Source organism: Serratia sp. OLAL2 (genome assembly GCF_002752475.1).
GTDB classification, from domain to species: domain Bacteria; phylum Pseudomonadota; class Gammaproteobacteria; order Enterobacterales; family Enterobacteriaceae; genus Serratia; species Serratia bockelmannii.
Genome location: NZ_MSTL01000018.1, coordinates 681,547 through 794,236 on the forward strand (window position 1 = coordinate 681,547; position 112,690 = coordinate 794,236).

The following is a 112,690-nucleotide window of genomic DNA, read 5'->3' on the forward strand; positions in this document are numbered from 1 at the left end:
GGACGCAGAATCGCTGCTGCTGTACCGCAAAATCACCTGGAAACTGATCCCGTTTCTTTGCCTGTGTTACCTGGCGGCCTACCTCGATCGCATCAACGTCGGGCTGGCCAAGCTGCAGATGGCCGACGCGCTGCAGCTGAGCGAAGCGGCCTTTGGTCTGGGCGCCGGGCTGTTCTTCGTCGGCTATATTCTGTTCGAGGTGCCGAGCAACCTGATCCTGCAGCGCGTCGGCGCCAAGATGTGGATTGCCCGTATCATGATCACCTGGGGGCTGCTGTCCACCGCCACCATGTTCGTCACCACGCCGACCCAGTTCTACGTCATTCGCTTTCTGCTCGGCGTGGCGGAGGCCGGTTTCCTGCCCGGCGTGCTCTTTTACCTGACGCTGTGGTTCCCGACCTATCGCCGCGGCCGCATCATCGCGCTGTTCATGATCGGCCTGCCGCTCTCCAGCGTGATCGGCGGGCCGCTCTCCGGCTGGATCATGGGCCATTTCGACATGCGCCACGGGCTGCACGGCTGGCAGTGGCTGTTTTTGCTGGAGGGCATTCCCAGCGTGCTGTTGGGCGTGTTGACCTTCTGGCTGTTGCCTAACACTTATCAGCAGGCCAAGTGGCTGACGCCCGAGGAAAAACAGCGCATCGCCGACGATCTGGCGCGCGACGACGCCGAGGCCGATCACGGCAAGCACAGCTTCCGCGACGGCTTCTTCAACCTGAAGGTGTGGATGCTCGGCGGCATCGACTTCGCTATTCTGCTCAGCGCCTACGCCATGGGCTTTTGGATGCCGACCTTCATCAAAACCGCCGGCGTTACCGACATCACCACCATCGGTTACCTGACGGCGATCCCCAGCGTCGCCGCCCTGCTCGGCATGCTGCTGATCGGCAGCAGTTCCGACCGGCTGCGCGAACGGCGCTGGCATATCATCGTGCCGTTTATCATCGGCGCGCTGGCGATGGCCGGCAGCACCTTCTTCACCCACAATGCGCTGGCCACGGTGCTGCTGTTCTCCATCGCCCAGGCGGCAATCATCGGCGCAGTGCCGGTGTTCTTCAGCCTGCCGGCCACCTTCCTGCGCGGCACGGCGGCGGCGACCGGCTTCGCGCTGGCCTGTTCGCTGGCCAACATCGCCGGGCTGGTAAGCAATTCGCTGATGGGGCTGGCGCTGGATCTGACCGGCAAGAGCGGCGGCGCGCTCTGGGCCTTCGCCGGCTGCCTGCTGCTCAGCTCGCTGCTGGTGGTGGCCCTGCCGGCCAAGGTGGTGAACCGCTGAGCGTTAATAGAAAGGGGAAAGGCGCAAGACAATGACAATGATGATAAGGAACCGTTGTCTGCTTTGATTCTTGCGCCGTTTTCTCCCCATAACAGGACATGTCAATAACGACGATGGGCTCTGGGTTACCCCACCAACAACGTTTTTGCTTCCAGATAAGCCTGCATCCCCCATTTGCCCATCTCGCGCCCCAGCCCGGACTGTTTGAAACCGCCAAACGGCGCTTTAGGTTCATGATCCAACGTGTTCAGCAGAACACGCCCGGAGTCAATCTGCTGCGCCACCCGCACCCCGCGTTCGCGATCGCCGCTTAACACCAGCGCACTCAGCCCGTAGGCGGTGTCGTTGGCGATCGCAAGCGCTTCGGCCTCATTGTCGTAAGGGATGATCACCAGCACCGGACCAAAAATTTCTTCCCGGGCAATGCGCATCCGGTTATTGCCCGCAAATACCGTAGGCTTCACGCACCAGCCTTTATCCATACCCGATGGACGGCCAACGCCGCCAACCAACAATGTCGCCCCTTCTTCCTCGCCCAAGCGGATATAATCCTGCACCCGTTGCCACTGTTTTTGGCTCACCATCGGGCCGATTTCCGTATTTTCATCGCGCGGATCGCCCGACCGGACTTTGCCTACCGCGTCGGCAATCGCCTGTTCAAACTCCGCCTGACGGCTGCGCGGCACCAGAATTCGCGTGCCTGCAATGCAGGCCTGGCCGCTATTCATAAAACCGGCGGCAAGCGCCAAAGGCACGGCCTGCATGACATCCGCATCGTCCAGGATCAGCGTCGGCGATTTGCCCCCCAGTTCCAATGTCACCCGTTTCAGCGATTCTGCACCGCTTTCTACGATATGTTTGCCCACCGCCGTGGAACCGGTAAACGAGATCTTGGCAATATCGGGATGTCGATTAATGACCTCACCCACCACCTCGCCTCGCCCGGTGATAATGTTAAATACCCCGGCAGGAATGCCCGCGTCGTGCAACGCTTCGGTGATAACCCGCGTTTGCATCGCGCTCATTTCGCTGGGCTTGATCACCGCGGTGCACCCTGCCGCCATCGCCGTCGCCAGTTTGTTGCAGATAAACCCGGCATCGCTGTTCCATGGCGTAATCAGCCCGGCGACGCCGACAGGCGTCATGATGACCTGCGCCTTACCCGCCTGTTCCGTAAACTCGAAATTTTCCAGCGCGTCGATCGCCTGAGCTATCGCGTCCGCCGGGTAGCTGGCCATCCAGCGCCCACGAATTTTGGGCGCGCCATATTCCATCACGACTGCGTCCATCAGCTCATCTTCACGGGCCATAACCGCTTTGTGCATACGGCGCAATACGGCAAGGCGTTCCGCCTTACTGGTCTTGGACCAGTAAGGAAATGCGGCCTTGGCTGCGGCAATCGCCCGCTCGGCATCCACCTCGTCCGCCAGACGCACAGTGCCAATCACGTCTTCTGTCGCCGGGTTAAACAGCGTGAAGCGTTCTTCACCGTGGGGTGTCACGAATTCACCGTTGATATAAATGCTGTCAATTTTTTGCATGGTGCGCTCCACATGTTCCGATTAGTCAAACGAGTATAGAAACAGATGATCAATACGATAAGTGGGTCTATCCTGTACGAACTGTACCGATAATCGGGATAATCTATGCATCGCAGTGGACTGACAGAGTTGGAAGTCGTGTTGGCGGTGGCGCAGCGACAAAGCTTTCGCGCCGCCGCACGGCAATTAGGCATGTCGGCCACCGCCGTCAGCAATGCGGTGGCCGGGTTGGAAAGCCGCCTGAAAATACGTCTGTTTAACCGTTCGACCCGCAGCGTGGCCCTGACGCCGGCGGGCGCGCGTTATGTAGAACGAATCGCCCCCGCTCTGGCCGAGATTCGGCGTGCATCAGAAGAGATCGCCACCCAACCCGACGCGCCAACCGGCACGCTGCGCATCAGCGCACCGCAGGAGTGCGTCTCCCTGCTCTACGAACCGTTGATCGAAACGTATTTGCGGCGTTACCCGCAAATGCGGCTCGATATCACCAGCGAATCAAGAATGGTGGACATTGTGGCGGAAGGTTACGACGCGGGGATCCGTTTGGCGGAGTCCGTCCCGCAGGACATGATCGCCGTGGAGCTAACGGGAGATATCCGCATGTTGGTGGTCGCTACACCAGACTATTTCGCTGAACATGGCATACCGCAATCGCCGGAGGATCTGTTACGGCACAAAAGCGTCGGGATGCGTATGTCACACGGAGGGATTTACCATTGGGAATTGGAACGCCACCAACAGAAACTTCGAGTCAACGTACCGCCGCGCATTGTATTGAATGAAATGCGCGCCATTCATCGTGCCGCATTGAGCGGTGTGGGGATTGCCTTCGTTTCAGATTGGTTTGCCCGTGAAGATATCGCATCAGGTCGTCTTATTAGCGTACTGGACGAATGGTGCCCAGCTTTCGGCGGATTGCGTCTCTATTATCCCGGCAGACGACATGTGCCTCCGGGGCTCAAGGCATTTATCGATTTGGTGCATGAAATTCAGGCCAGGTAGCTTGTCTTCTCTCTGTCGACCAGAAAACGGCACCGCCAAACGTCGGAATGCGACCGGCATTTGGCGTGCCGTTGGTTTACTCACTCTCCTTGTTCATACCCTCGGGACTATTCGTCCTTCAGCCCGCGGTTGATCAGCATCGGTTCGATGCTCGGCTCTTTGCCGCGCCAGTCGATGTACAGCTTCTCCAGATCCTGGCTGTTGCCGCGCGACAGGATCATGTCGCGGAAGCGCTGGCCGTTTTCGGCGGTCAGGCCACCGTGCTCGGTGAACCACTGGAAGGCGTCGTCCGCCAGCATTTCCGTCCACAGATAGGCGTAATAGCCCGCGGCGTAGCCGTTACCCCAGATGTGCTGGAAATAGCTGGAACGGTAGCGCGGCGGCACGTAGCTGAGATCGACCTTGTCTTTTTGCAACGATTCGGCCTCGAACTTGTCCACGTCTTGCTGCGGCTGGTCGGCGGTCAGCATGTGCCAGTGCATGTCCAGCAGCGCGGCGGACAGCAGCTCGGTCATGCTGTAGCCCTTGTTGAACTTGTCGGCCTTCTTGATCTTGTCGACCAGTTCCTGCGGCATCGTCTCGCCGGTCTGATAATGCTTGGCGAAGTGGCTGAACACTTTCGGATCGCTGACCCAGTGCTCGTTGAACTGCGACGGGAACTCGACGAAATCGCGCGCGGTGTTGGTACCCGACAGGCTCGGGTATTCCTGATCGGCGAACATGCCGTGCAGCGCGTGGCCGAACTCGTGGAACATGGTGATCACGTCGTCATACGACAGCAGCGCCGGCTGCCCCGGCGCCGGTTTGGTGAAGTTGGCGACGTTGTAGATCACCGGCTTGGTGCCGTTGAGCTTCGACTGATCGACGAAGTTGCTCATCCAGGCGCCGCCACCCTTGTTGTCGCGCTTGAAGTAGTCGGTGTAGAACAGCGCCAGCGATTTGCCGTCCTTGTCGAACACTTCATACACCTTAACGTCCGGCTGGTAGACCGGAATGTCCTTGCGTTCTTTGAAACTGATGCCGTACAGCAGGTTGGCGGCGTAAAACACGCCGTTGTTCAGCACGTTGTTCAGCTCGAAGTAAGGTTTGATCTGCGATTCGTCCAGATCGTACTTGGCCTTGCGCACCTGTTCGGCGTAGAACTGCCAGTCCCAGGCCTGCACCTTGAAGTCGCCTTTCTGCTGATCGATCACCGCCTGAATGTCTTTGGCTTCACGCTCGGCGCGCGCGGTGGCCGCCGGCACGATGTTGCGCATAAAGCTCAAGGCGGCATCCGGCGTCTTGGCCATCTGGTTTTGCAGCTTCCAGGCGGCGTAGTTCGGGTAGCCCAGCAGTTTGGCCTGCTCGGCGCGTACCTTGGCCAGACGGGAAAGGGTCTGGCGGGTATCGTTGCCGTCGCCCTTCTCCGCGCGCGTCCAGGAGGCGTCGAACAGCGCTTGGCGGGTGTCGCGATCTTTCAGGCTCTGCAGCAGCGGCTGCTGGGTGGTGTTCTGCAGCACCAACAGCCACTGTTTCTCCAGCTTGCGCTCGGCGGCCGCCTGCGCTGCCGCGGCCAGCTCACCTTCGGACAGACCGTCCAGTTTCGCCTGGTCGGTTATCGCCAGCGCGCCGTTTTTGCTCGCCGCCAGCAGTTTGTTGGTGAACTGGGTGCTCAGCGTCGCTGCTTCCTGGTTCAGCGCCTTCAGCTTGGCCTTGTCGGCGTCCGACAGGTTGGCGCCCGCCAGCTCGAAGTTCTTGTAGGTCACTTCCACCAGCCGGCGCGATTCCGGATCCAGCTTCAGCGCATCGCGATCCTGATAGATGGCCTTGATGCGCGCGAACAGCTTGCCGTTGAGCATGATGTCGTCGTTCAGCGCCGCCAGCATCGGCGAGGTTTCTTCATCCAGCTTCTGCAGCGCATCGCTGGTGTTGGCCGAGGTCATGGCGCCGAACACGTTCATCACCCGCGTCAGCAGCGAACCGGCCTGCTCCAGCGCCACGAAGGTATTCTTGAAGTTGGGCTTGGCCGGGTTGTTGGCGATCTTCTCCACCTCTTCCCGCTTTTGCTTGATGCCCGCCTCGATCGCCGGCGCGTAGTCGCTTTCCTTGATCAGGTTGAACGGCGGCGCCTGGAACGGCAGACGGCTTTGATAGAAGAACGGGTTTTGGGTCTTTTGCTTGTCGTGCTGATTGGCTTCACCGGTCACGGTAGCCTCCTTCGCCTGGCCGCTGGGCAGGGCACTATGGTCGGCGTGAGGTTGGGTTTCTGCTGCCTGTGCCTGCGAGCCCAGCGCCATGCCGATCGCCAGCACCAATGTGGATAAACGCATCAAATCGAAACTCCTCCATGTTCACGGAATAAGGTCTCGGGGAATGGCTCCCTCAGAGTCATCACCTAGCTTAGGCGCAGTTGGCAGTTTGAGCAAAAACAAGTGATTAGAAGTTAACCGCCTCGCCGACCGCGGCCAAACGCTTCTTTGACATCTTTATTTTTCATCATCGACACATAGTCACAAAAGGTAATCATTTTATGATTAATTAATTCAATACCATGATAAATAAAGAGGAATCATAAAATACCCTGTTGACTTATCAGGTTACCCAATGTAACTTGATGTAAATTTTGATTAATGGAGCTAATCAAATTGCACCTTATAACGGAAATAGTTCTTATTGTCATTTTCATCCTCATTATCAGTGCGATCTATAAAAACGCGAAGAAAAAAGGCGTGCGCACGTACCACATCGTTATGCTGTTCTTGATATTTCCCCTTGCCGTATTTTTAGACTACTGCCTGCAGCGCCAGGCGATCCTTTTGGATACGGCCGCCCTTAAAACCACGGCCAGTTATGGTTTGCCGATGGCGATTATTTTTTCGCTTGTTTTATCTATCACCTCTCGCAAGAAGGAGTTTAAATGAGAGCCTTAACGGAAGTTGAATTGTCATGTATTAACGGATCTGACGGCAACGATTCTTATAATCCGACTTCGCTCATTGTCGGTAGCCTGAGCACAATAGCGAAATTACCCACCCCCGTATCCTTAGCCGTGGGCGTCGGGACGGAAATAGCTATTCAAGCCGCACCACACATGCCGGTTAACGTTGCTATTCCACAGGTTCCTATGGGCCCAACCTGGAATGGCAGTGGCGGTGGCCGCCCTTCACCTTCGTCTTCACTTTCAACACCGGATTCATCAAATTAAAAAAACAGTCTTATTATTCCTTGTGCAATAAGGCCGGGATTTAACTTACTCTGCACCAATAAAAATAACGATTAAAAAATGACAAAGCTCGCCATGCTTCACGAAAGCTTGATCCCTTTCGTCGCAAAAAAGACAGGTTCTCAATTACTCTGGCACAATGCATTAAGCCCTGCTGAACAAGACGAACTGAAAAAAGAGACCAGCTATCTCATCGAAGAAAATAATCGCCATGCTATTTTTGATGATGGTACGCCGCGCTTAAACGATGAAAAAGTCTTTTTCGCCGAACGTTATGGCGGCGGCGCTATTTCGCGCAACGGCGGCGGAGCACGCTGTGGCTTTGATGGGCGTTGGCAGGTTAAAGGTATTGGGGCTAATGCGTTAGTCGGTCAAGGGGCAAAGCATGTCGATGGCGAGTTGACGATGACCGGCGCAGTATTGGAGGCATTATGGGGGAACGTCATGGCCAAACTGCTGCCTTACGGTGCCGTGCCCAATCAGGCGATCTTGGTGACCGATAGCCCCTTAGCCGCCATCTCTCCTGAATCGGCGAGAAGTCCCCATAACCGCAAGGCGTTGCTGGTGCGTGAGCCCGTCGTGCGCCCTGCACATTTTTGCCGCGCACCCTACTATCATCCTCATGATGCGATGCAAAGGCAGCCTTCGGATATTCAGCGGGTCGAAAAGCTGATTGTCGCCGCGCCGGCTTTTCTGCCTCGTCCCCCGGAGTTTGACGCCGCAAGCTGGTTGGCATTGCCCCAGGAAGAACAAGCATTCTACGGGCTCTGCGAGCTTGCCCGGCGTCTCGCGACGCAGATCGCGTACTGCCGCACCCGGCATTTGGTGATGATGACCTCACCCTCCAATTGCGATATGGCCGGTAGGCTGCTGGACTTTCATGGTGTCCGCAGTGTTTTTCCCGCAGAACGTCGCGATCCCGGGCGCAGCTACATTCAACACAACAAGCTCAATGAAGACGCCCCTTTGTTGCTGAGAGGCTTGCAAGATCTCGCTTTTTATTTAGCCAAGCATCAATTCGGCCCGGCATTTCTCGCGGCAGCGCACCAAGGCATCGGTGCGGCCTTCAACATGGCCTATAAACGAGCCTGCCTGCTGGATAATCTCGGTATGGCGGGTTTTGACCCTGCATTTTTACAACGCCTGCCTCTCACCGCCGAGTGGTTCTCCTTAGGCGAACGCTTGCAAAAAATGTTCGATTTGGCTCCCGGCGTCTTTACCCGTCGACAAGGTCTTGGCCTGGGGAATGCTCATCCGGCGATTGCCCTATTGCACCGGCTCATCGACGCACCCGTAAGGGTTCCCGCCGAACAACAGGGTACGACCGCGGAGGAGAGATTTTCTCTGGCGTTCCGTCGGTTATACGCGCAATACCTTCAGGAAACATCAGCAGCTCAAACCTCCGCCGGATTACAACTGGCGATGAAGCAGACCGTCACCAGAAGGTTGGGTTCCCGCACGTTCATGCGCCGTGAAGTGATTTTTCAAGAAATTTCCGGCTGGCGCGGCGAAGTCAGCGAGATCACCGAACAATTGCAAACCTATCTCGACCGTTTCGAGCGCCAGGCGATCAACGTATTACAATAACAACGCTGAGGATATTTCGTGAGTTTTATCAAAGAAAACCAGCAGGGTAAAAGTAGGTTCAGTCAATACGAGAGCCTGGGCTTCGCCGTTAACTGTATGTTGATGAATAAAAATTACAGTTTGTACCATATAAAAACGTTGCAGCTATGGACTCAGGAAGCGATTAATCAAAACCAATTTAAAATATTATTCGACCATTTGGATAACCCGATAGGGTATATAACCTGGGCCTACCTGAGAGATGAGACGCTGAGTCGATTTATTAACGATCCGCAGTTTCTTCTCCATAACTCAGAATGGGATGAGGGCGGTACGCTGTGTATTTTAGATTTTTGCTGCAAGCCAGGCAGCGCGCATTTATGTTTGGAACACCTTAAAAGAGTTCACCCCATCGTAGAACGCCGCACGGTTGTGTGGCGCTCCCGCCGAACGGGCAGACTGATGACTGTAAAAAATAAAGAAAAATAATTGTCAGGGATGAGGCAATGAGCAAACATCAATTACTGGATTCACAGGCAGGATTTTACTATGGCACCAAGATCGGCGATGATAAATCGAGCTATAATATCGCGGAATATGTCGAAATAAATCACACTCTCGATATCGCAAGAATGAAACGTGCTATTCATCGTGTCATCAGCCAAACCCCTACGCTGCACGTTCTGTTTGATGAGAATAACGGCACGCCTTATCAATATTCCGTCACCGCCAATATCTCAGTGGAATGGGTAGATCTTTCGCAGAGCGCCAACGATATGGCCACCGCTATCGAATTAATGGAAGCGGATGCTAAGCGCCCCTTCTCGCTGAACGCAGCGCCATTATTCAGACAAAAAATCATCAGGCTGGGTGAGAAACGCTTTCTGTGGTATTTCTGCAGCCACCATCTGCTGCTTGATGGTTACGGCACTTATTTGCTGATCCATCAAGTGGCGCAGGCCTACCGAGACCAGACACAACAACCGCAAGACGTACCGGCGATCGATGCCTTGCTCAGGGCTGAATCTGAGTATAAACAGTCAGCCGCCTATCAAGCAGACCGACATTTTTGGCAAGCGGCCAGCGCCTCACTGCCAGACCCGATGACATTAGCCTGCGCCAATATTCCCTCGGGACAGACCATCCGCCATGTGACGTCGTTGCCCTATCCTGCCGAGCGCCTTGCGCTGCAAACCGAACATCCTTCCTGGCTGGCGCGCACTTTTGTAGCGGTGATGGCGTATTTGTACCTATGTACCGGCGAGAAGCAGCAAACGATCGGCGTCCCTATGATGGCGCGAACAGACGCCCTGTCGAGGCAGGCGCTAACCTGCAAGACCAACGTTGTTCCTTTGACTCTCGATATTGAGGACACCGCTTCATGCCGACAGTTGGCGCAAACCATTGAACACGCGCTCAAGCAACTCAAGAAACATCAAGCGTTTCGTTACGAAGAGATAAAAAGTCTGAGGAGCGTCGCCAGCCGCTCGCCGTTGTTCAACATCGTGGTCAATATCATTCCCTTTGAAGCGGCAGCCTCATTCTCTCCCGCTCAGCGTAGTGAAATCCGTAACTTACGCTCAGGAGGCGCGCAGGATCTGGTCTTCAACATGCGTCCCGATCTCGATAACCAAACGCTGCGGCTGGAGATCGATGCCGACTCAGGGCTTTACGATGCGGCCAGTCTGGTGCGGCACAGCCAGGGGATACAGACCTTGTGCACCTTGCTGTACGACGATCCGGAAAATCTTTCCGTCGCGGCATTGCGACAACGTTTCCCGCTCTCGCTGCTGGGTAAAACAGCCAACGACAACGTGGTCGATATCATGCAGCGTATCGATCGTGCCGTCGTTCAAGCGCCGCAACGCACGGCGATCCTCACGCCTGAACACGCTTCGTCATCGCTCAGAACGCTGTCTTATGCCGTTTTGCAGCAGCAGTGGCGTGCGCTGGCCGATGTCCTGGCTCCCGTTCGCGCCGCACATACCGTACTGTTGCTCGACTTGCCGCAAGGGCCGGAGGCCATCATCTGCATGCTTGCTGCGTTGCAATTGAAAATGCCCTTCGTCAACCTGAATGCCAAAGGGGATGGAGCGGCTTACCGTCAACTGCTTGAACAGTTTAGCGACGCTATCCTGATTACCGATCGCACGCGTCCCTCCGTTCATTCCGAGCCTGGCGCATTGGCGCATTGGCGCGCATCGACACTCAATATGCCGACGGATTTCGCACACTTCACCGTGTTTCGCCGGCAAACATCGACTGAGGCGCCGGCGTTCCCGGTCGGTACCAGCTATATCATGTTTACCTCCGGTTCGACGGGAATGCCTAAAGGCGTGATAGGCGCCCGACATGCTCTCAACGTTTTTGTCGATGCGGCGATAAAATGCTATGGCATTCAACCGCACGAACGCGTGTTGCAATTTGCGCCCTTGCATTTCGATGCCTGCATCGAAGAAATTTTCATGACGCTGGGGGCCGGCGCCCACCTGTGTATCGCCCCCGAGACCGTCAAGCACAGCTTTGCCGCTTTCTTCACATTCTGCGACGATCATCAAATCAGCCTGTTGGATCTGCCGACCGCCTACTTTAATGAAATGCTGTTCGCCTCCGGCGGTGAACAGACGCTACCGCCGGCCGTCACTACCGTTATCATCGGCGGCGAAAGCCTTTCACCGCGAGCCAAAGAACGCTGGTTCGCGCACTACCCCAAAGGCAGGAAGTTATTCAACTCCTACGGCCCAACCGAAACAACCGTGGTGGCGACGGCCGCAGAAATCAAAAACGATGGCGCCGCCGTGACGATAGGCACACCGCTGGATGGTATATACACGGCGATCGTCGGCGAGGATCTCAGGCCGTTGCCGCTCGGCTGCAGCGGCGAATTACTGATAGCCGGAGCGACCGTCGGCCTGGGATATTGGCATCAGCCAACGCTGAGCGCGGAAAAGTTCGTCACCCTTGAGGCCAACGGCCATCTCATGCCCGCCTTTCGTACCGGCGATATCGCCTGCCAGCGCCAAGATGGGCAGTTGGTGTTCCTTGGCCGCAAAATTCGTGAAGCGAAAATCGCCGGGCAGCGCGTCAATATGGGTGAGATAGAAAGCTGTCTGGCCCGCTTGCCCTCCATTGTCGAGATTGCCGTACTGGCCAAAAGCGGCGACGCGGGAACGGAACTGTACGCGCATTATCACAGCCGGCAGCCGCTCAGTGAGGCAATGCGCCGCACACTGTACGGCGAACTGCCCAATGCCCATATTCCTCAGCGCTTCGTGCATCATCCAACGCCGCTGGTCAAACTGGCTAACGGCAAGATTGATTATCGCACCCTGGAGAGACAATCCCGGATGCCTGAACCCACACGGGAGTTGCGTTCGACGACATTCAACACCCTGGTGCATGAAGTTTGGCTGGCGACGCTGGGCAGTGACGATGGCGACTTCTTCACGCTCGGCGGCGAGTCCCTGCAGGCCATAAAAATCATTAACGTGCTTAACGCCCACTGTCGGTTGGATCTGAACCTGAGCGACATTCTTGAACATCCAAGACTCGCCGATTTCTGCCGACACCTGACGCAGTTGGCCCATGCACGCTATGGTCTGGATCCGCAGCATCTGGACATCCGTTGCGCTATCGGCCGCTGTCTATCAACCGAGGCGCCGACCAGCAGCAGGCTGTTTATTCAATCTCCCGAAGGCACAGATGAACGGCTTTTATTGGCCGCCCTCGCCGACAAACGCGGTGTGGACATTCTGTCACCGCAGGCGCTGCCGTTGCCTGCTGAATGGTCGCTGAACGCGGCCATATTCAACGTACCGAACGAAGCCACTCAATATGCCAGTTGGCTCGATGCACTTTCGGCCCTGCTGCACACCCTGCCCGGCCGAGTTAACCACATGATCTTTATGCATGATACGGCCGGCGGAGCCAAACTCACGCAAGGCCTGCTACGCGATTTCCGGCATGAGCGACTACTGTTGCTGCATAAAGTCGATGCGCGCCGCCAAGCCGTCGACGCCGGTGTTACAGAGTTGATAGCCCTCTCTGCGCGGCTGGGTTATTTCCCGCACATTCGGTTCGATACGGCCAATGAGCGATTGAACGGCTGCGTACTGAGGATCTTCGGTTTCGATGATGGCGAGAATATCGACCATCGCGCCGCCTTCACAATGGCGCAGCGGAGAAACCCGGGAGTGCAGTTGTGTAGCTTAGCGCATTGGCTGAATTTGATTTCCGCCCACAGCGACAAACGCCCGAATAAAAGCGGTCGAACAGCGAAAACTATCGACGTCAACATGGAAGGAGCGCACTGATGAGCGTCATCGGCTTGATCAATCTGATGGAAATGGCGAAACAGGGAGCAAAATTCGGCGAGCTGTCGCCTCGACGCCAAACCATCGAGCATGTTGACGCCGCCGCACTCAGTGCGGTGCAGGAAGACATTACCGCATTTTTATCTGTCTGTACGCCAGACAATTCAGAGCGGCACACCGGCGAGAAGCCTTGTTACACCGTCAATCACTACGCGGGCCAATACCTGTGGCTGTATGAAAACTTCACCAAGAACAGCCCGCTGTATAACATTCCGATCGCTAAAGAGATCCTGGGGCCCTTTGAACCCGAGCGTTTGCTCGCCGCGTTGAAAAAACTGCTCAAGCGGCACGGTGCGCTTTGCGGCCGCTACCGGCTAGACGGTGAAGCCATCACCGTTGACATCGTGCATCCTGATGAAACCATTTTCGAACACAGCCTCGAGGACATCAGCAGGCTGAACAGTGAAGAGCAGCAAGAAAATATGCTGGCGGCGCTTAACGCCCAGTGTACGATTCCGTTTGACCTCGCGGCTGAGTATCCCCTGCGCTGCCGGATCTTGAGAAAGAGCGCGCAGCACCACTATCTGTTCTTGACCTTCCACCATTGCGTGGTCGACGGCTGGACGGCCAATTTGCTGGTGGATGAACTGAGCCGTGACTATCAAGCGTACGAAGAGCATTGGCATTATGACAACGGTCAGGCGTTTTTCCGCTATCTTGAAGACCCTTTCCTCGCCGTCGCCAATGTCGATGACAGCATGGCGTTTTGGCGCGATGAACTGGATGGTGCGCCGGAAAAACACGCGCTTGAATACGATATCGCCATCACCGCGGCAGGCAAAACACAGAATATCGTCAGAACATCGCTGACGAACGAACTGCAGCCGGCCCTGGCCCAGTTAGCCAAACATAACGGTACGACGCTGTTTACGCTGTTGCACTCCGCCTTCGCGTTACTGATTGCCAGAGAATCGGCGACGGATCGCGTAGTCATCGGTAGCCCGATCGCCAACAGGAACGAGCCGACGTTAAACGACGCCGTTGGCAGCTTCGTCAACACGATCGCTCACCAATTTATCATCACTGGCGACAACAGTTTCACCGCGCTGCTGCAAAAGAACGCCAATAAATTTGCGCGCGCTTTCAAACATCAGGGATTGCCCTTCTCTTACCTGGTTGAACAACTCAAGCCCACGCGCGGCAAGTTCCACCCCATTTTTCAAATCATGTTCGTCTGCCAACATCGCAAAAGCAACGAGCTAAATCTTGGCGGTGCGCAGGTTAACACCCTGCCAAGACGCTATGCGCCGCCCAAGTTTGATCTGGTTCTGGAAGTGATTTCCGGCGCAGAGGGCATTCAATTGGAGTGGCAATACAACGCCAAGCTGTTTACGCCGGAGCGTATTAACGGATTGGCGCAAGCTTACGCATTGCTGTTGCAGCAAATTGCCTGCGATCCTTCGCGGGCCGTCGACCACTATTCGCTGGCGCCAATGGCCGATAACCGGCAATTGCGGCAGCTCTCCGTCGGGCAGGCGATGCCGGTATGCTTGCGGCAACCTCTTTCCGATCGGCTGTTACGCGCTGCCCACCAGCATGGGGATCGCCCGGCGTTGTTCGAGGGAGATCAGGTGTGGCATTACGATCGGCTATTGCAGCACGCCGGCCTCGTGGCGCATTGGCTGAACGCCCATACCGCTCCAGGCGCGCTCATCGCCATCGATCTTCCACGCGGCGCTCATCAAGCTATTGCGGCGCTCGGCGTGATCCTCGCCGGACGCGCCTACTTGCCGTTGGCCGAAGGATTACCGGATGCCCGCGTAGCGGCCATTATGCGAATATCGGGTTGCGCCTGGGTTTTGAGCAATCGGGCTCACCATCGCGCCCGCTATCCGCAGACAACCCGCCTTCAGGATCTGGAGGCGCTGTTTTCTCCCTCTGCCACAGGCACAGCAACCTTCCCATCAGGCGAAGCGGAAGCACTCGCCTATGTCATTTATACATCGGGGACGACAGGTACGCCAAAAGGCGTGGCGATGGAACACGGCGCCGTCACCAATACCTTGCTGACCATGAATCAACTGTTTAACGTTTCACATCGTGACAACGTATTGGCGCTCGCCGACCTGGCCTTCGATTTATCGGTCTATGACCTGTTCGGCAGTTGGCTAGCCGGCGCATCGGTAACCGTGTTATCGCCGCACGACGCTAAAGAGCCGTCAGCATGGCTACATGCGATACGCCAGCGGAAAATCAGCATCTGGAACTCGGTTCCCGCCATCTTACAAATGCTGGTGCAATACTGCGCACAAGAAAACATCCTGTCGCTGCCTCAACTGCGGCATATCTGGCTGAGCGGCGATCGTATCTCTCCGCGGCTGATCGCCGAAGCACATCGGCTTTGCCCCAACGCCACCATCACCAGCCTTGGCGGTGCCACCGAAGGGGCAATATGGTCAATTTATCATCCACTTACACGAGATACGCACTACAGAAACGCCATCCCCTATGGAACCGCATTGCCGAATCAAAGCATGTGGGTGTTGAATGAAAAACTCGAGCCGTGCGGTTTCGGCGTTACCGGCGACATTTATATCGGTGGCGTTGGCGTTGCCCGCGAGTATTGGCGCGATAGGCAAACCACCGCCGGCAGCTTTGTTCTTCTCCCAACCACCGGAGAACGCGTGTACCGCACCGGCGATCGTGGCCGTTGGCATCGCAGCGGTTACATCGAATTCCTCGGCCGCGAAGACCAACAGGTGAAACTGCAGGGTTTTCGCGTCGAATTGGGTGACGTCGAATTCGCGCTCAAAAGCAGCGAACTGGTCGCTGAAGCGTGCGTCGTCTGTCGCGATGAAACCAGGAACGGCACACCGTATCTGGAAGCCTATTTCACATTGACCGAGGCGGGGAAAGCCAGCGTCCAGGCGGAGCAAAGAATACGCGAGCAGGTTACGGCCGCATTGCCCGCGTATATGGCGCCATCCCACTATCATCTTATTGAACGTTTCCCGCTTTCACGCAACGGCAAATTGGATCGCACCTTGCTATCGCCAGGCACCGAACGGAGCCAGGCCAGCGATGCTGTTCCCGCCGCGTCCGCGGAACTCATGCTGCTACGTGAGTTGTTGGCGGATACGTTAGGCTGTGCTCCAGACAAGATCGACCCCTATGCCAGCTTCTTCAGCAATGGCGGCAGCTCGCTTTCCGGCATTACGTTTTTGGGTAACATCAAGCGCGCCCTTAATGTGGAATTAACCCTGGCGGAAATCCTTGGCTACTCACAGCTCGATAAACTTGCCGAGCGTCTGCGCGATAACGCGCCCCTGCCGTTATCGATGTTGTCCGGCGCAGCCGATCGCCCCTCTCTGCCCACCTTGTATTTGGTGCATGGTGCCGGTGGCCAGGTACATCAATATGCAAAGTGGATAAAACAACTTTACGCCTGCGCCAACATCATCACCATCGCCAGCCCGGGGTTGGCCGCGCCAGGCGCAGACGACACACTCACCCTGCAGCGATTGGCCGCCTCCCATTTGGCGGCCATACCGCGTGCCAAACGCGACACTGCCGTTATCGCCGGCTGGTCATTGGGCGGCCAATTAGCTGTCCATATGGCGGCGCAGGCTACGGAACAAGGCGCGCCCTTTGCGCATGCGGTGCTTGTCGACAGCGGTTTGCCCGCCCAGCACCCCTCAGTGAATCGAGGTTTCAGCGTGGCGCAAAGTTATCTCAGCCTGTTCGACTCTCTCGGTATTGCGCGCCATTTGTGTCGGCATCAAGAAACGAACGCGATAGACAGCTTCGCCAACGAGATAAAAATGCACTATGCGCTGAATCAGAGCGTGCTTGCGGAGAAGATCACGCTGGAACATGCCGAAGCCTTTTGTTGGGCGCTGAAAAAATCCTTTGATCTGACGAATAACGCCGGCCCTCTGCCACAGATAGCGATACCGCTGACGCTTTGGCTCAGCCAGCAACGTCAGCGTAAACACCCCAATCTTGCACAACGCTGGGAGAGGCAATCCTCTCATGACGTTCAACTCAATTATTGTGCAGAAACGCATTACAGCATTTTAAACAACGCTCAACTTCTTCGAGCGCTGACGCGGATGCTGCGCGCGTTGTCCACATCATTGGAATAACGCGAGAAGATACCCCTGGCCAATCAAACCTATCGAGGCACTGATGAAATTACCCAGCAGTTGGATTTTTTTGTTCTGCTTTTACTACACATTCATGGATATTTTTTATTCGTTATTTTTTTCCGAAGACAGGAGGTTTACCAGCACAATCATTCAATCCTTTATCTTTTCAACCTTGCTAGTGGCATTTTTCTGGTATCGGAAAACTGCAAAAACCAAAAACCAATAATATAAGGAAGTCGTTATGAGAGAACTTACGATTAATGAAGTGAACTTTATCGCAGCCGCTGGGGATTTCAGCTATGCGGAGCTGGGCGGGGCCGTCGCGGCCGGCGCGGTTGGTGGGGCGATGACCGGCGCCATGGCTGGCGGTGTCGGTGCCGGCCCAGGCGCTGTTGCCGGTGCCGTTATCGGTGGTGCCGCCTATACCGCAGGCAAAATGGTGGAATCCATGTTGGGTGGCAATAAACAAACATCGACGAACAATCCTGCCGACAGTAACTAATACAGGAAGATTCGTGTTCATCATATGAAAAAGTCACTTATTGTATTGTTCGCCATTTTAATTGGGCTTGTTGCTGGCACGATTGCGGATTATTTCACCCTCAATCGCTTCTTGAAATACGCCCTTATCGCCGTTGCCGTTATCGGCACGCATAAATTGCTCAATAGCGATCGCGGGCAACGCTCGGCATGATAAACGTGGCTTATTTGAAAATTTAATGATTAAGGAGCAAATATGCGCAATCTTACCTCTGAAGAATGTTCAATCATTTCCGGTGCAGGAGATCGCAGCGGTACATTGACGGTTTCCGCGGAAACGGTCGGCGCAGCGATCGGCGGTGGCATCGGCTCTATCGGTGGCGTGGCGGGCGGCGTTGTCGGCACCATTGTCGGCGGTGCTGTCGGTAACTATGTCACTGGCGATCGTGCCCCCGGCTCTGTTGGCCCATCAGGCATTCCCTGGGGCGGGAGCAACGGCGGCGGTACCATGTGGGGGAACAACAACAATACCGATTCGAACTGATCGGGGCCCTGCCAGCCACACGGCTGACCTCCCCGGTTAACGTTGGCTTCAGCGCCTAAAGCGTCATTTCATGCCAGGGTTATCGTTATGATAACCCTTTTTGTCATGGGCCCACCACAGGGTGAGCAGCGCGGTTGGCGTAGCGAAAATGTCGAGATGAAGAAGCCAGGTGAAGCGAAGCTGACGTTACCCGAGTTGAATGACTCTATCCGCAGAGGCAATCGTCGATGGACGGTGCGCAATAATCACGCGGGTAATGTTCAGTTGTGAAATAGCGCGGTTAATATGTGTTTCATTATCGAGATCCAAGTGGCTGGTCGCTTCGTCCATAAACAGAATGCTGGGGCGACGATAGAGCGCACGGGCTATCAATAAACGCTGTTTCTGTCCGCCAGAAAGGCTTCCCCCCAATTCGCCGATCAATGTTTCGTAGCCCATCGGCATGTTTTGAATATCATCATGCATATTGCAACGCCGTGCGCACGCCTCAATACGTTTCAGATCCATTTCGGCGTCAAATCCTGAAATATTTTCAGCGATAGATCCCGCCAGCAGCTTGTCATCTTGCAGCACGCAAGCGATACATTGGCGATAATTATTAACGCCAATGTTGCTGATATCCATACCATCGACCAGCACGGCTCCTTCATCCGGCGACAGCAACCCACACATTAACTTCATCAATGTGGTTTTACCCACGCCGGAGGGGCCGACAATCGCCACGCTTTCTCCCGCGGCAATGCTGAGATTCAAATCCGTGATAATGGGTTTCGCCAAACGATCATACTGGTAGCGCAGATTCCGCACCTGAAGCTCTGCGGCGTTGCCTTTTGTGAAGAGCTGACGCGCGGGCATTTGCGGTTCCGGTGACGAAAGCACAATGTCCGCCACCCTTTCATTGTGCAAGCTTAACATTCGCAGCTGAAGCATCATGTCGATCAAGCTGCTGGCACGCTCCGAGAACTGCCCACGGTAGGCGTTAAACGCGATAAACATGCCGATCGTCATTTGATTGTCTATGACCAATGCCGCGCCGAGCCAAAGGATGATCACCTGATCGCAGGTGGCAATAAACGCCCCCAAACCGCCAAACATCATGTTTAACTTGGTCAGCTTGATACCCGCATTGATCGTTTCTACGTTTAGATTCAGCCAATACTGTGAACGGGTTTCAGATAACCCCAACGCCTTTAACGTACTGATGCTATATAACGTCTCCATGAAATGAGACCCGGCCCGCGCGCCCTTCACCAACTGCTCTTCCGACAGCTGCCGATAATGTTGATAAGTCGACAGCCTGAGAATGACGTATATCGCCGTAAAGCCGAGCACCACCCAAACTAACCAGCCGCCATAGAGCAGCATCATGACAAATACCCCGACAGACATGATGCCATCAATAATGCTGCTGACGATGCTGGTAGTGAAAGTCGCTCTTATCGTATCCAATGAGCCGAAACGGGATTGAATATCACCCAACTTGCGCTTCTCAAAGAAGGAAAGCGGCAATTTCATCAGATGATCAAACACTCCCGCCTTCCATTGCACGTCTATCAACGCGCCCATGACGATAGAGATCCATGAGCGCAACATGGATACGCCGGTGCGGAATAAAATAAAGAACAGCAATCCTATACATATCAGCGCTAAAAGATCATGATCGCCGGCCAAAATCACATGGTCCATGACCAACTGCGTACCAACGGGCAACAGCAGATTAACCGCTTCAATCACGATCGACAGACAGAAGATCTTTAGCAAGGCTCCCTTAAGGCCGCGCACATTGCTCATCAGCTTACGAAAGCGCAATCTGCTTTGCTGTTTGATCGGCTGAAATTCACTGTCTGGCCATAGCTCAAGCGCTACGCCGGTAAAATGCCGCGACAGTTCATGCAACTCCAGCACTTTACGGCCAAAGGCAGGATCATGGATCACCGCCCGTCCTCGGCTGACACTGACAAGCACCACGAAATGCTTCATGTCCCAATGCAGAATACAGGGCATTTTCAACGCTTTAAGCTCATCGATATTCAGCGATAACGCTCTGGATTGCAGCTTGAGGGCGCTCGCGATGTCAATCAACGCGGAGAGCGTCGCCCCGCGTGAAGAAAAGCCGTAGCGGCTGCGCAGATTAAACAGATCGATTTGCAAACCATGGTAATGGCATACCATCGCTAAACTGGCCAGCCCGCATTCCGAGGCTTCAGTTTGCAGGATCTGCGGCACTTTGCGGCGCAGCGACAAATTGAGTTTGCCCTTTAGCGCGTCTAAATAAGATTCAGTCATTGATTGGCCCCATCAGGCTGTTTTTCATATCGTAGAAAGGTGAGAACATCCATTGATATAGAGGCCTTTCTTCCAGAAACAGCGTGGATTGAGCCCGCATGCCGTTAGTGAGCTGCAACGCTTTGCCCTGGTAACTGACATGCGTTTTATCCAGGGAAACGGTCACCTTGTAAAAAGATGCCGTTTGCGCGCTGGGTTGATGCACGGGAGAACTGCTGTAAGTTGACATTTCTTGAATGGAGGCCGGTACATAAGCGATGCTTTCTATTCTGCCGGGAAACTGACCGAACTTCTCATAAGGGAAAGCGTCATAGCGAATGTTAATGCCGTCCCCCGCTGAAACATAAGGCACACTGGTGTTCGGCAACCATAAAACTAGCTGATAAATCGCGCCGTTACGTGGAATAATCTGTACCAAGCTGTCACCGCTATTGACCATCTGACCCGGCGTAACGCTGAGAGACTCAATGCGGCCATCGCTTGGGGCGTTCACGATCAATGCGCCGCTGGCATCGGCTTCCGCTAACTGCCGTTGCAAATCATTGCGCTGAAACTGGTACTGCGAAATTTGGTTATCAAAATCTGCCGCGCGCGTAACGATGTCACTTTCCAAATTCGTAATTTGCAACGACTCCTGAATGTGTTGACTATGCAAGTTTTGGAACAGACTTTGTTGTTGATAAAATGAATAGGTTTGCCCGCTAAGCTGATCTTTGGTAATCAGACCGCGTTGCTGATATTCCTTATAGGAACGCATGTTGTCCTGAGCAAATGCCACCCCCTCTCGTGCATTATCCAACAGCTGTTTGGACTGCATATGCGCCAATTCATACTGTTTTTTTTGCGCGCGTAGATTTTCCAGCGTCATACGCTTGTTGTCTTGCAACTTAAGAATGATGCTGTCGACATGTTTTAACTGGTTTTCAAGCGCCAGGCGCGTATTGGCGCTCACTTTCCCGTTATCCGTCACTCGGCTGACATCAATCTGATAAAGACGCTGGCCTTTTTTAACCACATCCCCCACTTCGACGAAGCGTTCTGAGATAAAACCCTGTTGGGGCGCAAACACGTTGACTGAGCGGGGGAAGGTGGTGATTTCACCATAAACATTAATGCGGCGTGTATAATGACTGAATATAAGAAAAGAGAGGAAAACAAGAATAAATAAAAACGATAAAAGACCAAAGCACCAGGCAGGCAAGCCGTTTATCAATAAAGCCTTACCCGCCCATTTCGCCCGCTGATGATCCGTGGCTTCCTGTCGAAACAAATCACGCATGACATCCCTTTCCAGAAATAAAATTCAAGCCAGCCTTGGCTCGTAAAATGCGGAAGCATATCGAAAAACAGCAGCAGAGATTAAAACAGATCTGTTGTTTTTAATTAGCGATATCGTAAAGATAATTATTCTCATTATGATATCGGGCGTTCCGAATAAATGCAATGTTTTTTACGCACTTACCCAGCCACATAGCCGTATATCACTATGCATATCAATAAAAAACCAATAAAGAGCCTCCTAATCAAATAACTCTATTCATTCTATCTCTCGCCATATGTAATAGGCAGCGGCGTGACCGCCGGATCGAGCAGCAATGTGGATAAACGCATCAAATCGAAACGCCTCCATGTCCACGGAATAAGGTCTCGGGGAATGGCTCCCTCTGAGTCACCTCCTAGCTTAGGGCAGTTGGCAGTTTGAGCAAAAACAAGTGATTAGACGTGAGCCGCCTCGCCGACCTGCTGTATCAGAAAGGTCAGCAGCGCGCGCGTTTTGGCCGGCAGATAGCGGCGACCGGGGTAAACGGCATACAGCTGCAGCGGCGCCGGCGGCAGTGCCAGCGGCACCTCAACCAAACGGCCATCGGCCAGAAACGGCCGGCAGCCGAGCTCGGAGAGCATGGCGAACCCCACGCCGGCCAAGGCCGCCTTCAGCGCCATCTCCCCGCTATTGACGCGATAGCGCGCATTGACCGGGACGGTAACGAAGGTTCCGTCCGGGCGGACGAACTGCCACGGCATGCCCTTCAGCGCATCCACCGTGCTGATGCAGGGCAATTGCGTGAATTGTTCAATCTCCGACAACGGCGACCACTGCGCCAGCAACGCCGGAGCGGCCACCACGATGCAGGGGAAAGACGCCAGCGGCTGCGCGACATAGTCGCTGTCGTCCAGCATGCCCCGGCTGATCATCACCGCCAGATCGACATCGTCGAGCAGCGACGTCATACCCGCCAGGTTAGTCACGCAGCTGATTTCGATCTGCGGATGCTGCAGGGCGAACGCCGCCAGCGGCTCGCCCAACAGGTATGGCCCCACTTCATTGGGCACGCACAGGCGCAGCGGCCCACGCAGCTGTTGCTGCCGTTCGCTGAGGGTTTGCGCGGTGTGTTCCAGCGACGCCAGCAGCGGCTGGGTGCGTTCATGCAACAGTTGGCCGTTCGGCGTCAGCCGCATCGAGCGAGTGCTGCGTTCGAGCAATCGCTGCTCGAGCTGGCGCTCCAGCTGAGAGATATAGCGGCTGACGTTGGAGGTCGGCATCGCCAGCGCCCGCGCCGCCCCGACGAAGCTGCCTTGCTCCACCACCGCCACGAAGATGCGTAACAGGTTTAAATCCAATTTATCGCGCATGATTATCCCTGATTTGATAACAAACCATGCCATTTCTACCATCTAATCCCGATCAACGCCAAGCGCTACACTGCCGGCCTGACTCTGCAACCGATAGATGCTTATGACACCCACGAGAAAGCTGACGGCGATAGCGCTGGTCATCGCCTTTATTCAGTTCACCAACGCACTGGAATACATGGTATTCAACCCGATATTCCTCTACATGGCCGCCGACTTTTCCGTGCCCGTCAGCTACGCCGGCTATGTCAGCGCGGCCTATACGCTGGCGGCGGTGATTTCCGGCATCGGCGCATTTTTCTGGATCGGCGGCGTTGAGAAGCAGCGCTTTCTGATGCTCAATGTCACGCTACTGGGCGTGACCACCTTATTGATCGCCACAACCCAGCAGTTTTACTGGCTGTTAGCGCTGCGGCTGCTGGCCGGGCTGTTGGGCGGCACCACGATGGGCGTCGGGATCGGCTTGCTGCTCAACGCCGCGCCGGCCGCGCTGCACGGCAGAATGCTGGCGACGGTGATCGCGTCTTTTTCGCTGGTGAGCATTGTCGGCATGCCGGGCATGCTGTACCTGTGCGAAGTGGCAAGCTGGCACGTTGCGCTGGCGGCTATCGGCGGGCTGTGTCTGCTGGCGGCGGTGTTGGTGGCGCTGTTCGTTCCCAGGGATGCGCCGCAGCCACAGGCTGCCGCGCCCGTCACGCTCGATCGCCGGTTGTTGCTGTTCGCCGCCGCCGCCGGCCTGACGCAGTTCAGCCCAATGCTGCTGATCCCGGTGCTGGCGCCGCTGCTCACCCAGCGGTTACAGGTGGCAGACGCGCATTTGTCCTGGCTATTTTTCATCGGCGGCGTGGCCGGTTATCTGGCGACCGTGCTGGCAGGCCGCTGGCTGCAACGCTTTGGTGCCGTGACGCTGACGGTGGGCGCCACGCTGTTGCTGCTGGGCAGCCTGTGGCTGGTGGCGCGCGGTGGCGATCGCGGTGAACTGTTCATGGTCGCGTTTCTCGCGGCGGCCTATGCGCGGCTGGTGGCGATCTCTTCCCTGAGCATGCGCTGGCCGGACAATCGGCAACGCGCCGCCTTCGGCGTACTGCAAACCGCCCTGATACACCTGAGCGCCACGGTGGCCTTCTTGCTCTCCTCCACGCTGCTGAGCGGCGGCCTCACCCCGCTCAGTTTGCAACGTCTGTTATGGCTGTGCGCGCTGAGTGCCGTCGCCGTCGCACCGCTCAGCGTTTGGCTGCAGGCGCGGCTGTGTCAGCGCGACGCCTCATAAACCACCTTACCATTCACATAGGTGCGATAAATGTTGCGATCGTCTCCCAGGGTCATCAGCACGAACCCTTGCTCCGCAGACGTGGCGCTGTTGGCGTAGCGCAACTGCTGCAGCGGCGTGACCGCCGGATCGAGCACCACGAAATCCGCCTCTTTGCCGACGTTGAAGTTGCCGATTTTGTCGTCCAGCGACAGCGCGCGGGCGCCGCCCAGGGTGGCGTGATAGAACGCTTCTACGGCAGAGAGCCGGTAATGCTGCAGTTGGCCGACCTTGTACGCCTCACCCAGCGTGCGTAGCATATTGAAGGTGGTGCCGGCCCCTACGTCGGTGCCGATACCGAGCTTCACCCGCTTGCGCCAGGCCTGCTGCAGGTCAAACAGCCCGCTGCCGAGAAACAGGTTGGAGGTGGGGCAAAAGGCGATTGCCGAGCGGGTCTCGCACAGGCAGTCCCACTCCTGCTCCTCCAGGTGCAGGCAGTGGGCGAACACGCTTTTGCTGCCGGTCATGCCGTAGCGGTGGTAAACGTCCAGATAGCTTTGGCTCTGCGGGAACAGCGCTTTTACCCAGGCCACTTCCTGCGGATTCTCGCTCAGGTGCGTCTGCAGCCAAACGTCGGGGAATTCTTCGCGCAGCCGCTGCACCTGCGCCAGCAACGCCGGCGTACTGGTGGGCGCAAAGCGCGGCGTAATGGCGTAACCGAGGCGGCCTTTGCCGTGCCAGCGTTCGATCAGTTCACGCGTTTGGCGGTAACTCTGCTCCGGCGTTTCCAGCAGCGCCTCCGGCGCATGGCGATCCATCATCACCTTACCGGCGATCAGGCGCATGTTCAGCGCTGCCGCCTGGCTGAACAGCGTATCGACCGACTGCGGATGCACGGTGCCGAACACCAGCGCGGTGGTGGTGCCGTTGCTCAACAACTCCCGCAGAAAGAAGGCCGACATCGCATCGGCGTGCTGCTCGCAGCCGTAACGGCTTTCGGTCGGGAAGGTGTAATTGTTTAACCAGTCCAGCAGTTGATCGCCATAGGCGCCAATCATTTCGGTTTGCGGATAGTGGATATGGGTATCGATAAACCCCGGTACGATCGGTTTGTCGCGATACTCCGTGACCGCGAAGCCCGGTGGCAGCAGCGCCTCGCCCTGCTGCCAGCTGCCGAACCAGACGATGACGCCGTCGTTCAGCAGCAGCAAACCGTCGGGAACATGCCGCAGGCGTTCCTCGAGCTGTTGCGGCGCCTCCACACAGGCGGCGATATCAAAAAAATTGCCACGAATAGCCGTGGTGAATTGCAGTGCCATTATTTTCTTCCTTGTGACGGCCGGCCAAGCCCACCCGCGTAATAACTTGCGATGATGAAACAAGGCCTTTTTTACCCAAACATAAAGACCGGATTAAGCATAGCAAGCCGTGTGCCAACAGGCGGTCATAAAATATATTTTTATTTAAAAACAGATTGATACTAATTCAACCAAAGAAAACCAACCGATGAAAAAGAATAAAACGCGTGGCGGTCTTCAACGGCAGACGAATAGCAACCGTTTGCTTGCCGAAATAACACCGCGCCGCTGCACCTTTATTGGGCAAGCGGATAATTTCGCGGCCGTGACGTTTATTCCAACACGATGCAAAGCGGTCTGGCCCATTCCGCAGGCCACCCGACAAACTTGAAACGATAACCATTCTCAATTATCATCCGCGCATCTTTTTGACCAGCAATGCGAAAACCATGTCCGCCACCGCTTCCGCCCCGCACACCGCGCTGTCGCGCCTTTACGCCACCCATCATGCCTGGTTGCAGGGATGGTTGCGCAGGCGGCTGGGCTGCGCGTTCGACGCGGACGATGTGGCGCAGGACACCTTCATGCGTCTGCTGAAAAGCGACGCCGCGGCGACCCTGCGCGAGCCGAAAGATTTTCTGGTCACCGTCGCCAAGCGGGTGATGGTCGATCTGTTCCGCCGCAGAACGCTGGAACGCGCCTATCTGGAGATGCTGGTGCTGATCCCGGAAGGCTACGCCCCGTCGCCGGAGCAGCGCCAGAGCCTGCTGGAAAGCCTGCAGCAGATCGACGCCATGCTCGATGGCCTGGGGCCGAAGGTAAAACAGGCCTTTCTGTTGTCGCAGCTCGAAGGTCTGGGCTATGCGGACATCGCCGCGCGCCTCGGCGTGTCGGTCAGTTCGGTTAAAAAATACATGGCCAAAGCCACCGAGCATTGCCTGCTGTTCAGCCTCGAAAACGACATTTATTCATGAGCAACGCCATCACCCCCGAGCAGCGCCAGGCGCTGAAAATGGCCGCACACTGGTATGCCCTGCTGTGCGATGAGCACGTCACCGAACGCCAGCGCCAACAATGGCAAGCCTGGCACCAGCAGCATGACGATCACCGCTGGGCCTGGCAGCGCGTCGAAGCGCTGCAGAGTCAGTTGCAGGGCGTGCCGGGCAAGTTCAGCTACCGTGCGCTCGATCGCGCCGACCGCCAGTCGGCGATCGATCGCCGCACCCTGCTGAAGAGTCTGCTGTTGCTGCTCGGCGTGGGCGGCGGCGGATTCTTCTACCAGTCGCCGCTCGGCCGGGAGCTGCGCGCCGACTACCGCACCGCCACCGGCGAAATCAAACCCATTGTGTTAAGCGACGGCACCCAACTGGTGTTGAACACCGCCAGCGCGGTAGACGTGCATTACGACGATCGCCAACGGTTGATCCGCTTGCACGCCGGAGAAATCAGCCTGGTGACCGGACGCGATCCCCGGCCGCTGTGGGTACAAAGCCCGCAGGGGGCGATGCGCGCGCTCGGCACCCGTTTTTTGGTGCGCGAGAGCGACGGCGAAACGCGCCTGGCGGTGCTGGAACACGCGGTCGAGGCGCAGCTGGCGCAAGACGCGCAACAAAAGCGCCGGGTGAACGCCGGAGAACAGATCAGCTTCAGCACCACGGCCTTCAGCGACAAACAACCGGCCACGACGGAGGACGGCTGGCTGCGCGGCGTGTTGAGCGTCAGCCAGTGGCGGCTGGACCGGGTGATCGCCGAACTGGCGCGCTACCGGCGCGGCCACCTGAGCTGCGATCCGGCCGTCGCCGGCCTGCGCGTCAGCGGCAGTTTCCCGCTCAACGATACCGATCGCGCCCTCGCCCTGCTCAGCCAGACCCTGCCGGTGCGCCTGCAGAGCTTTACCCGCTATTGGCTGCAAATCGTCCCCGCCTGAATCTTTTTAAATAAAAATGATAAAAAATCGCATTCTTGATTGTCCCTTTTGCTTCGCTCATCCGACTCCCAGGAAAACACTGCAGCAATAAATAAAAAATGATTCAGGAGAAGGTATGAACAACGCTTGGGGAAAGGTCGCTCCGGCTTCGCTTTGGGGAAAACGGGCCACGCCGCTGGCCGTGGCCATTGGCCTGGTCTTCGCTGCACCGCTGGCGGCGCTCGCCGCCAGCGGTGCAGCGACCTATCACATTCCGGCCGGTGAGCTGGATGGCGCGCTGAACGCGTTCGCCGCGCGCGCCGGCATCGCGCTCTCGGTGGACGGCACGCTGACCGCCGGTAAACGTTCGCCGGGCCTGAGCGGCAGCTACGGCGTCGATGACGGCCTGAACGCCCTGCTGGCGGGCAGCGGCCTGCAGGCTAAAGCGCTCGGCAACAACGGTTACACGCTGGCCAAACTGCCGCAGCCACAGAAGGAAGAGGACATCACCGTGGTCGGCGACTGGTTGGCGGAAGGCCGCCAGATCGACGTGTTCGAACATCCCGGTGCACGCGACGTAGTGCGCCGCGAAGACTTCGTCAAAACCGGCACCACCACCGTGCGCGAAGCGTTGAACCGAGTGCCGGGCGTAGTGGCGCCGGAGAACAACGGCACCGGCAGCCATGACATGGCGCTGAACTTCGGCATTCGCGGCCTCAATCCGCGCCTCGCCAGCCGCTCCACCGTGCTGATGGACGGCATCCCAGTGCCCTTCGCCCCTTACGGCCAGCCGCAGCTGTCGCTGGCGCCGGTCTCGCTCGGCAATATGGATGCGATTGACGTGGTGCGCGGCGGCGGCGCGGTGCGCTACGGGCCGCAGAGCGTCGGCGGCGTGGTTAACTTCGTCACCCGCGCCATCCCGAAAACCTTCGGCATGGAGGCCGGCATGCAGGGGCAGCTCAGCCCGACCTCGCGCCAGGATCACCCGAAAGGCACCGGCAACCTGATGATCGGCGGCACCGCCGACAACGGCTTCGGCGCGGCGCTGCTCTACTCCGGCACCCGCGGCAGCGACTGGCGCGAGCACAGCGCGACCAAGATTGACGACGTGATGCTGAAAAGCCGCTACGCCCCGAACGAGGTGCACACCTTCAACAGCCTGCTGCAATACTACGAAGGCGAAGCGGACATGCCGGGCGGCCTGAGCCGGGCGGACTACAACGCCAACCCATTCCAGTCGACGCGCCCGTACGACAAGTTCTGGGGCCGCCGCCAGTTGGCCAACTTCGGCTATCAGTATCAGCCGGATCAACAGCATAAGTTCGACGTGCAGAGCTTCTACACCTACACCCTGCGCAGCGGCTATCTGGATCAGGGTAAAAACCTGACGCTGTCGCCGCGCGAATACTGGGTGCGCGGCGTGGAACCGCGCTACAGCCAGAGCTTCCGCTGGGGCGATTCGGCGCATGAGGTCGGCGTCGGCTACCGCTACGTCAGCGAATCCACCCACGAGCTACGCTACACCAGCAAGGCCAGCACCGGCAGGCTGCCGTCCACCGCCAGCCCGTACGATCGCGACACCCAGTCCGGCACCGAGGCGCACGCCTTCTATATCGACGATCGCATCGACATCGGCGACTGGACTATCACGCCGGGCATGCGCTACGAGTACATCAAGTCGTATCAGAACAACTACATCAAGAACAACCGCCTCGACGTTAGCTATAACGCACCGCTGCCGGCGTTGAACGTGATGTATCACCTGAACGAATACTGGAACCTGTACGCCAACACCGAAGGCTCCTTCGGCACCGTGCAATACAGCCAGATGGGCAAAGCGGTCGACAGCGGCAAGATTGAACCGGAGAAGGCGCGCACCTGGGAGCTGGGCACCCGCTACGCCGGCGATGCGCTGACCGGCGAGATCGGGCTGTTCCTGATCAACTTCAACAACCAGTACGACTCCAACCAGGTGACCGACAGCGTGACCGCGCGCGGCAAAACCCGCCACGCCGGGCTGGAAGGCAACCTGCGTTACGATCTGTCGCAGCTGACGCCGAAACTGGACGACCTGACCGCCTACGCCAGCTACGCCTACGTCAACGCCACCATCCGCGAAGACGGCGGCTACAAGGGCAACCAGGTGCCGTTCTCGCCGAAGCATAAAGGCACGCTGGGGCTGGACTACACGCCGGGCAACTGGGCGTTTAATCTTAACGGCGAGTTCCAGTCCAGCCAGTTCGCCGACAACGCCAACACCGTGGCGGAAAGCACCGACGGCAGCACCGGCCGCATTCCCGGCTATATGCTGTGGGGCGTGCGCGCCGCCTATGATTTCGGCCCGGAAATGGCCGGTCTGAATCTGGGCGTCGGGGTGAAAAACCTGTTCAACCGCGAGTATTTCACCCGCGCCTATGACGACAACAACAAAGGTCTGTACATCGGCCAGCCGCGCACGATCTATCTGCAAGGTTCGGTGAAGTTCTGATCTTCAGCGGCGGGCGCGGTTAACCGTGCCCGCCGCCTTTCCCATCAACGTGACGATGTCACATAAAACCACTCCTCCGCGCCGCCGCAACGGCGAAAAATAAGTCGCTTCTGACGCCAATACGCGTAGTATCGACGATCCGCCCCGATTTATGGGCGCGGATTTTTTGCCGTTCTGGCCTGAAAAGCGAGGGAATAAGATGAATCATAATGACCTTTCTCAGTGCCGCGTGGACACCGACCGTTTGTTGATTGCCCCCTTTACCGCAGCAGACGCCGACGATGTTTACCAGGCGATCACCCCCACTCTGACGCGCTTTATGACCTTTGAGCCGGAAGCGTCACCGGAAGATTTCGCCAACGTCTGGCAAGGCTGGCTGCCGCTGATGCGCGAAGGCGAAGAAGTGATCTTCGTCGCCCGCCGGCGCGAAGACCGAGAGTTCGTCGGCGTCGGCGGCGCACACAACCTGCGCAGCCACACCCCGGAGCTGGGCATCTGGGTCAAAGAGAGCCTGCATGGCCAGGGTTACGGCCGCGAAATCGTTGAGAGCATCGCGCGCTGGGTCAGCGAACGCTTTCAGCCGCAGCACCTTATCTACCCGGTGGCCGAACAGAATACCGCCAGCCGCCGCCTCGTCGAGTCGCTGGGCGGCGTGCTGGCCGGCCGTTGCGAACGCGTCAAGTATGACGCCGTGGTGTACCACCTGCCGCCTCAGCGCTAATCAGCATCGGGCCGCCGGCCCGGTGTGACCTTTTTTGCTTTCCGCCGTGATAACCGCTGCCACTGCCTGCGGCTTTGTGCTAATGATAGAGGTATGTAGGGTAAAAACAGTTGAGGAACAGCAACATGATTATTTTTGTTACCGGCGCCACCTCCGGTTTCGGCGAAGCCATTGCGCGCCGTTTTATCCGTGAAGGCCACCAGGTGATCGCCGCCGGGCGCCGCCTTGAGCGTCTCGAAGAGCTGCAGGACGAATTAGGGCAAGCGCTGCACATCGTGCGGCTCGACGTGCGCAACCGCGCCGCCATTCAACAGGCGATCGAAGCACTGCCGGCCGAGCTGCGTCAGATCGACGTGCTGGTGAACAACGCCGGGCTGGCGCTGGGGCTGGAGCCGGCGCACAAGGCCAACGCCGATGACTGGGAAACCATGATTGACACCAACGCCAAAGGGCTGGTGAACATGACGCGCGCGCTGCTGCCGGCCATGGTCGAACGCAACGTCGGCCACGTGATCAACATCGGCTCCACCGCCGCCAACTGGCCTTACGCCGGCGGCAACGTGTACGGCGCCACCAAGGCGTTCGTCAAACAGTTCAGCCTGGGCCTGCGTGCCGATCTGCACGGCACGCGCATCCGCGTGACCGATATCGAGCCGGGCCTGGTGGGCGGCACCGAGTTTTCCAACGTGCGCTTCAAGGGCGATGACGGCAAGGTCAATAAAACCTACGAAGGCGCCGATGCGCTGACGCCGGAAGACATCGCCGAGTCGGTGTTCTGGGTCGCCACGTTGCCGGCGCGCGTCAACATCAACACGCTGGAAATGATGCCGGTCAGCCAGTCCTTCGCCGGGCTGAACATCAACCGCGGCGCCTGATCCCTGGCGGCGGGAGGCGACTCCCGCCCTGTTTCCTCAGGCCGCGCGCCAGCCGGAAACGATGATCAGCATGCCCACCAGCGCCACCCCGGCGCCCACCCAGTCCAGCGCAGACAGCTTCACCCCATCCACCACCCGCAGCCACAGCAGCGCCGTCGCCACATACACGCCGCCATAGGCCGCGTAGACTCGCCCGCTGGCCGCCGGATGCAGTGTCAACAGCCAGACAAACAGCATCAGGCTTAATGCCGCCGGCAGCAGCAGCCAGGCGCTGCCCTGCTTCTTGAGCCACAGGTAAGGCAGGAAACAGCCGATAATTTCGGCGAGCGCAGTGGCGAAAAACAACAGCGTGGTTTTTAACATCGGTCGCAGTTTTCTCTCGATAAAGTAAACGAATCGGCGCTTGGCTGGTGAATTCCAGGAACGCAGTGGTATATTTGTCACCACGCCTGCGGGCGAGGTAACGCCAGTGCCGCCATCATCAGGCGCACTCACTCATAAGGATGAAACGATGAAAACATTTTCGACCCAACGACTGCTGCGCGGGATGCTGCCGGTCGCCATGCTGGCCGTTATGGGCGCCTGGCAGGCGCCGGCGCTGGCCGCCACCTGCACTCAGGGCAGCACCTGCGTCACCGTCGATGGCAAAGGCAGCGGCGCGATGAGCACCGAAGAAGCGCGCCAGAGCAAAGAGCTGTGGAATGATACCAAAACCCTGCGCCACAAGGTTAACACTCGCGTCGAGAAAGAGTTCGACAAGGCCGATCGCGCCGCGGATGACGAAGACCGTTGCAACGACAGCAACAACGTCAACGCCTACTGGGAACCGGACACCCGTAAATGCCTGGATCGCCAGACCGGCCGTCGGATTAATCCTTAATCCGCCTGCGGCGGGCGGGCAAGCGTGAAACCCGGTCGCCGTTGCTGCTATCCTGTTACAGGAAGTCCATTGTCTAAAAGGATGACGTAATGAAAAAAACGCTGATATTAACCGCTGTGTTGCTGGCCGGCGCCCCGCTGGCGGCACTGGCCTCCTGCGAAAGCGTGAAAGCGGACATTTCGCAAAAAATCGTCAATAACGGCGTACCGGAGTCCGGCTTCAAACTGGAGATCGTGCCCAACGATCAGGCCGATCAAGCGGGTGGCCAGGTGGTCGGCCACTGCGAAAACGACACCCAGAAGATCGTCTATACCCGCCTGAACAACGGCGACGATCGCGGTGACGCGGCGCAGACCGGCACCAGCCAGGATACCTCCAACACGCAGTAAGCCACACCGGCTATCCCGGGCGCTCTGCAGCAGCGCCCTTTCCTTCTCCCTTACGCCTGCTCCGCCTCTTCTTCTTCGCCCTGCGGCCGACAACGCGCCGGGATCAGCATCGCCGCCGCCAGCGCCAGCAACGACACCAGCGCCGACACCAGAAATACCCAATGCAGCGAAGCCGCCACCTGCTGGGTCAGCTGCGCCAACGCCTCGCTCCCCATGCTCTGGCGCACCGCCGGTTCCATCAGACGCTGCACCGGATCGTCAATCTCCGGCAAACGCCACTGCAAGTTGAGATTCAGCGTCGCGCCCAGAATAGCGGTGCCGATGGCCGAGCCCACCATACGGGTAAACACGGTACAGGCGGTGGCGATGCCGCGAATGCTGTAATGCGCCGCGTTCTGCACCGAAACCAGAAACGTGGTGTTGCACAACCCCATACCGGCGCCGACCATAAACGCCGCCACCCGGCCCCACAGCAGGCCGCCCGCCGGCTGCAACAGCAGCAATATCAGGCCGCCCGCCACCAACAGCAGCGCCCCCAGCAGCGCCGTGGCGCGATACGAGGTCATCAGCATCAAACGGCCGCTCAGCGTGCTGGCCAGCGGCCAACCGATCGACATCAGGGCCAGCGTGGTGCCCGCCTCCAGCGGCGAGCCGCCCATCACGCCCTGAATGAAGGTGGGCAGGAAAGCGCTGATGCCCATCATCGCCGCACCGATCACCAGCCCGCCGATGTTGCCGGCGACGATCACCCGGCTTTGCCACAGCGCCAGCGGGAACAACGGTTCGACCGCACGCCGCTCCTGGCGGACAAGCAGCGCCAGCGACGCCGCCGCCAGCGCAAACAGCGGCGCCACCCACCATCCCAGACTTTCCATCTGCAACAGCGCCAGCAGCAGCGCCGAAACGAACAGCGTCAGCCAGGCGGTGCCCGCCAGATCCAGCGCGTGCCGCCGCAGCTGCTGATGCGCCGGCAGATAGCGCCAGAGGAAGAACATCGCCAGCAGGCCGATCGGCAGGTTAACCCAGAACACCAGCGCCCACGGCAGATGCTGGACGATAAACGCCCCCAACAGCGGGCCGATGATCGCCGACACGCCCCATACGCTCGACAGGTAGCCCATCACCTTCGGCCGCTCGGTGGCGCTGTAGATGTCGCCGATGATGGTGGACGCGATCGGCATGATGGCGCCGGCGCCCAACCCCTGCAGCAGACGAAAGCCGATCAGCCAATACATGTCGGGGGCGAAGCCGCACAGCACCGATCCCAGCAGAAACAGCGTGGCGCCGAAGAAGAACACCCGCTTGCGGCCGTAGAGATCCGCCAGCCGCCCGTAGATGGGGATGGTGATCGCCTGCGCCAGCAAATAGACCGCGAACACCCAGCCCAGCAGCGAGAAGCCGCCGAGATCGCCGATGATGGTCGGCATGGCGGTGGCGACGATGGTGGCTTCGATCGCCGACATGAACATCGCCAGCATGCAGGCGATCAGAATCAGCGGGCGGTGAGCGATGGGTGCGGGTGAAACGTTATTTGTCATGGCGTTATGCAGCTTTCCTGGCGTTTTTATTTTCTCTGAGTATATCAGCAAGCGCCTGCGCCGAGTCTATCCGCCCTCACATCCTGTCTTTGCCGGCGGCGAATCGCACCATTTGGACTCATTGTTACGGCGTAACGTTATGCGGCGGATTTTTTTCACTTTCCATGCATCCCAGCGCTGACGCGGGCTGAGGCGCAGATCGGCGTAAACTCAATCACCTGATTTTGTTCATAAAACTTGGCACGACCAACGACAGGGTGCTATACCTTCCCTAGCCGACGCCTTTGGGCTTCGTGCTTTCTCGGGTTTAAATATCAGTATCTTATGCTGATTAACTCACGTATTGAGCCTACGTTCAGCACGCTGTGCCGAACGCACCCTTCGCTCAATGTCGCTAACCTCATGCGAAACGCCCGTTTTGTACCGCCACGCCCGCCGGGCCGTGGGTAACAATCAGAGCGGAATGCGCCGTCTCGTCGGCCGCTCCGCGCAACGGAGGACGCAACATCATGCACAAGTCAGCGCCATACCGGCGCCTGCTCCTCGGGAGCCTGCTGTTTATCGCCGTCATCGCGCTGCTGGTTTACGGCATCGGTTGGGACACCCTCAAGTCGCGCCGGGAAGATTTGATCTATCTCGGCCAGCAACACATGTTCCTGGTGGCCTGCTCCATGCTGCTGTCGCTGCTGGTCGGCATTCCCAGCGGCATCCTGCTGAGCCGCCCCTTTGCCCGCCGCTGGGCGGAACACGTGATGCAGATCTTCAACGTCGGCAACACCCTGCCGCCGCTGGCGGTGCTGGCGCTGGCGATGGTAATCATCGGCATCGGCGATCGGCCGGCGGTGGTGGCACTGTTCCTCGCCTCGCTGCTGCCCATCGTGCGCAATACCTATGCCGGCCTGCGTTCGGTGCCACCGGCGCTGGTCGAGGCCGCCAACGGTATTGGCATGACCGCCGGGCAGCGACTGCGGCAGGTTGAACTCCCTAACGCGCTACCGGTGATCTTCGCCGGGGTGCGCATCGCAATGGCGATTAACGTCGGCACCGCGCCGCTGGCGTTTTTAATCGGTGCCAGCAGCTACGGCGAGCTGATCTTCCCCGGCATCTACCTGAACGACTTCCCGACGCTGATCCTCGGCGCCGCCGCCACCGCGCTGATCGCCCTGCTGCTCGATCTGGCGCTGGCCGGTCTCGGCCGCCGGCTCAGCCCGCACACCGCATCCTGATGGGAGAAACGCGATGACTCGATGGTTACAACCACTCCGCCACGCGCTGCTGTTCTCCTTGCTGATGACCGGCGCGGCCGCCTGGGCCGCCCCGCTGACGCTGGCGAGCAAGAACTTTACCGAACAGCGCATTCTGTCGGCGATCACCGTGCAATACCTGCGGGCCAAAGGTTTTCAGGTCGAACCCAAGACCAATCTGGCCACGGTGATCACCCGCAACGCGATGATCAACAAACAGATCGACATGACCTGGGAATACACCGGCACCTCGCTGATCATCTTTAACCACATCAATAAGCGCATGACGCCGCAGGAAACTTACGACACGGTGAAAAAACTCGACGCCAAGCTAGGCCTGGTGTGGCTGCAGCCGGCGGACATGAACAACACTTACGCCTTCGCCATGCAGCGCCAGCGCGCGGAAAAAGAGCAGATTCGCACGATGTCGCAGCTGGTGGCCAAAGTGGAACAGGTGCGTAAAACCGACCCGAAACACAACTGGCTGCTGGGGCTGGACCTGGAGTTTGCCGGCCGCTCGGACGGCCTGAAGCCGATGCAGGCGCTGTACGACATGCCGCTCGATCGCCCGCAAATCCGCCAGATGGACCCCGGCCTGGTCTACAACGCCATTCGCGACGGCTTCGTCGACGCCGGGCTGGTGTACACCACCGACGGTCGGGTGAAAGGGTTCGATCTGCAGGTGCTGGAAGACGACAAAGGCTATTTCCCGAGTTATGCGGTCACGCCGGTGGTGCGCGCCGACGTGTTGCAAAACACGCCGGGGCTGGAAGCGGCGCTGAACACGCTGTCGAAACAGTTCAATAACCAGGTCATCACCGAGCTTAACGCCAAGGTAGATATCGACTACCAGACGCCGCAACAGGTCGCCGACGCGTTCCTCAAGCAGCGCGGCCTGATTTAGGAGACATGATGAATACCTTACTTTACGCCTGGCAAAACTGGGCCTATATCGCCGGATTGACGCTGGAACACCTGCTGCTGGTCGGCGTCGCCGTCGGCCTGGCGATCCTGATCGGCGTACCGCTCGGCGTGCTGATTGTCCGCCACAAATGGTTGGCGACGCCGGTGCTGAGCCTGGCCACGCTGGTGCTGACCGTGCCCTCCATCGCCCTGTTCGGGCTGATGATCCCGCTGTTTTCCTTAATCGGCCACGGCATTGGCTACGTACCGGCGATCACCGCGGTGTTCCTCTACTCGCTGCTGCCGATCGTGCGCAATACCCACACCGCGCTCGACAACCTGCCCGGCGGGCTGCGCGAAGCCGGCCGCGGCATCGGCATGACGTTCTGGCAACGCCTGCGCTGGGTTGAGATCCCGGTGGCACTGCCGGTGATTTTCGGCGGCATTCGCACCGCCGTGGTGATGAATATCGGCGTGATGGCGATAGCCGCAGTGATCGGCGCCGGCGGCCTTGGCCTGCTGCTGCTCAACGGCATCAGCAGCAGCGACATCCGCCAGTTGATTACCGGCGCCGTGATGATCAGCCTGCTGGCGATCGTCCTCGATTGGTTATTGCACCGCTTGCAAATTGCGCTAACGCCCAAGGGGATCCGCTCATGATTAAATTGGAAAATCTGACCAAACAGTTCATGCAGAAGAACGGCACACCGTTCAACGCCGTCGACAACATCAATCTGGACGTGCCGGAAGGCGAAATCTGCGTGCTGCTCGGCCCTTCCGGCTGCGGCAAAACCACCACGCTGAAGATGATCAACCGCCTGATCGAACCCACCGGCGGCACCATTCTGATCAACGGCGAGGACACCAGCGCGCTGGATACCGTCAGCCTGCGCCGCAAAATCGGCTACGTCATCCAGCAGATCGGTCTGTTCCCCAACATGACCATCGAGGAGAACATCACCGTAGTGCCGCGCATGCTGGGTTGGGACAAAAAACGCTGCCACGATCGCGCCGAGGAGCTGATGAGCATGGTGGCGCTGGATCCCAAGCGCTTTTTGCACCGCTACCCGAAAGAGATGTCCGGCGGGCAGCAACAGCGCATCGGCGTGATCCGCGCGCTGGCCGCCGATCCGCCGGTGCTGCTGATGGATGAGCCCTTCGGCGCGGTAGACCCGATCAACCGCGAAACCATCCAGAACGAGTTTCTCGACATGCAGCGCCAGCTGAAAAAGACCGTGATGCTGGTCAGCCACGACATCGACGAAGCGCTGAAGCTCGGCGATCGCATCGCGGTGTTCCGCCAGGGCAAAATCGTGCAGAACGCCAGCGCCGATGAGCTGCTGGCGCGCCCGGCGAACGACTTCGTCGCGTCCTTTGTCGGCCAGGATCGCACGCTGAAGCGCCTGCTGTTGGTGCAGGCCGGCGACGTGGCCGATCAACAGGAAACGGTGACGGTGCGCCGGGAGACGCCGCTAGTGGAGGCGTTCGGTCTGATGGACGATATCGACGCCCGCTCGGTGACGGTGGTGGATGCCGACGGCAAACCGTTGGGATACGTCAAACGCCGTGAGGCGCGCGGCGCGCCCGGGGTCTGCGCCGACAGCCTGCACCGTTTCCGCGTCACCGCCCGTGCGGAGGAGAACCTGCGCGTGGTGCTGTCGAAACTGTACGAGCACAACACCTCCTGGATGCCGATCGTCGATGAAGACGGCCGCTACAGCGGCGAAATCTCGCAGGATTATATCGCCGACTACCTCAGCTCCGGCCGCACGCGCCGGGTGTTGACGCCGCAATAACCCCCGCCGGGGCGCTCGCCGCCCCGCCTATGCCGCAGTTTGCTAAAGATTCACTGGTCATCGGCCGGAGCGCCAAGCACAATGCGCTGATGACCCTTTGATTTTTCTCACGACGCCGCCCACGCATGAAAAGATTGGTCCACCTGCACCACTATCGCGCCCTGCTGCGCAGCCTGCTTATCGCCGTGTTTATCGGCGTCGCCGCCGCCCTGGCGGTGTGGCTGTTCCACCGTTCGATGATTGGCCTCGAGTGGCTGCTGCTCGGCAATGCCGACGGCAGCCTGGTGGCCGCCGCCGCCGCGCTGCCCGGCTGGCGACGCGCGCTGACGCCCGCGCTGGGCGGTCTGGCGGCGGGCCTGCTGCTGTATATTCACCAGCGCTACCGCCACCAGCGTCCGGCGGCGCCCACCGACTATATGGAAGCGATTGAGACCGGCAACGGCAAGCTGGATACCGGCGCCAGTCTGGTGAAGTGTCTGGCGTCGCTGCTGGTGGTGTCGAGCGGCAGCGCCATCGGCCGCGAAGGCGCGATGATCCTGCTGGCGGCGCTGGTGGGCTCGTTGTTTGCCCAGCGCTTTACGCACGAGAAAGAATGGAAACTGTGGGTGGCCTGCGCTGCCGCCGCCGGGATGGCCAGCGCCTATCATGCGCCGCTGGCGGGCAGCCTGTTTATCGCCGAGATCCTGTTCGGCACCCTGATGCTGGCCTCGCTCGGCCCGGTGGTGATCGCCGCAGTGAGCGCCCTGCTGATGACCAACCTGCTCAACGGCGGCCAGGCGCCGCTCTACCTGGTGACGCCGCTATCCGCCCCTCTGCCGACACAATACCTGCTGATGGCGCTGGTCGGCGTGGTGGCCGGCGCCGGCGGGCCGCTGTTTTTATGGCTGATGACCGCCACCGGCCGCGCGTTCCGATCGCTGCGGTTGAAGCCGCCGTTGCAGCTGGCGTTGGGCGGCCTGATCGTCGGGCTGCTTTCGCTGCTGTTCCCACAGGTGTGGGGCAACGGTTACAGCGTGGTACAGGCGCTGCTGATTGCGCCACCGGGGGTGTTGCTGCTGGGGGCGATCCTGGTATGTAAACTGTTGGCAATCCTTGCCAGCAGCGGGTCGGGCGCACCCGGCGGGGTCTTCACCCCGACGCTGTTCGTCGGCGCCGCGCTCGGCTCGATCATCGGTCAGCTGTTTGGCCTGTGGCCGGGCATGGATGCGGCGGTGCCGCTGCTGCTGGCGCTGACCGGCATGGCTACCCTGCTGGCCGCCACCACCCATGCGCCGATCATGGCGGCGCTGATGGTGTTTGAAATGACCGGCGAATACGCGCTGCTGCCCGGCATTCTGCTGGCCTGCGTGATCGCCACCACCGTGTCGCGCGGCCTGCGGCCGGTGTCGGTGTACCACACGGCGGCGCCGCCCAAACGCGAGGCTTAGAACTCACCCTGCTGCAATATTTTCCTGAACTGCGGGCACTGCAGGTGCTCGGGTTCAGGACAATCGACCATGTGCCGCAGCCCGTCGCGCACCTGCATCAGGCGCTGGATATGGCGATCAAGCTCATCCGCCCGCGCCGCCAGCAGCCCGCGATCGATCGCGATTTGGCCCCGTTCGTCAAACAAGGCACTCATCTCATCCAACGTAAAGCCGGCCAGGCGCGCGAGCGCAATCAGCCGCAGTTGATCGAGCACCCCGGCGGCGTATTGACGGCGCAAACCGTGGCGGCCTATCGACGCAATCAGCCCCTTTTTCTCGTAATGCCGCAGCGCAGAAGGCGCGACTCCGCTCAGGCGCGCCACCGCGCCGATATCCAGTTCTTTTGCCATTGACTTGAAGCCGACTTTAAGTTGCACACTGTGCGCACATTATCACGTCACTGAGTTAAGGACACCCGTATGACCCCCGATATGTTAGTGCGCATCCTGTTAACCGGCGCCGGCGCCACCCTCTGCATGGATTTGTGGGCGTTGCTGCTGAAGCGGCGCTTCGGCATCCCTTCCCTCGATTACGCGCTGGTGGGCCGCTGGTTTCTCGGCATGTTCGACGGCCGCTGGTTTCACGCCACCATCGTCACGGCGCCGCCGCGCCAGGGTGAGAGAAAAATCGGCTGGATACTGCACTACGCCATCGGCTTGGCGTTCGCCTTTATCCCGCTCGGTTTGGCGGGCATCGAGTGGTATGCGGCGCCGGAACCGCGCATCGCGCTGTTGAGCGGCTGGCTAAGCCTGGCGGCGCCGTTTCTGGTGATGCAGCCCGCGCTGGGCTTTGGCGTGGCGGCGGCGAAAACCGCCAATCCGCGCAGGGCGCGGCTCCTCAGCCTGCTCACCCACACGGTGTATGGGCTGGGCCTGTTGATCGCCGCCCGATTGTTGGCGACGTTCTGTGCCTGAATGGGCTACAGCAACGTGGAAATATCGAGGTAGTGCGCCAGTTCGCGCTGCTCCGCGCGCGGCAGATACGGAATTTCACCCAGCAGCGGCGCGGAAATGCGCTGCTGCAGCGCCGTGATGGTTTCGGCGTAGTGCGCCAACCCCGGATTGATGCGGTTGGCCACCCAGCCCAGCAGCGGCAGGCCGTCGTTGATGATCGACTGCGCGGTCAGCAGCGCGTGGCTGACGCAGCCCAGCTTGATGCCCACCACCAGCACCACCGGCAGTTGCTCCTGCACCACCCATTCGGCGTACGGCCGCAGATCGTTCATCAGCACGCGCCAGCCGCCGCTGCCCTCCACCACCACCGTATCGGCTTTGGCGGACAGATCCCGCAGGCCGCTGCTCATCAGGCCATAGTTGATATCCTCGGTCGCATGCGCGTGAAACACCTCATCCAGACAAGTGATGGGGTTGATCTCCTCGTAGGACAGCGGCAAGGTTGAAGATGCCTGCAACACCAAAGCGTCTTTATTGCGGATGCCCTCGCTGGTTTCCTGGCAGCGCGCGGCGATCGGCTTGTAGCCGGCCACTGAACGGCCTTCGGCGGCCAGAGCCTGCATCAACCCGCGGGAAACCACGGTTTTACCGACGTCGGTATCCGTGCCTGTCACAAATAAACGCTTCAACATGAATAAAATGCCCCAGAATGCCCCGTTAACAATGTGTCGCCGCATCGGCGGCGAAGAAGTCTTTCGGAAAAATTCTAGGGGATGCTGCCACGTAGGGGCTTGAGGTAGCTCAATCTTTTGCGGGATTAATAAGAAGTTCTGATGTTAGCCTTGCAGCAATTGCACCAGCAGCGAACCGTTGTACAGCGCCTCTTTCACCAGCGCGGCGCCGGGCATGGTGCCCTTATTGAAGAACTGCGTGGATTCGACCTTGACCTGCTCGCTGTAGGCCGGCAGCGCCTGCTGGCGAATGCAGGACGCGATGGCCGGGTGCAGGATCTCCGCCGCGCGGTTGAGCGGCGAGCCCACCAGGATCTTCTCCGGATTGAACAGGTTGACCATGATCGCCAGAATGCGCCCCACGCTGTGGCCGACGCCGAGAATGATGTCCCGCGCCAGCTGATCGCCCGCCAGCGCGGCGTCGCACAGCGATTCAACGGTCAGCGGCGCGCCGTGCAGGCTGGAGCTCATCGAACCGCTCAGCCGCTGCTGGGCGATCTCCAGGATGTTCTCGATGCTGGCTACGGTTTCAAGGCAGCCGTGGTTGCCGCAATAGCAGCGTTTGCCGTACGGATCGACCTGGGTGTGGCCGATCTCCACCACGCTGTGGCTGCCGGCGTGCAGCACGTGGCCGCCGGTGATCACCCCGGCGCCGACGTTGTGGTCGATCACCACCTGAATCACGTTCTGGCTGCCGCGCGAGGCGCCATACAGCGCCTCGGCCATGGTCCAGGCGCTGATGTCATGCTGCAAGTAAACCGGCAGGCCGGTGCGGGTTTCCAGCGCCGGGCCGAGCGGCATCTCCAGCACGTCGTAAAACGGCATGCGGTGCACCACGCCGGACTGCACGTCGATCATGCCCGGCAGCGTGATGGCGATCGCCGTCAGCCGCTCCAGCTTGCTTTGGTGGCGGATAAAGAATTGGTCGACTTCGGTCAGGATGCGTTTCAGCAGCGGTTCAGGGTGTTCGGCCGCCAGCGGCAGCAACTCTTCCACCACCAGTTTGCTGCTGAGATCGCGCAGCGCCAGCGTGATGCTGCCGCGGCTGATACGGGCGGAAAGGTAATGCCAAGCCTCGGTGTCCAGCACCAGCCCCACCGCCGGGCGGCCCCGGCTGCCGATTTCCTGGTACTCGGTTTCCTTGACCAGATGGGCTTCCAGCAGTTCGCGCACGATCTTGGTGATGCTGGCGGGCGCCAGCTGTGCGCGTTTTGACAGTTCGATACGCGAAATCGGGCCCAGCTGATCGATTAGCCGATAAACCGCCCCCGCATTGGTCTGCTTGATTTGATCGATATGCCCAGGCTGCCCAACCGCAATCACAAACCGGCTCCTACTATTTTTCGCGCTTCTAAATAAAGACTAGGGGTTATGGTGGGGCTTTTGTCATACAGCGTCAACTATTTGATTCGTTATGTGATTTGCTGCACAAATTCCTCGCAATTTCAGCGTGAATTGATTTTTATTTGCCCAACCTCAACGTCATTTCAGCATCAACGCCATCAGCGCCTGCGCCGCGGCGGTCAGCGGCCGGCGGCGGTGATGCACCAGCCAAACTTCGGTGGTGGCGTCCGGCTCCGCCAGCGGCAAATAGCGCACGCCGTCCACCCGCACTCGGGCGAATGACGCTGGCAAAATCGACACCCCCAACCCGGCGGAGACCAGCCCGATGATGGTCATCGCTTCCCCCACTTCCTGGGTGATATAGGGAGTAATGCCGGCCTTGCTGAGCAGCAGCAGGATTTCGTCATACAGCGCGGTGCCCACTTCGCGCGAGAAGAACACGAACGGCTCCTGCGCCAGGTGTTGAAAACGCAGCGCGCCGCCGGGCGTTTCCGCCAGCGGATGCCCCTCCGGCACCACCGCCACCAGCGGTTCGCGCAGCAGCAGCTGATAGTGCAGCGCTTCCGGCAGCCGCGTGTTGCGCATCACCCCCAGATCCAGCTCACCGTTCAGCAGCGGTTCGATCTGCTGTTTGGTGTTGATTTCGCGCATTTTGATATGCACCTGCGGGGACTGCTGACGAAAGGTGCGCAGGCTGCGCGCCACCACGCCGATAAAGGGCGCGGAAGAGGTAAAGCCGATGGTCATTTCCCCCAGTTCGCCACGATCCAGACGCGCCGCCTTTTCCGCCGCGCGCCCGACCTGATCGAGCACCTGGTAGGCTTCTTTGAGGAACATCTCCCCGGCCTGGGTCAAACTGACGTTGCGGTTGTTGCGCGCCAGCAGCCGCGCGCCGACCATCTCTTCCAGCGCCTGGATTTGCTGGCTGAGCGGTGGCTGGGAGATCCGCAACCGCTCGGCGGCACGGCCAAAATGCAGCTCTTCCGCCACGGCAATAAAGTAACGCAGGTGTCTCAGCTCGATATTCATATTTAAAACGTCTTAATTTGAATTATTAATATATTAGACAAAAAATTCGCCACTCCCTATCATTTTGTTATCTGCAAAGTGTCTGTTTATCTCCCCGAAGTTCGGTAAGGAAACGCTGTGACAACCCCTGTGCGTTCTGCGGCCGTGATGCCGTCGACGCTGGCCGCCAACGATGACGCGGCCGCTGCGCCAAAAGTAAAACGCTCCACCCTCAACAACAAACTCCCCTATATCGAACGCGGCACGCCGCAGTTTATGCGCGTAACGCTGGCGCTGTTTTCCGCCGGGCTGGCGACCTTCGCGCTGCTCTACTGCGTGCAGCCGATCCTGCCGGTGCTGTCGCAAGACTTCGGCGTATCGCCGGCGGAAAGCAGCCTGTCGCTTTCGGTCTCTACCGGCCTGCTGGCGATCGGCCTGATGTTCACCGGGCCGCTGTCAGACGCCATCGGCCGTAAATCGGTGATGGTGGTAGCGCTGCTGCTGGCGGCGGTCTGCACGCTGATCTGCGCCTTTATGACCAGTTGGCACGGCATTTTGCTGATGCGAGCGCTGATCGGCCTGTCGCTGAGCGGCGTGGCGGCGGTCGGCATGACCTATCTCAGCGAAGAGATCCATCCCAGCTTCGTCGCCTTCTCGATGGGGCTGTACATCAGCGGCAACTCGATCGGCGGCATGAGCGGCCGCCTGGTGACCGGGGTATTGACCGACTTCTTCTCCTGGCGCGTATCGCTCGGGGTCATCGGCCTGTTCGCCCTCGCCGCCGCCTGCATGTTCTGGCGTATCCTGCCTGCCTCGCGGCATTTTCGCGCCAGCTCGCTGCGCCCGCGCACCCTGCTGATCAACTTCAAGCTGCATTGGCACGATAAGGGCCTGCCGCTGCTGTTCGCGGAAGGTTTCCTGCTGATGGGCAGCTTCGTCACCCTGTTCAACTATATCGGCTATCGCCTGCTGGCGGATCCTTACCACCTGAGCCAGGCGATTGTCGGCCTGCTGTCGGTGGTGTACCTCACCGGTTCCTACAGCTCGCCCAAGGCCGGCGCGCTCACCTCGCGCTTCGGACGTGGCCCGGTGCTGCTGGCGTCAATCGTGATTATGCTGATCGGGATCCTGATTACCGCGCTGCCGCAGGTACCGGCGATCTTTATCGGCATGATGCTGTTCACCGCCGGTTTCTTCGCCGCCCACTCGGTGGCCAGCAGCTGGATTGGCCGCCGTGCGCGCCGCGCCAAAGGCCAGGCGTCGTCGCTGTATCTGTTCTGCTATTACGTCGGCTCCAGCGTGGCCGGCACCCTCGGCGGCGTGTTCTGGCACAGCTTCGGCTGGAATGGCGTAGCGGCGTTTATCAGCCTGATGCTGTTGCTGGCGCTGCTGGTGGTGCATTACCTGAAACGCCTGCCGGAAGCCGCTCGTCTTTGAAAAGAAAAAGCCGCGGCGATTTGCCGCGGCTCGTCCTGCCAGTGCCTGTGATTATTGACCGGTTTTCCAGCGGGTGCGCAGGTACTCCACGGCCTTATCCGTTTGCGGCTCGGTCAGATAGCGTTGCCGGAACAGGATGGTTCCCCCCATCCCCGGCAGGCTCTCGTTGAGATCCAACTGCCTTTTCAGCTCGGGAACGCCGCCGTCGACGGTCCAGGCCGGCTCGCTGGCCGATGGCGTGCCCACTTTATACAGCGCCACCCCGGCATAGAGCCGAACCGGCGTGCCTTTCACCACCTCGGCCCACCAGTTGGCCAGCACGTCGTAGCGGACAATTTCACGATCAAAAGGCCAATACAGCTGTGGTGCGATATAGTCGAGCAGCCCCAGTTTTACCCACTGGCGCGTATCGGCATAGGCCGTATCGTACGATGGCGCCCCTGCCCGCGTCGCCGAGCCGGCAGGATCGTCCGCTTTGTTTCGCCATACGCCCGCCGGGCTGACGCCAAACGCGACAGCGGGCTTTAGCGCCCTGACGGTGGCTGAAACCTGTTTTATCAATTGCAGCGTATTGTCTCTTCGCCAACTGGCCTTGTCTGCAAACCCTTTGCCGTAGGCGCGATACGTCTTCCCATCATCCAGCGGCGATTGCGGCGTTTCGTAATAGAAATAATCGTCAAATTGAATGCCATCGACATCATAGTTTTTGACTATTTCAGCCACCACGCCAGTGATCCAGTTGCGCACGTCGGGTAAGCCAGGATCGAGCACGAAGCGGTCGTTGGCCGTGCGGATCCAGTCAGGATGCAGCGCATAGACGCTGGCCGGTGGGGACTGCAACGTCTGATTAAGTGTATCAATCGTTTGCTGTCGGGTATTCATGGAAACCCGATAAGGGTTCAGCCAGGCGTGGACCTTGATACCGCGCCGGTGCGCTTCTTGCAGCATAAAGGCCAGCGGATCATAACCCGGATCCTGGCCCACGGTGCCGGTCAAGACCTCAGACCAAGGCAAGATGTCAGAACGCCACAGGGCCGTTCCGTCCGGTTTAACCTGAAAATACACCGTGTTAATCCCGGTTTTCACCATGTCGTCCAGTGCGTCCGTCAGCCCCTGCTGCTGCAGGCGCACCCGCTCTTGCGCCGTTTCCGCTTTCAGGGAGGCCGCCGGCGGCCAGTCCAAGCCAATGACCGTGGCCAGCCAGATGCCCCGCATCGGTGTAACCGGCGGTGCAGGCTGCGGAGGCTTTTCCGGCTCAGGGGGTTTGGCGCATCCGCTCACGCCCAGCATGGCGGCCATCAACAGCCATCCGCCTAGTTTTGTTGCGCCTGTCGGCATAAATGTTCTCCTTCCGTGAGTGACGGTTATCCCATGTCGTATCGTGCAGAGCAAGAAACCGCCCGCTTTCTCAACGCGAGCAAGCTGCCGGCGTCGCCCTTTCTGACGACGCCGGTACTTGTCCCATTACCAGCTCAGCCCGGTCCCGCGAGGGAATGCGATCTTGCCCGTGTTGGTCTCCACATCGTAGTCATGCCAGGTGTTGACCGGCAGTTTTCCGTGCGGTGTGATTTTTCCCGTCAGCACCTGTGCCAGAGATATCATCGAGGGACCGCGCCACACGCCGCTGTCATACCCGTAGTAAGAATAGGTGGCGACGGCCGCCTCCACGTCTGCGGCATAGTTCACGATATCGTAAGGTGCGCGCAGTGAGAGGTGAACGCGCTTTTTCCCCTGTTCGGCGGCGTATTTCAACCAGCCCGGATAAGGGATGCTGTCATTACTCGCTCCGGTTGCGGAGGTAATGACCCCATCCTGTTCAGCAGGCGTAAAGCGGGTCGAAAGCGTGCCGAGCAGGAACACGTCGCAATCGGCAATATGCGCCCTAACCTGAGCATCGCTCAGTTCCGTTTCCTTCGCGGCAACGACGTTCTGGTAGCCTTCCTGTGCCATCACGTTAGCGATGCCTTTGGCCTGCTCACCCCACGGGGTCAGGATAAAATAGCGCAGCGCCTTGTCTTTCAACGGCAGCAGGCTGTGGCGGTTAATGACCACGGTAATGGAGCGATCGGCGATGCGTTTTTCCAGCTTATGCGCTGAGGACGAAACGCTGCTGGAACAAGAGGCTTCGCGATGCCCCATCAGGTGATGGCGTAATTTGAGGCGCAAAATGCGCTCGACCGAAGCATCGATATCGGCCTCGCTGAGATGCCCTGTTTTCACCCGGTCCGCAAGGTAACGAATCAGGTCCGGCAGCAGGTTAGCCTGGGCCGGCGAAGCGATGCTGACAGGCATCAGGGCGATATCCACCCCGGCGGCAAAGACGTTTTCAGCCGCCCCCTGTTGGGTGAAGTGCTCAGCAATCGCGCCCATATCCAGCGCGTCTGAAATCGTTACGCCGGCATACCCCAACTCATTGCGCAGGATGCGGGTCTGAATTTCATACGACATGGTGGCCGGCACCGTGATTTTTTCTCCGCTGCGGGTGTCGATCTGGCGGTTATCCAGCGCGGGGTACTGAATATGCGCGGTCATGACCATGTCCGGCGCCGCACAGCGGTCAATGGCCTGTTTGTAAGGCGCGATATCGATGGCAAACGCCTCTTCCCGCGTACGATCGACGCGCGGCAAACCGGTATGCGAGTCGGTGGAGGTGCTGCCATGGCCAGGGAAGTGTTTGTAAGCGGTGATAAGCCCTTGCTGCTTCATCCCCGCCACCATTTTCTCGGCCAGGCGGGAAACGGCGTTCTTATCATCGCTGAAGGCGCGAACGTTAATCACCGGGTTGAACGGGTTGGTGTTGACGTCCACGACCGGGGCAAAGTTGGTATTGATATGCAACGCGCGCATATCCTGGGCCATCAGCTTGCCCTGTTCAACGGCGAGCTGTTTATCCGCACCGCCCTCAATCGCCGCCGCCAGCGCCATATTGCCGGGGAATGAGGCATAGTCGCCGCGCGGCAGCCGGAAAACGTTACCGCCCTCATTATCCGTGCCGATAAACAGGCGAATGCCGGCGTGCGTTTTCATCGCGGCATACCAAGCCGTCAACGTTTTGATCTGCTGCTTGTCTTTCAGATTATTGGCGAACAGGATTACCCCGCCCACGTGGTTATCGGCGATCAGCTTGCCAATGGCTTCATCGGGAACGGTCATATCCTGATTGCTGCTACCGTTCCGATCCCAGTAGCGAAAATCCAGCATGATTTTTTGCCCGATCTTCTCTTCCAGCGTCATGTTTTTGACTTTCTGTTTAATATCCACAGTAAACCTCCTGTTAAAGCACCCGTTAATGACAGAAGAAAAGATAACCCCAAGGGCTCATAGCGTCCTGCCATTCTGTTTGTTCCAGCGATTGGACAACGGCAAACGAGAAATGGACTAAACAAAAAATAAACGAGCGGGAAAAAATTCATCCATGAATCAAAACCATAAGAAGACCAGGTTTATTTTCGACAATCACGCTTACCCGCATGTGTGGCAGACGAGCGAGAGAATTCCCCCTGCTACCCGCCCTATTTCCCCCTGGTAAGCCGGGCGGGCAGTTAAGCCGAGTATTTCCCCATCGCCGATGTTGCCCCCTGCCTGCTACTCTCCTATAGTATGTTGTAACTAAAATAGGAGCGTACGATGAGCAGATACGATGTGATTGGCCGAATGAATGCCTGCTTTGTCGAGCTAGAGCAGGCGCTGAGCGCATTGCAGCAGCAGATCACCCCGCTGCGCTTGCTGGCAGCGCGGGTGTTCAGCCTGCCGGAGGTTGAAAAAGGCCAGGAACATCAGGCTATCTCGCATATCGCGGTCGAACAGCACGTGGGACAAGCGGCGCGCGATCTGGCGCTGGAGCATTATCAGCGGCTGTTCATCCACCATAACCGGGAGAATGTCAGCAGCAAGGCCGCCGTGCGGCTGCCCGGCGTTATCTGTCTGGCGGTGGAGCAACCGGAGTATCAGGCGCTGCAGGCGCAGCTGGCGCTGATCAACCGCCTGAAGGGCGAACTGGAGCAGATTATCACCGTCGATTCCGGTCTGGCGCCGGAGCAGCGTTTCGAGTTCGTACACACCCATCTGCACGGGCTGATTACCCTCAGCGCCTACCGCACCCTCACCGCCCTGACCAACCCCGACTCGGTGCGCTTCGGCTGGGCCAACAAGCACATCATCAAAAACGTCAAGCGGGACGACATCCTGGCGCAGCTGGAGAAAAGCCTGAAAGCCGGCCGCGCGGTGCCGCCGCACAGCCGTGAACAGTGGGCCGCCCTGGTCAGCCGCGAAATAGACGATGTCAGCCGTCTGCCGCAGTACGCGACGCTGAAAATCAAGCGGCCGGTCAAAGTACAACCTATCGCCCGCGTGTGGTATCAGCAGCAGCAAAAGCAGGTGCAGCACCCCTGCCCGCTGCCGCTGATCGCCCTGTGTCAGGTAGAGAGCGGCGCCGCAGTGCCGAAGATTGGCGAGCTGCTCAACTACGACGTTGACGCGGTGAAACACCGTTACAAACCCGACGCCCGACCGCTGCGGCTGCTGGTGCCGCGCTTGCACCTGTATGCCGATGACGCTACTCGCTGAGGGCATATACTCGCAGGCGATGGCCGTCCGGATCCCGTGCGACGAAGGTGTAACCGAATTCCATCTCGGTCGGCGTTTGCTCGATAGGCAGCCCGAGTTCGCGCCACTGGTTATAGCGCGCTTCGACCTCTTGCGGATCCTGGCACAAGAAGCCCAGCTCACCGCCGCCGCCGGTCAACGTGGCAGCGGGTTTTACCCCCTGTTTGGCCCACATCCCCAGCTTGAAGCCGTTGTTGAGCACAAACAGGGCGAAGCCGGGAGAAAGCTCTACCGGCGCCTGTCCCAGTAAACGTTGATAAAAGGCGGCACTGTTCAGCGGATTGTCGACGTAAAGCAGGGTCATGCTGGGAAGGGTCATCGGTCTGTCCTCTGGATGATGGGAACCGGCCGGTTCCCGATAGGCACAGACTAAGGCGCGCGACTGACAGTTTATGGCAGCAGCGTGCCGCTATTGCTCCGCAATGCCCTCGCTGAGGCGCCACTCTTTCAGCAGCCGCCGCCGTCCGCGCGGATAGCGCGGTTCCAACGGCGTGGCGGCCTGGATGCGATCGAGGCGAAAATGACGAAAGGCCTGGCGCAGCTCGCACCAGGCGACCAACATCTGGAACTGGTCGAAAAAACCCAGTGCAAAGGGCCACAACAGGCGTTCGCTGCGCTGCCCCGCCAGGTCAAGATAGTCGATATGCAGCTTGCGCTCGCGGCGGATGGTGTCACGGATCAGCACCCGCAGCTCATCCGCCACCGGCGGCGCCTGAACCGGCGCTATCAACAGCGTGTTGGCCTCAAGCTCCTCCCGCAGTGCCGGCGGCAGCACGTCAGCGATCTTGGCCAGCGCCTGGCCCGCCGCACTCGCCAGCTGACTGTCGCCGTGGCGGCTGACCCAGCGCATCCCCAGCACCAGTGCTTCTGTCTCCGCCTGCGAGAACATCAGCGGCGGTAGCATGAAGCCGGGGCGCAGCACATAACCGACGCCCGCCTCGCCGGCGATCTCCGCCCCCTGCTGCTGCAGCGTGGCGATATCGCGGTACAGCGTGCGCATGCTGATGCCCAGCGTCTGCGCCAGCGCATGGCCCGCCACCGGATAACGGTGGCTGCGCAGCAGCTGCATCAGATCGAGTAAACGTTGTGCGCGCGACATATCACGGCTCCCTGCATAACGCGGTTTGGACAAAATCGGCAAAGGCCCGCGCCTTGGCCGAAACGAAATGGCCGCCGGGGAACACCGCCCACAGCGCCAGCGGCGGCAGTTGCCAGTCCGCTAAGGCCGCAATCGCCGCCCCGCTTTGCAGCTCGTTGCGAAACATGCCTTCGCTGGCGACGGTAGCACCGAAGTCCGCCATCACCAGCTCGCGCACGCACTCCGCCGCGTTGACCCGCATGCGCCCTGGCAGCCGCAGCGTGCGCTGTTCCTCTCCACGGCTGAAGCGCCACTGCTCGCCGCCGCCACGGTGATGGTAAATCACCATCTCATGCTGCAACAGATCTTCCGGCCGCTGCGGCATACCGGCAGCGGCAAAATAGCCGGGCGTGCCGATCACGCATTGCTTTACCTCACCCAGCTTGCGGGCGGTAAAGCCGGAATCCTCCAATTCGCCAATACACAGGGCAATATCGATGCCCTCTTCAATCAGCGACAAATTGCCGTCATCCAGCAGCAGATCGACGTTCAACCGCGGATTGGCGCGCATAAACGCCGTCAAATCAGGCAAGGGAACGATGCGGGCGAACACCGCCGCCGAAGCGACCCGAAGCCGGCCGCTCAGGGTCTCGCCAGCGCTCTGCACCAGCGCTTCGGTCTCCGCCAGCTCGTTAAGGATACGTCGGGTGCGTTGATACAGCTGCTGTCCCGCATCCGTCGGCTGCAGGCCGTGGGTCGAGCGCAGCATCAGGCGCGTGCCGAGCTGCTGTTCCAGCCGCGCCACCGCTTTTGAGACTGCCGGCTGCCCCACGTGCAGCCGCCGCGCTGCCGCGGTAAAGGAACCGCTCTCGTAAACGCAGGCATAGGTTTCGTAATCGGCAAATTTACCCATGACATTCCTTGATGGAATAACGGTTAGCATTTATTGCAGTCTACACGCGCCATTTAGGAATGGGCAAGATGAGCGCTCCCCCTCATTCCCATCAGGAGAACGCATGACACTGCAAGACAAACTCGATGCCTTCAAAGTGGCATTCGAAACCGACCAACTGCCGTTCAAACTCGCGGCGCAAGATCACGCGCTGATGCGTGAGGCGATCCAGGCGCAGATCGCGTCGGGCATTACCGAATGCGCGCTGACGGTCGGCGACGCCGCGCCCGGCTTTATCCTACCGGACAGCGAAAACCGGCCATGCTCTTCCGCGGCGCTGTTGGCGAAGGGCCCACTGGTCATCAGTTTCTATCGCGGGGTCTGGTGCCCTTACTGTACGCTCGATCTGCAGGCGCTGCAGGCCGCACTCCCCGCCATCACGCATCACGGCGCGCAGCTCGTGGCCATTTCACCGCAGAGCGCGGTGCATAACCGCCAGGCCGCGCGCGATCACGATCTCACCTTTCCGCTGCTCAGCGATGCAGGCAATCGCCTGGCGGCTCAATTCGGCCTGCGTTACCGCCAGCCGGACGCGCTGATCGCCCTGTATCAACAGCGGCTCGGCCTCGATCTGGCGCAGTTCAACCAGGATGACAGCTGGACGCTGCCGCTGCCGGCGCGGTTCGTCATTACTCCCGATGGCCGTATTGTCTACGCCGAAGCGCACGCCGATTACACCCGGCGGCCGGAGCCGCAGGCGCTGTTGTCGGTGCTGGAAGGATTAGCATGAAAAGACGGGGCGCAACCGCGCCCCGTTAAGAGATGGTGATGAACGCGGTTACTTCTGCATGCTGCCGACCATCGCTTCCGGCCGCACCCACTCATCGAACTGCGCTTCGGTCAGATAGCCGAGCTTCAGCGCCGCGGCTTTCAACGTCAGCCCTTCCTTGTGCGCTTTCTTGGCGATTTCCGCCGCTTTGTCATAACCGATATGGGTGTTGAGCGCCGTCACCAGCATCAGCGATTCATTCAGCAACTGGGTAATGCGATCGCGGTTCGGTTCGATGCCCACCGCGCAGTGCTCGTTGAAGCCCTGCATACCGTCGGCCAGCAGGCGGATCGACTGCAGGTAGTTGTGGATCACCATCGGGCGGAACACGTTCAGCTCGAAGTTGCCGGAAGCCCCGCCGATGTTCACCGCCACGTCGTTGCCCAGCACCTGCGCGCACAGCATGGTCATCGCTTCACACTGGGTCGGGTTGACTTTGCCCGGCATGATGGAGCTGCCCGGCTCGTTCTCCGGGATCGAGATCTCGCCGATGCCGCAGCGCGGGCCAGACGCCAGCCAGCGCACGTCGTTGGCGATCTTCATCAGCGAAGCCGCCAGCCCTTTCAGCGCGCCATGCCCTTGCACCAGCGCATCGCAGGTCGCCAGCGCTTCGAACTTGTTCGGCGCGGTGACGAACGGCTGATGGGTCAATTCCGCCAGCGCTTTAGCGACGCGCACCGCGTACTCCGGATGGGTATTCAGGCCGGTGCCGACCGCCGTGCCGCCCAGCGCCAGCTCGGCGATGTGCGGAATACTGCCCTCGATGTGTTTCAGATTGTGCGCCAGCATCGCCGCCCAGCCAGAGATTTCCTGCCCCAGGGTCAGCGGCGTGGCGTCCTGCAGATGGGTGCGGCCGATTTTAACGATGTCGCGGTAGGCTTCGGCCTTGTCGCTCAGCGTCTTGTGCAGCACTTTCAGCTCGGGGATCAGGTGCTCGCGCAGCGCAATCACCGCCGCCACGTGCATCGCGGTGGGAAACACGTCGTTGGAGCTCTGGCTTTTATTGACGTCGTCGTTCGGATGCACCTTGCGCTCTTCACCGCGCACGCCGCCCAGTAGCTCGCTAGCGCGATTGGCCAACACTTCGTTCATGTTCATGTTGGTCTGGGTACCGGAGCCGGTTTGCCAGATGGACAGCGGGAACTGGTCAGCATGACGATCCGCCAGCACTTCGTCGGCGGCGTTGATGATGGCGGCACCCCGCTCGGCCGGCAGCAGCCCCAGATCCACGTTCACCTGCGCGGCGGCGCGCTTGGTCAACGCCAGCGCGTGGATCAGCGCGGTCGGCATCTTTTCGGAGGAAATACGGAAATGTGCCAACGAACGCTGGGTTTGCGCGCCCCACAGCTTGTCGGCCGCGACTTCGATGGGGCCCATAGAGTCTTTTTCGATACGAACGCCTGCCATCATGATCTCCTTAGCATAATTCCTAAAATTGTAGGGTTAGGCCGACGCGCTACCCCCCGTCGGCATGCACTCCCAGTATAGTGACATAATAACTATTCGCATTAAGAGAGTTATCTCACAGCACGTTTCATCTCTTTTACCCATCAATGACGAGGTTATTTTCCGCCGGTTAACCCGCGCCGAAATAAATGGCCGGAAATGAGTCCGGAGAATAAAAGTGTGGGTAGCCATTAACGCGGATGACGCGAATTAAAATTATTGATGCGTTGCGCCTGTAAATGATTGAGCTCATCGATACGTTGTTGCTGCAGATGATTGATCTCGTCATAGGCGTCCTGCCGTTCATTATGCCGATACGCCCCGGTCGCCACCGTGCCGGCGGTAAGTGCCAGCGGGTGCGCCACGGGTGCGATCGCGGTGGGAACCGCTACCGGCGCGGGTGCAACGACGATCGGTGCCGGCGCGATCACCACGGCGCGCGGAGCCGCGTAGGGATAGGCGACAATCACCGCCGCCTGAGCTGCGCCGGTGCAAAAGCCCAACAACAACAACAGTTTTTTCATGCAACAGACCTCTTGTTTCGTTAAATCGACTCGTTGGCCGTTACGGTAAAGGGGTCTGACGCGCCGGTTTAAGCTCGGCGTGTGATCGCCCGGCGCAGCGCGAAAATAATAATAAGGGAATGGCTCAGACGGTAAAAAATAAATTCAGCCGACATAGTTTGACATGTTGAAGAATAAATAATGACGCAGGATAAACGAGCTATCGGCAATAACCCATTCTCCCAAAGAATAATCTTGCGACGGATTTTCTGGGCCGCGTTGAGACCTGCGCACCAATTGAGACGCCGATCGTTATCACGCTATACTTTGGCCCCGTTGCCGGGCGCGACGTTATCCGGCGATGTTTTGATCGCGCCCATGATTTTTCCTGCCGACGCGAGGGTATGATGGTCGTCGGCATAGATTGAGTTAACCGTATAAAATCAGAAGGTTAATTGCCAATAGTGCGGCAATGACGCAGAAGGACGTTTATCGACATGCAAAAAATGACCAACGCGGTACAGAATTACGCTTGGGGCAGCCACGACGCGCTGACCCGTCTTTACGGCATCGCCAACCCGGATAATCAGCCGATGGCCGAACTGTGGATGGGCGCCCATCCCAAGAGCCCTTCCCGCGTGCCGGGCGCCGACGGTGAACTGCGTTCGCTCCGCGATCTGATCGACGAAGACCAGCCAAAACAGCTGGGCGCCAACGTCGCCAGCCGTTTTGGCGAGTTGCCGTTCCTGTTTAAAGTGCTGTGCGCCGATCAGCCGCTGTCGATCCAGGTCCACCCGAGCAAAGCGGCGGCCGAGGTCGGCTTCGCGAAAGAGAACGCCGCCGGCATCCCGCTGAGCGCCGCCGAACGCAACTACAAAGATCCCAATCACAAGCCCGAGCTGGTGTTCGCGCTGACGCCGTTCCTGGCGATGAACGGTTTTCGTGAATTGGCCGATATCGTTTCCCTGCTGCAACCTATCGCCGGCGCGCACCACGATATCGCCGCCTTCCTGCAGCAGCCGGACACCGCCCATCTGTCTACCCTGTTCGCCAGCCTGTTGACGATGAGCGGCGAGCAGAAGTCGCTGGCACTCGGCGTGCTGAAAGCCGCGCTCAACAACCAGCAGGGTGAACCCTGGGATACCGTGCGGTTCATCGCCGGTTTCTATCCGGACGACAGCGGCCTGTTCTCACCGCTGCTGCTGAACGTGGTGCAGCTCGCGCCGGGCGAAGCGATGTTCCTGTATGCCGAAACGCCGCACGCCTACCTGAAAGGCGTGGCGCTGGAAGTGATGGCCAACTCGGATAACGTGCTGCGTGCCGGCCTGACGCCGAAATTTATCGACGTGCCCGAGCTGCTGGCCAACCTGCAGTTTCGCCCGCAGCCGGCTTCCGGCCTGCTGACCCAACCGGAGCGGCGCGGCAACGAGCTGTTCTTCCCGATCCCGGTGGAAGATTTCGCCTTCTCACTGCACGATTTGACCGCCGCGCCGCAGGCGCTGGCACAGCGGAGCGCGGCTATCGTGTTCTGCGTCAGCGGCGAAGCGACGCTGGAAAAATCCGGGCAGCGCCTGACGCTCAAACCGGGTGAATCCTGCTTTATCGGCGCCTTCGAATCCCCGGTCAACGTCAGCGGCAGCGGCCGCATCGCCCGGGTTTATAACCAACTGGCCTAACCGTTGATAAATTTCAGCAAATTGCTTGCTGAAAGCGAGAGCTGCCCCCACAATTAAACGCCTGCGGGCGTTTTTTGGCGGCCCCTATTTGCCCCTCCCACGCAACGGAGGGTGATAAGAAAAAAGGATGAAACAGAGCTATGAAAAAATCGTTAGTCGCTGTCAGCGTCATTGTCGTTCTTGGCGCAGCATGGACCGGGGCATCCTGGTACACCGGGAAACAGATCGAGCAGCACATGGGCGAAGTCGTCGACAACGCCAACGGCCAACTGAAAGCCTACCTGCCGAAAGCCGGCGTCAAGCTGAGCTATGAAAATTACCAGCGCGGCCTGTTCAGCAGTAAAGTGCGTTATGTGCTGCGTTCCGACGGCACGGATACCAGTGAAAACGCGGCGCTGAAAGCCGGTGAAGAAGTGGCGTTCCTGGAAACCATCGATCACGGTCCGTTCCCGTTCGCGCAGCTGAAAAAATTCAACCTGCTGCCGAGCATGGCGTCGGTGCATACCGAGCTGGAAAACACCCCGGCGGTGAAAGGCCTGTTTGAAACCACCAAAGGCAAATCGCTGTTTACCGCCGATTCGCGCATCTCGTACAGCGGCGATACCGCGTCCACCATCGACTTTATCCCACTGGACTACCAGAAGGATAAATCTTCGTTGAAATTCAGCGGCGCCACCATTGACGCCGACGTGTCCCGCGATCTGAAAAAATTCGCGCTGGACGCCAATAGCGACACTATCGTGTTCGCCAGCCCGAACGAATTCGGCCAAAACGAGCAGATCACCTTCCAGGGCTTCAACCTGAAAGGCAACAGCAACGAAAGCAAGTTCGGCGTGAAGCTCGGCGATCAGACGATGACCCTGAAACAGTTCAAACTGACGATCGACGGTAAAGACACCGTGGCGTTGGACGGTTTCAATCTGGTGAGCAAGTTCGGCGAGCAAGGCAGCAGCAACATCGGCGGCCAGATCGATTACACCATGGACGCGCTCAAGGTGCAGGGCAACGACTTCGGCGCCGGTAAACTGACGCTGAAAATCGACAACGTCGACGGCAAGGCGCTGAAAGACTTCTCCGACAGCTACAACCGCCAAACCATGGCGCTGCTGCAGCAGGGCGAGAACCTGGATCCGGACGTCTACGAACAGCAGACCTCCGAGATGCTGCAAAAGAACCTGCCGATGCTGCTGAAAGGCAACCCAAGCCTCAGCATCGCCCCGCTGAGCTGGAAAAACAGCAAGGGTGAGAGCCTCTTCACGCTGGATCTGGCGATGACCGATCCGAGCAAGGCCGCCTCCCCAGCACAGTCGCCGGATCAAGTGATCGCTCAGGCGGTTAAAAAGCTGGATCTCAGCCTGACCATTCCGGAAGCGATGGCCACCGAAGTGACCGCGAAGACCGCTCTGTTGCAGGGTTACAATGAGGAAGACGCGCAGAAACTGGCGCAGCAGCAAGTGCAGGGCCTGGCGGCCATGGGCCAGATGTTCAAGCTGACCACCCAGAAAGACGGCGTGATCGCGAGCAAGTTCCACTACGCTGACAATCAGGTTGACCTGAACGGCAACAAGATGTCTCTGCAGGAGTTCATCGGCCAGTTCGCCATGCTGGGCGCCCCGGCGGAAGACGCTGAACCGGCGCAGGAAGCGGAACCCGCTCCGGCACCGGCGCAGTAATCGCCTGAAAGCCTGACAAGGGCCCCCTGCGGGGCCCTTTTTATTTATCCCTGCAGCGCCGCATACACCGCATCGCGGATCTGCTGCGGATAGCGGCCGCACATGCCCTCAAACGCGGTGTTGGTCAGTATCACCACGCTCAGCTGCGCCTGTGGATCAAAGAACCAGCTGTGGCCATAAACGCCGCCCCAGGTCAGCGTGCCGACATGCTGCGGCGTCTGCGCCGCTTCTGCGTCCACCAGCAGCGCGCCGCCGAAACCAAATCCCCAGCCCGGCCCTTGCGTTTGCGCCTGCGCCCCCACATGCGGACTGCGCAGCAACGCCACCGTGTCCGGCTGCAAGATGCCCTGCCCGCCGCTGCGCAACGCTTCCACCAGCTGCAGCACATCGTCGGCATCGCCGACCATGCCCGCGCCGCCGGAAGGATAAGCCTCCGCGTTAAGCGCCCGCGCGGGTGAAAACAGCACCTCGCCCCCCGCCATCTCCTCCGGCAGCGCCACCCGCAGGCCTTCATGCATGCGCTGCGGCCCTTGCGGCGTGTTGTAATACGGCGTCGCCAGATTCGCGGCGTCCGTCGTATAAAACGCGGTATTGCCGAGCCCCAGCGGCCGCGCCACCCATTCGACAAACAGCTGCGGCAGCGGCATGCCCGTCACCCGCTCCAACACCGCGCCAAGCACGTCGATAGCCAGCGAATAATTGAAGCGCTCTCCCGGTTGCGACAGCAACGGTGCCTGCGCCAACAGCCGCAGGTTTTGCTCCAGCGTCAGCGTCGACAGCTCCACGCCGTCCTGGATCCCCAACTGATGGTAAACGCCTGCCGGCGGTTGGTTCAGCCGATAGTCCAGCCCGGCGGTATGACTCAGCAAATGACGGATCTTGATCGTCGGGCGCCGGCCATCCGCCAGCGCCGGGGTAAACCACGGCAGCCAGTCGCTGACCGCATCGTCCAGGCTCAGCTTGCCCCGTTCAATCAGGCGCAGCGCCGCCAGCGTGGTATAGGGTTTGGAAACCGACGACAGCCGAAACTGCGTTTCTCGCCGCATCGGCCGCCGCGCTTCGCGATCGGCATAACCGGCCGCGCCGGCGTAACAAATCTCGCCCTGCCGCGCCACCAGCACTACGCTGCCCACGATGCGCCCTTCGGCCATCGCCTGTTGATCGATCGCCGCGATCCGTTCTGTTAACGCCCGTTGTGTTGCCGACATGATTTTTATCTCGCTGAGGGAAAGTAAAACCAGTCTAAAACGTTCGTCATAAATTAAAATAAGGCATAATTTAATGAATCATTAAGCACAGGTTATTAATAGATGAGTTCACTCCTGCAACTGCTGCCCTATTTCGAAGCCGTCGCACGCCTGGGCAACTTTACCCGCGCAGCCAACCAACTGGGCGTCACGCCGCCGGCGGTGTCACAAAACATTCAGGCGCTGGAGAATCAGCTGGGGGTGCGCTTATTTCACCGCACCAGCCGCTCGGTGCGCCTCAGCGACGAGGGCCGGTTGTTCTATCAGAAGGTCTCGCCGGCCATGAGCCAGATCGACGTGGCGGCAGACGACGTGCGCACCCTGGGCGCACAGCCGGCGGGCCTGCTGCGCATCACGCTGCCGCAACTGGCCGCTTCGCTGCTGGTGATGCCGCACCTGGCGGAATTTCAACGGCGCTATCCCGAAGTACAGCTTGAGCTGTTTACCGAAGACCGCTTTTCCGATCTGGTGCTGGGCAGTTTCGATGCCGGCATTCGCATGCACGCGATGCTGCAAAAGGACATGATCGCCGTGCCAATCGACAACGGCCAGCGCCGGGTGCTGGTCGCCTCGCCCGACTATCTGACGCGCTGCGGCGTACCGGCCACGCCGGACGATCTGCCAGCTCACCACTGCCTGCGCTACCGCTTTCCCGGCAGCGGAAAAATGGAGCCCTGGTATTTCAGCCTGGGCGACGATGAACGCGCGCTGGACGTCAGCGGCAGTTTGATCTTTAACGAGGATCGGTTGATCAAGGATGCGGCATTGGCGGGCCTGGGTATCGCACAGCGTTTTCAGGGCACGGTGGTGCAAGAACTGGCGCAGGGGCAACTGGTGGAAGTGCTGCCGGAGTATGCCAGCGAGGCATCGGGATTTTTCATCTACTTTCCCGCCGGCAGGCATCTGCCGCTCAAGCTGCGCGCCTTTATCGATTTCATGCGCGAGCGGCGTGAACGGCAGCATCGGTGGTAGGGGCGCCTCGCCGGCGCCCCTGAGCGTCAGTGCTTCTCCAGCGCCTGGATGATGTGGTAAGCCGCCTCGACGCGATCGTCATTCGGGAACCACTTGTTGGCCAACATCACCACGGCGATATTCTTCGCCGGGATAAACACCGCGTAGGTGGAGAAACCGCCGGTAGAGCCGGTTTTGTTATACCAGCCGGCGCGCAATTCCGGCTGCGGCGGCGTGATGGCGGTGGCCGGCGTGCCGTTCATGATCATCCCGGCGTTGTTGCCTTCAACCAAACGCGACAGCTTCACCGGATACGGGTAGTTCTCCCACATCAGATCCTGCGTGAACGCACCCGCCTTGTAATAACCGACGTGCGTGGCGGCCAGCGCCTCGCGCCACGGCTGCGCCACCTTCACCTGCTGCAGGTTGGCGTCCAGATAGCGAATCAGATCGCGGGCGTTGGACTTGATGCCGTAAGATTCGGCGTCCAGCGGGCCGGGATTGACCCGCACCGGTTTATCGTCCTTGCTGTAGCCCTGCGCATAGTTGGCCATCTGCGCAGCCGGCACCTGAACGTAGGTGTGGCTCATGCCCAACGCCGGCAGCATCCCCTGTTCCATCGCCTGGATAAACGGCTGGTCGAGGCTCTTGGCGGCGATCATGCCCAGCATGCCGATGCCGAGGTTGGAATAGACGCGGTAGCTGCCCGCCGGGTGTTTCGGCTGCCAGGCCCGGTAGTACGCCATCAGTTGGGCGTTGTCGGTTACGTCGTCAGGCACGAACAGCGGCAAACCGGAGGTATGCGTCGCCAGATTCAGCAGGCTGACGCCGTCGAAGGCGCTGCCGCGCAGCTCGGGCAGGTAGCGGCTGGCCGGGTCTTTAAACGACAGTTTGCCCTGCTGCTGCGCATAGACCGCCAGCGTCGCGGTGAAGGTTTTGCTCAGCGAGCCCACTTCGAACAGCGTCTGCTCGGTGATCGGTTTGCCGGTCTGCTTCGAGGCAACGCCATACGGGTAAATCTGCTGTTTGCCGTCGACCGACACGGCGATCGCCATGCCCGGCACGCCATATTTTTTCATCAGCGGCTGAATAACGGCGTCGATATCCTGCTGCTGCGCGGCGTGCGCGGTCGGCAGGATCAGTGCGGCGATCAGCGCGGCCGCCAGGCGGTTCATTTTCGTCATGATAGAAGCTCTTAGGTTGCAGGGCATCGGCCGCGGCCAAAAGTTTTTGTTGGCGTTATACACGGCGCTTTCCCTGATTGATGATGTCATTCCTTTACGGCTGCCGCGACGTTCTCAGCAGCCGCGCCAAATATCGGATTTTGCCGCCGGGTTGACAAGCGATAATAATTTCAGCCAGCATAAAGAAAAACTTATGGCTATCGACAATGCGCAATCGACTTCCCCTCAACGCCCTGCGGGCGTTCGAATCCTCCGCCCGCCACCTGAACTTCACCCGCGCCGGCCTGGAGCTGCGGGTGACCCAGGCCGCCATCAGCCAGCAGGTACGCATGCTGGAAGAACAGCTGGGCATCCAGCTGTTCCGCCGCCTGCCGCGCGGGCTCGATTTGACCGAAGAGGGTCAGGCGCTGCTGCCGGTGTTGAGCGACGCCTTCGACAGCATTGAGGCGGTGCTGCAGCAGTTCGAAGGCGGGCATTTCCACGAGGTGCTGACGGTGGCGGTGGTCGGCACCTTCGCCGTCGGCTGGCTGATGCCGAGGCTGGCGGCGTTCCGCACGGCGCACCCGTTTATCGATCTGCGGGTGCTAACCCACAACAATCTGGTCAATCTGTCGGCCGACGGTATGGATTTCGCCATCCGCTTCGGCGAAGGCCTCTGGCCCGCCACCTGCAATATTAAGCTGTTCGACGCGCCGCTGACGGTGCTCTGCCCGCCGACGGTCGCCGCGCGCCTGAGCACGCCGCAGGATCTGCAGCACGAGCAGCTGATGCGCACCTACCGCAAGGATGAATGGGAGCGCTGGTTCACGGCGGCGCAGGTGACGCCGTGGCGGATCAACGGCCCGGTGTTCGACTCGTCAAGGCTGATGGTGGAAGGCGCGATCCAGTGCGATGGCGTGGCGCTGGCGCCGGTCAGCATGTTCCGCCGCGAACTGGCCGCCGGCGCGCTGCAAAGGCCGTTTGCCACCGAGACCGCGCTCGGCGCCTATTGGCTGACCCATTTGAAGTCGCGGGATCTGACGCCGGCGATGAAAACCTTTATCGGTTGGATCCGCCGGGAGGCGGAAGAGGAGCAGCGGCGGGACTAGGCGGAGCCGCGCCGGATCAGCGTCGGCGGCAGAATGACGTTCTGCGCCGGCAGGTCGGCGTCACCGATACGCTGCAGCAGGCGCGCAGCGGCACTGCGCCCCACTTCCCGCGCCGAGCTGGAGACGAAGGTCAGCGGCGGTTCGGTCAGCTCGGCCTCCGGCACGTCGCCGAAACCGATCAGCGCTACCTGCCGGCCGTAGTAGGCGTCGACCCCGTCCGAGCCGATGCTGCGGCCGCTGCGCGTCAGGCCAAAATAGGCGCCGAGCGCGACCGACGCCTTGTGGCAAACGATGGCGGTAATGTTCGGGTAGTGGCGCAGCAGCTGTTCCGCCGCTTCCGCCGCCTCACGCTGCCGGCAATCACACTCGACGATCCATTCGCTGCGAAACGGCAGGCCGTACTGTACCAGCGTGGCGCAAAATCCGCCCAGCCGCTCGGCGCGCGTCAATGAGTCGCTCTGGCCGCCGAGGTAAGCAATTTGGCTGTGGCCGCGTTTGATCAAAAATTCGGTGGCCAGCTTGGCGGCCTGCATATTGTCCGGCCGCACCACGTCCACGCCCTCGAGACCGCTGGAGCGCGCCACGCACACCAGCGGCACGCCCTGCTCGGCCGCCTTTTCCTTCAGGCCCGCCGCCGCGCGGATGCCGCCCGCCAGTACGATGCCGTCAACGCCCTGCGCCAGCAGCGCGTCAAACGCCCGCTGCAAGCCTTGGCCATCGCGCCCGCTCTGGGTTAAAAACAGCAGCTTGTCGTGCGCCTCCAGCGCCTCGCTCAGCCCGGCGGTCATTTCGGCATAGAAGGGTTCGCAGATGTCGCGCAGAATAAGGCCAATCACTCCGGACTCCGCGCCGCGCAGCGTCGCCGCCTGGCGATTGCGCACATAACCCAGCTGCTCTATCGCCTGATTGACCTTCTCGACGGTGGTCGGCGAAATGCGCCCCTTGCCGCTCAACACCAGGGAAACCGTGGTGACCGACACGCCCGCCTGCTGCGCCACATCGGTGATGGTGATTTTTTTGATGCTCATAGTCTCTGCGAACCCGTTCCTGGGCAACCCGCGCCGTAATGATCAAGGGTATACCGAATCCGTTAGCTCAGTAAAACGTTTTACTGCCTGCCGCATTGTCGCCAAAAACCGGGCGGCAGATTTGTGATTGGCGGCGCATTTTTGCTAGGTAAAACGTTTTATCTTCTTTTTACCTAATCAGAAGTCCCCTTTTTGCTCGTCTTTTCGCCAGGAGAAGTCGGTTATGTCAGCAGCCAACAAACCCAAAATCACCCTCTGGGAGTTCTTCCAGAGCCTGGGCAAAACCTTCATGTTGCCCGTCGCCTTGCTCTCTTTCTGCGGCATCATGCTGGGGATCGGCAGCTCGCTGAGCAGCCGCGACGTGATCACCCTGATGCCGTTTATCGGCCACCCGATCTTCCAGCTGATCTTTACCTGGATGAGCAAGGTAGGCTCCTTCGCCTTCAGCTTCCTGCCGGTGATGTTCGCCATCGCCATTCCACTGGGCATGGCGCGTGAGAACAAAGGCGTCGCCGCTTTCTCCGGCTTCGTCGGCTTCGCCGTGCTGAATCTGGGCACCAACTTCTACCTGACCGCCGCCGGCGTGCTGCCCACCAGCGATCCGCTGGTGCTGAAAGCCAACAATATCCAGAACATCCTCGGCATTCAGTCGATCGATACCGGTATCCTCGGCGCGGTGATCGTCGGCATCATCGTCTATCGCCTGCATGAACGCTTCCACACCATCCGCCTGCCGGACGCACTGGCGTTCTTCGGCGGCACGCGCTTCGTACCGATCGTCACCACCGTGGTGCTGGGCCTGTGCGGCCTGGTGATCCCGCTGATCTGGCCGTGGTTCGCCGCCGGCATCACCGGGCTGGGCTGGGTGATCAACAGCGCCGGCGCCTTTGGCCCGATGCTGTTCGGCACCGGCGAACGCTTGCTGCTGCCGTTCGGCCTGCAGCACATTCTGGTGGCGCTAATCCGCTTTACCGAGGCGGGCGGTACCATGGAGGTGTGCGGCCACAGCGTCAGCGGTGCCCTGACCATCTTCCAGGCGCAGCTCTCCTGCCCAACCACCACCGGCTTCGCCGAGAGCGCCACCCGCTTCCTGTCGCAGGGTAAAATGCCGGCGTTTCTCGGCGGCCTGCCGGGCGCGGCGCTGGCGATGTACCACTGCGCCAAGCCGGAGAACCGTCATAAAATCAAAGGGCTGTTGATTTCCGGCGTGGTGGCCTGCGTGGTTGGTGGCACCACCGAGCCGATCGAGTTCCTGTTCCTGTTCGTCGCGCCGTTCCTGTATCTGATCCACGCGCTGCTCACCGGGTTGGGCTTTACCGTGATGGCGCTGCTGGGCGTGACCATCGGCAACACCGACGGCAACATCATCGACTTCGTGGTGTTCGGCATTTTGCACGGCACCGCCACCAAGTGGTATCTGGTGCCGGTGGTGGCCGCCGTCTGGTTCGTCGGCTATTACGCCATTTTCCGCTTCGCCATCCAGCGTTTTAACATCAAAACGCCGGGCCGTGAGAGCGACAGCGCCGTCAGCCAAAGCGCGACGAGTGGCGCGGTGGGCAAATCCGGCTACAACGTGCCGGCGATTCTGGCGGCGCTCGGCGGCCCGGGCAACATTATCACGCTGGACAACTGCATCACCCGCCTGCGCCTGTCGGTCAACGATATGAGTCAGGTGGACGACGCGGCGCTGAAGGCCCACCGCGCCATCGGCGTGGTGCATCTCAACGACCATAATCTGCAGGTGGTGATCGGTCCGCAGGTGCAATCGGTGAAAGATGAATTAGACTCACTGATAGCCACGGCGCAACCTGCCGCGGCGCTGCAGGGAGCCACCCATGTTTGATTTCTCCACCCCGATCGACCGCCACGGCACCTGGTGCACCCAGTGGGACTATATCGCCGATCGTTTCGGCAGCGACGACCTGCTGCCGTTCACCATCTCCGATATGGATTTCGCCACCGCGCCGTGCATTCTCGAGGCGTTGCAGCAACGCCTGCAGCACGGCGTGCTGGGCTACAGCCGCTGGCAGCATGAGGATTTTCTCGGCGCGCTGCGCCACTGGTATCAGCAACGCTTCAACACCGCTATCGACACCGCAACGGCGGTGTACGGCCCTTCCGTTATCTACATGGCGGCGCAGCTGATCCGCCAATGGTCCATACCGGGCGACTATGTGGTGACCCATACCCCGGCCTATGACGCCTTCTACAAGGTGATCCTCGCCAACCAGCGCCAGCTGCTGGCCTGCCCGCTGCACAAGGCCGGGGACGACTGGCGCTGCGACATGGCGCATCTCGAAGCGCTGCTGGCGCGGCCGCAGACCAAGATCCTGTTGCTGTGCAGCCCGCATAACCCCACCGGCAAAGTGTGGCGCCGCGACGAGCTGCAGCAGATGGCCGAACTGTGCGAGCGCCATGACGTGCGCGTGATCAGCGATGAAATCCACATGGACATGGTCTGGGGTGAACACCGCCATACGCCGTGGAGCCAGGTGGCGACCGGCGCCTGGGCCTTGCTGACCTCCGGCTCCAAGAGTTTCAACATTCCGGCGCTAACCGGCGCCTACGGCTTTATCAGCGACGACGCCAGCCGCGAAGCCTATTTCCAGCAGCTCAAAGCCCGCGATGGCCTCTCCTCGCCGGCGGTGCTGGCGGTGGCGGCGCACGTGGCCGCCTACCGCCACGGCGAACCCTGGCTGGACGCCCTGCGCGACTACCTGCAGGATAATCTGACCTACGTCGCCGAGCGGCTGGAGCAGGCGTTTCCCGCGCTGGGCTGGCGCCCGCCGCAGGCCACCTACCTGGCCTGGATCGATCTGCGGCCGCTGGCCGTGGACGATCGGGCGCTGCAGCAGGTGCTGATCGAGCGTGAAAAGGTGGCGATCATGCCGGGCTTTACCTACGGCGAGGAAGGCCGCGGGTTCCTGCGTCTCAACGTCGGCTGCCCGCGCAGCAAGCTGGAGGCCGGCATGGACAAGCTGATCGCCGGATTGAGGTTGGTGCTGGACGAGCAATAACGCGAGGGGGCGAGCCTCTGCCCGCCCCGGCGTTACGCCTGAACAGACGGGATCTCCTCCAGATGACGATAAACCGTCAATCCCCACTCGTTGGCCAGCCGCACGTCGTTATCGGCCCCCGCAGACGCCCCTTCGATGCGATACACCGCCTGACACTGTGCAATCAGCCGATGCGCCACCGGGTAAAGAAACGCCTCGCTCACCGCATCGCCAACCTGAGTGGAACCTGCCGCCGCCGCCAAAGGCAGCGCCAGCCACTCGCCGATCACCGGCACGTGCCCCCGCTGGTAAACCGCCAGCGCGGCCTGTTCCAGGCGCGCCAGATTGGCGGCGATACGCTGCGGATCGCCATCGGTGCCGCTGCGATAAGGGCCAGCAATCAAGATTTGTTGTGCTTTCATCGTTCTTCCTCCAACGTCCGGTTCAAGGCGACAAACTGCAGCAGCATGATGGTCTTGGCGTCAACGATCGTGCCCTGGCGAATCGCCTGCAGGGCTTGCGCCAGCGGCAGCTCGAGCACCTCCAGATCTTCCCCCTCCGCCGCCAACCCGCCGCCCTCGTTGATGCGGTCGCCCGCCTGATATTCGCCGACGAAAAAGTGCAGCTTCTCGGTGACCGAGCCTGGGCTCATATAGGCTTCGAATACTTTCTCCACGCTCTGCACGAAATAGCCGGTTTCCTCTTCCGCTTCGGCGCGGATGCGTGCCTCCGGCGACGCGTTGTCCAGCAACCCGGCGGCAGCCTCAATCAACATGCCGTCATGGCCGTTGACGAAGGCCGGAAAGCGGAACTGGCGCGTCAGGATCACCGTTTGCGCCTGCCGGTTGAACAGCAAAATGACCGCGCCATCACCGCGATCGTAGGTCTCGCGACTTTGCCGCTGCCAGACGCCGTCGCGCCGCAGAAAATCAAAGGTGGTTTTTTTCAGCAGGTACCAGTCATCGGACAACACCCGGGTTTCGACAATGCGAACCCTGTCTTTGGTGGCTATCATCGGTTTACTCCGCCAGAGGAAGGAAATTGATACTATCGTGCAGTTTCGTGTATGATCAAGATATTTCGTGCATAGAAAATTCGAGAGGAAATGGCCATGTTGACCAGCCAGCGCAAGAAAATCATCCTGGAAAAACTGGCTCAGGACGGCCAGGTGTTAGCCAAGCAGCTCAGCGAAATGTTCGGGCTGTCGGAAGATACGGTCCGGCGCGATCTGCGCGAATTGGACGCCGAAGGGTTGCTACAGCGGGTGCATGGTGGCGCCCTGCCGGTTTCTTCCGCCATTGCCAGCTTTGCCGAACGCAATCAGTTGGAATCCGGCGCCAAACGCGCGATCGCCAAAGCGGCAGCGGCGCTGATCGCCCCCGGCCAGGTAGTGATTATCGACGGAGGCACCACCTCTGCAGAGCTGGTCAGGCAACTGCCGGCCAACCTCAACGCCACCATCGTCACCCACAGCCCCAGCGTCGCCGTGGGCCTGGTCGATCACCCCACGGTCGAGGTGATTCTGATCGGTGGCCGGCTGTACAAGCATTCGATCGTCAGCGTCGGCGCCGCCGCGGTGGAAGCGATGTCGCATATTCGCGCCGATCTCTATTTTATGGGCGTGACCGGCGTACACCCCACTGCGGGGCTGAGCACCGGCGATCTGGAGGAGGCTTACATCAAACGCGCGCTGGCGGCCCGCGCGGCGGAAACCGTGGTGCTGGCTTCCGCCGCCAAGCTTAACGCCGCCTCGCAGTATGCGATCGGCGATATTACGCTGGCGCACACCATCATCGTTGAGCGGGCTACCGATGACGCGCTGATCGCGCCGTTGCAGCAGGCGGGCGTCAGCGTGTTGAAAGCCTGATTCACGACGATAATGCGATATATCTCGCATTATTTGTGATTCACGTCACTTTTTTATGCAACGCGATGGCAAGTTTCATCCATTTGTTTTTATACTGTTCTGCACTTTACCTACGATAATTAGCGAGTGCCCAGCATGATCGATCCCCGCTTACCGCTTACCGACATTCACCGCCATCTCGACGGCAACATCCGCGCGCAGACCATTCTCGACCTCGGTCGCCAGTTCAATCTCGCCCTGCCGGCCAACGATTTGGAGAGCCTGCGCCCGCACGTGCAGATCACCCATGCCGAACCGGACCTGGTCAGCTTCCTGCAGAAACTGGACTGGGGCGTGGCGGTGCTGGGCGATCTGGACGCCTGCCGCCGGGTGGCTTACGAAAACGTCGAGGACGCCGCCAACGCCGGCCTGCACTACGCCGAGCTGCGTTTTTCCCCTTACTACATGGCGATGAAGCATCAGCTGCCGGTCGCCGGCGTGGTGGAAGCGGTGATCGACGGGATTCGCTCGGGCTGCCGCGATCGCGACATCGACATTCGCCTGATCGGCATCATGAGCCGCACCTTCGGCGAGGCTGCCTGTCTGCAAGAGCTGGAAGGATTGCTGGCGCACCGCGACGGCATTACCGCGCTGGACTTGGCGGGCGATGAGCTGGGCTTCCCCGGTAGCCTGTTCCTCAGCCACTTCAACCGCGCGCGCGACGCCGGCCTGCGCATCACCGTGCACGCGGGCGAAGCCGCCGGCCCGGAAAGCATCTGGCAGGCGATCCGCGAGCTGGGCGCCGAACGTATCGGCCACGGGGTGAAAGCGGTCGAAGATCCAGCGCTGATGGACTTCCTGGCGGAACACGGCATCGGCATCGAGTCCTGCCTGACCTCCAACATCCAGACCAGCACCGTGCCGTCGCTGGCGCAGCATCCGCTGGCCACTTTCCTGCGCCACGGCGTGCTGGCGTCGATCAACACCGACGATCCGGCGGTTCAGGGCATCGAGATCGAGCATGAATACCGCGTCGCCGCGCCGCAGGCCGGGCTGACGCCGGAAGAAATCCGCACCGCTCAGGAAAATGGCCTGAAGCTGGCTTTCCTCAGCGAACAGGAAAAACAGGCACTGCGCGCCAAAGTGCAGGGCTAAATCTCCCAAGGCGCCAAACGGCGCCTTCTTCTCATCCCCCGTTTTCTTCCGCCTGCTCGTCTTTATCGCTGTTTTCACCCCATCACTCTGTGGCAAGAGAGGAATTCCGTATGTCTGACAAACTACGCCGCATCGTGCTGACCGGCGGCCCGGGTTCGGGCAAAAGCACGCTCATCGACGTTCTTCATCGCCGTGGTTACCCGCACTCCTTGGAGGCGGGCCGGGCGATTATTCAGCATCAGGTGAATATTGGGGGTAATGCGCTACCGTGGGGCGATCGTCAGGCTTTCGCCGAGCGGATGCTCGATTGGGAACTGCATTCATGGCGCGAAGCGACGGGTGCAACATGTTGGTTCTTCGATCGCGGCCTGCCGGATATCGCCGGTTACCTGACGCTGTGCGGATTATCGATCCCCGCCCCCTTAACGGCGGCGATCGACGCCTTTCGCTATGCCGATACGGTGTTCATCACCCCACCGTGGCGAGCGATTTATGCGCAGGACAGCGAGAGGAAACAGTCTTTCGCCGAAGCCGAGCAGACCTATCGGGCGATGGTGGCCATCTATCGCCGTTATGGCTATCGGCTGCAAGAGCTGCCGCGCGTTTCACCCGATGAGCGCGCCGACTTTCTGCTCGACGCGCTGAGCCACCGTTAGCGGCCTGCGGCCTATTTGGCCACCAGCGCCTCCGCCTCGGCCCGCTGTTTAGCGGTTTTACGCGCATAGCGCTGCGCCAGCACCGCGCACACCATCAGTTGAACCTGGTGGAAAATCATCAGCGGCAGCACCATGGCGCCCACCGCCGCGGCCGGGAACAGCACGTTGGCCATCGGGATGCCGTTCGCCAGGCTCTTTTTCGAGCCGCAGAAGACGATGGTGATCTCATCGGCGGTGTTGAAGCCCAGCCAACGCGCCGCATAGGTGTTGATCACCAGCACCACCGTCAGCAGCACCAGCGACATCACCAGGATAGTCAGCAGCGACCAACCGTCGATACGGTGCCAAATCCCTTCCACCACCGCCGCGCTGAATGCGGTATACACCACCAGCAGGATCGATGAACGGTCGGTCAGGTTGATCAACTTGCGATGGCGATCGACCCACTTGCCGATCAATGGCCGCGCCAGGTGACCGACCACAAATGGCACCATCAATTGCAGAATGATCGAACCGATGGCGTGCAATACGTCGGTATTGCCGCCCTGGGTATGCATCAATGCTCCCACCAGCAGCGGCGACAGGAACACGCCGAGAATGCTCGACGCCGAGGCGCTGCAGATCGCCGCCGCCACGTTGCCGCCCGCCGCCGACGTAAAGGCGATGGCCGATTGCACCGTGGCCGGCAGCGCGCACAGGTAGAGGAAGCCGAGATAGACCGTCGGCGTCATGATGCCCGGCACCAGCAGGTTCATCGCCAGCCCGAGCAGCGGGAACAGCGCAAAGGTGCTGAGGAACACCAGCAGGTGCAGCTTCCAGTGACTCATGCCGGCGATGATCGCCTCGCGCGACAGCTTGGCGCCGTGCATAAAGAACAGCAGCGCGATGGCGGCGGTGGTCAGGTGTTCAAAGAAGGTTTTCCAGATGCCTTCGCAGGGGAACAGCGAGGCGACGATCACCACCAAAATCAGAACCAGCAAAAATTTATCAATGCGCAAACGCTGCAACCAGGACATGAAACGGATTTCCTTGCACGTAGAGTCGTAAAAAGGCCCGACGTTGCGCCGGGCCACAGAGAAGTGGGCGGGATCAGAGCACCGGCAGCGCCTGCTGCAGCCGGGCCGATTCCAGCCCCAGTTCGATCAATGCCATCACCGCGATGGCGTCGGCGGCCGGCACCGGATTTTCGCCTATGCCGGCGATCGCGTCGCGCACCGCCGCGTAATAAGCCGGGTAGTTGCCGGGAATATTGAGCAGCGGCTGTTCCGCCAGCAGGTCGCCGCGTGACAGCGTCACCACACCCTCGCGCATGTCATAGCCCCAGTCGGCCTGCGGCAAGCGTTCGCCGGCCTTCAGCCGGTCTTCCTGCGGATCGAGGCCATATTTGACATAGCTGCCGCGGGTGCCGTGCACCACGTAGCGCGGGCTCTCCGCCGCCGCCAGCATGCTGGCGTGCAGCACCACACGGCGATCGCCATAGCTCAGCAGCGCGTGGAAATAGTCCACCGCCTGCGCCCCCGGCCGCAGCTCACCCAGATCGACAAACAGCCGCTCGGGTTTGCCGAAGAGTTGCAGCGCCTGATCGAGCAGATGCGGCCCCAAATCGAACCAGATACCGCTGCCGACGCCGCCCTGTTCGCGCCAGCGCTGACGCACCTGTGGCCGATAACGATCGAAGTGCGACTCGAAGTACACCACCTCGCCCAGCGAACCGTCGTTTAACAGCGCTTTAAGGGTGAGGAAATCGCTGTCCCAGCGGCGGTTGTGGAACACCGACAGCAATAAACCACTCTGTTGCGCCTGCTGTTGCAGTGCCTGCGCTTGTGACAATGTCACGGTAAACGGTTTATCCACCACCACGTGCTTGCCGGCGGCCAACGCCTGCTGCGCCAGCGGGAAATGGGTATCGTTGGGGGTAGGAATGACGATCAGATCGAGGGCCGGATCGGCGAACAGCGCCTGCGCACCACCCACCACCGTCATCGACGGCCAGTCGGCGTGCACTTTGCCGGCATCGCTGCTGGAGACGGCGGCCAGCTCCAGCCCCGGCGTACCGGCAATCAGCGGCGCATGAAAGGTTTTGCCGGCGTAGCCGTAACCGACCAGCCCGACACGAATTTTCTCAGCCATGGGATTTCCTCTTGCTGGCTCACGACAGACCCTTTCGATTTGACACCATGCGGCCGGATGGAACAAGAAGTAAATGAGATGTTAATTCGAAGCGAGGCCGGCGTAGCCAAACGTGCGGCCCGGCGTCGCGATGCCGAGCTATCCGGTTGATAGAGATGACGAAGCCTATATTACCCGCTAAGCTATGCCGCCTGTGATCCCCGTTTCAATCAGGAAGCCTTTATGTCTCAAGCTGAATACACTCGTATCGGCGGTTGGTTGCTGGCCCCGCTGGCCTATCTGATCGTCACCCTGCTCAGCGCCAGCCTGATGCTGCTCCTGTACGCCATGGCGATCTTCATGCCCGAGTCGCGCGACTATCTGTTGACCAACGCCCAGGCATTTACCCTGCAATGGTACTTTTCGGTGCTGACCACGCTTTTGATGTGGGGCTTCACCCTGTGGCTGGTGTTTCTGTTTTGCCAGCGCTCGCAGCGCTTCCCCAAACTGTTCTTGTTATGGCTGCTGATCACGGTAATTCTGGCGGTGAAAGCCTTCGCCTTCGCGCCGGTGCCGGATGAAGTGGCGGTGCGCAGCCTCGGCTGGCCGCTGCTGATGGCGGCGCTGCTGGTGCCTTACATCAAGCGTTCGCAGCGGGTCAAAGGGACCTTTACCGAACGTTAAAGGGAGTTGCAGCACGTTTTATTGGGTGATTTGTGTAAATTTTCACCAAAAAAGGCAATACCCCTGCGATTCATATGTTGTCGTCCGGCCGCCGATTCCCGATAATAGGCGGCTTTTATTTTTTTAGGCATCGCAATGACCGAATACCTGCTCCTGTTTGTCGGCACCGTACTGGTGAACAACTTCGTTCTGGTGAAGTTTCTTGGCCTGTGCCCGTTCCTCGGCGTTTCCAAGAAGCTGGAAAGCGCCATCGGCATGGGAATGGCCACCACCTTCGTTATGACGCTGGCCTCCGTCAGCGCCTGGGTGATCAACACCTTTATTCTGGTTCCGCTGGATCTGGTGTATCTGCGCACGCTCTCCTTCATTCTGGTGATCGCCGTCGTCGTTCAGTTCACCGAGATGGTGGTGCGCAAGACCAGCCCGGCACTCTACCGCCTGCTGGGCATCTTCCTGCCGCTGATCACCACCAACTGTGCGGTGCTGGGCGTAGCGTTGCTTAACGTCAACCTCGGCTATAACTTCCTGCAGTCCGCCGTTTACGGCTTCAGCGCCGCCGCCGGTTTCTCGCTGGTGATGGTGCTGTTCGCCGCCATTCGCGAACGTCTGGCGGTCGCCGACGTCCCGGCGCCGTTCCGCGGCTCCTCGATCGCGCTGATCACCGCCGGGCTGATGTCGCTGGCCTTTATGGGCTTTACCGGGCTGGTGAAATTCTAATGACTGCGTTGTGGATAGCTATCGCGGCTTTAAGCGCGCTCGGGCTGCTGTTCGGACTGGTGCTGGGTTACGCCGCGCGCCGTTTTGAGGTGGAAGAGGATCCGGTCGCCGAGCAGGTCGACGCAATCCTGCCGCAGAGCCAGTGCGGCCAGTGCGGCTACCCCGGCTGTCGCCCCTATGCCGAGGCAGTGGCCAACGGCGAGATGATCAACAAATGCGCGCCAGGCGGCGAACAGGTGATGCTGAAACTGGCGGAGCTGCTCAACGTAGAGCCGCAGCCGCTGGGTAGCGAAGCCGCCGCCGAGCCGGAGCGTAAGGTGGCCTATATCGACGAGGCCAACTGCATCGGTTGCACCAAGTGCATTCAGGCCTGCCCGGTGGACGCCATCGTCGGCGCCACCCGCGCCATGCATACCGTCATTACCGACCTCTGTACCGGCTGCGATCTGTGCGTCGCCCCTTGCCCTACCGACTGTATTGAAATGAGACCGGTCGCTACCACCACCGCCAACTGGAAGTGGGACATGAAGACGATCCCGGTGCAAGTGATCCACGTGGAGCAACATGCTTAATCTGTTCGCCGCCTTTAAAAAAGACCGGATCTGGGATTTCGACGGCGGGATCCATCCACCGGAAATGAAAACGCAGTCCAGCGGTACGCCGCTGCGTGTCGCTCCCCTGCCCAAGACCTTTATCATTCCGCTGCAGCAGCACCTGGGGCCGGAAGGCGAACTGTGCGTCAACGCCGGCGATCGGGTGTTGAAAGGCCAACCGCTGACCGTCGGCCGCGGCCGCACCGTGCCGGTGCATGCCCCGACCTCGGGCACCGTCAGCGCCATTACGCCGCACATCACCGCCCATCCGTCCGGGCTGACGGAGCTGTGCGTGATAATCGAGGCAGACGGGGAAGACCGCTGGTGCGAGCGCGATCCGGTGGCGGACTATCGTCAATCCCCTGTCGCGGAACTGATTCAACGTATTCATCAGGCCGGCATCGCCGGTTTGGGCGGCGCCGGTTTCCCGACCGCCAGCAAGCTGCAAGGCGGCATGAGCGGCGTGGAAACGCTGATCCTCAACGCCGCCGAGTGCGAGCCTTACATCACCGCCGACGACCGCCTGATGCAGGAACATGCCGATCAGATCATTGAAGGCACGCAGATCCTGCAACACATTCTGCAGCCCAAGCTCACGCTGATCGGCATCGAAGACAACAAACCGGAGGCAATCACGGCGCTGAAACAGGCGTTACGCGGCCAGTCCAGCATTGCGCTGCGTGTCATCCCGACCAAATACCCGTCCGGTGGCGCCAAGCAGCTGACCAAAATTTTGACCGGCAAGGAAGTGCCGCAAGGCAAACACTCCTCCGCTATCGGCGTATTGATGCAAAACGTCGGCACCGCCTTCGCCATCAAGCGAGCGATCGTCAACGGCGAACCGCTGATTGAGCGCGTAGTGACCCTGACCGGCGAGGCGATCGAGCGCCCCGGTAACCTGTGGGCGCGCATCGGCACGCCGGTGCAGCACCTGCTTGACTTCACCGGTTTCCGCCCGCAGGCGCAGCAGATGGTGGTCATGGGTGGCCCGCTGATGGGCTTCACCCTGCCCGCGCTGAACGTGCCAATCGTCAAGATTAGCAACTGCATTCTGGCGCCGACGGTCGATGAAATGACGCCGCAGGAACCCGAGCAATCCTGCATCCGCTGCGGCCTGTGCGTGGACGCTTGCCCCGCCGGGCTGCTGCCGCAACAGCTGTACTGGTTCAGCCGCGGGCAGGAGCACGACAAGGCACGTAACCACAACCTGTTCGATTGCATCGAATGCGGCGCCTGCGCGTTCGTCTGCCCCAGCAACATTCCGCTGGTGCAGTACTACCGGCAGGAAAAGGCCGAAATCAAGGCTATCGATCTGGAGGCGGCGCGCACCGCCGAGGCCAAGGCCCGTTTCGAAGCCAAACAGGCCCGTCTGGAGCGCGAGAAACTGGCGCGCGAAGAGCGACATAAAAAGGCCGCCGTGAAACTGACCGACGACGATCAGGGCGCGGTGCAGGCCGCGCTGGCGCGCGTACGCAGCAAGAATGCCGAAGCGGCGGTTACGCCGGTCGACGGCCAGCAGCCGGACAACAGCGAGATGATCGCTGCCCGCGAAGCACGTAAAGCGCAGGCGCGCGAACGACGTGCCCAGCTGGCTGCCGAGGTGGAAACGAAAGCACCGCCGGCGGCCACCGGCGACGACGCGCGTAAAGCCGCCGTGGCCGCGGCGCTGGCCCGCGTGAAAGCGCGTAAAGAAGCGCCGGCCGCAACAGAGGACGATCCGCGGAAAGCGGCCGTTGCTGCCGCCTTGGCGCGCGTGAAGGCCAAAAAAGCGGAGCAACAATCTGACGCCCCTGCAGCGGCGGAACCGGCTCCGGCAATCGCCGAGGAAGATCCGCGCAAGGCCGCGGTGGCAGCGGCTATCGCCCGCGCCAAAGCCAAAAAAGCCGCGCAGCAGGCCGATGCCCCTGCAGCGGCGGAACCGGCTCCGGCTGCCGCCGAGGAAGACCCGCGCAAAGCCGCGGTTGCCGCGGCACTGGCACGTGTAAAAGCCAAGAAAGCCGCGCAGCAGGCGGATGCTCCTGCAGCGGCGGAACCGGCTCCGGCTGCCGTCGAGGAAGACCCGCGCAAAGCAGCGGTTGCCGCGGCACTGGCACGTGTAAAAGCCAAGAAAGCCGCGCAGCAGGCGGATGCTCCTGCAGCGGCGGAACCGGCTCCGGCTGCCGCCGAGGAAGACCCGCGCAAGGCGGCGGTGGCAGCGGCTATCGCCCGCGCCAAAGCCAAAAAAGCCGCCAGGGAATCGCTGACGGCGGAAACGGAAGACAAATGATGACAGCGGCGCCTGGCCACAGCCCGGCGCCGTTTAATCGATAGAAATCAGGTAGGTGTAATCCACTTCAATCTGGCGCAGTTTGGACTCGGGGTTCCACTCTTTGGTTTGAATGATCTCCATTTCCATACTGCCGCGCACCTCATCCTTCAGCCCCGGCATCACATGCGACATCAGGTAGCCGAAAAACTGCAGACACTCTTTCGCCGTGCCCTTATGGTTGATGGAGATAAACTCGCGGCTCGGCAGATGGAAGGTGTCGATCTGATGGTTGGAAAGAATATCCTTTTTGTGTTCAGGATCGACCGCCATCACCAACGTGGACGAGAGCTCGTCGCCCTCCCCGGCATGAGGAGAATAAATGCTGTAAATTCGCCGACAGTCAACGTGCAACCCCTTGAAGAAGTCGTTGAAAATCTCGTCCTTCATCGCCATGCAGGAAGAATATTCCAGCTCCTGTTCGGAGGCGAAATCCAACCGACGCGTGAAACCAACCAACTGCATGTCGGGCAGCGTCAACCGCTTCACTTCCGGATAATAACCGGCACCGTAGCTGGCTTCGAAGTTAAAGCGCGGCATCAGGTTTTTCACGTCCCAGTGCGCCATCGAGCGGTAGCGATTGGGCGTGGTGCCGAAGCGCTGCTTGAACATGCGGGTGAAGGTCTGCTGTGAATCGAAGCCCAGCTCATCGGAAATGTCGATGATGGAGCGGCGAGTAATGCGCAGCGCCACCGCGGCGCGCGTCAGGATGCGCGAACGGATATAGGTGGCGAGTTGAATGCCGGTAATACGCTTGAATTTACGCTGCAGATGCCACTTGGAATAGCCCGAAATACGCGCGACTTCATCCAGGTTTGGCCGTTTCTCCAGATGTATCTCCACCCACTCAATTAGCTCTTCAATAAAAAAAATGTCTTCATTTGTCATTATTATGGATTCACTGACTCAATAATGTTCGCGATAGTAACCTACACGGATTATGTGAAAGTTGTTATTTTGTGCGGAAATCTGGAGAAAAATGATATCTCATTCAGACGCTTAACCCATTTTCCGCGGTCGATGGCGGCACAAGTTCCACTGACAATTCCTCACGTTAGCCCATTTACCGGCCAAAAAAAAATCAAATCGCGCCGTCCCGATCGCCAGATGTGCGGAAAGCCGAATACCCCTACCATTAAGGCGTATTACCCTCGCATCGAATCAGGTAGAATGCTCGGCTATTATTTTTTGCCGCGCCCGCAATTCGGCGCATCGAAACTGCCGCAGGCGCGGCGCAGAAGGTATCGTTACTCTATGAAGTTCAGGCCGGTATCACCCACAGCCGCCAAAGGCTTACACATCGCCAGCTCGCCGTTCACCCACAACCAGCAAAGCACCAGCCGCATTATGCTGTGGGTGATGTTGGCGTGCATTCCCGGCATCGCGGCGCAGATTTGGTTTTTCGGCTACGGCGTGTTGATCCAGGTGGCGCTGGCGGCGATCGTCGCGCTGGCGGCGGAAGGCGCGATCCTAAAACTGCGCAAGCTGCCGGTGCGCAGCCGGCTGGCGGATAACTCCGCCCTGCTGACCGCGCTGCTGCTCGGCATCAGCCTGCCGCCGCTGGCACCCTGGTGGATGATCGTCATCGGTACGTTCTTCGCCATCGTCATCGCCAAGCAGCTGTACGGCGGCCTTGGGCAGAACCCGTTCAATCCGGCGATGGTCGGTTACGTGGTGCTGCTGATCTCCTTCCCGGTGCAGATGACCAGTTGGCTGCCGCCGGATGAGCTGCGCGCCACCGCGCTGCCGTTCCACGACACACTGCTGGCCATTTTCAGCGGCCATACTTCGCAAGGCGCGACGCTGCATGAACTGCAGATGGGCGTGGACGGCATCAGCCAGGCCACGCCGCTCGATGGCTTCAAAACCGGCCTGCGCAGCGGCCACAGCGTGGAACAGGTGTTGCAGCAGCCGCTGTTCGGCGGCGCCTTGGCCGGCATCGGCTGGCAGTGGGTCAACCTCGGCTTCCTGGCCGGTGGTCTGTTTATGCTGGCGCGCCGCCTGATCCATTGGCATATCCCGTTCAGCATGTTGGCCGCCATCGCTTTCTGTTCCGGTCTGGCCTGGTGGCTCGATCCGGCGCATCAGGCTTCGCCGCTGATCCACCTGTTTTCCGGCGCCAGCATGCTGGGCGCGTTCTTCATCGCCACCGACCCGGTCAGCGCCTCCACTACGCCGAAGGGCCGTTTAATCTACGGCGCGCTGATCGGCGTGCTGGTGTGGCTGATCCGCGTCTATGGCGGCTACCCTGACGGCGTGGCCTTCGCCGTGCTACTCGCCAACATCACCGTCCCGTTAATCGACCACTACACGCAGCCGCGCGTGTACGGCCATCGCTAAGGAGCCGCCATGCTGAATTCCATGAGAAAGCACGGCACCACGCTGGCGGTGTTTGCGGCGGTCACCACTGGCCTGACCGCCGTGGTCTACGCCCTGACGAAAACCACCATCGCCCATCAGGCGGCACTGCAGCAAAAAGCACTGCTCGATCAGGTGGTACCGCCAGAAAACTACGACAACATCATGCAGAACGAGTGCTTCCTGGTCAGCAACCCGGCGCTCGGCGACGGCGCGCCGCACCGTTTATACCTGGCGCGCAAAAACGGGCAGCCAACCGCCGCTGCGCTGGAAACCACCGCGCCGGACGGTTACTCCGGCGCCATCAAGCTGCTGGTCGGCGCCGATTTCAACGGCACGGTGCTCGGCACCCGGGTGATTGAGCACCACGAAACCCCGGGGCTGGGTGACAAAATTGAACTACGCATTTCCGACTGGATTTCTTTCTTTAGCGGCAAGAAAATCGAAGGCCCTGACGATAAGCGCTGGGCGGTGAAGAAAGACGGCGGTATGTTCGACCAGTTCACCGGCGCGACCATCACCCCGCGTGCGGTGGTCAATGCGGTGCGGCGCACGGCGTTGTATATGGAAACGCTGCCGCCTAAACTTGAAAGCTTACCTGCGTGTGGAGCCAGCGAATGAGTGAAGCCAAAGAATTGATCGTCCAGGGGTTGTGGAAAAATAACTCCGCCCTGGTGCAGCTGCTGGGCATGTGTCCGTTGCTGGCGGTGACGTCCACCGTCACCAACGCGCTGGGCCTGGGGCTGGCCACCACGCTGGTGCTGACGTTGACTAACGCCTCCATCTCCGCGGTGCGCCGCTGGGTACCGAGCGAGGTGCGTATTCCTATCTACGTGATGATCATCGCCGCGGTGGTGAGCATCGTGCAGATGCTGATCAACGCCTATGCCTTCGGGCTGTATCAGTCGCTCGGCATTTTTATTCCGTTGATCGTGACCAACTGCATCGTGGTGGGCCGCGCCGAAGCGGTGGCCGCCAAGAAACCGGTCGGCCTCTCGGCGCTGGACGGCATGGCTATCGGTCTCGGCGCTACTGGCGTGATGGTGACGCTGGGCTCGATGCGCGAACTGCTGGGCAACGGCACGCTGTTCGACGGTGCCGACCTACTGCTGGGCAGTTGGGCCAAGTCGCTGCGCATCGAAGTGGTGCACTTCGACAGCCCGTTCCTGCTGGCGATGCTGCCGCCGGGTGCCTTTATCGGCCTGGGGCTGCTGCTGGCGGTCAAATATCTGATCGACGAGAGAATGAAGGCGCGCAAAGCCCGCGCCGTGGCAGTGGAACCGCTGTTGGAACAAGGACGTGCTGAGAAGGCCTGATGAACAAGCAGAAGCGACTGGAAATTCTGACCCGGCTGCGCGACAACAACCCGCACCCGACCACCGAGCTGGTGTACACCACGCCATTTGAACTGCTGATTGCGGTGCTGCTGTCTGCGCAGGCCACCGACGTAAGCGTCAACAAGGCGACCGCCAAGCTGTACCCGGTCGCCAACACCCCCGCCGCCATGCTGGCGCTGGGGGTTGATGGCGTCAAGGAGTACATCAAGACCATCGGTCTGTTCAACAGCAAGGCCGAAAACGTGATCAAGACCTGCCGCATGCTGCTGGAGCTGCACGGCGGCGAAGTACCGGAGGATCGCGCCGCGCTGGAAGCACTGCCGGGCGTCGGCCGCAAGACCGCCAACGTGGTGCTCAACACGGCCTTCGGCTGGGCGACCATCGCCGTCGACACCCATATCTTCCGGGTGTGTAATCGCACCCACTTCGCGCCGGGCAAGAACGTCGATCAGGTGGAAGAGAAGCTGTTGAAGGTGGTGCCCGCCGAATTCAAGGTCGATTGCCACCACTGGCTGATCCTGCACGGGCGCTACACCTGCATCGCGCGCAAACCGCGCTGCGGTTCCTGCATTATCGAAGACCTGTGCGAGTATAAAGAAAAGGTTTATCCGGAATCCTGAGCCTGTTGGGTGCGGCAAACCGCACCCGTCGCTTCATCTCTCCCCGCCAGCGCCTCTTTTTTATCGGAAATGTGATATCGCGCAGCAGTAACCCCGGTGTTATCACGGTTTTCAGTGAAAAACTCAGTGCCGTGTTATTTTCAAGCGAAAAATTAGTCGAAAATTGCGGTGAACGTCACGCTTTCAGGATCACAAGGCGTTCACAAATGCCAGCCCCGTTTTCTTAAATTTCTATAATTTTACAAAATGCGTCATATGCACAACATTCCAATGGATTAATAACCACACATACACTGATGCGCTAAAAAATAGCAATTCAGCAGAATATATCCCTGTTTAAAATCCGTATAGCTTTTAATCAAAACAAAAAATCGGCAAATCATTAAAACCCGAAAGTTAATACTGCATAACATTTGCAACATCGCAGCATAATCCTGCGAGCGTTAAATGTAACCGAATATGACAAACTGCTTGCCACGTTGACAAAGATAGTGAACATTAACCGCCGTCCCCATCCTATAACAACGCAAAAGGATGCCGTTCCGCATCAACTTTTGTACTTTCCCGTCCTCCAAAGACGGGCTGCGAAAAAACAGAGGTACCAGTGTCAACAGCAAACAACCAACACCCGGAGAGCGTTAGCCTTAACGCGTTCAAACAACCGAAAGCGTTCTATCTGATCTTCTCGATCGAACTGTGGGAGCGTTTCGGCTATTACGGCCTGCAGGGCATCATGGCGGTTTATCTGGTCAAGATGCTCGGCATGAGCGAAGCCGACTCCATCACCCTGTTCTCTTCCTTCAGCGCCCTGGTATACGGCTTCGTCGCCATCGGCGGCTGGCTGGGCGACAAGGTGCTGGGTGCCAAACGCGTGATCGTGCTCGGCGCACTGGTGCTGGCCGCCGGTTACGCCATGGTGGCCTACTCCGGCCACGACATCTTCTGGGTCTACATGGGTATGGCGACCATCGCCGTGGGCAGCGGCCTGTTCAAGGCTAACCCGTCCTCCCTGCTGTCCACCTGCTATGAGAAAGACGATCCGCGTCTCGACGGCGCCTTCACCATGTACTACATGTCGGTGAACATCGGTTCCTTCTTCTCCATGCTGGCCACCCCGTGGCTGGCAGCGAAATACGGCTGGAGCGTGGCGTTCTCCCTGAGCGTGGTCGGCATGCTGATCACCCTGGTCAACTTTATGATGTGCCACAAGTGGGTGAAGGAAAACGGCTCCAAGCCTGACTTCAAGCCGCTGCATCTGCCGAAACTGCTGATGGTGCTGGTCGGCATCGTGGCGTTGATCGCCGTGTCCAGCTGGCTGCTGCACAACCAGGTGATCGCGCGCTGGGCGCTGGCCCTCGTTTCCGCCGGCATCGTGCTGGTGTTCGCCAAGGAAACCTTCGCCCTGCACGGCGCCGCACGCCGCAAGATGATCGTCGCCTTCCTGTTGATGCTGGAAGCGGTGGTGTTCTTCGTGCTGTACAGCCAAATGCCAACCTCACTGAACTTCTTCGCCATCCACAACGTGGAACACAGCATCTTCGGCATCGCCTTCGAGCCTGAGCAGTATCAGGCGCTGAACCCATTCTGGATCATGCTCGCCAGCCCGATTCTGGCCGCGCTGTATAACAAAATGGGCGATCGCCTGCCGATGCCGCACAAGTTCGCTTTCGGTATGATCCTGTGCTCCTGCGCCTTCCTGGTGCTGCCATGGGGCGCCAGCTTCGCCAACGAACAGGGCATTGTGTCGGTCAACTGGCTGATCCTGAGCTACGCGCTGCAGAGCATCGGTGAGCTGATGATTTCCGGCCTGGGTCTGGCGATGGTGGCACAGCTGGTGCCGCAGCGTCTGATGGGCTTCATCATGGGTTCCTGGTTCCTGACCACCGCCGCCGCCGCGCTGATCGCCGGTAAGGTTGCCGGTCTGACCGCCGTCCCAAGCGACATCAACGACGCGCACGCTTCGCTGGCCATCTACAGCCATGTGTTTATGCAAATCGGCATCGTCACCGCCGTCATTGCTATCCTGATGATGCTGACCGCGCCGAAACTGTACCGCATGACGCTGGATACCACCGAAGACGCCAATCAGAAAGCGCAGGAAGCCACCGCGGCTCACTGATCGTCGGCAGATTGGGCGTAAATAAAAACACCGAGGTTAACGCCCCGGTGTTTTTTTATGCCCGCAATAAACGGGTTTACGCTGATTTGGGTTTATCGCTCAGGTTGGCCCACATGAATTCGCTTACCAGTGCGCTGTGGAATGCCGCCTGTTGCTTGTCGGCGGCGGCGCTGTGCCCGCCTTCGGTATTTTCATAGAAATAAGCCTGCTGATACCCCATCGCCTGCATGCGCGCCGCCATTTTGCGCGCGTGGGCCGGGTTGACCCGATCGTCGCTGGTCGCGGTATAGAACAACACCGGCGGATAGGCCGTCTGCGTCTGAATGTTGTGGTACGGCGAGAAGGTCTTGATGTAGGCCCACTCCTCCGGCTTGCTCGGGTCACCGTATTCGGCGATCCACGACGCGCCGGCAGAAAGCTGCGTATAGCGCTGCATGTCCAGCAGCGGCACTTCGCAAACGATGCAGCCGAACAGCTGCGGATACAACGTCAGCATATTGCCCACTAACAGGCCGCCGTTGCTGCCGCCGCGCGCGCCCAGATGCGGTGCCGAGGTCACCTTGCGTGCGATGAGATCTTCGGCCACGGCGGCGAAATCCTCGTAGGCGCGATGGCGGTTCTGCTTGAGCGCCGCTTGATGCCAGGCCGGGCCGTATTCGCCGCCGCCGCGGATGTTGGCCACCACGTATACCCCACCGCGTTCCAGCCAGGCCGGCGCCTTGCCGCCGAGATAGCCCGGCAGCAGCGGCACTTCAAACCCGCCGTAGCCATACAGCAGCGTCGGCGTGCTGCCGTCCGGTTTGAGATCTTTGGCGGCAATCTGGAAATACGGCACGCGGGTGCCGTCCTTGGAACGCGCAAAATGCTGGCTCACTTGGTAGCCTGACGCGTCAAAATCCTGCGGCGCCTGTTTCAGCAGCGTCGCCTCACCGCCATCGAGGTTGCCCATATACAGTGAGGTCGGTTGCAGGAACCCGCTGACCGTCAGGAAATAGGCGTTGCTCTCTTCGTCGATGCCGCCGGCGGAAAGGGTGCTGATGGCGCCGGGGTTGCCCAGCGAACGACGTTGCCAGCTGCCGCCCTGCGGCGTCAGCACTTCCAGACGGTTGACCACGTTATCCATGATACTGAGGATCAGATGATCGCGGGTGCCGCTGTAGCCGCTCAGCGCCTGCTCCGCCGTTGGGGTAAACAGCAGTTGCAGCTCGCGCTTACCCGCCAGATAGTCATCGAAGTTGGCCGCCAGCAGCGCGCCGGACGGATAGCGCTTGCCGCCCACCTCCCAGTCGCTGCTCGGTTTGATCAGCAGCCATTCCCGATGCGTATCCAGCTCGGCGTCGGCCGGGATGTCGATTTTTTTCTGCCGGCCGTCCTGCATCAGCAAGAAATAGTCGCGGCGGTAGAAGTCCAGGCTGCGGCCGACGAAATCGCGCTCAAAACCCGGCGTGCGGTCGTGATAGGCGAAGACCGCCATGTCCTCGGGCTGCGCTTCGTACAGCGTTTCGGCGGCGCTCAGCGGCGTGCCGCGCCGCCAGCGCTTGGCGATGCGCGCGTAGCCGGACTGGGTCATCGAGCCGGGGCCGAAATCGGTGGCGATGAACAGCGTATCCCGATCGACCCAGGAGACCCGACTTTTCGCCACCGGTACATTAAAACCGTCTTTGACGAAGCGTTTGGCCACCAGATCGAATTCGCGGATCTCGGTGGCGTCACCGCCGTCCGGCGACAGCTGCATCAGGCAATAACGGTATTCCGGCGCCAGCGGTTGCGAGCCCTGATAGACCCAATCCTTGCCCTCCGCTTTGCCCAACGCATCGATATCCAGCACCGTCTCCCAGGCCGGTTTGGCCTTGCGGTACTCGTCCAGCGTGGTGCGCCGCAGCAGGCCGCGCGGGTTGGCCCGATCCTGCCAGAAGTTGTAATAGTACTCGCCGCGTTTGCTCACCCACGGGATTTGGGTGTCTTTATTAAGGATATCCAGGACTTCGCGCTCAATGCGCTGAAAGTCTTCGCCCTGGCCGAAACGCGCCACGGTGCGCTGATTTTCCTGCTGCACCCATTGCAGCGCTTTTTTACCCTGCAGCTCCTCCAGCCACAGGAAGTCATCGCCGGCGGCCGCGCCGCCCTCCGCCGCCATCGCCAGGCGGATACTGTTAGGTAATGAAGTCATCGCGAATACGGCTCCTGCGGTTTGCGCACTGAGTTTAATGAACTGACGTCGATTGGTGACCGGCAAAATCAAGCTCCTTTTGAGTCGGCTGCAACGCCGCCCCGTCATGGGCGACAGCCTGTGAAATAAGAGTCATTTTCAACAAGGTAGGCGTTTGGCGGCGCGGAGTCAAAGCCCGCGGCCACCGCGTTGAGTCAGGATTGAGGATAGTGGATCAGATCGTGGATGCGCACCGTTTGTGAACTGGCGTTGCGGTAGGCGTGCGGCCGATCGGCCTGAAAGCGCATCGCTTCGCCGGCCGCCAGGCTGTGCCATTCGCCGTCGATCGCCAATTCTAGTCGGCCGCTGATCACGATCACATGCTCGATCACGCCCGGCTCATGGGGCGACGATTCGCTGAGCGCGCCCGGTGCGAGATCGATGACGAACATATCGAAACCCAGCTGGCGGTCGTAGGGAAACAGCGGCACCACGCGCATATCAGCATTGTCCTGATCGTACACCGGCAGTTCACCGTAGCGGTGCAGCGTCGCCTGTTGCTGAGCGGGCGACGCCTCAAGAAAGGCGGAGAACGCCACGTTGAAGCCGGTGGCGATCTTCCACAGCGTCGCCACCGTCGGGCTGGATTCACCGCGTTCAATCTGCCCGAGCATCGCTTTGCTGACGCCGGTGTATTCCGCCGCCTGCGTCAGGCTCCAGCCGCGCTGTGTGCGCAGCGTGCGAAGGGTGTGCGCCAAATGGCCGGCAAGTTCCTGCATCCTGTTCTCCTCTGCGTATCGTGCCCGATTATACCCGCTTGTGCGCTATAACGCACGGTGCTATGCTGATTTCTTGTCGTGCGTTATAACGCACAATTACCGATTGGAGCTCCTCATGCGCCCAGCCCTCTCCCTGCGCCATCTGACCCTGCCCGCCATCATGGCCGGTTTTGTCGCCGTTCTGGTGGGTTACACCAGCTCTGCCGCGATCATTTTCCAGGCCGCCGCCGCCGCAGGCGCCACGCCGGCGCAGATCGGCGGCTGGCTGAGCGCACTGGGGATCGCGATGGGTGTCACCTCGCTCGGGCTCTCGCTTTACTACCGCACCCCGATCCTCACCGCCTGGTCGACGCCCGGCGCGGCGCTGCTGGTCACCAGCCTGCCCGGCACGCCGATCAACGAGGCGATCGGCGTGTTTATCTTCGCTTCCGGTCTGATCCTGCTGTGCGGCGTCACCGGGCTGTTCGCCCGCCTGATGGACTACATCCCGCAGGCGATTTCTGCGGCGATGCTGGCGGGGATCTTGCTGCGTTTCGGGCTGGACGCCTTCGCTTCGCTGCAGCTCAATTTCCCCCTCAGCGCCGGCATGGGGCTGGCCTATCTGCTCAGCCGCCGTTATCAACCGCGCTACGCCATCGTGCTGACGCTGGCGGTTGGGCTGGCGATCGCCGCGCTGCAGGGCAATATCCAGCTAACGCAGCAAGCGCCGGCGTTCGCCATGCCGGAATTTATCGCGCCGCATTTCAATTGGCCGACGCTGCTCGGCATCGGCGTGCCCTTCTTCGTGGTCACCATGGCTTCGCAAAACGCCCCCGGCATCGCCACGCTGCAGGCGGCGGGCTACCGCGTCCCCACCTCACCGCTGATCGCCTGGACGGCGCTGACCGCACTGCTGCTGGCGCCGTTCGGCGGCTTCTCGGTGTGCATCGCCGCGATCACCGCCGCCATCTGCATGGGGCCGGACGTGCATCCCGATCCGCAGCGACGCTATATGGGCGCGGTGGCCGCCGGCGGTTTCTACCTGCTGGCCGGGCTGTTCGGCGGCGCCATCGGCCTGCTGTTCAGCGCGTTGCCGGTCGCCCTGATCCACACCATCGCCGGGCTGGCGCTGCTCGGCACCATCGGCGGCAGCCTGCAACGCGCCCTGCATGATGAAAAGCAGCGCGACGCGGCGCTGATCGCCTTCCTCATCACCGCCTCCGGCGTCACGCTGCTCGGCATCGGTTCGGCCTTCTGGGGCATTGTCGGCGGCGCCATCGCCCATCTGCTGCTGTCGCTGCCGCGGCGAACCACCGAGGCGTAACGGGCGGTCTACATTGACAAGCGACGCCGTGGCGCCTTCACTTTCTCTGTCGTCTGAATGTCAATTCACCTAACAAGTGACACCGTCACCAAGGAAGCTTATGACCGAGAAAGCCGAGCTGTTGGCCCAGCGCCTGATACGCAATGTCGAACAGGTAGAGATGAAGCATGACCGGCGGCCGCCGCTGTATGACAGCATCGGCGCTCGTCTCGGCACCGGCACCGCCGCCGACAAGCTGGGCGCTTCTTTCGATTGTGTGGCGCCGGGCATGCGCTCCTGCCCCTACCATTTTCACTACGCTCAGGAGGAAATGTTCATCATTTTGGAAGGCAGCGGTACGCTGCGCGTGGCCGGAGAAATGCTGCCGATCGTCAGCGGGGATGTCATTTTCATTCCGCCTGGCCCGGAATACCCGCACCAGATCATCAACACCTCCGATGCGCCGCTGAAGTACCTGTCCGTCAGCACGCGCGAACAGCCGGAAGTGGTGATGTATCCGGACTCAGGCAAATACCAGGCGATGGCGCGCGGCAATGACGGCGAACAGGTGCGTTATCTGCAACGCCCTTCAGCCTCGCTCGATTACTGGCAGGATGAACCCTGAATCGCCGGCCGGCAACGGGAGATCCAACGCGCGCGCCGCCAGCTCGGCCACGCGGAAGTCGATATCCGCCGCCTGCCCGTCTTCCATAAACCAGGCGGCGGAGAGCCCCGCCCAGGCCAGGATCCATTGCAGCAAGCGCCGGCGTTCCAGCCCGGCCAAGCGACAGACCTGTTCCACGCGCCGCTGGAAAATGGCCGGGTCGGTGGCGATGCCGTAGTTGGGATTACAGAAGATATTGGCGTAATCGAAGCCCCGTTCGCCGTACAAACGCTTGGGATCGATCGCCAGCCAGCCGCGTTCGCCGAAGTCCAGCACGTTGTCATGGTGGATATCACCGTGCAGCACGCTTTCATCTCGCGGGCTACTCAGCAATTCCGCCGCCGTTGTGGCGCTGAGACGCAGCATGCCACCGTGCGCCTGCGCCGCCGGCCACAGCGAGCTGAACCACTCTTGCAACGGGATCAATTCGGGCAGCGGTGCCGCGCGCGGCGCATGCAAGGCGGCGATCGCCCGGCACAGGATCGCCGTGGCCTGCTCATCGTCGCCGTCACGCACCAGCTGCGCCAACGAGCTTTCGCCCTGTGCGCGCTCCAGCAGAATGCCGTCTTCGTGCCACGCCAACACCTGCGCGGCGCCTTCCCCGCGCCACCAGCACATCAGCTGGCCGCCGAAGCGCTCCTCCTGCTCGCGGGCGATCTTCAGCATGGCGGCCTCGCCCCGGTAACGCACCGGCATCAGCAGGCTGCTGTGGGTTTCGAAGGCTTTACCGTCCTGTTCCAGTTGCCAGCGTTGCAGGTAGGGAGTAAAAAGCGGGTTCATCGTCTCATGCGTCCTTGTGGCCGATCTGCGCCGCACTGTCACATTCGGGTGAGAGACGACGTATAAAATAAAGAGGGATGATACGCTCATATATCATCGGTGTGCGGCGTCTGGCCGCCGTTTCCTCAGTATCCTAACCAAGTTTGTCGCTTTTATTAACCGGTCTTGCGCGGGGTTTGATCATGACATCATTAAAACGCACGAATTATCCGCAGTTGCCTACGCCGGGCGGCCCCTATGTGCATGCGGTGCGCCACGGCGATCGCCTGTATGTGTCGGGCTTGACGGCCTTCGCCACCGACGCGCAAGGCTTGAACGCGCCGGAACAGACGCAGGAGATCCTCGAGCAATTGGCGACCATCGCCGCCAGCGAAGGCGTGAATCTCAAGGCCTTGATTAAAATCAGCGTGTTCCTGACCGACATCGCCGATCTGGCGGGCGTGCGCCCGGTGCTGTTTGACTATTTCGACGGCGCGCTGCCGGCCTGTTCACTGATGGCGGTCAGCGCGTTGTTCTCACCCGCAGTGTGTGTGGAAATTGAGGCGGTGATGGCGTTGCAATAAGGCGCGGCTAGAGCACAATGCTGATTCAGTTAAGCGTTTTTCTGCAGGCGTTCGTGACATTTTCGGTCGATAAAAGTGAGATGCCTCATGTGGCTCACGCACCTCGACCGAGCCAGGGGCCGAAGGCGCGGCCCCTGGCAACCCGCGCCTTTGCCCTATCAGACGGTTGGCTTTGCCAACTGCCCTCTCTCCGCCATAGCACATTGAGGCCGGTTGCGACAGGCGTCCCTGCCTGTCTCACCTGAAACCGCCGTCCATGGCGGTTTCTCCTAATGCGCTATGCCTGCGTTCGGCGTCTTCAAGGGCGCCCAACACCGCGCTCATCTCCAACTTCTCTGCCATAACCTCATCAGCGGCAGATTTCCCGGTAGCTGCCAGCTCGGGTGTTGACCTTTAACGCGCATCACCGGCTGCCGAGCAAGGCGGCGTTGTCAGGGGCAACCGGCCAGGGAAGGCCGGTTGAGGCGAGACTAACAGGGACGTTTGTCGCAGCCGACCCGCCCGACAATGCAGACACGGCGAGGGTATCCGCGCAGCGGACAGGCGGTGTTAAGCAAAGGCGCGGGTGTAGGGGCCGCGCCATCGGCCCCTACAATTGCCGTTCATGTTGGCCACAAAGAAATGCGGAACATTGACGGCAATTCCCCTGCACAGAACGCCCAGAGGCTGGATAAGAAAAATGCCACTCAGGCTTAAGTGAGCGGCATTGCGGCTAGAGCGCACCTTCATCCGGCATGCAGGGGCCGATCTTGAACCAGGCTTTGGCGATCTGCCCCTGTTCCACTTCGTAAATGGCGATGACATCCATTTTGCCGCGCCCCTGCGGGAAGTTGCGCGTCACCACTTCCTGATCGACCACCATATTCCCCACCGCCATGCGTTTTATCCGTTCGCCATACAGACTCGGCTCCTGGAAACGCACAAGATGCCGTTCACGGATCGCCGCCTTGCCGCTGGCCAGCAGCGTGTCGGGATGCTCGTAATACTGCGCGTCGTCCGCCCAGCAGGCCATAAAGGCCTCGATGTCGCGGGCGTTATAGGCGTCAAGCTGTTGTTGAACCACATCCTGCGGGCGTGCCGTTTTATCGTTCATCACATCCTCCTGCCGAAGTTAACCGCCGCATACGTCGAACCCATCACGTTAACCGCCCAGTGCTGCAGCTTGATGACACGGCGAGATTTGAATAAAAAACCAAAAATAGCGAATAAATAACCTATCACGCCCGATGGGTAATTCAAGCGCCCGCGCATAAATTTTCTGCGCCGCGCCAGGGGCGGTGAAAACCGCATAACGCCACGCGTTAATCTTTGCGGCGGTTAGGGAAATTCTGCTAATTTAGCGTGAACAGCCTGATGATAACGAAACGCTATGCAGCAAAAACCGGTGTTGGACGAAGCCAGACAGTTAAAACGACTCAACGCCGCCACGCGGCGCCAATCCCATATGTACAAATGGATCGCGCTGATTGCTGCGCTAGATGCGCTGTTGGTGTTTTGGTATGACCGAGATATGCGCAACGTCACCTTCTCGGGAGCGGTTGCGCTGGTGTGCGGCTATTTGTGGATCCGCGATCGCAACAAGGCCCGGGGTTACCGGCGCGAGTTCGACCGCAAATTCGGCAAGCGCAGCGGCGATTAAGGCTGCATTGCTTCCAGCACTTTAGCGCTGTCGACGATCTGCACGAACTTCACGATTTTTCCGGCGCGAAGCGTATAAATATGCGCAAAGGAGGCGCTGAAGGATTTGCCGGTGGCCCGGTAAGTGCCGTGATAAAAACCCTGAGCGATCACGTTGTCGCCGGCATCGTAAAAGTGATCGACGTCGGCGCGGTAACCTTGCCATTCGCTGCCCAGGCGCTGATGCACGTTCTTGATGATGTTCTCCGGGCCGATATAGGTACCGGCGTAAGGGAAACCCGCGGCTTCGGTCCACTCTGCATCGGGGGCCAGCGCCGCCAGCAGATTGCGGCCGTTTTCTTCGGAGCTGCCTTCATAGGTTGCGCGCACTATTTCAAGAGGGGTTGGCATGTCTCTTCTCCAAATGGCTGATGAGGATATTCCGGCCATCCCCGCGGACACAGGCTCTCACCAAGCGGAGACGGCGGAATGCGGCTATTCTAGGTTGCTTGTTTCGCTGCAAAAACCGCAGTTATGACAATAGTGGGTTGCACTTTAGTAAACAATAACCATTTTTCTGTCATTTTCCCGGCATCCGACACGGCTATGCTGATTGACCGATTTTCCCCAACAGGAGCTGAACGTGTCTTTACCCTCGCTGACGCAAGAGTTGTTACAACCGTTTTCCCCCTACCAAACGCTGGCGCAAACGCTGTTGCCGCTCACCCTCGAGTCGGACGACGGTTCGCATGACGTGGCGCACCTGCATCGAGTCTGGAAGAACTGCCGCCACATCAGCAAGCTGGAAGGCGGCGACCGGCGCATTCTCTGCGCGGCGGTGCTGCTGCATGACGCCGTGGCGGTGGAAAAAAACTCGCCGCAGCGCCATCTGGCCTCGCGCATGGCGGCGGAGCAAGCCACGCTGACGCTGACCCGGCTGGAATGGGCGCCGGCGGACATCGCGGCGGTAGCCCACGCCATTGAAGCGCACAGTTTTTCCGCTGGCATCCCCCCGCAAACGCTGGAGGCAAAGATCCTGCAGGACGCCGATCGTCTCGACGCCATTGGCCTGATTGGCGTGGCGCGCTGCTTCTATATCGGCGGCCGCATGCGCAGTGCGCTGTACGACGCCGCCGACCCGCGGGCCGAACATCGCCAATACGACGACAAACGTTTCAGCCTGGATCACTTCGAAACCAAGCTGTTCAAACTGCAAGACGGCTTCCAGACTGCCGCCGGGCGGCACATGGCCGAGCTTCGCACCGAACGCATGCGGCGTTTTGTCGATGATCTGCTGGAGGAGGTGTAATGCCGGCCTACGGGGCATTTTCGTTATGCCCATAACATTTTCGGTCACATAACACCGTTAAACTGAAAGCCAACTTCACCGAACGGGCGGCACAGATGAAAAAGTTGACGTTGAAAGAGATGACGGAAAGCGAGCAACGGGAAGTCAAAACCGAGCTGGACAAAGCGCGTAAAAGCCACGGCCGGCCGCTGACCAACGCCGAACAGCACAAGGTCAAGGATGAAGTGGTGGCGCGCATCATGGCCGCCAGAGCAAAGCTCGCCAAGGCAGAGCGTGCAGAACGCAAAGCCAACCGCTACCGGCCAAGCGGCGACACCTTCAGTTGGTCTGCCACTATCGGCTCCCGCCCGCCGCGCTGAGCCAGTCAAACCCTCCCCGCCGCGGCGGGGATTTTATTTATTAGCCAAACTCATCCCTGCTGATGAATCATGAATAACAATGTTATCAATCTGTTGTAAATTGACAGCCTGATGAAGAATATTCATTATCACCCCACTTCTCCTTTTCACGAGACTGCCATGGCCTACCCACGCAACGCTGATATTCTGATGACACCTGCGTTGTCCGTTGGCGGTTTGGCGGCGGTTAAATCGAAGAAACAGACGCTCATTTGACCGGGGCGCGCTGTCCCGTCAGATGAGCTGACTGGATGGCCCGCAACGCCCGGCCTTCAATTTTCTCATCTGGCTTCTCTGTCGGTCACACAGAAGGAATATTTTATGGCCTCATTTTCGGGTATTTGGGTGGCGATGGTTACCCCTTTCAATCAAGATGCCGTCGATCTGGCGGCAGTGAAACGCCTAGCGCGGCACCTGCTCGACGCCGGCATCGACGGCCTGGTGGTCTGCGGCTCTACCGGTGAAGCCGCCGCGCTGAGCAAGGAAGAACAGCTGGCGGTGCTCGACGCCGTGCTGGAGGTGGCGCCCGCCCATCAGGTGGTGATGGGCCTTTCCGGCAATAACATGGCCGCCACGCTGCAGATGCAGCAGGCCATTCAGCTGCGCGACATCGCCGGCGTGCTGATCCCGGCGCCTTACTACATCCGCCCTTCGCAATGCGGCCTGATCGACTATTTCACCCAGTTGGCCGACGCCTCCACCGTGCCGGTGATCCTGTACAACATTCCGCAGCGCACCGGCATCGCCATGGAGCTGGCCACGCTGCGCCGGCTCGCACGTCACCCGCGCATCACCGCCATCAAGGACTGCGGCGGCAACCCTGACGCTACCATGGCGCTGATCGCCGACGGCGAAATCGATGTGATGACCGGGGAAGACAATCTGATCCTCACCACGCTGTGCCTCGGCGGCACCGGTGCCATTTCCGCCGCCGCGCATGTTCACCCGGAACGTTTCGTCCAGCTGGTACAGCAAGTCGCCACCGGCGATCTGGCCGCTGCGCGCAGCAACTTCTATGAGCTGCTGCCGATGATCCACCAGATGTTCAGCTTCCCGAATCCGGCGCCGGTCAAGACGGTACTGGCCCAACAGGGGCTGATCGCCAATGAGTTACGTTCGCCCATGCAGGTGGCGCCGCAGGCGCTGCAACAGCAGATCGCCGCAACGCTGGCGCAGCTGCAGACAGCCGAGGCGCTCATCGGTTAAATTTGTAAGCTAAGCCGCTGTAATTTTGGCGCTATGGGACTACGATGAGAGGTTAAGCATGCCCGTCATTCGTCATCAACAAGGAGCTTCCGATGAAACTGTTCTATAAAGCCGGCGCCTGTTCGCTGTCCCCGCATATCGTGCTGCGCGAGGCAGGGCTGGATTTTACGGCGGAGAAGGTCGATCTGGCGCAGAAGAAAACCGAGAGCGGCGCCGATTACCTCGCCATCAATCCCAAGGGACAGGTCCCGGCGCTGCTGCTGGACGATGGCAGCCTGCTGACCGAAGGCGTGGCGATCGTACAATACCTGGCGGACCGCGTGCCGGACCGCAACCTGATCCCGGCGGCGGGCACCCTGTCGCGCTACCACGCGATCGAATGGCTGAACTACATCGCCACCGAACTGCACAAAGGGTTCAGCCCGCTGTTCAACCCGAAGACGCCCGAGGAATACAAAACCATCGCGCGCGCCAGGCTGGAGCAGCAGTTCAGCTATCTGGATTCGGTGCTGGCGAAGCAGCACTTCCTGTTGGGGAGCCGTTTCAGCGTGGCTGACGCCTACCTGTTCACCGTGCTGCGCTGGGCATTCGCCCTGCAGTTTGACGTGCGCAAGCACGCCCATCTGGCGGCCTGGTTCGATCGCGTTGCGGCGCGCCCGGCGGTAGATGCGGCGCTGAACGCCGAAGGATTGAAGTAAACACTCGGCCCCGGTGGCCATCGCCGGGGCCCGTTGCACTTACAGTTTTACCGCTTTGAATTCGCTGCGCGGCTGCACGATCCGATCCTGCGCCGCCACCACCTGCAGCTCGTATTCCCCCATCTCCTGAGTCGTCAGCATCACCTCATACACGGCGGCGGTCACGTGCTCCAGCGCTTTATCCAGCGCCTCGCCCTTCAGTAGATCCACCAGCAGCAGACCGCTGGTCAAATCGCCGACGCCGACCGGCTGACGCGCGCCGAAGTCCACCAGCGGCCGGCTGATGTGCCAGGCCTCGTCCGCCGTCACCAGCAGCATTTCGAAGCAGTCGGCGTGATAGCCGGCGCGGGCCAGGTGCTTAACCAGCACCAGCCGCGGCCCTTTGGCGATCAGCACGCGGGCGGCCTGCACCGCATCGGCCACGTTGGCGACGGCCATCTGGCTCAGCATTTCCAGCTCCAGCAGGTTCGGCGCCACCATGTCGCTGCACGGCAACGCCTGGCGGCAGTGAAACTCGGCCACGCCCGGCGCCACGATGCAGCCTTTTTCCGGATGCCCCATCACCGGATCGCAAAAATACCAGGCGTTCGGGTTCGCCTGCTTAACCTGACGCACGATCTCCAGAATATGGTCACCCTGCTCCGGCGAACCGATATAACCGCTCAGCACCGCATCACAGCGCTTCAGTTGATCGATATTGGCGATACCCTGCGCGATCTCAGTCAGGTGGCTGGCCGGCATGACGCAGCCGGTCCACTGGCCGTATTGCGTATGGTTGGAGAACTGCACCGTGTTCAGCGGCCAGACGTTGACGCCCATGCGGCGCATCGGAAACTCAGCCGCACTGTTGCCGGCGTGACCAAACACCACGTGCGACTGGATAGAAAGAATGTTTTTCATCGACAGACTCGTTCTGAATACGGCAGCCGGGCGGCTGCCCAAAAATAAAGGGGCCGCCAGGGCCCCTTACCGTCATTATTCGCTTACTGCCAATCCACCAGGCAGTAGTGTTTCTTGCCGCGACGCAGCAGCGTGTAGCGGCCGAACAGACGATCTGAATCGCTGAAGCGGTATTCGGCATCGGACTGTTTCTCACCGTTGATGGTCACCGCGTTGGAACCGATCATGGTGCGCGCCTGGCCGCGTGACGGCACCAGTTCGGCATTCACCAACGCCTGCTGCAGATCGGCGTCGCCATCCAGTTTGATGGTCGGCATACCGTCCTGCGCCAGTTGGGCGAAGTCCGCTTCGGTCATGTCATGCAGCGCGCCGGAGAACAGGCTCTGCGTGATGCGCTTGGCGGCCGCCAGGCCTTCCGCACCGTGCACCATGCCGGTCACTTCTTCCGCCAGCACGTACTGGGCGCGCGGCGCCTTGCCGCTGTTTTTGTCTTCTTCTTCCAGCGCGTTGATGTCTTCCAGGCTCATGAAGGTGAAGAATTTCAGGAAGCGGTAAACGTCAGCGTCGGCGGTATTGATCCAAAACTGGTAGAACTTGTACGGGCTGGTTTTTTCCGGCGCCAGCCAGACCGCGCCGCCTTCGGTTTTACCGAACTTGGTGCCGTCTGCTTTGGTGATCAACGGCACGGTCAGGCCGAACACCTGTTTCTGGTGCTGACGACGCGTCAGATCGATACCTGAGGTGATGTTGCCCCACTGATCGGAACCACCGATCTGCAGCTCCACCTGGTGGCGGTTGTACAGCTCGGAGAAATCGTAGCCCTGCAGCAGGTTATAGGAGAACTCGGTGAAGGAGATGCCGGAGTCGTCGCGGTTCAGGCGCTGCTTGACCGCTTCCTTGTTGATCATCTGGTTGACGGAGAAGTGCTTGCCGATGTCACGCAGGAAGGTCAGCACGTTCATGCCGCCGAACCAGTCGTAGTTGTTGGCCGCGATGGCGCTGTTGCTGCCGCAGTCGAAATCGAGGAACGGGGAAACCTGTTTGCGGATCTTCTCGACCCACTCGTTCACCGTATCGGTGGTGTTCAGCTTGCGCTCCGCCGCTTTGAAGCTCGGATCGCCGATGAGGCCAGTGGCGCCGCCCACCAACGCTACCGGCTTGTGGCCGGCCAGCTGGAAGCGCTTCAGGCACAACAGAGGAACCAGATGGCCCAAATGCAAGCTGTCAGCGGTCGGATCGAAACCGCAATACAGTGCAATTGGCCCTTGCGCCAGTCGCTCCGCTAACGCTTCCTCATCCGTAACCTGGGCAACGAGGCCCCGCTCTTGCAGTTGTTTAATCAAGTTGCTGCTTGCCATCAATGACTCCATGTATAAACGAATGCACCTTTGCCGGTACACGGCCTTTCGCCCAGTGGCGAAATAAAAATTCAGGGTAGCGCATAGAATAAAGCGCCGGCGGCGTCAGCACCAGCGCTTAGAGGGGATTTTACGTCTTCAAGGTGCCAGTCGGTCAATTTTCCAGTCATTCCCGTCCCGCTGATACAGGAAACGGTCATGCAGGCGATGGGCGCCGCCTTGCCAGAACTCGACGGAGTCAAATTTCACGCGGAATCCGCCCCAGAAACTCGGCAACGGCACTTCGCCCTGCTGGAACTTTTGCTTCAACTCGAGGAATTTGCTTTCCAGCACGCCGCGCGCGGAAATGCGCGACGACTGCTGCGACACCCAGGCGCCGATCTGGCTGTCCTTCGGCCGGCTGTTGAAGTACTTCAGCACCTCGAGGGTCGACAGGCGCTCCACCTGCCCCAGGAAAATCACCTGACGGTCGAGCATGTGCCAGGGGAACAGCAGGCTGATATGCGGGTTTTGCGCCAGCTGCTGTGCCTTGCGGCTGCCGAGGTTGGTGTAGAACACCAGCCCCTGCTCATCGAAATGCTTGAGCAGCACGATGCGCTGATACGGCTGGCCGTGTTCGTCGACGGTGGCGACGCACATGGCGGTAGGATCGGCCAGGCGCGCGTCGCAGGCCTGTTTCAACCAGCGCTCGAACAGTTCGAGCGGGTTGGCGGTCAGATCGTTGCGGCGCAGGCCGCCTCGGGTATATTCACGGCGCAGGTCCGCAACATCAAACTCATTCTTTTCAATCATCTGGTTTATCGACCAACTGAAAAAATCCGTCGTTACATTCTGCGCCTGCGGCGTCAGGAACTCAATCGCTCCGACGCCGCCGTGACCGTCACTCCGTCAACACGCAGTCGCTCATGACTACCTTGCCGTTGCGCTCAAGATAGGCGTTACGATCTTTCGACCAAAAAGTGTATTTACCGTCGCTGTATTTGGCACCGGTCAGCGCCAGCACCTGCTTAAGATGCAGTTGCTCGCCGTCCATCAGCAGGCTGACTTCGCTCGCCTTGCCGTCGAGCCCCACCGTCAGCGGCGTAGTGCCGCACTGGTAGTGCATCGTCTGGCTGCTCTGCGGCAGGATGTAGCTGCAGCCGGACAACGCCAGCGCGCCGGCGACGAAAATGACTTTTTTCATGCTGTTGCTCCTTAGAGAAATCCTTCACAGGTTATCCTAACAGAGCTAACGGCCCCTCAACGGCAAAACCGGATAAATCCCACCCAGCACCGTTTCACGGCTGGCGCCGGTGACCGAAGGCAGGTTGCCGGCCTGGCCGGACAGCGTGCGAAACGCCAGCCAGGCAAAGGCCAGCGCCTCCATGTCGTCTCCGCTGACGCCGCAATCGTCGGTCAGCCCGACCTCCGTGCCCGGCAACAGCGCCGACAGGCGCGCCATCAGCAGCGTGTTGCGCGCTCCGCCACCGCAGACCAGCAGGCGCTCGCACCCGCCGGCTAGTTGTACCTGTTCGCTGATGCTGACGGCGGTCAGCTCTGTCAGCGTGGCCTGCACGTCGACCGGCGCAATCGCCGGCAATCCGGCCAGCTGCCGCTCCAGCCAGGCGATATTGAAATACTCTCGGCCGGTGCTTTTCGGCGCCGGTAGCGCAAAGTAAGGGTCCGCCAGCATTTGCTGCAACAGCGGCAAGCAGACTCGCCCCTGCATCGCCCAGCCGCCGTCCTGATCGTAAGGTTGCGCACGGTGACGCCAGACCCAGGCATCCATCAGCATATTGCCCGGCCCGGTATCGAAACCGCGCACCGGCGCACCGGGCAACAGCAGAGAAAGGTTGGCAATGCCGCCGACGTTCAGCACCATACGCCGCTCGACGGGATGCCCCAGCAGCGCCTGATGAAACGCAGGCACCAGCGGCGCGCCCTGCCCGCCGTAGGCCATATCGCGCCGGCGGAAATCGCCGACGGTGGTGATATTGGTCAGCGCGGCGATGCGGTTGTTGTCGCCGAGCTGCATCGAGAAACGCGCGTCGCCTTCCGGTTCGTGCCACACCGTCTGGCCGTGGCAACCGATGGCGGTGATCTGCTCGGCGTCGATGCCGGTTTGCTTCAGCAGGCCAAGCACCGCCTCGCCAAACAGCGTGCCCAGCTGTGCGTCCAATCGGCCGACGGCGGCCAGCGTGGTCTGCTGCCCCTGGCACATCCCCAGGATCTCTTTTTTCAGCGCGATCGGCATCGGATGGCTATAGCTGGCCTGCTGCGCCACCATGCGATCGTCGATCGCGGCCAATACCACATCGATTCCGTCCAGACTGGTGCCGGACATGACGCCTATATAGCGGCCTGACTTCATAGCAACATCCTCTAACCCGCGCGGTAAGCAAATTTTATCCTGACAAATAAACCAGAATTGCCGGATTAACGCCATGAATTATGATGCTTTTTTTACACGCCGTGAGCCAGGTGCGCCGCGGTGGCACATTTCATGTGTTAAACCGTGCGTTAACCGGCAACGGAATGTCGGTGAGGCTGTCATAAAGGTAAACCGCGGTTTATTATTGGTTGAACAGAGAAAAGTTAAGCTGCGTGCAGCGATGAGGCATGGCGCTGTATCAACTTTCAGCCATACTTTGTCTATCATTTTCACTGAATCTTGCCTGGTGAGCATTGCCAGGTTATGGACTACTACCATCAGGAGTTTTATATGATCAAGCGTCTTCTCGTCGTTGCCGTCGCCGCCGTTACGTTGGCTGGGTGTGCCAATGAATCCATGTCCGGCGATGTCTACTCGTCCTCGCAGGCCAAACAGGTGCAGAACGTCACCTACGGGACGCTGGTTTCCGTGCGTCCGGTGAAAATTCAGGGCGGGGAAGGTTCCAACGCCTTGGGGATGATCGGCGGCGCAGTGATTGGCGGGCTGTTGGGTAACACCGTTGGCGGCGGTACCGGTCGTACGCTGGCTACCGCGGCGGGCGCTATCGCCGGCGGCGCAGCGGGCAACAGCATCGGTGAAGTGGCCGGTCGTACCTCAGGCTACGAGCTGGAAATCAAAACCGACCAGAAAGAGAACATCGTCGTGGTGCAGAAAGCGGGCGACACCAAGTTCAGCCCGGGCCAGCGCGTGCGCATGGCGCGCATGGGCGACACCATCACCGTCTCTCCGCTGTAAGTCAGCCGGCGGCACACGGCAAACCGGAGGCAATCGCCTCCGGTTTTATTTCTGATGCTGTGAAACTGTAATCGTAGAAAATAAGAATATTATTATTTGTTCTGCAGTTCGGTGATATTTTGTTCTAACTTGCCAATCAGCCCTACCAACAGATGCACTTCGTCGGCGGTAATGCCGCTTAAAATCTCACTGCGCGTAGACGTGATCACACTATCGACTTCTCTGATGATCGGATCGGCCGCTTCGGTCAACTTGATGCGCTTCGCACGGCGATCGTTGGCACAGGTGTGACGCGTGATAAGCCCCTTCTCCTCCAGTTGGTCCAGCGTGCGAACCAGTGACGGTTGCTCGATACCGATCGCCTTGGCCAGCTGGATTTGCGACTGCTCCGGCGGCAAGCGATTGATATTGTGCAACGTAACCCAATGCGTTTGGGTCAGCTCCAACGGCTTGAGCCGGTGATCGATGAGCGCTCGCCAAACACGAACCAATCGTGCTAAATCTGAACCTAATGTTGACTCCACTTACCCCTCCTTATAATTAGCATGCTAACATTACCTCCCAGAGCTTAGACTATTTTGGGTAACTCACATTAAAAACACAAATGTATATAATGTATATTGTGGAAATAACCACTATTTTTAGCCGCTATTGTTTAATCGTTATGCAAATATTCAACATATTCACCCTTAGGGATTGTTAATGTGAATACATCATGGTTACACACCTCATCCCCCTTACCCGATTTGGTCCTGGGGGCATCGCTTTATTTTCCACCTATATTTAAAGCTTTTTTACTAGGACTGGTCTTATGGCTGCTGATTCATCAGCTGCTGAGAGACTGGATGTATTCCGGTGAAATCTGGCATCCCATGTTGATGGACCTGTCCATTTTCGTTCTGACCGTCAGCGGTTCCTTATGGATTTTAGCGAGTTGGTAACCCATGCAGCATAAAACATTAAAATACTTCTCTACGGTGATCGTCTGCGCCATTGCCGTCTGCGCCGGTTGGTGGCTCTGGAATTATTATATGCAATCCCCATGGACCCGTGACGGAAAAGTGCGCGCAGAACTCGTCAATATCACCCCTGAAGTCTCTGGAAGATTAGAGAAAATAAGCGCGAATGACAATCAGTTCGTACCTGCGGGAAGTCTGATTTTTACCCTCGACCCGGTGCCCTACCAGATTGCGCTGGACAATGCCGAGGCCGCGGTGGCAAAAGCGCAATCCGATCTGGCCAAAGCGGACCATGAGGCTGCCCGCCGCCGCGGTTTACCGCGTAACGTTATTTCCGCTGAAGACTTGGACGAGTCCAATTTAGCCGCTCAGGCAATGAAGGCCGCCTATAAAGCCGCCCTGGCCAACCTGGAACAGGCCAAATGGAATTTGAGCAAAACCAAAATTTATGCGCCAACCGACGGTTATATCACCAACCTGCAGGCACGCGTCGGAAACTACGCCAACGCCGGCACGCCCCTGGTGGCGTTGGTGGATGTGCATTCGTTTTATGTGCTCGGATATTTCGAAGAAACCAAGCTGAAGCATATAAAAGAAGGCAATAAAGCGGACATCGTTTTATATAACGGCAACACGCCGCTACAGGGGGAAGTAGAGAGCATCGGACGCGCCATTTACGATCAGAGCGTCGACAGCAGCAACGATCTATTAATGGACGTTAAGCCCAATGTTCCTTGGGTACGTTTGGCCCAGCGTGTGCCGGTGCGGATAAAATTGCTCAACGTGCCCGCCGATTTGACGCTGGTCGCCGGTACCACCTGCACCATTTCGATTCATCAGCGGAACTAAAGTGTGAACCTGCCTTTTCTGGAGTGGAGCCGTACCCCCTGGGGTAAGGCGACCGGCGGCCAATGGCGCTATGCGCTGCGCAACTCGCTGGCGATGTGTCTGGCGTTGTGGGTGGCGTTCGTGCTCGAGCTCGACGAACCCTATTGGGCGCTCACCTCCGCCGCGGTGGTGAGTTTCCCCACCATCGGCGGCGTGATCAGCAAAAGCATCGGCCGCATCTTCGGCAGCCTGGTGGGCGCCGCCGCCTCGGTAGCGATCGCCGGCCACTGTCTGAACGATCCCTGGCTGTTTACGCTGTTCATCGCCGCCTGGATCGGGCTGTGCACCTACGTCTCGAATCATTACCAAAACAACGTCTCTTACGCCTTCGCGCTGGCGGGCTATACCGCCGCCATCATCGCCTTCGGTACGGTCAACGTCACCGATACCCAGCAGATATTCGATATCGCTCAGGCGCGGGTTTGCGAAGTGATCACCGGTATTCTGTGCGGCGGGTTGATGATGATGATCCTGCCCAGCACCTCTGACGGCGAAGCCTTGCTGACCTCGCTGCGGCGCATGCAGCTACGCCTGCTGGAGCACGCCGCCATGCTGTGGCAGCCGGAGGTCACCGCGCAGATGCGCACCTCGCACGAGGGGGTCATCGGCCAGATCCTGACCATGAACCTGCTGCGCATTCAGGCATTCTGGAGCCACTACCGGCTGCGGCGGCAAAATAACCTGCTCAACTATCTGCTGCACCAGCAGCTGCGCATTACCAGCGTCATTTCCAGCCTGCGCCGCATGCTGCTGAACTGGCCGGATCGCCCTGCTAATCTGATGCCGGTGCTGACACAGCTGCTGGACGAGCTGCGCGATCCCGCCACCGATAAATATCGCTTGGCGCGTCTGCTCCAGCAGATCGCCCCGCAAGATGCGACGGACTACCGCCATCGCGCCTTCTGGCTGCGGTTGCGCGATTTCTGTTGGCTTTACCTGCGCTGCAACCGCTGGCTGCTGCGGTTGGAAAGCGCCACGGCGGTCAGCGATCTCCAGCCGCCGCACGTCACCTCACTGGCGCGCCACACCGACAGCTACGAAGCCGCCTATAACGGCCTGCGCACCTTTTTATGCATCGTGATCGGCTGCGCCTACTGGATCAACACGCAGTGGGACGCCGGCAGCGCGGCGCTAACGCTCACCGCCATCAGCTGCGTGCTCTACTCCTCCACGCTTTCGCCGATCAACAGCGTCAGCACCTTGCTCAAGGCGGTGCTGCTGCTCTCGGTCGCCTGCTTTGTGGTGAAATTCGGTTTGATGATCCAGATTGACGACTTCTGGGTGTTCTGCGCCTTCCTGTTCCCTATTCTGGTGACCATGCAAATGCTCAAGCTGCAGAATCCGCCTTATGCCGCGCTCTGGGGGCAGCTGATCGTCTTCATGGGCTCGTTTCTGACCGTCAGCAACCCGCCGAGCTATGACTACCAGTCCTTTATCAATGACAACATCGGTAAAATCGTCGGTGTATTGCTGGCCGGGTTGGCGTTTCAGATCCTACGCCCCAGTTCGGACAAGCGAAAGAGCCGCCGCATTATCCGCGCGCTGCGGCGCGATTTTATCGATCAGTTGAGCAAAAAGCCGCAGCAGAGCGAAAGCCAGTTCGAATCGCTGATCTACCATCGCATCAGCCAACTCAATCAGAGTCAGGATCAGGAGGCCCGCACCTGGCTGCTGCGCTGGGGCGTGGTGCTGCTCAACTGCAGCCATATCGTCTGGCAGCTGCGCGACTGGCAGACCCGTTCCGATCCGCTGTCGGCGGTGCGCAACGTCTGTATCCACTGCCTGCGCGGCATTATGACGGAGAAAGGCGTGCAGCACAGTTCGCTGGACGCCACGCTGCAGGAGCTGCTGCGCATGAGCAACGCGTTGGCGCACCACCCGGAACAGGCGGCGCGCGATCTGGCCGGCCTGATCTGGCGGCTCTACTGCTCACTGCAGCAATTGCAACAGGCGATGGGGCAGCCCGCCGCCGCACCGGCCGTTAGCGGCGGATGATCACTTGACCACGCCGCAGGCGAAGCGTTCGCCGCCGCCGCCGAGCGGCTGTGGATGATCCGAATGGTTATCGCCGCCGGCGTGCACCATCAGCGCCTTGCCCTCTATTTCGCTGATTTTTTTCAGCCGCGGTGCCAGCACCGGGTAGTTTGCCATGCCGTCGGCGGTCACATAGATGGCCGGCAGATCGCCCAGGTGCCCGTCGGCGTACGGCCCGAGGTGTTTCCCGGTCTTTTGCGGGTCGAAATGTCCGCCGGCCGCCAGCGCCGCCACCGCTTTACCTTCCTTCATGCCCGGCTCGCAGCTGCCTTTTTCATGCACGTGGAAACCGTGTACTCCGGCCGGCAACGCTTTCAGGCTCGGCGTGAACAGTAAGCCATACGGCGTTTCGCTGATGACTACCTTGCCGATATCCTGACCGATACCCTGCCCGGTCACCAGATGCATCTCAACGTCAGCTGTCGCCGCCTGAGCCGCGCCACACGCCATCAAGCCGAGCGCCGCATACCAATAACGTTTCATCAATCAGTCTCCTTAATGACTACATCGAGCTATCAGTATAGGAGAGCCTGCGTCGGCACTGTTAACCAACGCACAATCTCGCTAATTTGATTCGCAGGCCTAATATTTAGCACTAATAATAATTCTACCGATGTTGGTCCTCTGACCAGCTGTCGTTCGGCTAACGTTGTTTCCCTGTTTCCACCGCCGACGCATGAGAGTTCACTCCCCGGCCAGGCGGCATACTTCATAAGGAACTGATATGGGCATCTTTAGCTATAAGGATCTGGACGAAAATGCGTCGAAGGTGCTGTTTTCCGACGCCTTGGCCATCTCTACCTACGCTTACCATAATATCGATAACGGCTTCGATGAAGGCTATCACCAGACCGGTTTCGGCCTCGGTCTGCCGCTGACGCTGGTCACTGCGCTGATCGGCAGTACCCAGTCGCAGGGTGGCCTGCCTGGCCTCCCTTGGAACCCCGACTCCGAACAGGCCGCGCAGGAGGCGGTAAACAATGCCGGCTGGTCGGTGATCAGCGCCGCGCAGCTCGGTTACGCCGGCAAAACCGATGCGCGCGGCACCTACTACGGCGAGACAGCCGGTTACACCACCGCGCAGGCCGAAGTACTGGGCAAATATGACAGCGAAGGCAATCTCACCGCCATTGGCATCTCATTTCGCGGCACCAGCGGCCCGCGCGAGTCGTTGATCGGCGATACCATCGGCGATGTGATTAACGATCTGCTGGCCGGGTTCGGGCCGAAAGGCTATGCCGAAGGCTATACGCTGAAGGCCTTCGGCAATTTGCTGGGCGACGTGGCGAAATTCGCTAAGGCCCACGGGCTGAGCGGTGAAGACGTGGTGGTCAGCGGCCACAGCCTCGGCGGGCTGGCGGTCAATAGCATGGCGGCGCAGAGCGACGCCAACTGGGGCGGCTTCTACGCGCAGTCCAACTATGTCGCCTTCGCCTCGCCGACCCAGTACGAAGCCGGCGGTAAGGTGATCAACATCGGCTACGAGAACGACCCGGTGTTCCGCGCGCTCGACGGCACCTCACTGACCCTGCCGTCACTGGGCGTACATGATGCGCCGCACGCCTCCGCCACCAACAATATCGTCAACTTCAACGACCACTACGCGTCGGACGCCTGGAACCTGCTGCCGTTTTCCATTCTCAACATTCCGACCTGGCTGTCGCACCTGCCGTTCTTTTATCAGGACGGCCTGATGCGGGTGCTGAACTCCGAGTTTTATTCACTGACCGACAAGGACTCGACCATCATCGTCTCCAACCTGTCGAACGTGACGCGCGGCAATACCTGGGTGGAAGACCTGAACCGCAACGCGGAAACGCACAGCGGACCGACGTTTATCATCGGCAGCGACGGCAATGATTTGATCAGGGGCGGCAAAGGCAACGACTATCTCGAGGGCCGCGACGGTGACGATATCTTTCGCGACGCCGGCGGCTATAACCTGATCGCCGGCGGCAAAGGCCACAATATCTTCGATACCCAGCAGGCGTTGAAAAACACCGAGGTCGCCTACGACGGCAACACGCTTTACCTGCGCGATGCCAAGGGCGGCATTACGCTGGCGGACGACATCAGCACCCTGCGCAGCAAAGAAACCTCCTGGCTGATTTTCAGCAAAGAGGTGGATCACCAGGTGACAGCAACCGGATTGAAATCGGATGCGGGCCTCAAAGCCTATGCCGCCACTACCACCGGCGGCGACGGCGATGACGTCCTGCAGGCTCGCGGCCACGACGCCTGGCTGTTCGGCAACGCCGGCAACGACACGCTGATCGGCCACGCCGGCGGCAATCTGACCTTCGTCGGCGGCAGCGGCGATGACATCCTGAAGGGCGTCGGCAACGGCAATACCTTCCTGTTCAGCGGGGATTTTGGCCGCGACCAGCTGTATGGCTTCAACGCCACCGATAAACTGGTGTTTATCGGTACCGAAGGCGCCAGCGGGAATATTCGCGACTACGCCACGCAGCAAAACGACGATCTGGTGCTGGCCTTCGGGCACAGCCAGGTCACGCTGATCGGCGTCTCGCTCGATCACTTCAATACCGATCAGGTGGTGTTGGCCTAAGGATCAGCATAAAAAAAAGCCGGGCGCTTTCGCCGCCCGGCTTTCCTCTTTCTGCTCCGCCTTAGGGCACGTCATACCCCAGCGCCGCCTTGCGAATGCGGAACCACTGCTGGCGGTTCAACACCAGTTTCTGCGCCTTCAGCGCCGAGCGCACCCGCTCAATCTTGCCGGAGCCGATAATCGGCAGCGGCGAAGACGGCAGGCGCATCACCCAGGCATACACCACCTGCTCGATGGTCTCGGCGCCGATCTCTTGCGCCACTCGCTGCAGCTCGTCGCGCAGCGGCTGGAACTCAGCATCGTTGAACAAGCGGCCGCCGCCCAGGCAGGACCAGGCCATCGGCTTGATGCGCAGCTGCTGGCACTGGTCGAGCGTGCCGTCCAGGATCGCCGGTTGGTGAATCGGCGAGATCTCCACCTGATTGGTGACCAGCGAGAACGGCAGGCGCGACTGCAGCAGTTGGAACTGCGCAGGCGTAAAGTTGGAGACGCCAAAATGGCGCACCTTGCCGCTTTTGTGCAGCGCGACAAAGGCTTCGGCCACGTCGTCAGCGTCCATCAACGGATCCGGGCGGTGGATCAGCAACAGGTCCAGGTAGTCGGTATGCAGATGGCGCAGCGACTGTTCCGCGCTCTGTACGATATGATCGCGGTCGGTGATGTAGTGGCCGATCGGGTTGCCGGGCTTGGCGGTGGTGGCGATGCCGCACTTGGTCACCAATTCCAGCGACTGGCGCAGCGCCGGCTTCAGGCGCAGCGCATCGCCGAACGCCTGTTCGCAGGCATAGCCACCGTAGATATCGGCGTGATCGGCGGTGGTGACGCCCAGTTCGACATGCTGTTCGATGAACGTCAGCAGCTGCTGCGGCGACATGCCCCACTCCATCAACCGCCAGTAACCGCAAATCATGCGGGAAAATTCAGGCCCCTGCGGCGCGAGACGAATACGTTCTACCATTGCGAAAACCTCATGACATTAGTTGTCAGTCAGCATACACAAGCCAGTGAGGCACAGGGAAGCGGTAAGCCACACGAACGTGCGGCAGATCAGGAAAGGTTAAAACAGTGACGGCTGCTCCGGCAGCGGCTCGTCGGGCGCTTTATTGGCACGCTGCAGCCGCAGGAAGCGTTGACGGCACAGGCGCAGCACCTCGCGCTTTTGCGCGTCGCTCATGTTCATCCAGCCGAAACGCTCCTCGCGGCTGCGTAGGCAGCCACGGCAGAATCCGCGATCGTCAGCCTGGCAAATGCCGCGACACGGGCTGGGAATGTCGAAAAACTCAAGCTGCTGCGCCACGAGGCTCCTCCTGCGTTCTCTTGCTAATTGAAGACGCCATCGCCGCCGCTGGCAAGTCCCTTTTCGCCATTGCGGCGAAAATAGTCGCGCAAATAGCGCAGCGCCTGGCGGCTTTTCTCCGGCATAGTGCGTTCGAGCGTCAGCGCGTTCAGCCGCAGCGGCGCCGGCCGCCACTCCGGCAACAGCAGCAACAGCTCGCCGCGCTGCAGCTCATCGCCAATTTCATACAGCGGCTGAACGGAAATGCCCAGCCCGGCACGGGTAAAGGCGCGCATTACGTTCATGCTCTCACTGACGATCTGCCCTTCCGCCAGCCGTAGCTTAACCTGCTGGCCGGACTGATGCAGCAAGTCCAGATGGGCCCCGCTGTAGCCGCTGGAGATCCAGCGGTGCTGCACCAAATCCTGCGGTTTTTCCGGCACCCCATGCTGGCTGAGATAACGCGGCGCGGCGCACAGCACCATCGGCCACGCCGTCAGCGGATGCGCGATCATATTGGCGTCCGCCAGTTGACGGTTGGCCCGCAGCGCGATGTCGACCCGCTGTTCTATCATGTCGACGATGCGATCGTCCGCCAGCACCCGCAGCGTCAGCTTGGGGTGCGCCTGCAACAGCGGCGACAACGCCTCCGCCAACGAACGGCCGCCGATGCCGACCGGGGTGGCGATGCGCAGCTCGCCCACCAGCGTATCCCGCAGCTCCGCCAGCCGCTGCTCCGCCTGCTTCGCCTGTTGCAGCATCGCCTCGCAGCCGGGATAGAACGCGGCTCCCGCCTCGGTCAGCGCCAGACGGCGGGTGGAACGATGCAGCAATGGCACCCCGAGCGCCTTCTCCAGCGAGCGCATATGCTGACTGACCGCCGACGGCGTCATGCCCAGACGCCGCGCCGCGCCGGCCAGCGATCCCTCCGCCACCACGGTGGCGAATACCGCCATTCGATTGAGTTTATCCACGATTATGAAGTTTTACTTAATCAAGAAAGCATGAATATGGCACTAATCACGGCTATTGTTAAGGACTAGAGTAGACACCACGCAGCAGGCACATCGGCCTGCCTTACGATACTGAACCTATCCCCGAAGGAGCATACAGATGAAAGTAGCCATTATTGGAGCAACCGGTTTTGTTGGCCGCCGCGTGGTAGATGAAGCGCTGGCTCGCGGTATTCAGGTAACGGCAATCGCCCGCCAGAAAAAAGATTTGCCGGAGCACGCCAATCTGACCATCGCACTGGGCGACGTCGCCGACACCGCCTGGCTGGCGGGGCAGTTGCACGGTCAGGATGCGGTGATCAGCGCCTACAATCCCGGCTGGGGCGAAGACAACCTGTATGAGAAGACTACGCGCGGCGCCCAGCAGATCCTTACCGCTGTCGGGCAGGCAGGCGTCAAGCGCCTGTTGGTGGTGGGCGGCGCAGGCAGCCTGGAAGTGGCGCCGGGCGTTGAACTGGTGGATACGCCGCAGTTCCCGGAAAATATCCGCCCCGGCGCGCAGGCGGTGCGCGATCTGCGCAATAAACTGCGCAACGAATCGGCGCTCGACTGGACCTATCTCTCGCCGGCCGCCCTGCTGGAGCCGGGCAAACGCACCGGCCAGTTCCGCCTCGGCACCACGCAACTGCTGATGAACGGCGACGCGCCGGCCAGCATTTCGGTGGAAGATCTGGCGGTCGCTATCGTTGATGAGATTGAAAAACCTCAGTTTATTCGCGCGCAATTCACCGCCGCCTACTAAACGGCCCCACCGCCAGGCCATAAGGCCTGGCGGTTTTCACGTATTCTCCGTCGCCAGTATTCTGAATTTCTAAGGTTTTCTTAAGTTTCATCCGGTAGATTTCACGACATTATCTACTTTCAGGATCCCGACATTGGCAATGTGGTTACGTCAACGCTTACAGTGCAACAGCCTCGGTTTTACCCTCGCCACCGCCCTGTTCTTCACTCTATTTCAAAACGCGTTATTCCTGCATCGCGCCTGGTCGTATATCACCTTCGATAGCGTCCACAGCGTGATTTTCGCGGCGAGCATGCCGGTGGTGATCTTTTGTGCGCTGAATATTATCTTCAGCGTGTTGACCGTGCCCTACCTGCGTAAGCCGTTGATCATCTTTTTCTTGCTCGGCAGCGCCGCAGCCAACTATTTCATGTTCAGCTATGGTGTGGTGATCGACGGCAACATGATGCAAAACGCCTTCGAAACCAACCCGCAGGAGGCGACCGCGCTGCTGACGCCGCGCATGGGATTGTGGCTGGCGCTGCTCGGCATTCTGCCGGCGGTAGCGGTCTGCTTCACCCAAATTCGCCAGACTCGCCCCTGGTGGTACATGGTCGGGCTGCGCGCCGCTAACGTCATGCTGTCGTTGGTGGTGATCCTGATCGTCGCCGCGCTGTTCTACAAAGACTACGCTTCGCTGATCCGCAACAATAAAAGCGTGGTGAAGATGTTGACGCCTTCCAACTTCGTGGCCGGCACCATCAAGTTTACCGAACAACGTTACTTCACCCGCAATCTGCCGCTGGTCAAGATCGGTGAAGACGCGCGTAAAGGGCCGCTGATCGCCAAGCAGACCAAGAAAACGCTGGTGATCCTGGTGGTGGGCGAAACCGCCCGCGCCGAAAACTTCTCCCTCGGAGGTTACGGGCGCGAAACCAACCCGCGCCTGAAGCAGGACGACGTGGTCTACTTCAAGAACGCCAGTTCTTGCGGCACCGAAACGGCGATCTCCGTCCCCTGCATGTTCTCCAACATGCCCCGCAAGGAGTACGACGCGACTCAGGCAACGCATCAAGAAGGTATGCTCGACGTGCTGGCGCATGCCGGCGTCAATGTACTGTGGCGCGATAATGACGGCGGCTGCAAAGGTGCCTGTGACCGGGTGCCGCACGTGGACATGACCAAGCTGAAACTGCCGCAGGACTGTGACGGTGAGGTTTGCATGGACAACGTGCTGCTGTACAAGCTGAACGACTATATCAATAGTCTGAATGACGACGGCGTGATCGTGCTGCACCAGATGGGCAGCCACGGCCCGGCTTACTACCGCCGCAGCACACCAGAATTCCAGACGTTTTCGCCAACCTGCAACAGCAATCAGATCCAGGATTGCAGCCATGAACAGCTGGTGAACACCTACGACAACTCAATCCTGTATACCGACGCAATGCTCGATGCCACCATCAAGCTGCTGCGGCAGTATGACGATCGGTTCAATACCGCACTGGTCTATTTATCCGATCACGGCGAATCGCTGGGGGAAAACGGCATGTATCTGCACGGCACGCCTTATGTCTTCGCGCCGAGTCAGCAAACGCACGTGCCTTTCCTGATGTGGATGTCTGCCGACTATCAGCGCAATTTCGGCATTGATCGCCAGTGCCTGAACACGCTGGCGGAAAAGGACGACGTGTCGCAGGACAACCTGTTCCACACCCTGTTGGGCATGCTGAACGTACAGACCCGCGAATATCAATCCCAGTTGGATATCCTGCAGCGTTGCCGCAACGCGGCGTAGCGCTTAACTTCCGCGTGCCGCTGGGGCACAATAGTTTGCAGACAACCGGCGTTTTGTGCGCCGGTTTTTTTATTCCCATTGACCTAGACCAATCGGTCTATTATGCTCGGCGCCATGATGACCAAATCAACGCATTGCAACGTGGATACACGTGAACATCTGCTCGCCACCGGCGAAACCCTCAGCCTGCGCCTGGGCTTTACCGGCATGGGGCTGAGCGAACTGCTGGCTACCGCGGGCGTGCCGAAAGGCTCGTTCTACCACTATTTTCGCTCGAAGGAAGCCTTCGGCGAAGCGATGCTGCAACGCTATTTCACGCATTATGACGCACAGATGCAGGCGCTGTTTGCCGACAGACGCGGCGATGCCCGCCACCAGCTGCTCGGCTATTACGCCCAGGCTATCAGCTATCACTGCCGCAGCGAATGCCATAACGCCTGCCTGGCGGTGAAGCTTTCCGCCGAGGTGAGCGATCTGTCGGAACCAATGCGCCATGCGCTGGAAACGGGCACCGCTCGCGTGATCGGCCACTTGCAGGAGGCCATCGAGCGCGGTATCGCAGAGGGCTCGCTGTCGGTGGCCATGAGCCCCGCGGCGACCGCAGAAACGCTGTATTCACTGTGGCTCGGCGCCTCGTTGCGCGCCAAGATCCGTCACTCGCTGGCGCCGTTAACCAGCGCGCTGGAAAGCATCGAGTTGCTGCTGCGCCCGCCGCAGCCATAACACCACCGTCTTTTTTCGTGAAAATGCAGTTCGTGTTTTTTTATCGCCCATCACTAGACGACCGGTCTATTAAATACAGGATGCACTATGAAGACTGAAAAATTGCTCTCTCCGCTGAAGGTTGGCGCCGTCACCCTGCCCAACCGCGTGTTTATGGCTCCGCTGACGCGTCTGCGCAGCATCGAACCGGGCGATATTCCTACGCCACTGATGGCGGAATATTATGCGCAGCGCGCCAGCGCCGGCCTGATCGTGACCGAAGCGACGCAGATCTCCTTCCAGGCGAAAGGCTACGCCGGTGCGCCAGGCCTGCATACCCCGGAACAGATCGCCGCGTGGAAACACATCACGCAGGCGGTACACGACAAAAACGGCCACATCGCCGTACAGCTGTGGCATGTAGGCCGCATCTCCCACGCCAGCCTGCAGCCGGGCGGGCAAGCGCCGGTCGCGCCTTCGGCAATCAACGCCGACACCCGCACCACCGTGCGTGATGAAACCGGCGCCTGGGTACGCGTACCGACCTCTACGCCGCGCGCGCTGGAAACCAGCGAGATCCCGGGCATCGTTAACGATTTCCGCCAGGCGACCGCCAACGCGCGTGACGCCGGCTTCGACTTCATCGAACTGCATGCGGCCCACGGCTATCTGCTGCACCAGTTCATGTCACCGGCTTCCAACCAACGTACCGATCAATACGGTGGCAGCATTGAGAACCGCACCCGCCTGACGCTGGAAGTGGTCGATGCCACCATTGCCGAATGGGGTTCCGAGCACATCGGTATTCGTATCTCGCCGCTTGGGCCGTTCAATGGGCTGGACAACGGTGAAGATCAGGAAGAAGCGGCGCTGTATTTGGTGGAAGAGCTGAATAAGCGCAACATCGCTTACCTGCACATCTCCGAACCGGACTGGGCCGGTGGCAAGCCGTATTCCGACGCCTTCCGCGACTCGGTGCGCGCCCACTTTAAAGGGGTGATCGTCGGCGCT

Annotated in this window: 105 protein-coding genes (2 of these 105 running past the window's edge); 63 read left to right on the forward strand and 42 right to left on the reverse strand. The window is 59.8% G+C overall.

Annotated features, from left to right (window positions below):
- On the forward strand, window positions 1-1,276 hold the 3' portion of the coding sequence (locus BVU99_RS16585) for an MFS transporter (RefSeq protein ID WP_016927840.1). Its footprint begins 35 nt before the window's first position; 1,276 of the gene's 1,311 nt are visible here — the last part of the coding sequence; its start codon lies off the left edge, out of view; its stop codon occupies window positions 1,274-1,276.
- 125 nt (window positions 1,277-1,401) lie between these two features.
- On the opposite strand, the gene BVU99_RS16590 is transcribed toward BVU99_RS16585, so the two are convergent.
- Window positions 1,402-2,817, reverse strand: a complete 1,416-nt coding sequence (locus tag BVU99_RS16590; RefSeq protein ID WP_025302738.1) for an aldehyde dehydrogenase family protein — start codon at window positions 2,815-2,817, stop codon at window positions 1,402-1,404.
- A 105-nt stretch (window positions 2,818-2,922) separates the two neighbouring features.
- On the opposite strand from BVU99_RS16590, the gene BVU99_RS16595 reads away from it, so the two are divergent.
- Window positions 2,923-3,819: a LysR family transcriptional regulator gene (locus BVU99_RS16595; RefSeq protein WP_025302737.1), complete on the forward strand. Its 897-nt coding sequence runs from the start codon at window positions 2,923-2,925 to the stop codon at window positions 3,817-3,819.
- Window positions 3,820-3,926: 107 nt separating this feature from the next.
- On the opposite strand, the gene dcp is transcribed toward BVU99_RS16595, so the two are convergent.
- Window positions 3,927-6,128: a peptidyl-dipeptidase Dcp gene (gene dcp / locus BVU99_RS16600; protein ID WP_099816815.1), complete on the reverse strand. Its 2,202-nt coding sequence runs from the start codon at window positions 6,126-6,128 to the stop codon at window positions 3,927-3,929.
- Window positions 6,129-6,428: 300 nt separating this feature from the next.
- On the opposite strand from dcp, the gene BVU99_RS16605 reads away from it, so the two are divergent.
- The 8 genes from BVU99_RS16605 to BVU99_RS16640 all read left to right on the forward strand — a co-directional run bounded on the left by BVU99_RS16605 (window position 6,429) and on the right by BVU99_RS16640 (window position 18,072).
- Window positions 6,429-6,719: a hypothetical protein gene (locus BVU99_RS16605; protein ID WP_049208108.1), complete on the forward strand. Its 291-nt coding sequence runs from the start codon at window positions 6,429-6,431 to the stop codon at window positions 6,717-6,719.
- A 362-nt stretch (window positions 6,720-7,081) separates the two neighbouring features.
- The gene (locus BVU99_RS16610) at window positions 7,082-8,608 is read left to right on the forward strand and encodes a hypothetical protein (protein ID WP_050505189.1); all 1,527 of its coding nucleotides are present in this window, start codon (window positions 7,082-7,084) and stop codon (window positions 8,606-8,608) included.
- A gap of 18 nt (window positions 8,609-8,626) precedes the next feature.
- Entirely contained in the window at window positions 8,627-9,076 is a 450-nt protein-coding gene (locus tag BVU99_RS16615; RefSeq protein WP_025302733.1) for a toxin-activating lysine-acyltransferase, read from the forward strand.
- A 17-nt stretch (window positions 9,077-9,093) separates the two neighbouring features.
- Complete coding sequence (locus BVU99_RS16620; protein ID WP_099816814.1) at window positions 9,094-12,900, forward strand: AMP-binding protein; 3,807 nt, start codon at window positions 9,094-9,096, stop codon at window positions 12,898-12,900.
- A complete protein-coding gene (locus BVU99_RS16625; RefSeq protein WP_099816813.1) occupies window positions 12,900-17,045 on the forward strand; it encodes a non-ribosomal peptide synthetase in 4,146 nt (1,381 codons plus the stop codon). The genes BVU99_RS16620 and BVU99_RS16625 overlap by 1 nt, the downstream gene beginning before the upstream one ends.
- Before the next feature lie 244 nt (window positions 17,046-17,289).
- Window positions 17,290-17,550 (forward strand): hypothetical protein, encoded by a 261-nt coding sequence (locus BVU99_RS16635; RefSeq protein WP_016927848.1) that lies wholly within the window; start codon window positions 17,290-17,292, stop codon window positions 17,548-17,550.
- 24 nt (window positions 17,551-17,574) lie between these two features.
- A complete protein-coding gene (locus BVU99_RS25150; protein ID WP_016927849.1) occupies window positions 17,575-17,742 on the forward strand; it encodes a hypothetical protein in 168 nt (55 codons plus the stop codon).
- Window positions 17,743-17,847: 105 nt separating this feature from the next.
- Window positions 17,848-18,072 carry a hypothetical protein gene (locus tag BVU99_RS16640; protein ID WP_154892309.1) on the forward strand — a complete coding sequence of 75 codons (225 nt, stop codon included), beginning with the start codon at window positions 17,848-17,850 and terminating at the stop codon, window positions 18,070-18,072.
- Window positions 18,073-18,258: 186 nt separating this feature from the next.
- Here BVU99_RS16640 and BVU99_RS16645 read toward each other — a convergent pair whose 3' ends face one another.
- From BVU99_RS16645 to BVU99_RS16655, 3 genes are all read right to left on the reverse strand, one after another.
- Window positions 18,259-20,358 carry a peptidase domain-containing ABC transporter gene (locus tag BVU99_RS16645; RefSeq protein ID WP_016927850.1) on the reverse strand — a complete coding sequence of 700 codons (2,100 nt, stop codon included), beginning with the start codon at window positions 20,356-20,358 and terminating at the stop codon, window positions 18,259-18,261.
- Window positions 20,351-21,637 carry an HlyD family secretion protein gene (locus BVU99_RS16650; protein ID WP_049295529.1) on the reverse strand — a complete coding sequence of 429 codons (1,287 nt, stop codon included), beginning with the start codon at window positions 21,635-21,637 and terminating at the stop codon, window positions 20,351-20,353. The genes BVU99_RS16645 and BVU99_RS16650 overlap by 8 nt, the downstream gene beginning before the upstream one ends.
- Before the next feature lie 437 nt (window positions 21,638-22,074).
- Window positions 22,075-22,989, reverse strand: a complete 915-nt coding sequence (locus tag BVU99_RS16655) for a LysR family transcriptional regulator (protein ID WP_025302729.1) — start codon at window positions 22,987-22,989, stop codon at window positions 22,075-22,077.
- Between the two features lie 103 nt (window positions 22,990-23,092).
- On the opposite strand from BVU99_RS16655, the gene BVU99_RS16660 reads away from it, so the two are divergent.
- Window positions 23,093-24,259, forward strand: coding sequence for an MFS transporter (locus BVU99_RS16660; protein ID WP_099816839.1), 1,167 nt, complete (start codon window positions 23,093-23,095; stop codon window positions 24,257-24,259).
- Here BVU99_RS16660 and guaD read toward each other — a convergent pair.
- Entirely contained in the window at window positions 24,241-25,557 is a 1,317-nt protein-coding gene (gene guaD, locus BVU99_RS16665; RefSeq protein ID WP_099816812.1) for a guanine deaminase, read from the reverse strand. The genes BVU99_RS16660 and guaD overlap by 19 nt on opposite strands.
- 187 nt (window positions 25,558-25,744) lie before the next feature.
- On the opposite strand from guaD, the gene BVU99_RS25010 reads away from it, so the two are divergent.
- From BVU99_RS25010 to ydfG, 6 genes are all read left to right on the forward strand, one after another.
- Window positions 25,745-25,927 carry a hypothetical protein gene (locus BVU99_RS25010; protein ID WP_127146125.1) on the forward strand — a complete coding sequence of 61 codons (183 nt, stop codon included), beginning with the start codon at window positions 25,745-25,747 and terminating at the stop codon, window positions 25,925-25,927.
- A gap of 58 nt (window positions 25,928-25,985) precedes the next feature.
- On the forward strand, window positions 25,986-26,510 hold the full coding sequence (fecI, locus tag BVU99_RS16670) for a ferric citrate uptake sigma factor FecI (protein WP_043143252.1): 525 nt from the start codon (window positions 25,986-25,988) through the stop codon (window positions 26,508-26,510).
- The gene (gene fecR, locus BVU99_RS16675) at window positions 26,507-27,463 is read left to right on the forward strand and encodes a ferric citrate uptake sigma factor regulator FecR (protein ID WP_060447217.1); all 957 of its coding nucleotides are present in this window, start codon (window positions 26,507-26,509) and stop codon (window positions 27,461-27,463) included. The genes fecI and fecR overlap by 4 nt, the downstream gene beginning before the upstream one ends.
- 115 nt (window positions 27,464-27,578) lie before the next feature.
- A complete protein-coding gene (gene fecA / locus BVU99_RS16680; RefSeq protein WP_099816811.1) occupies window positions 27,579-29,930 on the forward strand; it encodes a TonB-dependent Fe(3+) dicitrate receptor FecA in 2,352 nt (783 codons plus the stop codon).
- Between the two features lie 199 nt (window positions 29,931-30,129).
- Window positions 30,130-30,651: a GNAT family N-acetyltransferase gene (locus BVU99_RS16685; RefSeq protein WP_025302723.1), complete on the forward strand. Its 522-nt coding sequence runs from the start codon at window positions 30,130-30,132 to the stop codon at window positions 30,649-30,651.
- A 125-nt stretch (window positions 30,652-30,776) separates the two neighbouring features.
- A complete protein-coding gene (ydfG, locus tag BVU99_RS16690; protein ID WP_099816810.1) occupies window positions 30,777-31,526 on the forward strand; it encodes a bifunctional NADP-dependent 3-hydroxy acid dehydrogenase/3-hydroxypropionate dehydrogenase YdfG in 750 nt (249 codons plus the stop codon).
- A gap of 36 nt (window positions 31,527-31,562) precedes the next feature.
- Here ydfG and BVU99_RS16695 read toward each other — a convergent pair whose 3' ends face one another.
- On the reverse strand, window positions 31,563-31,889 hold the full coding sequence (locus BVU99_RS16695; protein WP_025302721.1) for a YnfA family protein: 327 nt from the start codon (window positions 31,887-31,889) through the stop codon (window positions 31,563-31,565).
- A 148-nt stretch (window positions 31,890-32,037) separates the two neighbouring features.
- Here BVU99_RS16695 and BVU99_RS16700 point away from each other — a divergent pair, with 148 nt between their 5' ends.
- Together BVU99_RS16700 and BVU99_RS16705 are read left to right on the forward strand one after the other, a co-directional pair.
- On the forward strand, window positions 32,038-32,406 hold the full coding sequence (locus BVU99_RS16700; protein ID WP_099816809.1) for a DUF1283 family protein: 369 nt from the start codon (window positions 32,038-32,040) through the stop codon (window positions 32,404-32,406).
- Between the two features lie 89 nt (window positions 32,407-32,495).
- Complete coding sequence (locus tag BVU99_RS16705) at window positions 32,496-32,795, forward strand: DUF1161 domain-containing protein (protein ID WP_019455911.1); 300 nt, start codon at window positions 32,496-32,498, stop codon at window positions 32,793-32,795.
- 50 nt (window positions 32,796-32,845) lie between these two features.
- Here the strand turns inward: BVU99_RS16705 and BVU99_RS16710 are convergent, their stop codons facing one another.
- Complete coding sequence (locus BVU99_RS16710) at window positions 32,846-34,333, reverse strand: MDR family MFS transporter (protein ID WP_049203477.1); 1,488 nt, start codon at window positions 34,331-34,333, stop codon at window positions 32,846-32,848.
- A 509-nt stretch (window positions 34,334-34,842) separates the two neighbouring features.
- Between BVU99_RS16710 and BVU99_RS16715 the strand changes: the two genes are divergently transcribed.
- The 5 genes from BVU99_RS16715 to clcB all read left to right on the forward strand — a co-directional run bounded on the left by BVU99_RS16715 (window position 34,843) and on the right by clcB (window position 39,703).
- Entirely contained in the window at window positions 34,843-35,559 is a 717-nt protein-coding gene (locus BVU99_RS16715; RefSeq protein WP_043143261.1) for an ABC transporter permease, read from the forward strand.
- Window positions 35,560-35,623: 64 nt separating this feature from the next.
- On the forward strand, window positions 35,624-36,481 hold the full coding sequence (locus BVU99_RS16720) for a glycine betaine ABC transporter substrate-binding protein (RefSeq protein WP_204317362.1): 858 nt from the start codon (window positions 35,624-35,626) through the stop codon (window positions 36,479-36,481).
- 8 nt (window positions 36,482-36,489) lie between these two features.
- Entirely contained in the window at window positions 36,490-37,140 is a 651-nt protein-coding gene (gene osmW, locus BVU99_RS16725; RefSeq protein ID WP_015377782.1) for an osmoprotectant ABC transporter permease OsmW, read from the forward strand.
- Window positions 37,137-38,276 (forward strand): osmoprotectant ABC transporter ATP-binding protein OsmV, encoded by a 1,140-nt coding sequence (gene osmV, locus BVU99_RS16730; RefSeq protein WP_016927861.1) that lies wholly within the window; start codon window positions 37,137-37,139, stop codon window positions 38,274-38,276. The genes osmW and osmV overlap by 4 nt, the downstream gene beginning before the upstream one ends.
- 125 nt (window positions 38,277-38,401) lie before the next feature.
- Window positions 38,402-39,703: a voltage-gated ClC-type chloride channel ClcB gene (clcB, locus tag BVU99_RS16735; RefSeq protein WP_060447221.1), complete on the forward strand. Its 1,302-nt coding sequence runs from the start codon at window positions 38,402-38,404 to the stop codon at window positions 39,701-39,703.
- On the opposite strand, the gene BVU99_RS16740 is transcribed toward clcB, so the two are convergent.
- Window positions 39,700-40,092: a helix-turn-helix domain-containing protein gene (locus tag BVU99_RS16740; protein ID WP_043143268.1), complete on the reverse strand. Its 393-nt coding sequence runs from the start codon at window positions 40,090-40,092 to the stop codon at window positions 39,700-39,702. The two genes, clcB and BVU99_RS16740, sit on opposite strands and share 4 nt — an antisense overlap.
- 69 nt (window positions 40,093-40,161) lie before the next feature.
- Here BVU99_RS16740 and BVU99_RS16745 point away from each other — a divergent pair, with 69 nt between their 5' ends.
- Window positions 40,162-40,656, forward strand: coding sequence for a DUF2938 family protein (locus tag BVU99_RS16745; protein WP_043143271.1), 495 nt, complete (start codon window positions 40,162-40,164; stop codon window positions 40,654-40,656).
- A gap of 5 nt (window positions 40,657-40,661) precedes the next feature.
- On the opposite strand, the gene bioD is transcribed toward BVU99_RS16745, so the two are convergent.
- The 3 genes from bioD to BVU99_RS16760 form a co-directional block, all read right to left on the reverse strand.
- On the reverse strand, window positions 40,662-41,327 hold the full coding sequence (gene bioD, locus BVU99_RS16750; protein WP_025302714.1) for a dethiobiotin synthase: 666 nt from the start codon (window positions 41,325-41,327) through the stop codon (window positions 40,662-40,664).
- A 144-nt stretch (window positions 41,328-41,471) separates the two neighbouring features.
- Complete coding sequence (locus tag BVU99_RS16755; protein ID WP_025302713.1) at window positions 41,472-42,689, reverse strand: ROK family transcriptional regulator; 1,218 nt, start codon at window positions 42,687-42,689, stop codon at window positions 41,472-41,474.
- A 159-nt stretch (window positions 42,690-42,848) separates the two neighbouring features.
- Window positions 42,849-43,739: a LysR substrate-binding domain-containing protein gene (locus BVU99_RS16760; RefSeq protein WP_025302712.1), complete on the reverse strand. Its 891-nt coding sequence runs from the start codon at window positions 43,737-43,739 to the stop codon at window positions 42,849-42,851.
- Between the two features lie 147 nt (window positions 43,740-43,886).
- On the opposite strand from BVU99_RS16760, the gene BVU99_RS16765 reads away from it, so the two are divergent.
- Window positions 43,887-45,155: an MFS transporter gene (locus BVU99_RS16765; protein WP_031300458.1), complete on the forward strand. Its 1,269-nt coding sequence runs from the start codon at window positions 43,887-43,889 to the stop codon at window positions 45,153-45,155.
- 51 nt (window positions 45,156-45,206) lie between these two features.
- Here BVU99_RS16765 and BVU99_RS16770 read toward each other — a convergent pair whose 3' ends face one another.
- Window positions 45,207-46,370, reverse strand: coding sequence for a glycoside hydrolase family 10 protein (locus tag BVU99_RS16770; RefSeq protein WP_099816838.1), 1,164 nt, complete (start codon window positions 46,368-46,370; stop codon window positions 45,207-45,209).
- 249 nt (window positions 46,371-46,619) lie between these two features.
- Window positions 46,620-48,416: a glycoside hydrolase family 3 protein gene (locus BVU99_RS16775; protein ID WP_099816807.1), complete on the reverse strand. Its 1,797-nt coding sequence runs from the start codon at window positions 48,414-48,416 to the stop codon at window positions 46,620-46,622.
- A gap of 366 nt (window positions 48,417-48,782) precedes the next feature.
- Here BVU99_RS16775 and tus point away from each other — a divergent pair, with 366 nt between their 5' ends.
- Window positions 48,783-49,721, forward strand: coding sequence for a DNA replication terminus site-binding protein (gene tus / locus BVU99_RS16780; protein ID WP_099816806.1), 939 nt, complete (start codon window positions 48,783-48,785; stop codon window positions 49,719-49,721).
- On the opposite strand, the gene BVU99_RS16785 is transcribed toward tus, so the two are convergent.
- From BVU99_RS16785 to BVU99_RS16795, 3 genes are all read right to left on the reverse strand, one after another.
- Complete coding sequence (locus tag BVU99_RS16785; protein ID WP_028128189.1) at window positions 49,711-50,079, reverse strand: VOC family protein; 369 nt, start codon at window positions 50,077-50,079, stop codon at window positions 49,711-49,713. The genes tus and BVU99_RS16785 overlap by 11 nt on opposite strands.
- Before the next feature lie 90 nt (window positions 50,080-50,169).
- Complete coding sequence (locus tag BVU99_RS16790) at window positions 50,170-50,859, reverse strand: YafY family protein (protein ID WP_025302706.1); 690 nt, start codon at window positions 50,857-50,859, stop codon at window positions 50,170-50,172.
- Window position 50,860: 1 nt separating this feature from the next.
- Window positions 50,861-51,751 carry a LysR family transcriptional regulator gene (locus BVU99_RS16795; RefSeq protein ID WP_025302705.1) on the reverse strand — a complete coding sequence of 297 codons (891 nt, stop codon included), beginning with the start codon at window positions 51,749-51,751 and terminating at the stop codon, window positions 50,861-50,863.
- Between the two features lie 103 nt (window positions 51,752-51,854).
- Here BVU99_RS16795 and BVU99_RS16800 point away from each other — a divergent pair, with 103 nt between their 5' ends.
- Window positions 51,855-52,520, forward strand: coding sequence for a peroxiredoxin-like family protein (locus BVU99_RS16800; protein ID WP_099816805.1), 666 nt, complete (start codon window positions 51,855-51,857; stop codon window positions 52,518-52,520).
- A 48-nt stretch (window positions 52,521-52,568) separates the two neighbouring features.
- Here the strand turns inward: BVU99_RS16800 and fumC are convergent, their stop codons facing one another.
- On the reverse strand, window positions 52,569-53,966 hold the full coding sequence (fumC, locus tag BVU99_RS16805) for a class II fumarate hydratase (RefSeq protein ID WP_049203492.1): 1,398 nt from the start codon (window positions 53,964-53,966) through the stop codon (window positions 52,569-52,571).
- Window positions 53,967-54,196: 230 nt separating this feature from the next.
- Window positions 54,197-54,529, reverse strand: coding sequence for a hypothetical protein (locus BVU99_RS16810; RefSeq protein WP_099816804.1), 333 nt, complete (start codon window positions 54,527-54,529; stop codon window positions 54,197-54,199).
- A gap of 476 nt (window positions 54,530-55,005) precedes the next feature.
- Here BVU99_RS16810 and manA point away from each other — a divergent pair, with 476 nt between their 5' ends.
- Window positions 55,006-56,184, forward strand: a complete 1,179-nt coding sequence (gene manA / locus BVU99_RS16815; protein WP_025302701.1) for a mannose-6-phosphate isomerase — start codon at window positions 55,006-55,008, stop codon at window positions 56,182-56,184.
- Window positions 56,185-56,324: 140 nt separating this feature from the next.
- The gene (locus BVU99_RS16820; protein ID WP_025302700.1) at window positions 56,325-57,857 is read left to right on the forward strand and encodes a YdgA family protein; all 1,533 of its coding nucleotides are present in this window, start codon (window positions 56,325-56,327) and stop codon (window positions 57,855-57,857) included.
- A 44-nt stretch (window positions 57,858-57,901) separates the two neighbouring features.
- On the opposite strand, the gene BVU99_RS16825 is transcribed toward BVU99_RS16820, so the two are convergent.
- Window positions 57,902-59,065, reverse strand: a complete 1,164-nt coding sequence (locus BVU99_RS16825; protein WP_049208133.1) for a serine hydrolase domain-containing protein — start codon at window positions 59,063-59,065, stop codon at window positions 57,902-57,904.
- A 102-nt stretch (window positions 59,066-59,167) separates the two neighbouring features.
- On the opposite strand from BVU99_RS16825, the gene BVU99_RS16830 reads away from it, so the two are divergent.
- Window positions 59,168-60,076 carry a LysR family transcriptional regulator gene (locus BVU99_RS16830; protein WP_025302698.1) on the forward strand — a complete coding sequence of 303 codons (909 nt, stop codon included), beginning with the start codon at window positions 59,168-59,170 and terminating at the stop codon, window positions 60,074-60,076.
- A gap of 26 nt (window positions 60,077-60,102) precedes the next feature.
- Here BVU99_RS16830 and blaSRT read toward each other — a convergent pair whose 3' ends face one another.
- Complete coding sequence (gene blaSRT, locus BVU99_RS16835) at window positions 60,103-61,239, reverse strand: SRT/SST family class C beta-lactamase (RefSeq protein ID WP_025302697.1); 1,137 nt, start codon at window positions 61,237-61,239, stop codon at window positions 60,103-60,105.
- 206 nt (window positions 61,240-61,445) lie between these two features.
- Between blaSRT and BVU99_RS16840 the strand changes: the two genes are divergently transcribed.
- Window positions 61,446-62,327 (forward strand): LysR family transcriptional regulator, encoded by an 882-nt coding sequence (locus tag BVU99_RS16840; RefSeq protein ID WP_099816803.1) that lies wholly within the window; start codon window positions 61,446-61,448, stop codon window positions 62,325-62,327.
- On the opposite strand, the gene BVU99_RS16845 is transcribed toward BVU99_RS16840, so the two are convergent.
- Window positions 62,324-63,355: a Mal regulon transcriptional regulator MalI gene (locus BVU99_RS16845; RefSeq protein ID WP_025302695.1), complete on the reverse strand. Its 1,032-nt coding sequence runs from the start codon at window positions 63,353-63,355 to the stop codon at window positions 62,324-62,326. The two genes, BVU99_RS16840 and BVU99_RS16845, sit on opposite strands and share 4 nt — an antisense overlap.
- Before the next feature lie 223 nt (window positions 63,356-63,578).
- Here BVU99_RS16845 and malX point away from each other — a divergent pair, with 223 nt between their 5' ends.
- Together malX and BVU99_RS16855 are read left to right on the forward strand one after the other, a co-directional pair.
- A complete protein-coding gene (gene malX, locus BVU99_RS16850) occupies window positions 63,579-65,198 on the forward strand; it encodes a maltose/glucose-specific PTS transporter subunit IIBC (protein ID WP_043143292.1) in 1,620 nt (539 codons plus the stop codon).
- On the forward strand, window positions 65,191-66,372 hold the full coding sequence (locus BVU99_RS16855; protein WP_043143295.1) for a MalY/PatB family protein: 1,182 nt from the start codon (window positions 65,191-65,193) through the stop codon (window positions 66,370-66,372). Before malX ends, BVU99_RS16855 begins: the two co-directional genes overlap by 8 nt.
- 32 nt (window positions 66,373-66,404) lie before the next feature.
- Here the strand turns inward: BVU99_RS16855 and BVU99_RS16860 are convergent, their stop codons facing one another.
- Together BVU99_RS16860 and BVU99_RS16865 are read right to left on the reverse strand one after the other, a co-directional pair.
- A complete protein-coding gene (locus BVU99_RS16860; RefSeq protein ID WP_033640470.1) occupies window positions 66,405-66,773 on the reverse strand; it encodes a hypothetical protein in 369 nt (122 codons plus the stop codon).
- Entirely contained in the window at window positions 66,770-67,366 is a 597-nt protein-coding gene (locus tag BVU99_RS16865) for an NUDIX domain-containing protein (RefSeq protein WP_025302691.1), read from the reverse strand. The genes BVU99_RS16860 and BVU99_RS16865 overlap by 4 nt, the downstream gene beginning before the upstream one ends.
- Window positions 67,367-67,462: 96 nt before the next feature.
- Between BVU99_RS16865 and BVU99_RS16870 the strand changes: the two genes are divergently transcribed.
- The 3 genes from BVU99_RS16870 (at window position 67,463) to BVU99_RS16880 (ending at window position 70,008) form a co-directional block, all read left to right on the forward strand.
- Entirely contained in the window at window positions 67,463-68,218 is a 756-nt protein-coding gene (locus BVU99_RS16870) for a DeoR/GlpR family DNA-binding transcription regulator (protein ID WP_025302690.1), read from the forward strand.
- 135 nt (window positions 68,219-68,353) lie between these two features.
- On the forward strand, window positions 68,354-69,352 hold the full coding sequence (gene add, locus BVU99_RS16875) for an adenosine deaminase (RefSeq protein ID WP_016927887.1): 999 nt from the start codon (window positions 68,354-68,356) through the stop codon (window positions 69,350-69,352).
- A gap of 110 nt (window positions 69,353-69,462) precedes the next feature.
- Window positions 69,463-70,008 carry an AAA family ATPase gene (locus BVU99_RS16880; RefSeq protein ID WP_043143298.1) on the forward strand — a complete coding sequence of 182 codons (546 nt, stop codon included), beginning with the start codon at window positions 69,463-69,465 and terminating at the stop codon, window positions 70,006-70,008.
- Window positions 70,009-70,019: 11 nt separating this feature from the next.
- Here BVU99_RS16880 and BVU99_RS16885 read toward each other — a convergent pair whose 3' ends face one another.
- Together BVU99_RS16885 and BVU99_RS16890 are read right to left on the reverse strand one after the other, a co-directional pair.
- Window positions 70,020-71,024 (reverse strand): bile acid:sodium symporter family protein, encoded by a 1,005-nt coding sequence (locus tag BVU99_RS16885; protein WP_049295494.1) that lies wholly within the window; start codon window positions 71,022-71,024, stop codon window positions 70,020-70,022.
- A 73-nt stretch (window positions 71,025-71,097) separates the two neighbouring features.
- Window positions 71,098-72,138, reverse strand: a complete 1,041-nt coding sequence (locus BVU99_RS16890; RefSeq protein ID WP_099816802.1) for an oxidoreductase — start codon at window positions 72,136-72,138, stop codon at window positions 71,098-71,100.
- Between the two features lie 222 nt (window positions 72,139-72,360).
- Here BVU99_RS16890 and BVU99_RS16895 point away from each other — a divergent pair, with 222 nt between their 5' ends.
- The 4 genes from BVU99_RS16895 (at window position 72,361) to rsxC (ending at window position 76,377) form a co-directional block, all read left to right on the forward strand.
- Window positions 72,361-72,801 (forward strand): DUF2569 domain-containing protein, encoded by a 441-nt coding sequence (locus tag BVU99_RS16895; protein ID WP_016927891.1) that lies wholly within the window; start codon window positions 72,361-72,363, stop codon window positions 72,799-72,801.
- 135 nt (window positions 72,802-72,936) lie between these two features.
- Window positions 72,937-73,518: an electron transport complex subunit RsxA gene (rsxA, locus tag BVU99_RS16900; RefSeq protein ID WP_004938443.1), complete on the forward strand. Its 582-nt coding sequence runs from the start codon at window positions 72,937-72,939 to the stop codon at window positions 73,516-73,518.
- Window positions 73,518-74,090: an electron transport complex subunit RsxB gene (gene rsxB, locus BVU99_RS16905; RefSeq protein WP_004938428.1), complete on the forward strand. Its 573-nt coding sequence runs from the start codon at window positions 73,518-73,520 to the stop codon at window positions 74,088-74,090. Before rsxA ends, rsxB begins: the two co-directional genes overlap by 1 nt.
- Window positions 74,083-76,377, forward strand: coding sequence for an electron transport complex subunit RsxC (rsxC, locus tag BVU99_RS16910; protein ID WP_099816801.1), 2,295 nt, complete (start codon window positions 74,083-74,085; stop codon window positions 76,375-76,377). The genes rsxB and rsxC overlap by 8 nt, the downstream gene beginning before the upstream one ends.
- Window positions 76,378-76,410: 33 nt before the next feature.
- Here the strand turns inward: rsxC and BVU99_RS16915 are convergent, their stop codons facing one another.
- On the reverse strand, window positions 76,411-77,304 hold the full coding sequence (locus tag BVU99_RS16915; protein ID WP_025302685.1) for a helix-turn-helix domain-containing protein: 894 nt from the start codon (window positions 77,302-77,304) through the stop codon (window positions 76,411-76,413).
- Between the two features lie 366 nt (window positions 77,305-77,670).
- Between BVU99_RS16915 and rsxD the strand changes: the two genes are divergently transcribed.
- From rsxD to dtpA, 5 genes are all read left to right on the forward strand, one after another.
- A complete protein-coding gene (gene rsxD, locus BVU99_RS16920; protein ID WP_089196521.1) occupies window positions 77,671-78,756 on the forward strand; it encodes an electron transport complex subunit RsxD in 1,086 nt (361 codons plus the stop codon).
- A 9-nt stretch (window positions 78,757-78,765) separates the two neighbouring features.
- A complete protein-coding gene (rsxG, locus tag BVU99_RS16925; protein ID WP_049204302.1) occupies window positions 78,766-79,395 on the forward strand; it encodes an electron transport complex subunit RsxG in 630 nt (209 codons plus the stop codon).
- Complete coding sequence (locus BVU99_RS16930) at window positions 79,392-80,090, forward strand: electron transport complex subunit E (protein WP_025302682.1); 699 nt, start codon at window positions 79,392-79,394, stop codon at window positions 80,088-80,090. The genes rsxG and BVU99_RS16930 overlap by 4 nt, the downstream gene beginning before the upstream one ends.
- Complete coding sequence (gene nth / locus BVU99_RS16935; RefSeq protein ID WP_019455952.1) at window positions 80,090-80,731, forward strand: endonuclease III; 642 nt, start codon at window positions 80,090-80,092, stop codon at window positions 80,729-80,731. Before BVU99_RS16930 ends, nth begins: the two co-directional genes overlap by 1 nt.
- Before the next feature lie 604 nt (window positions 80,732-81,335).
- Window positions 81,336-82,850 (forward strand): dipeptide/tripeptide permease DtpA, encoded by a 1,515-nt coding sequence (gene dtpA / locus BVU99_RS16940; protein WP_025302681.1) that lies wholly within the window; start codon window positions 81,336-81,338, stop codon window positions 82,848-82,850.
- A 76-nt stretch (window positions 82,851-82,926) separates the two neighbouring features.
- Here dtpA and BVU99_RS16945 read toward each other — a convergent pair whose 3' ends face one another.
- Both BVU99_RS16945 and BVU99_RS16950 read right to left on the reverse strand, forming a co-directional pair.
- Window positions 82,927-85,020 carry a prolyl oligopeptidase family serine peptidase gene (locus BVU99_RS16945; RefSeq protein WP_025302680.1) on the reverse strand — a complete coding sequence of 698 codons (2,094 nt, stop codon included), beginning with the start codon at window positions 85,018-85,020 and terminating at the stop codon, window positions 82,927-82,929.
- 194 nt (window positions 85,021-85,214) lie between these two features.
- A complete protein-coding gene (locus BVU99_RS16950) occupies window positions 85,215-85,778 on the reverse strand; it encodes an XRE family transcriptional regulator (RefSeq protein ID WP_025302679.1) in 564 nt (187 codons plus the stop codon).
- A gap of 115 nt (window positions 85,779-85,893) precedes the next feature.
- Here BVU99_RS16950 and BVU99_RS16955 point away from each other — a divergent pair, with 115 nt between their 5' ends.
- Both BVU99_RS16955 and BVU99_RS16960 read left to right on the forward strand, forming a co-directional pair.
- Window positions 85,894-87,081, forward strand: a complete 1,188-nt coding sequence (locus BVU99_RS16955) for a benzoate/H(+) symporter BenE family transporter (RefSeq protein ID WP_049295487.1) — start codon at window positions 85,894-85,896, stop codon at window positions 87,079-87,081.
- 100 nt (window positions 87,082-87,181) lie between these two features.
- Window positions 87,182-87,685, forward strand: a complete 504-nt coding sequence (locus BVU99_RS16960; protein WP_099816800.1) for a cupin domain-containing protein — start codon at window positions 87,182-87,184, stop codon at window positions 87,683-87,685.
- On the opposite strand, the gene BVU99_RS16965 is transcribed toward BVU99_RS16960, so the two are convergent.
- Window positions 87,650-88,504, reverse strand: a complete 855-nt coding sequence (locus BVU99_RS16965; protein WP_025302676.1) for an aminoglycoside phosphotransferase family protein — start codon at window positions 88,502-88,504, stop codon at window positions 87,650-87,652. The two genes, BVU99_RS16960 and BVU99_RS16965, sit on opposite strands and share 36 nt — an antisense overlap.
- Window positions 88,505-88,686: 182 nt before the next feature.
- On the opposite strand from BVU99_RS16965, the gene BVU99_RS16970 reads away from it, so the two are divergent.
- Window positions 88,687-89,067, forward strand: a complete 381-nt coding sequence (locus BVU99_RS16970) for a RidA family protein (protein ID WP_060433876.1) — start codon at window positions 88,687-88,689, stop codon at window positions 89,065-89,067.
- Window positions 89,068-89,779: 712 nt separating this feature from the next.
- On the opposite strand, the gene BVU99_RS16975 is transcribed toward BVU99_RS16970, so the two are convergent.
- A complete protein-coding gene (locus tag BVU99_RS16975) occupies window positions 89,780-90,160 on the reverse strand; it encodes a nuclear transport factor 2 family protein (RefSeq protein WP_025302674.1) in 381 nt (126 codons plus the stop codon).
- Window positions 90,161-90,436: 276 nt separating this feature from the next.
- On the opposite strand from BVU99_RS16975, the gene BVU99_RS16980 reads away from it, so the two are divergent.
- Entirely contained in the window at window positions 90,437-90,706 is a 270-nt protein-coding gene (locus BVU99_RS16980; RefSeq protein ID WP_004938382.1) for a hypothetical protein, read from the forward strand.
- Here the strand turns inward: BVU99_RS16980 and BVU99_RS16985 are convergent.
- Window positions 90,703-91,095: a nuclear transport factor 2 family protein gene (locus BVU99_RS16985; RefSeq protein ID WP_004938379.1), complete on the reverse strand. Its 393-nt coding sequence runs from the start codon at window positions 91,093-91,095 to the stop codon at window positions 90,703-90,705. The two genes, BVU99_RS16980 and BVU99_RS16985, sit on opposite strands and share 4 nt — an antisense overlap.
- A 232-nt stretch (window positions 91,096-91,327) precedes the next feature.
- Here BVU99_RS16985 and BVU99_RS16990 point away from each other — a divergent pair, with 232 nt between their 5' ends.
- From BVU99_RS16990 to gstA, 4 genes are all read left to right on the forward strand, one after another.
- Window positions 91,328-91,993 (forward strand): HD domain-containing protein, encoded by a 666-nt coding sequence (locus BVU99_RS16990; RefSeq protein WP_025302673.1) that lies wholly within the window; start codon window positions 91,328-91,330, stop codon window positions 91,991-91,993.
- A gap of 95 nt (window positions 91,994-92,088) precedes the next feature.
- Window positions 92,089-92,352 (forward strand): DUF3811 domain-containing protein, encoded by a 264-nt coding sequence (locus BVU99_RS16995; protein ID WP_004938373.1) that lies wholly within the window; start codon window positions 92,089-92,091, stop codon window positions 92,350-92,352.
- Between the two features lie 360 nt (window positions 92,353-92,712).
- A complete protein-coding gene (gene dapA, locus BVU99_RS17000) occupies window positions 92,713-93,597 on the forward strand; it encodes a 4-hydroxy-tetrahydrodipicolinate synthase (protein WP_049209383.1) in 885 nt (294 codons plus the stop codon).
- 92 nt (window positions 93,598-93,689) lie between these two features.
- Entirely contained in the window at window positions 93,690-94,295 is a 606-nt protein-coding gene (gene gstA / locus BVU99_RS17005; protein WP_025302671.1) for a glutathione transferase GstA, read from the forward strand.
- Window positions 94,296-94,334: 39 nt separating this feature from the next.
- Here gstA and pdxY read toward each other — a convergent pair whose 3' ends face one another.
- The 5 genes from pdxY to anmK all read right to left on the reverse strand — a co-directional run bounded on the left by pdxY (window position 94,335) and on the right by anmK (window position 98,903).
- A complete protein-coding gene (pdxY, locus tag BVU99_RS17010; RefSeq protein WP_043141216.1) occupies window positions 94,335-95,195 on the reverse strand; it encodes a pyridoxal kinase PdxY in 861 nt (286 codons plus the stop codon).
- A gap of 83 nt (window positions 95,196-95,278) precedes the next feature.
- The gene (tyrS, locus tag BVU99_RS17015) at window positions 95,279-96,553 is read right to left on the reverse strand and encodes a tyrosine--tRNA ligase (RefSeq protein ID WP_043141190.1); all 1,275 of its coding nucleotides are present in this window, start codon (window positions 96,551-96,553) and stop codon (window positions 95,279-95,281) included.
- Between the two features lie 138 nt (window positions 96,554-96,691).
- A complete protein-coding gene (gene pdxH, locus BVU99_RS17020) occupies window positions 96,692-97,345 on the reverse strand; it encodes a pyridoxamine 5'-phosphate oxidase (RefSeq protein WP_043141187.1) in 654 nt (217 codons plus the stop codon).
- Window positions 97,346-97,433: 88 nt separating this feature from the next.
- Window positions 97,434-97,736: an MliC family protein gene (locus BVU99_RS17025; protein WP_043141183.1), complete on the reverse strand. Its 303-nt coding sequence runs from the start codon at window positions 97,734-97,736 to the stop codon at window positions 97,434-97,436.
- Window positions 97,737-97,781: 45 nt separating this feature from the next.
- The gene (anmK, locus tag BVU99_RS17030) at window positions 97,782-98,903 is read right to left on the reverse strand and encodes an anhydro-N-acetylmuramic acid kinase (RefSeq protein ID WP_025302667.1); all 1,122 of its coding nucleotides are present in this window, start codon (window positions 98,901-98,903) and stop codon (window positions 97,782-97,784) included.
- Between the two features lie 351 nt (window positions 98,904-99,254).
- On the opposite strand from anmK, the gene BVU99_RS17035 reads away from it, so the two are divergent.
- The gene (locus BVU99_RS17035; protein WP_025159710.1) at window positions 99,255-99,719 is read left to right on the forward strand and encodes a glycine zipper 2TM domain-containing protein; all 465 of its coding nucleotides are present in this window, start codon (window positions 99,255-99,257) and stop codon (window positions 99,717-99,719) included.
- Between the two features lie 92 nt (window positions 99,720-99,811).
- Here the strand turns inward: BVU99_RS17035 and slyA are convergent, their stop codons facing one another.
- A complete protein-coding gene (gene slyA / locus BVU99_RS17040; RefSeq protein WP_004931301.1) occupies window positions 99,812-100,243 on the reverse strand; it encodes a transcriptional regulator SlyA in 432 nt (143 codons plus the stop codon).
- A 180-nt stretch (window positions 100,244-100,423) separates the two neighbouring features.
- On the opposite strand from slyA, the gene BVU99_RS17045 reads away from it, so the two are divergent.
- Genes BVU99_RS17045 through BVU99_RS17055 form a run of 3 tightly spaced genes read left to right on the forward strand, consistent with a single transcriptional unit; the run spans window position 100,424 to window position 103,561 of the window.
- On the forward strand, window positions 100,424-100,660 hold the full coding sequence (locus tag BVU99_RS17045; protein ID WP_004931303.1) for a DUF1656 domain-containing protein: 237 nt from the start codon (window positions 100,424-100,426) through the stop codon (window positions 100,658-100,660).
- Between the two features lie 3 nt (window positions 100,661-100,663).
- Window positions 100,664-101,527, forward strand: a complete 864-nt coding sequence (locus BVU99_RS17050) for an HlyD family secretion protein (RefSeq protein ID WP_004931305.1) — start codon at window positions 100,664-100,666, stop codon at window positions 101,525-101,527.
- 3 nt (window positions 101,528-101,530) lie between these two features.
- Window positions 101,531-103,561 (forward strand): FUSC family protein, encoded by a 2,031-nt coding sequence (locus tag BVU99_RS17055; RefSeq protein ID WP_099816799.1) that lies wholly within the window; start codon window positions 101,531-101,533, stop codon window positions 103,559-103,561.
- Here BVU99_RS17055 and sodC read toward each other — a convergent pair whose 3' ends face one another.
- A complete protein-coding gene (gene sodC, locus BVU99_RS17060) occupies window positions 103,562-104,083 on the reverse strand; it encodes a superoxide dismutase family protein (RefSeq protein WP_025302665.1) in 522 nt (173 codons plus the stop codon). It lies immediately after the preceding gene.
- 241 nt (window positions 104,084-104,324) lie between these two features.
- Between sodC and BVU99_RS17065 the strand changes: the two genes are divergently transcribed.
- Window positions 104,325-106,169: a polyurethanase gene (locus tag BVU99_RS17065; protein ID WP_099816798.1), complete on the forward strand. Its 1,845-nt coding sequence runs from the start codon at window positions 104,325-104,327 to the stop codon at window positions 106,167-106,169.
- A gap of 61 nt (window positions 106,170-106,230) precedes the next feature.
- On the opposite strand, the gene BVU99_RS17070 is transcribed toward BVU99_RS17065, so the two are convergent.
- From BVU99_RS17070 to BVU99_RS17080, 3 genes are all read right to left on the reverse strand, one after another.
- The gene (locus tag BVU99_RS17070) at window positions 106,231-107,127 is read right to left on the reverse strand and encodes an aldo/keto reductase family oxidoreductase (protein ID WP_025302663.1); all 897 of its coding nucleotides are present in this window, start codon (window positions 107,125-107,127) and stop codon (window positions 106,231-106,233) included.
- 99 nt (window positions 107,128-107,226) lie between these two features.
- Complete coding sequence (locus BVU99_RS17075; protein WP_015377731.1) at window positions 107,227-107,466, reverse strand: DUF1289 domain-containing protein; 240 nt, start codon at window positions 107,464-107,466, stop codon at window positions 107,227-107,229.
- Window positions 107,467-107,489: 23 nt separating this feature from the next.
- The gene (locus BVU99_RS17080) at window positions 107,490-108,419 is read right to left on the reverse strand and encodes a LysR substrate-binding domain-containing protein (RefSeq protein WP_025302662.1); all 930 of its coding nucleotides are present in this window, start codon (window positions 108,417-108,419) and stop codon (window positions 107,490-107,492) included.
- 139 nt (window positions 108,420-108,558) lie between these two features.
- On the opposite strand from BVU99_RS17080, the gene BVU99_RS17085 reads away from it, so the two are divergent.
- From BVU99_RS17085 to BVU99_RS17100, 4 genes are all read left to right on the forward strand, one after another.
- The gene (locus BVU99_RS17085; RefSeq protein WP_025302661.1) at window positions 108,559-109,200 is read left to right on the forward strand and encodes an NAD(P)-dependent oxidoreductase; all 642 of its coding nucleotides are present in this window, start codon (window positions 108,559-108,561) and stop codon (window positions 109,198-109,200) included.
- Between the two features lie 139 nt (window positions 109,201-109,339).
- Window positions 109,340-110,977, forward strand: coding sequence for a phosphoethanolamine transferase EptA (gene eptA, locus BVU99_RS17090; protein ID WP_025302660.1), 1,638 nt, complete (start codon window positions 109,340-109,342; stop codon window positions 110,975-110,977).
- Between the two features lie 117 nt (window positions 110,978-111,094).
- The gene (locus BVU99_RS17095) at window positions 111,095-111,700 is read left to right on the forward strand and encodes a TetR/AcrR family transcriptional regulator (protein WP_089180521.1); all 606 of its coding nucleotides are present in this window, start codon (window positions 111,095-111,097) and stop codon (window positions 111,698-111,700) included.
- Between the two features lie 87 nt (window positions 111,701-111,787).
- Window positions 111,788-112,690, forward strand: partial view of an alkene reductase gene (locus BVU99_RS17100; protein WP_025302658.1) — the 5' portion only. Its footprint extends 201 nt past the window's final position; 903 of the gene's 1,104 nt are visible here — the first part of the coding sequence; its start codon is at window positions 111,788-111,790; its stop codon lies beyond the right edge, outside the window.

What these genes read in the sequence shown, in the direction of transcription:
- nth (WP_019455952.1), top strand. Translation starts at nt 80,090, where the DNA reads ATGAACAAGCAGAAGCGACTGGAAATTCTGACCCGGCTGCGCGACAAC.
- BVU99_RS16705 (WP_019455911.1), top strand. Translation starts at nt 32,496, where the DNA reads ATGAAAAAAACGCTGATATTAACCGCTGTGTTGCTGGCCGGCGCCCCG.
- BVU99_RS16880 (WP_043143298.1), top strand. Translation starts at nt 69,463, where the DNA reads ATGTCTGACAAACTACGCCGCATCGTGCTGACCGGCGGCCCGGGTTCG.
- BVU99_RS16715 (WP_043143261.1), top strand. Translation starts at nt 34,843, where the DNA reads ATGCACAAGTCAGCGCCATACCGGCGCCTGCTCCTCGGGAGCCTGCTG.
- BVU99_RS16975 (WP_025302674.1), bottom strand. Translation starts at nt 90,160, where the DNA reads ATGAACGATAAAACGGCACGCCCGCAGGATGTGGTTCAACAACAGCTT.
- BVU99_RS16830 (WP_025302698.1), top strand. Translation starts at nt 59,168, where the DNA reads ATGAGTTCACTCCTGCAACTGCTGCCCTATTTCGAAGCCGTCGCACGC.
- bioD (WP_025302714.1), bottom strand. Translation starts at nt 41,327, where the DNA reads ATGTTGAAGCGTTTATTTGTGACAGGCACGGATACCGACGTCGGTAAA.
- guaD (WP_099816812.1), bottom strand. Translation starts at nt 25,557, where the DNA reads ATGGCACTGCAATTCACCACGGCTATTCGTGGCAATTTTTTTGATATC.
- BVU99_RS16985 (WP_004938379.1), bottom strand. Translation starts at nt 91,095, where the DNA reads ATGCCAACCCCTCTTGAAATAGTGCGCGCAACCTATGAAGGCAGCTCC.
- BVU99_RS17070 (WP_025302663.1), bottom strand. Translation starts at nt 107,127, where the DNA reads ATGGTAGAACGTATTCGTCTCGCGCCGCAGGGGCCTGAATTTTCCCGC.
- fecA (WP_099816811.1), top strand. Translation starts at nt 27,579, where the DNA reads ATGAACAACGCTTGGGGAAAGGTCGCTCCGGCTTCGCTTTGGGGAAAA.
- BVU99_RS16810 (WP_099816804.1), bottom strand. Translation starts at nt 54,529, where the DNA reads ATGAAAAAACTGTTGTTGTTGTTGGGCTTTTGCACCGGCGCAGCTCAG.
- tus (WP_099816806.1), top strand. Translation starts at nt 48,783, where the DNA reads ATGAGCAGATACGATGTGATTGGCCGAATGAATGCCTGCTTTGTCGAG.
- ydfG (WP_099816810.1), top strand. Translation starts at nt 30,777, where the DNA reads ATGATTATTTTTGTTACCGGCGCCACCTCCGGTTTCGGCGAAGCCATT.
- BVU99_RS16595 (WP_025302737.1), top strand. Translation starts at nt 2,923, where the DNA reads ATGCATCGCAGTGGACTGACAGAGTTGGAAGTCGTGTTGGCGGTGGCG.
- rsxD (WP_089196521.1), top strand. Translation starts at nt 77,671, where the DNA reads ATGAAGTTCAGGCCGGTATCACCCACAGCCGCCAAAGGCTTACACATC.
- BVU99_RS16785 (WP_028128189.1), bottom strand. Translation starts at nt 50,079, where the DNA reads ATGACCCTTCCCAGCATGACCCTGCTTTACGTCGACAATCCGCTGAAC.
- sodC (WP_025302665.1), bottom strand. Translation starts at nt 104,083, where the DNA reads ATGAAACGTTATTGGTATGCGGCGCTCGGCTTGATGGCGTGTGGCGCG.
- pdxH (WP_043141187.1), bottom strand. Translation starts at nt 97,345, where the DNA reads ATGATTGAAAAGAATGAGTTTGATGTTGCGGACCTGCGCCGTGAATAT.
- BVU99_RS16590 (WP_025302738.1), bottom strand. Translation starts at nt 2,817, where the DNA reads ATGCAAAAAATTGACAGCATTTATATCAACGGTGAATTCGTGACACCC.
- BVU99_RS17085 (WP_025302661.1), top strand. Translation starts at nt 108,559, where the DNA reads ATGAAAGTAGCCATTATTGGAGCAACCGGTTTTGTTGGCCGCCGCGTG.
- BVU99_RS16950 (WP_025302679.1), bottom strand. Translation starts at nt 85,778, where the DNA reads ATGCAGGAACTTGCCGGCCATTTGGCGCACACCCTTCGCACGCTGCGC.
- BVU99_RS16870 (WP_025302690.1), top strand. Translation starts at nt 67,463, where the DNA reads ATGTTGACCAGCCAGCGCAAGAAAATCATCCTGGAAAAACTGGCTCAG.
- BVU99_RS16980 (WP_004938382.1), top strand. Translation starts at nt 90,437, where the DNA reads ATGCAGCAAAAACCGGTGTTGGACGAAGCCAGACAGTTAAAACGACTC.
- BVU99_RS16970 (WP_060433876.1), top strand. Translation starts at nt 88,687, where the DNA reads ATGACATCATTAAAACGCACGAATTATCCGCAGTTGCCTACGCCGGGC.
- BVU99_RS16625 (WP_099816813.1), top strand. Translation starts at nt 12,900, where the DNA reads ATGAGCGTCATCGGCTTGATCAATCTGATGGAAATGGCGAAACAGGGA.
- BVU99_RS16820 (WP_025302700.1), top strand. Translation starts at nt 56,325, where the DNA reads ATGAAAAAATCGTTAGTCGCTGTCAGCGTCATTGTCGTTCTTGGCGCA.
- BVU99_RS16685 (WP_025302723.1), top strand. Translation starts at nt 30,130, where the DNA reads ATGAATCATAATGACCTTTCTCAGTGCCGCGTGGACACCGACCGTTTG.
- anmK (WP_025302667.1), bottom strand. Translation starts at nt 98,903, where the DNA reads ATGAAGTCAGGCCGCTATATAGGCGTCATGTCCGGCACCAGTCTGGAC.
- BVU99_RS16695 (WP_025302721.1), bottom strand. Translation starts at nt 31,889, where the DNA reads ATGTTAAAAACCACGCTGTTGTTTTTCGCCACTGCGCTCGCCGAAATT.
- BVU99_RS16795 (WP_025302705.1), bottom strand. Translation starts at nt 51,751, where the DNA reads ATGGGTAAATTTGCCGATTACGAAACCTATGCCTGCGTTTACGAGAGC.
- BVU99_RS17095 (WP_089180521.1), top strand. Translation starts at nt 111,095, where the DNA reads ATGACCAAATCAACGCATTGCAACGTGGATACACGTGAACATCTGCTC.
- BVU99_RS16770 (WP_099816838.1), bottom strand. Translation starts at nt 46,370, where the DNA reads ATGCGGGGCATCTGGCTGGCCACGGTCATTGGCTTGGACTGGCCGCCG.
- BVU99_RS16605 (WP_049208108.1), top strand. Translation starts at nt 6,429, where the DNA reads ATGGAGCTAATCAAATTGCACCTTATAACGGAAATAGTTCTTATTGTC.
- BVU99_RS16865 (WP_025302691.1), bottom strand. Translation starts at nt 67,366, where the DNA reads ATGATAGCCACCAAAGACAGGGTTCGCATTGTCGAAACCCGGGTGTTG.
- manA (WP_025302701.1), top strand. Translation starts at nt 55,006, where the DNA reads ATGCAAAAAATGACCAACGCGGTACAGAATTACGCTTGGGGCAGCCAC.
- BVU99_RS16635 (WP_016927848.1), top strand. Translation starts at nt 17,290, where the DNA reads ATGAGAGAACTTACGATTAATGAAGTGAACTTTATCGCAGCCGCTGGG.
- BVU99_RS16890 (WP_099816802.1), bottom strand. Translation starts at nt 72,138, where the DNA reads ATGGCTGAGAAAATTCGTGTCGGGCTGGTCGGTTACGGCTACGCCGGC.
- BVU99_RS16845 (WP_025302695.1), bottom strand. Translation starts at nt 63,355, where the DNA reads ATGAGCATCAAAAAAATCACCATCACCGATGTGGCGCAGCAGGCGGGC.
- BVU99_RS17035 (WP_025159710.1), top strand. Translation starts at nt 99,255, where the DNA reads ATGATCAAGCGTCTTCTCGTCGTTGCCGTCGCCGCCGTTACGTTGGCT.
- BVU99_RS16955 (WP_049295487.1), top strand. Translation starts at nt 85,894, where the DNA reads ATGCGCCCAGCCCTCTCCCTGCGCCATCTGACCCTGCCCGCCATCATG.
- BVU99_RS16930 (WP_025302682.1), top strand. Translation starts at nt 79,392, where the DNA reads ATGAGTGAAGCCAAAGAATTGATCGTCCAGGGGTTGTGGAAAAATAAC.
- malX (WP_043143292.1), top strand. Translation starts at nt 63,579, where the DNA reads ATGTCAGCAGCCAACAAACCCAAAATCACCCTCTGGGAGTTCTTCCAG.
- BVU99_RS16790 (WP_025302706.1), bottom strand. Translation starts at nt 50,859, where the DNA reads ATGTCGCGCGCACAACGTTTACTCGATCTGATGCAGCTGCTGCGCAGC.
- BVU99_RS16840 (WP_099816803.1), top strand. Translation starts at nt 61,446, where the DNA reads ATGCGCAATCGACTTCCCCTCAACGCCCTGCGGGCGTTCGAATCCTCC.
- rsxG (WP_049204302.1), top strand. Translation starts at nt 78,766, where the DNA reads ATGCTGAATTCCATGAGAAAGCACGGCACCACGCTGGCGGTGTTTGCG.
- blaSRT (WP_025302697.1), bottom strand. Translation starts at nt 61,239, where the DNA reads ATGACGAAAATGAACCGCCTGGCGGCCGCGCTGATCGCCGCACTGATC.
- BVU99_RS16700 (WP_099816809.1), top strand. Translation starts at nt 32,038, where the DNA reads ATGAAAACATTTTCGACCCAACGACTGCTGCGCGGGATGCTGCCGGTC.
- BVU99_RS16660 (WP_099816839.1), top strand. Translation starts at nt 23,093, where the DNA reads ATGACACCCACGAGAAAGCTGACGGCGATAGCGCTGGTCATCGCCTTT.
- BVU99_RS16995 (WP_004938373.1), top strand. Translation starts at nt 92,089, where the DNA reads ATGAAAAAGTTGACGTTGAAAGAGATGACGGAAAGCGAGCAACGGGAA.
- pdxY (WP_043141216.1), bottom strand. Translation starts at nt 95,195, where the DNA reads ATGAAAAACATTCTTTCTATCCAGTCGCACGTGGTGTTTGGTCACGCC.
- osmW (WP_015377782.1), top strand. Translation starts at nt 36,490, where the DNA reads ATGAATACCTTACTTTACGCCTGGCAAAACTGGGCCTATATCGCCGGA.
- dcp (WP_099816815.1), bottom strand. Translation starts at nt 6,128, where the DNA reads ATGCGTTTATCCACATTGGTGCTGGCGATCGGCATGGCGCTGGGCTCG.
- BVU99_RS16885 (WP_049295494.1), bottom strand. Translation starts at nt 71,024, where the DNA reads ATGTCCTGGTTGCAGCGTTTGCGCATTGATAAATTTTTGCTGGTTCTG.
- BVU99_RS16765 (WP_031300458.1), top strand. Translation starts at nt 43,887, where the DNA reads ATGCCGTCGACGCTGGCCGCCAACGATGACGCGGCCGCTGCGCCAAAA.
- BVU99_RS16895 (WP_016927891.1), top strand. Translation starts at nt 72,361, where the DNA reads ATGTCTCAAGCTGAATACACTCGTATCGGCGGTTGGTTGCTGGCCCCG.
- BVU99_RS16965 (WP_025302676.1), bottom strand. Translation starts at nt 88,504, where the DNA reads ATGAACCCGCTTTTTACTCCCTACCTGCAACGCTGGCAACTGGAACAG.
- BVU99_RS16800 (WP_099816805.1), top strand. Translation starts at nt 51,855, where the DNA reads ATGACACTGCAAGACAAACTCGATGCCTTCAAAGTGGCATTCGAAACC.
- BVU99_RS16620 (WP_099816814.1), top strand. Translation starts at nt 9,094, where the DNA reads ATGAGCAAACATCAATTACTGGATTCACAGGCAGGATTTTACTATGGC.
- rsxA (WP_004938443.1), top strand. Translation starts at nt 72,937, where the DNA reads ATGACCGAATACCTGCTCCTGTTTGTCGGCACCGTACTGGTGAACAAC.
- tyrS (WP_043141190.1), bottom strand. Translation starts at nt 96,553, where the DNA reads ATGGCAAGCAGCAACTTGATTAAACAACTGCAAGAGCGGGGCCTCGTT.
- clcB (WP_060447221.1), top strand. Translation starts at nt 38,402, where the DNA reads ATGAAAAGATTGGTCCACCTGCACCACTATCGCGCCCTGCTGCGCAGC.
- BVU99_RS16945 (WP_025302680.1), bottom strand. Translation starts at nt 85,020, where the DNA reads ATGACTTCATTACCTAACAGTATCCGCCTGGCGATGGCGGCGGAGGGC.
- BVU99_RS17025 (WP_043141183.1), bottom strand. Translation starts at nt 97,736, where the DNA reads ATGAAAAAAGTCATTTTCGTCGCCGGCGCGCTGGCGTTGTCCGGCTGC.
- gstA (WP_025302671.1), top strand. Translation starts at nt 93,690, where the DNA reads ATGAAACTGTTCTATAAAGCCGGCGCCTGTTCGCTGTCCCCGCATATC.
- BVU99_RS16645 (WP_016927850.1), bottom strand. Translation starts at nt 20,358, where the DNA reads ATGACTGAATCTTATTTAGACGCGCTAAAGGGCAAACTCAATTTGTCG.
- add (WP_016927887.1), top strand. Translation starts at nt 68,354, where the DNA reads ATGATCGATCCCCGCTTACCGCTTACCGACATTCACCGCCATCTCGAC.
- BVU99_RS16610 (WP_050505189.1), top strand. Translation starts at nt 7,082, where the DNA reads ATGACAAAGCTCGCCATGCTTCACGAAAGCTTGATCCCTTTCGTCGCA.
- BVU99_RS25010 (WP_127146125.1), top strand. Translation starts at nt 25,745, where the DNA reads ATGAAAAAGAATAAAACGCGTGGCGGTCTTCAACGGCAGACGAATAGC.
- fecR (WP_060447217.1), top strand. Translation starts at nt 26,507, where the DNA reads ATGAGCAACGCCATCACCCCCGAGCAGCGCCAGGCGCTGAAAATGGCC.
- BVU99_RS16710 (WP_049203477.1), bottom strand. Translation starts at nt 34,333, where the DNA reads ATGACAAATAACGTTTCACCCGCACCCATCGCTCACCGCCCGCTGATT.
- osmV (WP_016927861.1), top strand. Translation starts at nt 37,137, where the DNA reads ATGATTAAATTGGAAAATCTGACCAAACAGTTCATGCAGAAGAACGGC.
- fecI (WP_043143252.1), top strand. Translation starts at nt 25,986, where the DNA reads ATGTCCGCCACCGCTTCCGCCCCGCACACCGCGCTGTCGCGCCTTTAC.
- eptA (WP_025302660.1), top strand. Translation starts at nt 109,340, where the DNA reads ATGTGGTTACGTCAACGCTTACAGTGCAACAGCCTCGGTTTTACCCTC.
- rsxC (WP_099816801.1), top strand. Translation starts at nt 74,083, where the DNA reads ATGCTTAATCTGTTCGCCGCCTTTAAAAAAGACCGGATCTGGGATTTC.
- BVU99_RS16915 (WP_025302685.1), bottom strand. Translation starts at nt 77,304, where the DNA reads ATGACAAATGAAGACATTTTTTTTATTGAAGAGCTAATTGAGTGGGTG.
- BVU99_RS17065 (WP_099816798.1), top strand. Translation starts at nt 104,325, where the DNA reads ATGGGCATCTTTAGCTATAAGGATCTGGACGAAAATGCGTCGAAGGTG.
- rsxB (WP_004938428.1), top strand. Translation starts at nt 73,518, where the DNA reads ATGACTGCGTTGTGGATAGCTATCGCGGCTTTAAGCGCGCTCGGGCTG.
- BVU99_RS16960 (WP_099816800.1), top strand. Translation starts at nt 87,182, where the DNA reads ATGACCGAGAAAGCCGAGCTGTTGGCCCAGCGCCTGATACGCAATGTC.
- BVU99_RS16855 (WP_043143295.1), top strand. Translation starts at nt 65,191, where the DNA reads ATGTTTGATTTCTCCACCCCGATCGACCGCCACGGCACCTGGTGCACC.
- dapA (WP_049209383.1), top strand. Translation starts at nt 92,713, where the DNA reads ATGGCCTCATTTTCGGGTATTTGGGTGGCGATGGTTACCCCTTTCAAT.
- BVU99_RS16760 (WP_025302712.1), bottom strand. Translation starts at nt 43,739, where the DNA reads ATGAATATCGAGCTGAGACACCTGCGTTACTTTATTGCCGTGGCGGAA.
- BVU99_RS16745 (WP_043143271.1), top strand. Translation starts at nt 40,162, where the DNA reads ATGACCCCCGATATGTTAGTGCGCATCCTGTTAACCGGCGCCGGCGCC.
- BVU99_RS16825 (WP_049208133.1), bottom strand. Translation starts at nt 59,065, where the DNA reads ATGTCGGCAACACAACGGGCGTTAACAGAACGGATCGCGGCGATCGAT.
- BVU99_RS16860 (WP_033640470.1), bottom strand. Translation starts at nt 66,773, where the DNA reads ATGAAAGCACAACAAATCTTGATTGCTGGCCCTTATCGCAGCGGCACC.
- fumC (WP_049203492.1), bottom strand. Translation starts at nt 53,966, where the DNA reads ATGGCAGGCGTTCGTATCGAAAAAGACTCTATGGGCCCCATCGAAGTC.
- BVU99_RS25150 (WP_016927849.1), top strand. Translation starts at nt 17,575, where the DNA reads ATGAAAAAGTCACTTATTGTATTGTTCGCCATTTTAATTGGGCTTGTT.
- BVU99_RS16740 (WP_043143268.1), bottom strand. Translation starts at nt 40,092, where the DNA reads ATGGCAAAAGAACTGGATATCGGCGCGGTGGCGCGCCTGAGCGGAGTC.
- BVU99_RS16650 (WP_049295529.1), bottom strand. Translation starts at nt 21,637, where the DNA reads ATGCGTGATTTGTTTCGACAGGAAGCCACGGATCATCAGCGGGCGAAA.
- BVU99_RS16720 (WP_204317362.1), top strand. Translation starts at nt 35,624, where the DNA reads ATGACCGGCGCGGCCGCCTGGGCCGCCCCGCTGACGCTGGCGAGCAAG.
- BVU99_RS16655 (WP_025302729.1), bottom strand. Translation starts at nt 22,989, where the DNA reads ATGCGCGATAAATTGGATTTAAACCTGTTACGCATCTTCGTGGCGGTG.
- BVU99_RS17050 (WP_004931305.1), top strand. Translation starts at nt 100,664, where the DNA reads ATGCAGCATAAAACATTAAAATACTTCTCTACGGTGATCGTCTGCGCC.